At 62.9% G+C, this 88,813-nt stretch carries 95 protein-coding genes, 1 tRNA gene and 1 other RNA gene; 42 read left to right on the top strand and 55 right to left on the bottom strand.

What is annotated here, in order from left to right; translation table 11 throughout:
• Nucleotides 1-242 precede the first annotated feature (242 nt).
• The 6 genes from mce to K7H91_RS18155 form a co-directional block, all read right to left on the bottom strand.
• A complete protein-coding gene (gene mce, locus K7H91_RS18180; protein WP_230721643.1) occupies nucleotides 243-644 on the bottom strand; it encodes a methylmalonyl-CoA epimerase in 402 nt (133 codons plus the stop codon).
• Nucleotide 645: 1 nt separating this feature from the next.
• Entirely contained in the window at nucleotides 646-2,787 is a 2,142-nt protein-coding gene (gene scpA / locus K7H91_RS18175) for a methylmalonyl-CoA mutase (protein WP_230721642.1), read from the bottom strand.
• Between the two features lie 22 nt (nucleotides 2,788-2,809).
• The gene (locus tag K7H91_RS18170) at nucleotides 2,810-4,822 is read right to left on the bottom strand and encodes an acetyl-CoA carboxylase biotin carboxylase subunit (RefSeq protein WP_230721641.1); all 2,013 of its coding nucleotides are present in this window, start codon (nucleotides 4,820-4,822) and stop codon (nucleotides 2,810-2,812) included.
• The gene (locus K7H91_RS18165; protein WP_018065014.1) at nucleotides 4,819-5,196 is read right to left on the bottom strand and encodes a hypothetical protein; all 378 of its coding nucleotides are present in this window, start codon (nucleotides 5,194-5,196) and stop codon (nucleotides 4,819-4,821) included. The genes K7H91_RS18170 and K7H91_RS18165 overlap by 4 nt, the downstream gene beginning before the upstream one ends.
• Nucleotides 5,197-5,240: 44 nt before the next feature.
• A complete protein-coding gene (gene yghU, locus K7H91_RS18160) occupies nucleotides 5,241-6,125 on the bottom strand; it encodes a glutathione-dependent disulfide-bond oxidoreductase (RefSeq protein WP_230721640.1) in 885 nt (294 codons plus the stop codon).
• A gap of 97 nt (nucleotides 6,126-6,222) precedes the next feature.
• Nucleotides 6,223-7,755: an acyl-CoA carboxylase subunit beta gene (locus K7H91_RS18155; protein WP_230721639.1), complete on the bottom strand. Its 1,533-nt coding sequence runs from the start codon at nucleotides 7,753-7,755 to the stop codon at nucleotides 6,223-6,225.
• A 119-nt stretch (nucleotides 7,756-7,874) separates the two neighbouring features.
• Here K7H91_RS18155 and K7H91_RS18150 point away from each other — a divergent pair, with 119 nt between their 5' ends.
• Complete coding sequence (locus K7H91_RS18150) at nucleotides 7,875-9,284, top strand: helix-turn-helix domain-containing protein (protein WP_230721638.1); 1,410 nt, start codon at nucleotides 7,875-7,877, stop codon at nucleotides 9,282-9,284.
• Between the two features lie 12 nt (nucleotides 9,285-9,296).
• Here K7H91_RS18150 and K7H91_RS18145 read toward each other — a convergent pair whose 3' ends face one another.
• Nucleotides 9,297-10,220: a LysR family transcriptional regulator gene (locus K7H91_RS18145; RefSeq protein ID WP_230721637.1), complete on the bottom strand. Its 924-nt coding sequence runs from the start codon at nucleotides 10,218-10,220 to the stop codon at nucleotides 9,297-9,299.
• A gap of 535 nt (nucleotides 10,221-10,755) precedes the next feature.
• Between K7H91_RS18145 and odc2 the strand changes: the two genes are divergently transcribed.
• Nucleotides 10,756-11,889 (top strand): ornithine/lysine decarboxylase, encoded by a 1,134-nt coding sequence (odc2, locus tag K7H91_RS18140; RefSeq protein WP_230721636.1) that lies wholly within the window; start codon nucleotides 10,756-10,758, stop codon nucleotides 11,887-11,889.
• Between the two features lie 107 nt (nucleotides 11,890-11,996).
• On the top strand, nucleotides 11,997-12,584 hold the full coding sequence (locus tag K7H91_RS18135; RefSeq protein WP_230721635.1) for a GNAT family N-acetyltransferase: 588 nt from the start codon (nucleotides 11,997-11,999) through the stop codon (nucleotides 12,582-12,584).
• A 266-nt stretch (nucleotides 12,585-12,850) separates the two neighbouring features.
• Here K7H91_RS18135 and typA read toward each other — a convergent pair whose 3' ends face one another.
• The 6 genes from typA to uxaC all read right to left on the bottom strand — a co-directional run bounded on the left by typA (nucleotide 12,851) and on the right by uxaC (nucleotide 20,016).
• Nucleotides 12,851-14,674 carry a translational GTPase TypA gene (gene typA, locus K7H91_RS18130; protein ID WP_230721634.1) on the bottom strand — a complete coding sequence of 608 codons (1,824 nt, stop codon included), beginning with the start codon at nucleotides 14,672-14,674 and terminating at the stop codon, nucleotides 12,851-12,853.
• 176 nt (nucleotides 14,675-14,850) lie between these two features.
• On the bottom strand, nucleotides 14,851-15,477 hold the full coding sequence (locus K7H91_RS18125) for a GUN4 domain-containing protein (RefSeq protein WP_230721633.1): 627 nt from the start codon (nucleotides 15,475-15,477) through the stop codon (nucleotides 14,851-14,853).
• Nucleotides 15,478-15,486: 9 nt separating this feature from the next.
• Nucleotides 15,487-17,325, bottom strand: a complete 1,839-nt coding sequence (feoB, locus tag K7H91_RS18120; protein ID WP_230721632.1) for a ferrous iron transport protein B — start codon at nucleotides 17,323-17,325, stop codon at nucleotides 15,487-15,489.
• Between the two features lie 129 nt (nucleotides 17,326-17,454).
• Complete coding sequence (locus K7H91_RS18115; protein ID WP_230721631.1) at nucleotides 17,455-17,733, bottom strand: FeoA family protein; 279 nt, start codon at nucleotides 17,731-17,733, stop codon at nucleotides 17,455-17,457.
• Between the two features lie 2 nt (nucleotides 17,734-17,735).
• Complete coding sequence (locus K7H91_RS18110; protein ID WP_230721630.1) at nucleotides 17,736-18,239, bottom strand: ferritin; 504 nt, start codon at nucleotides 18,237-18,239, stop codon at nucleotides 17,736-17,738.
• A 373-nt stretch (nucleotides 18,240-18,612) separates the two neighbouring features.
• Nucleotides 18,613-20,016 carry a glucuronate isomerase gene (uxaC, locus tag K7H91_RS18105; protein ID WP_230721629.1) on the bottom strand — a complete coding sequence of 468 codons (1,404 nt, stop codon included), beginning with the start codon at nucleotides 20,014-20,016 and terminating at the stop codon, nucleotides 18,613-18,615.
• A gap of 75 nt (nucleotides 20,017-20,091) precedes the next feature.
• Between uxaC and K7H91_RS18100 the strand changes: the two genes are divergently transcribed.
• Both K7H91_RS18100 and K7H91_RS18095 read left to right on the top strand, forming a co-directional pair.
• Nucleotides 20,092-20,775, top strand: coding sequence for a GntR family transcriptional regulator (locus tag K7H91_RS18100; RefSeq protein WP_230721628.1), 684 nt, complete (start codon nucleotides 20,092-20,094; stop codon nucleotides 20,773-20,775).
• Nucleotides 20,772-21,677, top strand: a complete 906-nt coding sequence (locus K7H91_RS18095) for a sugar kinase (protein WP_230721627.1) — start codon at nucleotides 20,772-20,774, stop codon at nucleotides 21,675-21,677. Before K7H91_RS18100 ends, K7H91_RS18095 begins: the two co-directional genes overlap by 4 nt.
• A 39-nt stretch (nucleotides 21,678-21,716) precedes the next feature.
• On the opposite strand, the gene K7H91_RS18090 is transcribed toward K7H91_RS18095, so the two are convergent.
• From K7H91_RS18090 to ung, 3 genes are all read right to left on the bottom strand, one after another.
• Nucleotides 21,717-22,106, bottom strand: coding sequence for a RidA family protein (locus K7H91_RS18090; RefSeq protein WP_018065029.1), 390 nt, complete (start codon nucleotides 22,104-22,106; stop codon nucleotides 21,717-21,719).
• A 139-nt stretch (nucleotides 22,107-22,245) separates the two neighbouring features.
• Complete coding sequence (locus K7H91_RS18085) at nucleotides 22,246-23,673, bottom strand: aldehyde dehydrogenase family protein (protein WP_230721626.1); 1,428 nt, start codon at nucleotides 23,671-23,673, stop codon at nucleotides 22,246-22,248.
• Between the two features lie 89 nt (nucleotides 23,674-23,762).
• Nucleotides 23,763-24,458 (bottom strand): uracil-DNA glycosylase, encoded by a 696-nt coding sequence (gene ung, locus K7H91_RS18080; RefSeq protein WP_230721625.1) that lies wholly within the window; start codon nucleotides 24,456-24,458, stop codon nucleotides 23,763-23,765.
• 117 nt (nucleotides 24,459-24,575) lie between these two features.
• On the opposite strand from ung, the gene K7H91_RS18075 reads away from it, so the two are divergent.
• The 4 genes from K7H91_RS18075 to K7H91_RS18060 all read left to right on the top strand — a co-directional run bounded on the left by K7H91_RS18075 (nucleotide 24,576) and on the right by K7H91_RS18060 (nucleotide 27,831).
• Nucleotides 24,576-24,947 (top strand): DsrE family protein, encoded by a 372-nt coding sequence (locus K7H91_RS18075; RefSeq protein WP_230721624.1) that lies wholly within the window; start codon nucleotides 24,576-24,578, stop codon nucleotides 24,945-24,947.
• A 171-nt stretch (nucleotides 24,948-25,118) separates the two neighbouring features.
• Nucleotides 25,119-26,093 (top strand): ABC transporter substrate-binding protein, encoded by a 975-nt coding sequence (locus K7H91_RS18070; RefSeq protein ID WP_230721623.1) that lies wholly within the window; start codon nucleotides 25,119-25,121, stop codon nucleotides 26,091-26,093.
• A 2-nt stretch (nucleotides 26,094-26,095) separates the two neighbouring features.
• The gene (locus K7H91_RS18065; protein WP_230721622.1) at nucleotides 26,096-27,034 is read left to right on the top strand and encodes an ABC transporter permease; all 939 of its coding nucleotides are present in this window, start codon (nucleotides 26,096-26,098) and stop codon (nucleotides 27,032-27,034) included.
• Nucleotides 27,034-27,831 carry an ABC transporter ATP-binding protein gene (locus tag K7H91_RS18060; protein WP_230721621.1) on the top strand — a complete coding sequence of 266 codons (798 nt, stop codon included), beginning with the start codon at nucleotides 27,034-27,036 and terminating at the stop codon, nucleotides 27,829-27,831. Before K7H91_RS18065 ends, K7H91_RS18060 begins: the two co-directional genes overlap by 1 nt.
• Nucleotides 27,832-27,854: 23 nt before the next feature.
• On the opposite strand, the gene K7H91_RS18055 is transcribed toward K7H91_RS18060, so the two are convergent.
• From K7H91_RS18055 to K7H91_RS18025, 7 genes are all read right to left on the bottom strand, one after another.
• Nucleotides 27,855-29,558 (bottom strand): GH32 C-terminal domain-containing protein, encoded by a 1,704-nt coding sequence (locus tag K7H91_RS18055; protein WP_230721620.1) that lies wholly within the window; start codon nucleotides 29,556-29,558, stop codon nucleotides 27,855-27,857.
• Nucleotides 29,559-29,744: 186 nt separating this feature from the next.
• Nucleotides 29,745-30,326, bottom strand: a complete 582-nt coding sequence (locus K7H91_RS18050; protein WP_230721619.1) for an NAD(P)H-dependent oxidoreductase — start codon at nucleotides 30,324-30,326, stop codon at nucleotides 29,745-29,747.
• Between the two features lies 1 nt (nucleotide 30,327).
• Nucleotides 30,328-31,737, bottom strand: coding sequence for an FAD-binding oxidoreductase (locus tag K7H91_RS18045; protein ID WP_230721618.1), 1,410 nt, complete (start codon nucleotides 31,735-31,737; stop codon nucleotides 30,328-30,330).
• A 2-nt stretch (nucleotides 31,738-31,739) separates the two neighbouring features.
• A complete protein-coding gene (locus K7H91_RS18040) occupies nucleotides 31,740-33,050 on the bottom strand; it encodes a cytosine deaminase (RefSeq protein WP_419197496.1) in 1,311 nt (436 codons plus the stop codon).
• The gene (locus K7H91_RS18035) at nucleotides 33,050-33,889 is read right to left on the bottom strand and encodes an ABC transporter permease (RefSeq protein WP_230721616.1); all 840 of its coding nucleotides are present in this window, start codon (nucleotides 33,887-33,889) and stop codon (nucleotides 33,050-33,052) included. Before K7H91_RS18035 ends, K7H91_RS18040 begins: the two co-directional genes overlap by 1 nt.
• The gene (locus K7H91_RS18030; RefSeq protein WP_230721615.1) at nucleotides 33,889-34,695 is read right to left on the bottom strand and encodes an ABC transporter ATP-binding protein; all 807 of its coding nucleotides are present in this window, start codon (nucleotides 34,693-34,695) and stop codon (nucleotides 33,889-33,891) included. Before K7H91_RS18030 ends, K7H91_RS18035 begins: the two co-directional genes overlap by 1 nt.
• Nucleotides 34,696-34,759: 64 nt before the next feature.
• Nucleotides 34,760-35,770 (bottom strand): ABC transporter substrate-binding protein, encoded by a 1,011-nt coding sequence (locus tag K7H91_RS18025; protein WP_419197495.1) that lies wholly within the window; start codon nucleotides 35,768-35,770, stop codon nucleotides 34,760-34,762.
• Between the two features lie 176 nt (nucleotides 35,771-35,946).
• On the opposite strand from K7H91_RS18025, the gene K7H91_RS18020 reads away from it, so the two are divergent.
• Nucleotides 35,947-36,888, top strand: coding sequence for a LysR family transcriptional regulator (locus tag K7H91_RS18020; RefSeq protein ID WP_230721614.1), 942 nt, complete (start codon nucleotides 35,947-35,949; stop codon nucleotides 36,886-36,888).
• Between the two features lie 73 nt (nucleotides 36,889-36,961).
• Here the strand turns inward: K7H91_RS18020 and K7H91_RS18015 are convergent, their stop codons facing one another.
• The 3 genes from K7H91_RS18015 to K7H91_RS18005 form a co-directional block, all read right to left on the bottom strand.
• Nucleotides 36,962-37,585, bottom strand: coding sequence for a hypothetical protein (locus K7H91_RS18015; protein WP_230721613.1), 624 nt, complete (start codon nucleotides 37,583-37,585; stop codon nucleotides 36,962-36,964).
• A gap of 171 nt (nucleotides 37,586-37,756) precedes the next feature.
• Nucleotides 37,757-38,557, bottom strand: coding sequence for a creatininase family protein (locus tag K7H91_RS18010; protein ID WP_230721612.1), 801 nt, complete (start codon nucleotides 38,555-38,557; stop codon nucleotides 37,757-37,759).
• 122 nt (nucleotides 38,558-38,679) lie between these two features.
• Nucleotides 38,680-39,591 carry a DMT family transporter gene (locus K7H91_RS18005; RefSeq protein WP_230721611.1) on the bottom strand — a complete coding sequence of 304 codons (912 nt, stop codon included), beginning with the start codon at nucleotides 39,589-39,591 and terminating at the stop codon, nucleotides 38,680-38,682.
• Nucleotides 39,592-39,754: 163 nt separating this feature from the next.
• On the opposite strand from K7H91_RS18005, the gene K7H91_RS18000 reads away from it, so the two are divergent.
• The 3 genes from K7H91_RS18000 to K7H91_RS25875 are packed head-to-tail and all read left to right on the top strand — an operon-like array spanning nucleotide 39,755 to nucleotide 43,577.
• Nucleotides 39,755-41,053, top strand: a complete 1,299-nt coding sequence (locus tag K7H91_RS18000) for an adenylosuccinate synthase (RefSeq protein ID WP_230721610.1) — start codon at nucleotides 39,755-39,757, stop codon at nucleotides 41,051-41,053.
• Nucleotides 41,054-41,104: 51 nt separating this feature from the next.
• Nucleotides 41,105-42,880, top strand: coding sequence for a hypothetical protein (locus K7H91_RS17995; protein ID WP_230721609.1), 1,776 nt, complete (start codon nucleotides 41,105-41,107; stop codon nucleotides 42,878-42,880).
• Nucleotides 42,881-42,932: 52 nt separating this feature from the next.
• Nucleotides 42,933-43,577: a SagB/ThcOx family dehydrogenase gene (locus tag K7H91_RS25875; RefSeq protein ID WP_419197494.1), complete on the top strand. Its 645-nt coding sequence runs from the start codon at nucleotides 42,933-42,935 to the stop codon at nucleotides 43,575-43,577.
• A gap of 129 nt (nucleotides 43,578-43,706) precedes the next feature.
• Here the strand turns inward: K7H91_RS25875 and K7H91_RS17985 are convergent, their stop codons facing one another.
• Both K7H91_RS17985 and chpT read right to left on the bottom strand, forming a co-directional pair.
• Nucleotides 43,707-45,098: a hypothetical protein gene (locus K7H91_RS17985; RefSeq protein WP_230721607.1), complete on the bottom strand. Its 1,392-nt coding sequence runs from the start codon at nucleotides 45,096-45,098 to the stop codon at nucleotides 43,707-43,709.
• Between the two features lie 362 nt (nucleotides 45,099-45,460).
• Nucleotides 45,461-46,102 (bottom strand): histidine phosphotransferase ChpT, encoded by a 642-nt coding sequence (gene chpT / locus K7H91_RS17980; RefSeq protein WP_230721606.1) that lies wholly within the window; start codon nucleotides 46,100-46,102, stop codon nucleotides 45,461-45,463.
• Between the two features lie 235 nt (nucleotides 46,103-46,337).
• On the opposite strand from chpT, the gene K7H91_RS17975 reads away from it, so the two are divergent.
• Both K7H91_RS17975 and K7H91_RS17970 read left to right on the top strand, forming a co-directional pair.
• Nucleotides 46,338-46,940, top strand: coding sequence for a DUF1134 domain-containing protein (locus tag K7H91_RS17975; RefSeq protein WP_230721605.1), 603 nt, complete (start codon nucleotides 46,338-46,340; stop codon nucleotides 46,938-46,940).
• Between the two features lie 13 nt (nucleotides 46,941-46,953).
• The gene (locus K7H91_RS17970; RefSeq protein WP_230721604.1) at nucleotides 46,954-47,220 is read left to right on the top strand and encodes a hypothetical protein; all 267 of its coding nucleotides are present in this window, start codon (nucleotides 46,954-46,956) and stop codon (nucleotides 47,218-47,220) included.
• 9 nt (nucleotides 47,221-47,229) lie between these two features.
• Here K7H91_RS17970 and K7H91_RS17965 read toward each other — a convergent pair whose 3' ends face one another.
• Together K7H91_RS17965 and K7H91_RS17960 are read right to left on the bottom strand one after the other, a co-directional pair.
• The gene (locus K7H91_RS17965) at nucleotides 47,230-48,078 is read right to left on the bottom strand and encodes a TrmH family RNA methyltransferase (protein ID WP_230721603.1); all 849 of its coding nucleotides are present in this window, start codon (nucleotides 48,076-48,078) and stop codon (nucleotides 47,230-47,232) included.
• Entirely contained in the window at nucleotides 48,056-48,445 is a 390-nt protein-coding gene (locus K7H91_RS17960) for a hypothetical protein (protein WP_230721602.1), read from the bottom strand. The genes K7H91_RS17965 and K7H91_RS17960 overlap by 23 nt, the downstream gene beginning before the upstream one ends.
• A 61-nt stretch (nucleotides 48,446-48,506) precedes the next feature.
• On the opposite strand from K7H91_RS17960, the gene K7H91_RS17955 reads away from it, so the two are divergent.
• Both K7H91_RS17955 and rpoH read left to right on the top strand, forming a co-directional pair.
• A complete protein-coding gene (locus K7H91_RS17955; RefSeq protein ID WP_230721601.1) occupies nucleotides 48,507-49,532 on the top strand; it encodes an RluA family pseudouridine synthase in 1,026 nt (341 codons plus the stop codon).
• 181 nt (nucleotides 49,533-49,713) lie between these two features.
• Nucleotides 49,714-50,625, top strand: coding sequence for an RNA polymerase sigma factor RpoH (gene rpoH, locus K7H91_RS17950; protein WP_230721600.1), 912 nt, complete (start codon nucleotides 49,714-49,716; stop codon nucleotides 50,623-50,625).
• A gap of 177 nt (nucleotides 50,626-50,802) precedes the next feature.
• Here rpoH and ctrA read toward each other — a convergent pair whose 3' ends face one another.
• Entirely contained in the window at nucleotides 50,803-51,501 is a 699-nt protein-coding gene (ctrA, locus tag K7H91_RS17945) for a response regulator transcription factor CtrA (protein ID WP_230721599.1), read from the bottom strand.
• A gap of 420 nt (nucleotides 51,502-51,921) precedes the next feature.
• Here ctrA and K7H91_RS17940 point away from each other — a divergent pair, with 420 nt between their 5' ends.
• Complete coding sequence (locus tag K7H91_RS17940; protein WP_230721598.1) at nucleotides 51,922-52,272, top strand: flagellar export protein FliJ; 351 nt, start codon at nucleotides 51,922-51,924, stop codon at nucleotides 52,270-52,272.
• A gap of 353 nt (nucleotides 52,273-52,625) precedes the next feature.
• Here the strand turns inward: K7H91_RS17940 and K7H91_RS17935 are convergent, their stop codons facing one another.
• Nucleotides 52,626-52,901 (bottom strand): DUF1153 domain-containing protein, encoded by a 276-nt coding sequence (locus K7H91_RS17935; protein WP_018065061.1) that lies wholly within the window; start codon nucleotides 52,899-52,901, stop codon nucleotides 52,626-52,628.
• Between the two features lie 137 nt (nucleotides 52,902-53,038).
• Here K7H91_RS17935 and K7H91_RS17930 point away from each other — a divergent pair, with 137 nt between their 5' ends.
• The gene (locus tag K7H91_RS17930) at nucleotides 53,039-53,209 is read left to right on the top strand and encodes a hypothetical protein (RefSeq protein WP_230721597.1); all 171 of its coding nucleotides are present in this window, start codon (nucleotides 53,039-53,041) and stop codon (nucleotides 53,207-53,209) included.
• Between the two features lie 23 nt (nucleotides 53,210-53,232).
• Here K7H91_RS17930 and K7H91_RS17925 read toward each other — a convergent pair.
• A tRNA-Gly gene (locus tag K7H91_RS17925) sits at nucleotides 53,233-53,307 on the bottom strand.
• A 351-nt stretch (nucleotides 53,308-53,658) separates the two neighbouring features.
• Between K7H91_RS17925 and K7H91_RS17920 the strand changes: the two genes are divergently transcribed.
• The 7 genes from K7H91_RS17920 (at nucleotide 53,659) to K7H91_RS17890 (ending at nucleotide 58,916) form a co-directional block, all read left to right on the top strand.
• Nucleotides 53,659-54,156 carry a prolyl-tRNA synthetase associated domain-containing protein gene (locus K7H91_RS17920; protein ID WP_230721596.1) on the top strand — a complete coding sequence of 166 codons (498 nt, stop codon included), beginning with the start codon at nucleotides 53,659-53,661 and terminating at the stop codon, nucleotides 54,154-54,156.
• Between the two features lie 55 nt (nucleotides 54,157-54,211).
• Nucleotides 54,212-55,186 (top strand): thioredoxin, encoded by a 975-nt coding sequence (trxA, locus tag K7H91_RS17915; RefSeq protein ID WP_230721595.1) that lies wholly within the window; start codon nucleotides 54,212-54,214, stop codon nucleotides 55,184-55,186.
• Between the two features lie 14 nt (nucleotides 55,187-55,200).
• A complete protein-coding gene (locus tag K7H91_RS17910) occupies nucleotides 55,201-55,866 on the top strand; it encodes an LON peptidase substrate-binding domain-containing protein (RefSeq protein ID WP_230721594.1) in 666 nt (221 codons plus the stop codon).
• 9 nt (nucleotides 55,867-55,875) lie between these two features.
• The gene (locus K7H91_RS17905) at nucleotides 55,876-56,064 is read left to right on the top strand and encodes a Trm112 family protein (RefSeq protein ID WP_230721593.1); all 189 of its coding nucleotides are present in this window, start codon (nucleotides 55,876-55,878) and stop codon (nucleotides 56,062-56,064) included.
• Nucleotides 56,065-56,318: 254 nt separating this feature from the next.
• A complete protein-coding gene (locus K7H91_RS17900) occupies nucleotides 56,319-56,900 on the top strand; it encodes a hypothetical protein (protein ID WP_230721592.1) in 582 nt (193 codons plus the stop codon).
• Nucleotides 56,885-57,862 carry a hypothetical protein gene (locus K7H91_RS17895; RefSeq protein WP_230721591.1) on the top strand — a complete coding sequence of 326 codons (978 nt, stop codon included), beginning with the start codon at nucleotides 56,885-56,887 and terminating at the stop codon, nucleotides 57,860-57,862. The genes K7H91_RS17900 and K7H91_RS17895 overlap by 16 nt, the downstream gene beginning before the upstream one ends.
• On the top strand, nucleotides 57,855-58,916 hold the full coding sequence (locus K7H91_RS17890; RefSeq protein WP_230721590.1) for a hypothetical protein: 1,062 nt from the start codon (nucleotides 57,855-57,857) through the stop codon (nucleotides 58,914-58,916). The genes K7H91_RS17895 and K7H91_RS17890 overlap by 8 nt, the downstream gene beginning before the upstream one ends.
• Nucleotides 58,917-58,922: 6 nt before the next feature.
• Here the strand turns inward: K7H91_RS17890 and K7H91_RS17885 are convergent, their stop codons facing one another.
• From K7H91_RS17885 to K7H91_RS17875, 3 genes are all read right to left on the bottom strand, one after another.
• Nucleotides 58,923-59,150 carry a hypothetical protein gene (locus K7H91_RS17885; RefSeq protein ID WP_018065069.1) on the bottom strand — a complete coding sequence of 76 codons (228 nt, stop codon included), beginning with the start codon at nucleotides 59,148-59,150 and terminating at the stop codon, nucleotides 58,923-58,925.
• Between the two features lie 156 nt (nucleotides 59,151-59,306).
• Nucleotides 59,307-60,344 carry a DUF2793 domain-containing protein gene (locus tag K7H91_RS17880; RefSeq protein WP_230721589.1) on the bottom strand — a complete coding sequence of 346 codons (1,038 nt, stop codon included), beginning with the start codon at nucleotides 60,342-60,344 and terminating at the stop codon, nucleotides 59,307-59,309.
• Nucleotides 60,345-60,569: 225 nt separating this feature from the next.
• A complete protein-coding gene (locus K7H91_RS17875) occupies nucleotides 60,570-62,108 on the bottom strand; it encodes a YifB family Mg chelatase-like AAA ATPase (protein WP_230721588.1) in 1,539 nt (512 codons plus the stop codon).
• A 163-nt stretch (nucleotides 62,109-62,271) separates the two neighbouring features.
• Between K7H91_RS17875 and K7H91_RS17870 the strand changes: the two genes are divergently transcribed.
• Nucleotides 62,272-62,607 carry a TM2 domain-containing protein gene (locus K7H91_RS17870; RefSeq protein WP_230721587.1) on the top strand — a complete coding sequence of 112 codons (336 nt, stop codon included), beginning with the start codon at nucleotides 62,272-62,274 and terminating at the stop codon, nucleotides 62,605-62,607.
• Here K7H91_RS17870 and gshB read toward each other — a convergent pair.
• The 7 genes from gshB to rsmI form a co-directional block, all read right to left on the bottom strand.
• Complete coding sequence (gene gshB / locus K7H91_RS17865; protein WP_230721586.1) at nucleotides 62,602-63,555, bottom strand: glutathione synthase; 954 nt, start codon at nucleotides 63,553-63,555, stop codon at nucleotides 62,602-62,604. The genes K7H91_RS17870 and gshB overlap by 6 nt on opposite strands.
• 77 nt (nucleotides 63,556-63,632) lie before the next feature.
• Nucleotides 63,633-64,685, bottom strand: a complete 1,053-nt coding sequence (locus K7H91_RS17860; RefSeq protein WP_230721585.1) for a sn-glycerol-3-phosphate import ATP-binding protein UgpC — start codon at nucleotides 64,683-64,685, stop codon at nucleotides 63,633-63,635.
• An 11-nt stretch (nucleotides 64,686-64,696) separates the two neighbouring features.
• Nucleotides 64,697-65,539, bottom strand: a complete 843-nt coding sequence (locus K7H91_RS17855) for an ABC transporter permease subunit (RefSeq protein WP_230721584.1) — start codon at nucleotides 65,537-65,539, stop codon at nucleotides 64,697-64,699.
• Nucleotides 65,540-65,549: 10 nt separating this feature from the next.
• Nucleotides 65,550-66,431, bottom strand: a complete 882-nt coding sequence (locus tag K7H91_RS17850; RefSeq protein WP_230721583.1) for an ABC transporter permease subunit — start codon at nucleotides 66,429-66,431, stop codon at nucleotides 65,550-65,552.
• A gap of 321 nt (nucleotides 66,432-66,752) precedes the next feature.
• Nucleotides 66,753-68,051 carry an extracellular solute-binding protein gene (locus K7H91_RS17845; RefSeq protein WP_230721582.1) on the bottom strand — a complete coding sequence of 433 codons (1,299 nt, stop codon included), beginning with the start codon at nucleotides 68,049-68,051 and terminating at the stop codon, nucleotides 66,753-66,755.
• 118 nt (nucleotides 68,052-68,169) lie between these two features.
• The gene (locus K7H91_RS17840; protein WP_230721581.1) at nucleotides 68,170-68,532 is read right to left on the bottom strand and encodes a YraN family protein; all 363 of its coding nucleotides are present in this window, start codon (nucleotides 68,530-68,532) and stop codon (nucleotides 68,170-68,172) included.
• Nucleotides 68,525-69,418, bottom strand: coding sequence for a 16S rRNA (cytidine(1402)-2'-O)-methyltransferase (gene rsmI / locus K7H91_RS17835; protein WP_230721580.1), 894 nt, complete (start codon nucleotides 69,416-69,418; stop codon nucleotides 68,525-68,527). The genes K7H91_RS17840 and rsmI overlap by 8 nt, the downstream gene beginning before the upstream one ends.
• A gap of 201 nt (nucleotides 69,419-69,619) precedes the next feature.
• On the opposite strand from rsmI, the gene dnaN reads away from it, so the two are divergent.
• From dnaN to bfr, 6 genes are all read left to right on the top strand, one after another.
• Nucleotides 69,620-70,738, top strand: a complete 1,119-nt coding sequence (dnaN, locus tag K7H91_RS17830) for a DNA polymerase III subunit beta (RefSeq protein WP_230721579.1) — start codon at nucleotides 69,620-69,622, stop codon at nucleotides 70,736-70,738.
• A 93-nt stretch (nucleotides 70,739-70,831) separates the two neighbouring features.
• A complete protein-coding gene (gene pyrF / locus K7H91_RS17825) occupies nucleotides 70,832-71,542 on the top strand; it encodes an orotidine-5'-phosphate decarboxylase (RefSeq protein ID WP_230721578.1) in 711 nt (236 codons plus the stop codon).
• A gap of 145 nt (nucleotides 71,543-71,687) precedes the next feature.
• Nucleotides 71,688-72,659: a complex I NDUFA9 subunit family protein gene (locus K7H91_RS17820; protein WP_230721577.1), complete on the top strand. Its 972-nt coding sequence runs from the start codon at nucleotides 71,688-71,690 to the stop codon at nucleotides 72,657-72,659.
• A gap of 114 nt (nucleotides 72,660-72,773) precedes the next feature.
• The gene (locus K7H91_RS17815; RefSeq protein WP_230721647.1) at nucleotides 72,774-72,962 is read left to right on the top strand and encodes a hypothetical protein; all 189 of its coding nucleotides are present in this window, start codon (nucleotides 72,774-72,776) and stop codon (nucleotides 72,960-72,962) included.
• Between the two features lie 133 nt (nucleotides 72,963-73,095).
• On the top strand, nucleotides 73,096-73,425 hold the full coding sequence (locus K7H91_RS17810; RefSeq protein WP_230721576.1) for a (2Fe-2S)-binding protein: 330 nt from the start codon (nucleotides 73,096-73,098) through the stop codon (nucleotides 73,423-73,425).
• Nucleotides 73,373-73,858 (top strand): bacterioferritin, encoded by a 486-nt coding sequence (gene bfr, locus K7H91_RS17805; RefSeq protein ID WP_230721575.1) that lies wholly within the window; start codon nucleotides 73,373-73,375, stop codon nucleotides 73,856-73,858. Before K7H91_RS17810 ends, bfr begins: the two co-directional genes overlap by 53 nt.
• Before the next feature lie 73 nt (nucleotides 73,859-73,931).
• Here bfr and K7H91_RS17800 read toward each other — a convergent pair whose 3' ends face one another.
• Nucleotides 73,932-74,438: an RNA pyrophosphohydrolase gene (locus K7H91_RS17800; RefSeq protein ID WP_230721574.1), complete on the bottom strand. Its 507-nt coding sequence runs from the start codon at nucleotides 74,436-74,438 to the stop codon at nucleotides 73,932-73,934.
• Nucleotides 74,439-74,634: 196 nt separating this feature from the next.
• Here K7H91_RS17800 and K7H91_RS17795 point away from each other — a divergent pair, with 196 nt between their 5' ends.
• Both K7H91_RS17795 and K7H91_RS17790 read left to right on the top strand, forming a co-directional pair.
• The gene (locus tag K7H91_RS17795; protein ID WP_230721573.1) at nucleotides 74,635-74,787 is read left to right on the top strand and encodes a DUF5993 family protein; all 153 of its coding nucleotides are present in this window, start codon (nucleotides 74,635-74,637) and stop codon (nucleotides 74,785-74,787) included.
• Between the two features lie 12 nt (nucleotides 74,788-74,799).
• The gene (locus K7H91_RS17790) at nucleotides 74,800-75,351 is read left to right on the top strand and encodes a disulfide bond formation protein B (protein ID WP_230721572.1); all 552 of its coding nucleotides are present in this window, start codon (nucleotides 74,800-74,802) and stop codon (nucleotides 75,349-75,351) included.
• Here the strand turns inward: K7H91_RS17790 and arsB are convergent.
• Genes arsB through K7H91_RS17775 form a run of 3 tightly spaced genes read right to left on the bottom strand, consistent with a single transcriptional unit; the run spans nucleotide 75,318 to nucleotide 77,284 of the window.
• Nucleotides 75,318-76,391, bottom strand: coding sequence for an ACR3 family arsenite efflux transporter (gene arsB / locus K7H91_RS17785; protein ID WP_230721571.1), 1,074 nt, complete (start codon nucleotides 76,389-76,391; stop codon nucleotides 75,318-75,320). The two genes, K7H91_RS17790 and arsB, sit on opposite strands and share 34 nt — an antisense overlap.
• A gap of 1 nt (nucleotide 76,392) precedes the next feature.
• A complete protein-coding gene (locus tag K7H91_RS17780; RefSeq protein WP_230721570.1) occupies nucleotides 76,393-76,920 on the bottom strand; it encodes an arsenate reductase ArsC in 528 nt (175 codons plus the stop codon).
• Nucleotides 76,901-77,284 (bottom strand): ArsR/SmtB family transcription factor, encoded by a 384-nt coding sequence (locus K7H91_RS17775; protein WP_230721569.1) that lies wholly within the window; start codon nucleotides 77,282-77,284, stop codon nucleotides 76,901-76,903. The genes K7H91_RS17780 and K7H91_RS17775 overlap by 20 nt, the downstream gene beginning before the upstream one ends.
• Before the next feature lie 99 nt (nucleotides 77,285-77,383).
• Here K7H91_RS17775 and K7H91_RS17770 point away from each other — a divergent pair, with 99 nt between their 5' ends.
• Together K7H91_RS17770 and K7H91_RS17765 are read left to right on the top strand one after the other, a co-directional pair.
• Complete coding sequence (locus K7H91_RS17770) at nucleotides 77,384-77,986, top strand: HAD-IA family hydrolase (RefSeq protein WP_230721645.1); 603 nt, start codon at nucleotides 77,384-77,386, stop codon at nucleotides 77,984-77,986.
• An 84-nt stretch (nucleotides 77,987-78,070) separates the two neighbouring features.
• Entirely contained in the window at nucleotides 78,071-78,856 is a 786-nt protein-coding gene (locus K7H91_RS17765) for an aminoglycoside adenylyltransferase family protein (protein WP_230721568.1), read from the top strand.
• A 57-nt stretch (nucleotides 78,857-78,913) separates the two neighbouring features.
• On the opposite strand, the gene recR is transcribed toward K7H91_RS17765, so the two are convergent.
• The 6 genes from recR to ffs all read right to left on the bottom strand — a co-directional run bounded on the left by recR (nucleotide 78,914) and on the right by ffs (nucleotide 83,438).
• Nucleotides 78,914-79,519: a recombination mediator RecR gene (gene recR / locus K7H91_RS17760; protein WP_230721567.1), complete on the bottom strand. Its 606-nt coding sequence runs from the start codon at nucleotides 79,517-79,519 to the stop codon at nucleotides 78,914-78,916.
• 356 nt (nucleotides 79,520-79,875) lie between these two features.
• Nucleotides 79,876-80,487 (bottom strand): LysE family translocator, encoded by a 612-nt coding sequence (locus K7H91_RS17755; protein ID WP_230721566.1) that lies wholly within the window; start codon nucleotides 80,485-80,487, stop codon nucleotides 79,876-79,878.
• Nucleotides 80,488-80,497: 10 nt separating this feature from the next.
• On the bottom strand, nucleotides 80,498-80,821 hold the full coding sequence (locus tag K7H91_RS17750) for a YbaB/EbfC family nucleoid-associated protein (RefSeq protein ID WP_230721565.1): 324 nt from the start codon (nucleotides 80,819-80,821) through the stop codon (nucleotides 80,498-80,500).
• Nucleotides 80,822-80,843: 22 nt separating this feature from the next.
• Entirely contained in the window at nucleotides 80,844-82,715 is a 1,872-nt protein-coding gene (locus K7H91_RS17745) for a DNA polymerase III subunit gamma/tau (RefSeq protein WP_230721564.1), read from the bottom strand.
• Nucleotides 82,716-82,842: 127 nt separating this feature from the next.
• On the bottom strand, nucleotides 82,843-83,313 hold the full coding sequence (locus K7H91_RS17740) for a YbaK/EbsC family protein (RefSeq protein ID WP_230721563.1): 471 nt from the start codon (nucleotides 83,311-83,313) through the stop codon (nucleotides 82,843-82,845).
• Nucleotides 83,314-83,341: 28 nt separating this feature from the next.
• Nucleotides 83,342-83,438, bottom strand: an RNA gene (ffs, locus tag K7H91_RS17735) — signal recognition particle sRNA small type.
• Nucleotides 83,439-83,592: 154 nt separating this feature from the next.
• On the opposite strand from ffs, the gene K7H91_RS17730 reads away from it, so the two are divergent.
• From K7H91_RS17730 to K7H91_RS17715, 4 genes are all read left to right on the top strand, one after another.
• Nucleotides 83,593-84,000: an HIT family protein gene (locus K7H91_RS17730; RefSeq protein ID WP_230721562.1), complete on the top strand. Its 408-nt coding sequence runs from the start codon at nucleotides 83,593-83,595 to the stop codon at nucleotides 83,998-84,000.
• A complete protein-coding gene (gene nudC, locus K7H91_RS17725) occupies nucleotides 83,997-84,950 on the top strand; it encodes an NAD(+) diphosphatase (protein WP_230721561.1) in 954 nt (317 codons plus the stop codon). Before K7H91_RS17730 ends, nudC begins: the two co-directional genes overlap by 4 nt.
• Nucleotides 84,951-84,952: 2 nt before the next feature.
• On the top strand, nucleotides 84,953-85,639 hold the full coding sequence (locus K7H91_RS17720; protein WP_230721560.1) for a helix-turn-helix transcriptional regulator: 687 nt from the start codon (nucleotides 84,953-84,955) through the stop codon (nucleotides 85,637-85,639).
• Nucleotides 85,640-85,711: 72 nt separating this feature from the next.
• Nucleotides 85,712-86,086 (top strand): VOC family protein, encoded by a 375-nt coding sequence (locus K7H91_RS17715; protein ID WP_230721559.1) that lies wholly within the window; start codon nucleotides 85,712-85,714, stop codon nucleotides 86,084-86,086.
• A gap of 40 nt (nucleotides 86,087-86,126) precedes the next feature.
• Here K7H91_RS17715 and K7H91_RS17710 read toward each other — a convergent pair whose 3' ends face one another.
• Together K7H91_RS17710 and K7H91_RS17705 are read right to left on the bottom strand one after the other, a co-directional pair.
• Complete coding sequence (locus tag K7H91_RS17710) at nucleotides 86,127-87,002, bottom strand: prephenate dehydratase (RefSeq protein ID WP_230721558.1); 876 nt, start codon at nucleotides 87,000-87,002, stop codon at nucleotides 86,127-86,129.
• Nucleotides 86,999-87,754, bottom strand: a complete 756-nt coding sequence (locus tag K7H91_RS17705) for a 3-deoxy-manno-octulosonate cytidylyltransferase (RefSeq protein ID WP_330166016.1) — start codon at nucleotides 87,752-87,754, stop codon at nucleotides 86,999-87,001. Before K7H91_RS17705 ends, K7H91_RS17710 begins: the two co-directional genes overlap by 4 nt.
• A 150-nt stretch (nucleotides 87,755-87,904) precedes the next feature.
• Between K7H91_RS17705 and K7H91_RS17700 the strand changes: the two genes are divergently transcribed.
• Nucleotides 87,905-88,708 (top strand): c-type cytochrome, encoded by an 804-nt coding sequence (locus tag K7H91_RS17700; protein WP_230721557.1) that lies wholly within the window; start codon nucleotides 87,905-87,907, stop codon nucleotides 88,706-88,708.
• Nucleotides 88,709-88,813 lie beyond the last annotated feature (105 nt).

Raw genomic sequence — 88,813 nt, 5'->3', positions numbered from 1 at the left:
AGACGAGGCGTGAGCGCAAGCAGCGTTCCGACAGTGCCGCTTGCTCCCAATACTCTCTCCCGCTGGCGGGAGAGATGCCCCGAAAGGGGCAGTGAGGGTGGCGCGGCGTTTCAATAGGTGAGGGCGCTCGCAGGGATGGACTCTCCCCTCACTGTCGCTTTCGCGACATCTCTCCCCTCCGGGGCGAGAAGATTGGGGAGCTTTGCGGCGAGGCTTGCGTGGTGATCCGGTAGCTGAGGAATTTATTCCTGTTCGAACTCGATCAGCGCACCCTGAAAATCCTTGGGATGGGCGAACAGGACAGGCTTGCCATGCGCGCCGGTCTTCGGCTTGCCGTCGCCGAGTACGCGGATGCCGCATTCGCCAAGCCTGGCCGAGGCATCGGCGATGTCCTCCACCTCGAAGCAGAGGTGATGGATGCCGCCGCTCGGGTTCTTGTCGAGGAAACTGGCGATCGGCGAGTCTTCTCCCAGCGGGTGCAGCAGTTCGATCTTGGTGTTGTCGAGGGTGATGAACACGACGGTCACACCGTGTTCGGGAAGGTCCTGCGGCTCGGACACTTTCGCGCCCAGTGCTTCATAGCTTGCCGCTGCCTCGGCAAGGTCGGGCACGGCGATGGCGACGTGGTTGAGGCCTTTGATCATGCTAGCGGTTCCTCCGCTTGCCCTCGAGCAGGTCGAGCAGCGAATTGGCAGAGTCGAGCACGTTGGTGCCGGGGCCGTAGACGGCGGCGACGCCGTTTTCCAGCAGGAAATCATAATCCTTGCGCGGAATGACCCCGCCGACGACGACGATCACTTCGTCGGCGCCGCGCTTCTTCAGCGCCTCGATCAGCTGCGGTGCGAGCGTCTTGTGGCCGGCGGCGAGCGATGACATCCCGACGATATCGACCTTTTCGCTCAACGCGAGATCGGCGGCCTCCTCCGGCGTCTGGAACAGCGGGCCGGCGACGACATCGAAGCCGATATCGCCGTAGCCGGAGGCGATCACCTTGGCGCCGCGGTCGTGCCCGTCCTGGCCGAGCTTGGCGATCAGCACGCGCGGCGCGCGGCCCTTTGTCTCGGCATAGGCCTTCAGCCGGTCGGTGATGACGGCATATTCGGGGTCGTCTTTGTAGGCCGCGCCATAAATGTTGCGCACAACCTTGGGCGTGGCGGCGTAGCTGCCGAAAGCCTCGCGCATCGCATCCGATATCTCGCCGACGGTTGCGCGCGCCCGCGCTGCCTCGACGGCCGCCTCCAGCAGATTGCCCTCGCCGGTCTTCGCCACCTCGGCAAGCCGGGCAAGCGCCCGGTCGCAGGCCTTCGGATCGCGCTGGCGGCGGGTTTGTTCGATCCGGCGGATCTGGGAAGCGCGCACCGCCGAATTGTCGATATCGAGCGTTTCGATCGGCTCCTCGTTTTCAAGCCGGAACTTGTTGACGCCCACGATCACCTCCTCGCCCCGGTCGACGGCGGCCTGACGGCGGGTCGCGGCCTCCTCGATCATCTTCTTCGGAAGGCCGGCGTCGACGGCGGCGGTCATGCCGCCCTCGGCCTCGATCTTCTCCATCAGCGCCCAGGCCTTGTCGGCGAGCTCATTGGTCAGGCTCTCGACGTAATAGGAGCCGGCCAGCGGATCGACCACCTTGGTCACCCCGGTCTCGTTTTGCAGGATCAGCTGGGTATTGCGGGCGATGCGGGCGGAAAATTCGGTCGGCAGCGCCATCGCCTCGTCAAGCGCGTTGGTGTGCAGTGACTGGGTCCCGCCAAGGGCCGCCGACATCGCCTCATAGGCGGTGCGGACAACGTTGTTATACGGGTCCTGCTCCTGCAGCGAGACGCCGGAGGTCTGACAATGTGTCCGGAGCATCAGCGAGGAGGCCTTCTTCGGCTCGAATTCCTCCATGATCCGCGTCCATAACAGCCGCGCGGCGCGCAGCTTGGCCGCCTCCATGAAGAAGTTCATGCCGATCGCGAAGAAGAAGGAAAGCCGGCCGGCAAAGGCATCGACATCGAGGCCCTTGGCGAGAGCTGCGCGGACATACTCGCGCCCGTCGGCAAGCGTGAAGGCAAGCTCCTGCACCAGCGTCGCGCCCGCCTCCTGAATGTGGTAGCCGGAAATCGAGATCGAGTTGAACTTGGGCATTTCCTGCGCGGTATATTCGATGATGTCGGCGATGATCCGCATCGAGGGTTCGGGCGGGTAGATATAGGTATTGCGGACCATGAACTCCTTGAGGATGTCGTTCTGGATGGTGCCGCTCAGTTTTTCGCGGGGAACGCCCTGTTCCTCGCCGGCGACGATGAAATTTGCAAGGATCGGGATCACCGCGCCGTTCATGGTCATCGACACCGAGATCGTCTCCAGCGGAATGCCGTCGAACAGGATCTTCATGTCCTCGACCGAGTCGATTGCAACGCCCGCCTTGCCGACATCGCCCACCACGCGCGGATGGTCGCTGTCATAGCCGCGATGGGTGGCGAGATCGAAGGCGACGGAGACGCCTTGCTGGCCGGCGGCGAGATTGCGGCGGTAGAAGGCGTTGCTCTCCTCCGCCGTGGAAAACCCGGCATATTGGCGGATGGTCCATGGCCGGCCCGCATACATGGTGGCGCGCGGACCGCGCACGAAGGGCGCGAAACCCGGCAGGCTTCCGATATAGTCGATGCCCTCGAGGTCCTGCGCCGTGTAGAGCGGCTTGACCGCGATCCCCTCCGGCGTGTTCCAGGTCAGGTCCTCGACCGGCTTCTTCGCCTCTTTCTCGGCGAGCGCCTTCCAGTCCGCGATGGTCTTGTCGTTCGACATCGTCATTTCCTCCCGCCGGTCCTCATTCGAATTCCATGATCATTTCATCGACGGCAAGGCTCTGGCCGGTTTCGACGGCAACGGCCTTCACCACGCCGCGCCTTTCCGCGCGCAGGATGTTTTCCATCTTCATCGCCTCCACGGTGGCAAGCGCCTGGCCGGCCTCGACCGTATCGCCCGTTGCGACCGACAGCGCGGTGATCACGCCCGGCATCGGGCAGAGCAGCATTTTCGAGGTGTCCGGCGGCATTTTGTGCGGCATCAGTTTCGCCAGCGCCGCCACATGCGGCGAGCGGACCCGCGCCGTAACATCCATGCCGCGCCAGCGCAGGCGGATCGCGGGGCCCTTCAGATCGACCTTGATGCCAACAGGACGGCCATCGACCTCGAAACGGGCATGGCTCATCCCCGGCTGCCAGTCGCCGGCAACACTTGTCGTCTTGCCATCGGCAAAGGTGACCGTGGCAATGCTTCCGGCCGCGATCGTCAGCGTGAAGGCGTGGCCGGCAAGCGTGACCACCCAGTCGGCGCCGACGGATCGGCGGTGATTGTCGATGGTGCCGGAGATATGGGCCGCCCGGTCCTGTACCCGGTAATTGATCAGCGCGGCGATCGCCGCCAGCATCCGGGCGGCATGGTCGTCCGGTTCGACGCCGGCAAAGCCGTCGGGAAATTCCTCGGCGATATAGGCGGTGGTCAGCCGGCCGGCGCGGAACCGCTCCTGGCGCATGACCGCCGAAAGAAACGGCAGGTTGTGACCGATGCCCTCGACCTCGAAATTGTCGAGCGCGTCGCTCATCGCATCGATCGCGCTGGCGCGGTCGGGGGCGTGGGTGCAGAGCTTGGCGATCATCGGGTCGTAATACATCGAGATCTCGCCGCCCTCGGTGACGCCGGTATCGTTGCGCACCACGGATCCGTCGGGATAGCGTCCCTCCTGCGGCGGGCGATAGCGCGTCAGCCTGCCGATCGAGGGCAGGAAATTGCGGTAGGGGTCTTCGGCGTAAAGCCGGGTTTCGATCGCCCAGCCCTTGAGTTCCACATCATCCTGACCGAAGGACAGAGCTTCGCCGGCGGCTACACGGATCATCTGCTCGACCAGATCGAGCCCGGTGACAAGCTCGGTCACCGGATGCTCCACCTGCAGCCGGGTGTTCATTTCGAGGAAATAGAACTTGTTCTGCCTGCCATCGACGATGAACTCCACCGTGCCGGCGGAGTGGTAGCCGACCGCCTTGGCCAGCGCCACGGCCTGCTCGCCCATGGCCTTTCGCGTCGCTTCATCCAGGAAAGGCGAGGGCGCTTCTTCGATGACCTTCTGGTTGCGGCGCTGGATCGAGCATTCGCGTTCGCCGAGATAGAGACAGTTGCCGTGCTTGTCGCCCAGCACCTGGATTTCGATATGGCGCGGCTCGGTGACGAATTTCTCGATGAAGATGCGGTCGTCGCCAAAGGCATTCTTGGCCTCGTTCTTCGAGGACTGGAAGCCTTCGCGCGCCTCATCGGCATTCCAGGCAATCCGCATGCCCTTGCCGCCACCACCGGCCGATGCCTTGATCATCACCGGATAGCCGATCTCGTCGGAGATTTTTACCGCCTCGTCGGCATCCGCGATCAGCCCCATATGGCCGGGCACGGTGGAAACGCCGGCCTCGGCCGCGAGCTTCTTGGAGGTGATCTTGTCGCCCATCGCCTCGATCGCGCCGACGGGCGGGCCGATGAAGGCGACGCCTTCCTTTTCGAGGGCTGCGGCAAAAACCGGGTTTTCGGAGAGAAAACCATAGCCCGGATGCACCGCATCCGCGCCGGACTCCCGGATCGCCGCGATGATATTGTCGATGACGTTATAGGACTGGTTGGAGGGGGCGGGGCCGATATGCACGGCCTCGTCGGCCATTTTCACATGCAGCGCATCGCGGTCGGCATCGGAATAGACCGCGACCGTTGCAATGCCCATGGTCTTCGCCGTCTTGATGACCCGGCAGGCGATTTCGCCGCGATTGGCGATAAGGATTTTCTTGAGCGACACCGTCAAACCTCCAGATGATCTTCGAATGATTCCGGGAAACTCGCCCGCGCCACCGGTTCGTTGATCACCAGCATGGCTTCATAGGACTGCGGATCGAAATCCTGCTCGACCGCGACGACCTCGCGACCGAACAGCAGCGACAGGCGCGCCGCGTCGAGATTGCCGCGCTCGAACGGCTGATCGCCGAAATGGTGCCAGAGCGCGTGCAGAAAGGCGGCATCGACGAGGTGCTCCTTCGAGCCATGGCGAGCCTTGCGCGGCAGGGCCTTGATCGGCGTCACCCGTTTGGGATTGGCGCGGCGGATGACGAACTGGATGCCGGTGCCGGGCATGCCGGAGGGAAATCCGCGATGCTTTGTCATGTCGGGCAGTTTGGCCATTTCAGTCTCCTTCAGCCGCGCCATCGGGCCTTATAAATTGCGCCTTACAATATGCCGTCGAAATCCGACGCGGCGTGACGTTCCTTGAGCGCGGGCTCGCCCGACGGCTTGTTCACGATCGAGCCGCGCTTGATCGCGGGGCGTTCCGCCAGTTGCCTGGTCCAGCGCTGGACATGCTCATATTCATCGACCGAAAGGAACGTGCCGGCGTCATTATAGGCGCCGTGCTGGGCAAGGCGTCCGTACCAGGGCCAGATCGCCATGTCGGCAATGGTATATTCGCTGCCCGCGATGAACTTGTTTTCCGCAAGCTGGCGGTTCAGCACATCCATCTGGCGCTTGACCTCCATGGCATAGCGATCGATGGCATACTGGATCTTGATCGGCGCATAGGCATAGAAATGCCCGAAGCCGCCGCCGAGGAAGGGCGCAGAGCCCATTTGCCAGAACAGCCAGTTGAAGGTTTCGGCCCTGGGCCGGGGATCCGTCGGCAGGAAAGCGCCGAATTTTTCCGCGAGATAGGTCATGATCGAGCCGCTCTCGAACAAGCGCACCGGTTCGCCGCCGTCCTTCGGCGCATGGTCCATCATCGCCGGGATCTTGGAGTTCGGATTGACGCCGACAAAGCCGGAGCCGAACTGGTCGCCGTCGCCGATCTTGATCATCCAGGCGTCGTATTCGGCGTCGCCATGGCCGGCTTCGAGCAGTTCCTCAAGCAGGATTGTCGCCTTCTGGCCGTTGGGCGTGCCGAGCGAATAGAGCTGCAGCGGATGCTTGCCGACCGGCAGTTCCTTGTCATGGGTGGGGCCGGCGGTCGGCCGGTTGATGCTGGCGAAGGCGCCGCCATTGCCCGGCTCCCACGTCCACACCTTGGGCGGGACGTAGCCGGCGGGCAGGTTGTTTTCGGGCGGAAACTTGTTCTCGGTCATGGGATTGTGTCCTCTGTGGTGGCCGCGCGCGATGCGAAGGCGCGGCGGGCACTCTATATAGGCCCCGCCGCAGCGACATTCTGCCCCTATAACGGCCCTATAACGGCATTGTGTCGTGTTTCTTCCAGTGCGTGTCCGCCCGCTTATTGCGGAGAGAGGCGAAGGCGCGGGCGATGCGGCGGCGGGAGGAATGCGGCATGATCACCTCGTCGATGAAGCCGCGTTCGGCGGCGACGAAGGGGTTGGCGAAGCGCTCCTCGTATTCGGCCACCCTGGCGGCGATCTTCTCGGCATCGGCCAGATCGGCGCGGTGGAGGATTTCGGTCGCGCCCTTCGCGCCCATCACCGCGATCTCGGCCGTCGGCCATGCATAATTGATATCCGCGCCGATATGTTTCGAGGCCATCACGTCATAGGCCCCGCCATAGGCCTTGCGGGTGATCAGCGTCACCATCGGCACGGTGGCCTGGGCATAGGCGAACAGCAGTTTCGCACCGTGCTTGATGACGCCGCCATATTCCTGGCCGGTGCCCGGCAGGAAGCCCGGCACGTCGACCAGCGTCAGAAGCGGAATGTTGAAGGCATCGCAGAAACGCACGAAACGGGCCGCCTTGCGCGAACTGTCGATGTCGAGGCAGCCGGCCAGCACCATCGGCTGGTTGGCGACCACGCCGACGGTCTGGCCTTCGATGCGTAGAAAGCCGGTGATGACGTTTCTGGCATAGGCTTCCTGAAGTTCGAAGAAATCGCCCTCGTCGGCAAGCGCCAGGATCAGCTCCTTCATGTCGTAGGGCTTGTTGGAACTGTCGGGGATCAGCGTGTCGAGGCGTTTCTCGATCCGGCCCGGATCGTCGTGGAACGGGCGCACCGGCGGTTTTTCGCGATTGTTCAGCGGCAGGAAATCGAATAGCAGCCGGACCTGTTCCAGCGTTTCGATATCGTTCTCGTAAGCCCCGTCGGCGACGGAGGACTTCTTTGTATGGGTGTCGGCACCGCCGAGTTCTTCCGCCGTGATCACCTCGTTGGTGACGGTCTTCACCACATCCGGGCCGGTGACGAACATGAAGGAACTGTCGCGCACCATGAAGATGAAATCGGTCATCGCCGGGGAATAGACCGCGCCGCCCGCGCAGGGGCCCATGATCACCGAAATCTGCGGGATCACGCCGGAGGCCTCGACATTGCGGCGGAACACTTCGGCATAGCCGGCAAGCGAGGCGACGCCTTCCTGAATGCGCGCGCCGCCGGAATCATTGAGGCCGATCACCGGCGCGCCGTTCTTCACCGCCATATCCATGATCTTGCAGATCTTCTGGGCGTGGGTTTCCGACAGCGAGCCGCCAAGCACGGTGAAATCCTGCGAGAACACATAGACCTGGCGGCCATTGATCGTGCCCCAGCCGGTGACCACGCCATCGCCCGGCACTTTCTGTCCGGCCATGCCGAAATCGACGCAGCGATGGGTGACATACATGTCGTATTCTTCGAACGAGCCCTCGTCGAACAGCACGTCGATGCGCTCGCGCGCCGTCAGCTTGCCCTTGGCGTGCTGGGCGTCGATGCGGCGCTGACCGCCGCCAAGACGGGCTTCCTCCCGCCGCGCTTCCAATTGCTCCAGAACTGTTCGCATGTCTCTCCCCATGTCACCTGAACCGTGGCCATAACCCAAAGCCGCGTCCCAGAATATGATTGAACGCGTGAGTTTGTTAAATTATAAAATGGCAAAACTGAAATTGCGAATTTGCGAACATGGCCACCGGAAAACTCTTCATCGGACGCAAGGTGCGTGAACTCAGGCTCCATGGCAACATGACCCAGAGCCAGTGCGCCGAACGGCTCGGCATTTCGACCAGCTACCTTAACCAGATCGAGAACAACCAACGCCCGGTTTCCGCCGCCGTGCTTCTGGCGCTGGCGGAGAAATTCCAGCTCGATCTCAGCGACCTTTCGTCGGGGGAGGGGGACCGGCTGCTCTCGGCGCTGACGGAAGCGCTGACGGATCCGGTGTTCGAGAACTATACGCCCGGTCTTCAGGAGTTGAAGCTCGTGGTCCAGAACGCGCCCGGCTTCGCCCACGCGCTGCTCGCCGCCCATCAGGCCTATCGGCGGATGAACGAGCAGCTTGCCGGCTTCGATGATACCATTTCGCGCGCGAGCCCGCTGGAGGCAACGCCCTATGAGGAAGTGCGCGATTTCTTCCATTTCGTCGACAATTATCTGCACGATCTCGATATCAACGCCGAAAAGCTGGCCGCAGAGATCGGCATCGGCGAGGCCGACGACGCAGCGCTTCTCGCCGCCCATCTTGAAAAGGCGCACGGCGTTAGGGTGCTGCGGATCGGCCCGGAAAGCGCGCTGATCAGGCAATACGATCCCAAGCAGCGCACGCTGGCGATCAATGCTTCTATCCCGCAATCGACCCGCAACTTCCAGATGGCGCTGCAGATCGGGCAGTTGCATGCGGCCGATCTGATCGACCGGATCGCGGCGGAGGCTGGGTTCCGCTCGCCCGAGGCGGTCGATATCTGCCGGGCCGGGCTACAGAATTATTTCGCCGGCGCGCTGATGATGCCCTATCGCAAATTCCTCACGGCCGCCCATGAACTGCGCCACGATATCGAACTGCTGTCAGCCCGGTTCGGCTCCTCGCTGGAGCAGGTCTGTCATCGGCTTTCGACGCTGCAGCGCCCCGGGCAGAAGGGCGTGCCGATCTTCTTTGCGCGGGTCGACCGCGCGGGCAACATCACCAAGCGCCACAGCGCCGCCAAGCTGCAATTCGCCCGCTTCGGCGCAGCCTGTCCGCTCTGGAACGTGCATCAGGCCTTCGAACAGCCCGACCGGATCATCCGCCAGTTGGCCGAAACGCCCGATGGCGCGCGCTATCTCTGTCTGGCGACCCAGATCACCAAGGGCGGCGGCGGCTTCTTTGCGCCCAAGCCCACCTATGCGATCGCGCTCGGCTGCGAGGTCTCCTATGCCGGCGCCTTCGTCTATGCAGACGATCTCGACGCCGACAATCGCGCCGCCTTCAGCCCGATCGGCATTTCCTGCCGGATCTGCGAGCGCACCAAATGCCCGAGCCGCGCCGTGCCGCCGCTGAAACGCAAGATCGCCGTCGACCAGAACCAGCGGCATTTTCTGCCGTATGAACTGATGTGAGGCGGCGGGTCGCTATTGGACCTTCGGGCCGGCTTCGGTGCAGTTGTTCGGGAACCATTTCGTCAGGAAATCGACGAAGGTGCGCACTTTCTGCGGCAGATAGCGGCGGTGCGGGTAGATGGCATAGATCGCCGCGCTGGTCGGCAGTTGATCGTCGAACAGGGTGACGAGTTCTCCCGATGCAATTGCTTCGGTGGCAATAAAATCGGGCACCAGCGCCGCGCCCAGCCCCGCGATCGCGCCGCGCATGGTGGTGATCGGCGAGTTGACCGATACCGGGCCGTGGATCGGCACGGTGTAGACGGTGCCGTCCTCGGGATTGCGGAACCTGAGCGAGCCGTGGGATTTCGGGTTGGTATCGACCAGGAAGGGCACATGGGCGAGATCGGCGGGCTTTTCCAGCGGCCGGTCGAGCGCCGCCAGCCATGTCGGCGACACGCAGACGAGCGACCTGAAATCCGCGAGCTTGCGCGCGATCAGCGCGGAATCCTCTAGGCTGGTGATCCGGATCGCGACATCATAGCCTTCCTCGACGAGATCGACGAACCGGTCCTCGGCGACGATTTCCAGTGACAGGTCCGGATGAGCGGCGGTGAAATCGAGCAGCGACCGGCCGACCGGGGCATCGATGAAGGTGCGGGGCACCGAAACCTTGAGCTTGCCGCGCAGGTCGGAATTGTTAGCCCGCACCGTATCGGAGAGGTTGTCGACGTCCTGGACGATGTCGATCACGCGGCGATGATAAAGCTGTCCAGCCTCCGTCAGCGAGAACTGCCGGGTGGTTCGGTTCAACAAGAGCACGCCGAGATCGTCCTCTAACTCACGGACATATTTCGAAAGCAGCGCCTTGGAACGGCCGGTCTTGCGGGCGGCGGCGGAAAAGCCTTCTGCCTCGACCACGTCGATGAAGGCCCGCATTCTCGTCAAAGTGTCCATTGCCGCTCCTTGAAAGGGCTTGCGAAAAAATTACTGAAGTTTTGTCAATCACATAGCATCTTCAACGGGATACAGGGGAAGATTTTGGGGTTGCCCCACTTGATTTTCAAGTCCGGTTTTAATATCTCTCCGCTTGCCCAAAGTCGCGCGTGCCTGTGGGTGTCCGCCGAACTCTCGAATGGTGAGGGTCACGGTAAGGTACCTGGAACTAACCCCTCCAGTCGCTTCCCGGCCAACCGGTCAAGCGAGGACATCTTGAAGCAACGACGGTGCGGGCCTTTCTGGTGTCTCCCGGATTTCCATCCCCGGGGTACTAAAGAGGCACATACCTTCATTGCCGGAAGTGCGGCGGGTCAATCCCCCAATCCAAGGCAGACAAAGCCGGATCATCCTTGTTTTTCAGGGCTGATTCAAACTTGAGCGTTCGCCGCAACCGTTCCCCGGGGTCTCCACCGGCCGGGTTCGTGCGCGGATCGATGCGCCCTTTGTCATCCGGAAAATTCCGGATCAGAATGCTTCAGAAGGGGTTAGAACAATGACCACCGAGCGTATCGCAGAATTCTTCCGCACCCGCCGTCCCGATGGCCCTTGCCTGGTCGTGGACCGCGAAGTCGTGCGCGACAACTACACCGCCTTCCGCCGCGCCCTGCCCAACAGCGACATCTTCTACGCGGTCAAGGCCAACCCGGCGCCGCAGATCCTCGAGCTGCTCGCAGGCCTCGGCTCCAACTTCGATTGCGCGTCCGTCGCCGAAATCGAAATGGCGCTGGAAGCCGGCGCCACCGCCGACCGCATCTCCTTCGGCAACACCATCAAGAAGGAGCGCGACATCGCCCGCGCCTATGCGCTCGGCGTCAACCTGTTCGCCGTCGATTGCCATGAGGAAGTCGAGAAGATTTCCCGTGCAGCCCCTGGCGCGCGTGTGTTCTGCCGCGTTCTGACCGATGGCGAAGGCGCCGAATGGCCGCTGTCGCGCAAGTTCGGCTGCGTCCCGGCCATGGCCGTCGACGTGCTGGTCTATGCCCATCAGCTGGGTCTCGCAAGCTACGGCGTATCCTTCCATGTCGGCTCGCAGATGACCAAGGTCGAAGCCTGGGACGCAGCGCTTTCCGATGCCAAGCGGGTGTTCGCGCAGCTTGCCAAGCAGGGCATCTACCTGCAGATGGTCAACATGGGTGGCGGTTTTCCGACCAAGTATCTGCGCGACGTGCCGACGGCGGAAGCCTATGGCCAGGCGATCTTCGCGGCGCTGTCCCGCCACTTCGGCAACCAGCTCCCGCGCACGATCATCGAGCCGGGTCGCGGCATGGTCGGCAATGCCGGCGTCATCAAGTCGGAAGTCGTGCTGATCTCGAAGAAGTCCGACGATGACAAGCATCGCTGGGTGTTCCTCGACATCGGCAAGTTCGGCGGTCTCGCCGAAACCATGGACGAGGCGATCCGTTACCCGATCCGCACCGAGCGTGACGGCGACGAGATGGAGCCTTGCGTTCTCGCCGGCCCGACCTGCGACAGCGCCGATGTGATGTACGAGAAGAACATGTATCCGCTGCCGATCTCGCTGACGATCGGCGACGAGGTTCTGATTGAAGGCACCGGCGCCTACACCACGACCTATGCGTCGGTGGCGTTCAACGGCTTCGAGCCGCTGAAATCCTACGTCATCTGAGGATTTCCCTTGCACATCGGTGCGGCTTGAGGAGAGCCGCACCGGGATAACCGACCGGGGCCACGCCCCGGCCATCCTGTTGCACTGTAATTTTGGGGGATAATCCGATGGCCCCGGTTCTCGCTGAAATTTCTGTCCAGTCCTTCGTTATTGCCGAAGAGGCCTCTTTCGACGTGCCCGCGCGCGAAGCGCTGCTTGATCGCGCCATGGGACCGATGCGCAAGAAGAAATCGTCGGAGAAAATCCGCCGCAACCGCCTGCCGGCCGACGGCCTGGCGTTGGTTGCCCGCGATGACGCCGGCATGCTGATCGGCACGGTGCGCCTGTGGCACGTGGATGCCGGCATTGCCGCTGACGGGCGCGGTCTGCCCGCGTTGCTCCTCGGCCCGCTCGCCGTCGAGCCCGGCCTTTCCGGCAAGGGCGTCGGCGGAGCGCTGATGCGCGCCGCGATCGCCGAAGCCGCAGCGCGCGGCCACGGTGCGATCCTGCTCGTTGGTGATCCGGAATATTACGCCCGCTTCGGCTTTTCCGCCGACAAGGCCGAGCTTCTGGTGATGCCCGGCCCGTTCGAGCGTCGCCGCTTTCTCGGGCTCGAGCTCCAGGCGGATTACCTGAGCGGCGCCACCGGCGTTCTCGTGGCCTCGGGCCGGAAACTCCCGTCCGCACGGGTCAAACCCTTCCGCCGCGCCGCCTGAACCTTCTTCACCGTACAAAGCTCCGCTGATTTCCGATCAGGCCTTGCAGCCCCTATTCCCCCTTGAGGGGGAGATGCCCCGACAGGGGCAGAGAGGGGTGAAACCTATCCGAGAATTCGGAGCATGCGGCTTCCGCCCATACCCCTCTCTGTCGCTTTCGCGACATCTCTCCCTCAAGGGGGGAGATCGGTTGGGGGCTATGCGGCGAGGTGTCACAAAAAACCCGGCCGCAGTGGCCGGGTTCGTTCATTCGATTCAGCGATCGCTCAGCCTGCGGCGCGGGTCTTCTCGAAGCGCTTGCGCTCGTTGGAGTCGAGATACATCTTGCGCAGGCGGATCGACTTCGGGGTGACTTCCATCAGTTCGTCGTCCTGGATCCAGGACAGCGCGCGATCGAGGGTCATGCGGATCGGGGGCGTCAGCTTCACCGCCTCGTCCTTGCCGGCCGAGCGGATATTGGTGAGCTGCTTGCCCTTCAGCACGTTGACCTCGAGGTCGTTGTCGCGGGTGTGGATGCCGACGATCATGCCGGCATAGACCTTGTCGCCCGGCTCGATGATCATCGGGCCGCGGTCCTCGAGGTTGAACATCGCGTAGGCCACGGCCTCGCCGGACTGGTTAGACAGCAGAACGCCCTGGCTGCGGCCGCCGATCTCGCCCTTGAAGGGCTGGTAGTCGTGGAACAGGCGGTTCATGATCGCCGTGCCGCGGGTGTCGGTCAGAAGCTCGGACTGGTAGCCGATCAGGCCACGGGTCGGGGCGAAGAAGCGCAGGCGCACGCGGTCGCCGCCCGAGGGGCGCAACTCGACCATCTCGCCCTTGCGCTCGGCCATCTTCTGCACGACGACGCCGGAATGCTCCTCATCGACGTCGATGACGACTTCCTCGATCGGCTCCATCAACTGGCCGGTTTCCGCGTCATTATGCATGACGACGCGCGGACGCGAGACGGCAATCTCGAAGCCTTCGCGGCGCATGGTCTCGATCAGGACTGCGAGCTGCAATTCGCCGCGGCCGGAGACGTAGAAACTGTCCTTGCCCTCGGCTTCCTCGATCTTCAGCGCGACATTGCCTTCGGCTTCCTTGAACAGGCGGTCGCGGATGACGCGGCTCGTCACCTTGTCGCCTTCCGTGCCGGCCAGCGGGCTGTCGTTGACGATGAAGGACATCGTGACGGTCGGCGGGTCGATCGGCTGGGCGGTCAGCGGCGTGGTGACCGACGGATCGCAGAACGTGTCGGCAACCGTGCCCTTGGAAAGGCCGGCGATCGCGACGATGTCGCCCGCCTGGGCTTCCTCGATCGGCTGACGCTCGATGCCGCGGAAGGCGAGGATCTTGGAGACGCGGCCGGTTTCGACGGTCTTGCCGTCCTGGCCCAGCACCTTGACCGCCTGGTTCGGCTTGATAGAGCCGGAATGGATGCGGCCGGTGATGATGCGGCCGAGATAGGGGTTGGCTTCCAGAAGCGTGCCGATCATCGAGAACGCGCCCTCGGCAACCTTCGGCGCCGGTACGTGGTCGACAACGAGATCGAGCAGCGGGCCGAGGCCCTGATCCTGCGGACCTTCCGGCGAGGTGTTCATCCAGCCGGCGCGGCCGGAGCCGTAGAGAATGTGGAAGTCGAGCTGCTCGTCGGTGGCGTCCAGCGCCGCGAACAGGTCGAAGACCTCGTTGACGACTTCATCGGCGCGGGCGTCCGGGCGGTCGATCTTGTTGATCGCGACGATCGGGCGCAGCCCCACTTTAAGTGCCTTGCCGACCACGAATTTGGTCTGCGGCATCGGGCCTTCGGCGGCGTCGACCAGAACGATCGCGCCATCCACCATCGACAGGATGCGCTCGACCTCGCCGCCGAAATCGGCGTGGCCGGGGGTGTCGACGATGTTGATGCGGGTGTCCTTCCAGACGACCGAGGTCGCCTTGGCGAGAATGGTGATGCCGCGCTCTTTTTCGAGGTCGTTTGAGTCCATCACGCGCTCGTCAACGCGCTGGTTTTCGCGGAATGCGCCGGACTGTTTCAGAAGCTCGTCGACAAGGGTCGTCTTGCCATGGTCAACGTGCGCGATGATCGCGATGTTGCGAAGTGCCATATTTTTAGATCTCTGGGGCTGGGGCGCAGTCAATGTTCTGGGGAGGAGCGCCCGGTACTCATGGGGGCGCTCTTACACATATTTTGACGAAAACGAAAGAGAATGTTTTGTGGCAGCCCCTTCGGCCCCGCCGTTATTTGCCGGAAAGGGGCGGTTTTGCATCAGGGCGGGGCGTGCTAGCCGGCGGCGACGGGCTCGCATTCGCCAAGCCGGCTCTCCAGAAGATCGAACAGCGCACCGCCGGTCTGCGGATGGCCGTCGCGGGATTTGAAGGGGATGCGGATGCCGTCTTTCGGCTTGAATACCGGGAGATGACCTTTGGGCGCATCGTCGGGCGAAAACGACATGGCGTTATAGGTGAGCCATTTTCCATCCTTGCGCCACCCGACGGCCTCACCGAACGCGACGAGCGTTTCCGGGGCCGACAACAGCAACACGTCATCCGGCGTGGTTTCCGGCAGCGCGTCCAGCACCTCACGCTGGGCGGAAAGACCGAACTTGCCGCCGGAGGCTTCGGCAAACAGCCGGTCCATATAGATGATATCGGCGCAGGGGAGCCTCTCGACGTCATCCTTGCCGAGCCAGCCGTCATTGGTGCGGTTGGCGAGGATCAGCGTGATTTCGGAGGCCTCGGTATTGGCGGCGCGGAAATCGCCTTTGGCAAGCGCGGCGCGCATCTGTTCGTAGCGGCGCGCCGGATCATGCGCGCCGGTGCTATCGAGAAAGGTCAGCGCGCTGACCACAATGGCCGCAATGGCGGCACAGACGGCAAGAAGGGTCTTGTTGCTGAAAAGCCTGTTCATCCTCCGCTCCTATTTCCAGCCCAGCAGAAGGGCGCCCTGATAGAAGGCGAAGGCGACGAGCCAGGCATAGACCAGCGACACGACCAGCGAGAACACCATGAACATCGTCGAGCGGCTTTCCGCGCGCACCGTGGCAACGGTGGTCAGGCAGGGCGTATAGAGCAGGCAGAACAGGCAGAAGGAATAGGCGGCCGCCGGCGACACGGTGGTCGCGATCTGATGGGCGACGAGGCCGGAAGACATGGCGTAGATGGTCGACAGCGAGCCGATGACCACTTCCTTGGCGATGAAGCCGAAGATCAGCGCCAGCGTCAGATAGGGATTGATGCCGATCGGGGCCATCACCGGTTGAAGCAATTCGCCGAGCTGTCCGCCCCAGGTATCAAGCCCGGTGGCATCGGTCGGAAAATTGGTGAGGAACCAGACGGCGACGGTTCCGATGATGATGAAGTTCGTCGCCCGGTGCAGAAATTCGCGCAGTTCGCCATAACCCCGAAGCCAGACCTGGCGGAGCGTCGGCACGCGATAGGGCGGCAGTTCCAGCACGAAAGGCTCGGTGTTTTTGAACTGCTTCGAGCGCGAGAAGATGGCCGCCGCGAGGAATGCCGCGACGAAGGAGATCACGTAGAAGGAGAACAGCACCAGCGGTCCCTGCGCCGGCGGAAACACGGCGGCGATGATGAACACGAACACCGCCAACCGCGCCGAGCAGAGCGAGAAGGGGATGATCAGCATGGTGAGCAGCCGGAGCGGCTGCGAGCGCATCACCCGCGTGCCCATCAGCGCCGGCACATTGCAGCCGAAGCCCATCATCTGCATCACGAAGGAGCGACCATCGAGGCCGATGCGGCGCATCCAGGTATCCATCAGATAGGCCGCACGTGAGAGGTAACCGCTGTCCTCGACGGCGGCCATGCAGAAGAAGAACAGCATGATCAGCGGCACGAAGGAGGCGACGGTGGCGACGCCGAGCCAGATGCCGTTGATGACGAAATTCTGCAGCCAGCTTGGGCCAAGGCCCAGCACCGGATCGAGGATCCGGTTCTGGATCCAGTCGGTGATCGCGCCGACCCAGTCCTGCGAGGGCAGGCCGATGGTCCAGACGATATAGAAGACAAACAGCATCACCGCGAAGAACAGCGGCAGGCCGAAGACGGGGTGCAGCAGGAAGCGGTCGAGCTTCTGCGTCATCGTCACCGGCGGGTTCTCGGGATAGACGACGGCGCCGGCCAGCGTTTCGGCCAGCGTCTCCTCGCTCATCAGCGTGGCGCGCAATTCTTCATAGTCTGCAAGAACAGGGGCCATGTCGACGCGCGCGGCGAGGGCGGCATCGACGCTGGCGATCGCTTCGGGATAGCCCTCGCCATATTTCGCGCTGATCAGGTGGACGGGCAGGCCGAGCCGCGCCGACAGCGCTTCGGTATCGATGACGATGCCGTTCTTGCGGGCCTCGTCCGCCATGTTCAGCATCACGACGGCCGGCAGGCCAAGCTGCCTCACCTGAAGCGGCATCAGTATCTGCCGGTCGATCTGGCTGGCATTGATGACGATGATGACAAGGTCGACCGGGTAGGTCTTCAGAAAGTCGGCGACGACCGTCTCGTCCTCGGAAAAGCCCTCGAGGTCGTAAATCCCGGGAAGGTCGACGAATTCCAGTTCGCGGCCGGAGAGCTTCACCCGGGCATTCGACAGCGAGACCGTGATCCCCGGCCAGTTGCCGACATAGGCGCTGGCGCCGGTGATGCGATTGTAGAGCATCGACTTGCCGGTATTTGGCTGGCCGATCATGGCGATGCGCGGAATGTCGTTGCGGTCGAAATTGGCGTCAGCGGGTGCGCAATGGCTCATCGAAAATCCCGTTCCCGATCGGGCAGGCGGAGGGCCTTGCCCGGCGTTTCATTTCAGCGACTGACCCCTGGGCCTCTGCGGCCTCTTTCTGTATCGAGGCCCGCGTCGATGGCGCGGGCCGGATTGCTTTCAGATCTTGCGAACCTTGACGAGTTCGGCCTCGGAACGACGAATGGCGATCTCGGTGGCCTTGCCGGCGCGCACAACCAGAGGGCCGCCGAACCAGCCGCGTCGCACCATGGAAACCTGATGGCTGCTGGAAAGCCCGAGCGCGCGCAGCCGCACCGAAAGCCCGTTCTCAAAACTGCCGGCTTCGACGATCTCGACAATGCCGCTTTCGCCGGGCTGAAGGCTTTCGAGAGAGACGATCCGCCCCTCAAGCGCCGTTTCCATGGTCGGATCGTCCATCTCTATTCGCTCCTGGCGGACCCGATTTCACGGTCGATGAAGTAATTGGCGTGGGGGCCGTCGCCGATCAGGTCGATCTTGTCGAGGATGTCGGAAAACAGGGTTTCCTCCTCACGCTGCTCGCGCACGAACCACTGCAGGAATTCGAAGGTGGCGTGGTCGCCTTCCTCTTCGGCGCGCGTGGTGGCGGCGTAGATGTTGCGGGTCACCTTCTTCTCGGTTTCGAGAATCGCCGCAAACAGTTCGCGCGGGGTTTGTGCCTCGATTTTCGGAGCCTGCATGTCGGCAATTTTCACCGCGAAGTCCAGGTCAAAGAGATAGGCCAGAAACCGGCGCATATGATCCAGCTCCTCGGTCGCCTGCGCCAGAAGAAAGGCCTGGCAGCCGGACATGTTGCGCTGGTTGCACCAGGCGGCGGCCTGAAAGTAGAAGCGCGCGGCTTCCATTTCGCCATTTAATAGCTCATTGAGCTGCGGCGCGAGCGCTCCCGAATTGGTGACTGTCATGAGGTGTCCTTTCCTGCAATGGGATATTTGTGGCACACGCGCAGCTTGTAATCAATATACCTGACTAAAATACGAAGCTTTTATTAAGAGTCTGTAATGTCGCCAGAAAGTGCATGACGCCGATAGACGCCGTTCGATTAAAGTGCGCCAAAAGTTACATTTATGCCGGGTTTGTGGCAGCGCCCGGCCGCGCCGGGCGGATAACGCTATCCTCCCAAACTGCGGATGAAAAAAGGCCGGGCGGAAAACGCGCCCGGCCGTTTACAAAGTGAACCTTGCCCGATGCTCTGGCTGAGGTCGGCAAAATCCCAACACACGCATAGTGGCGCAATGGGCAGACGGGAAACCGATTCAGCTTCCGTCCCGTCTGGCGTTAAAGCTTATAGGCGCGTTTGACCAGATTGTAGGTGAGATCGCGGGCGACTTCCGGCGCTTCGTCCTCGTCCAGCCGGCCGGTGGCCACCAGCGTCGCCAGATAGGCGCAGTCGACGCGGCGGGCGACATCATGGCGGGCGGGGATCGAGCAGAAGGCGCGGGTGTCGTCGTTGAAGCCGACTGTGTTGTAGAAGCCCGCCGTCTCGGTCGTCATCTCGCGGTAGCGACGCATGCCCTCCGGGCTGTCATGGAACCACCATGCCGGGCCAAGCTTCAGCGAAGGGTATGCGCCTGCAAGCGGCGCGAGCTCGCGCGTATAGGCGGTCTCGTCCAGCGTGAACAGGATGATGCTGAGCGCCGGGTCCATGCCGACGGCGTTCAGCAGCGGGCGCAGCGCCTCGACATAGCTGGTCTGGACCGGAATATCGAAGCCGACATTGCGTCCGTGCCGGGCCATCATCGCGCTGGAATGGTTGCGGAAGGAGCCGGGGTGGATCTGCAGAACCAGTCCATCCTCAATGCTCATCCGGGCCATCTCGGTCAGCATATGGCCGCGGAAGGCATCCGCCTCATCCGCGCTGCACGCGCCCTTCAGCGCCTTTTCAAACAGCGCGGCGGCTTCGGCCTTTGGCAGGTCCTCGGTGCGGGCGGTGGCGTGGCCGTGATCGGTGCTGGTCGCGCCGAATTCCCTGAAATAGGCCCGCCGCATGCGATGGGCGTCGAGATACTGGTCGTATCTGGTGGTATCGAGCCCAGTGATCGCGCCGAGTTTCTCGACATTTTCGGCAAAGCCCTCGAATTCGGGGTCAATCACCGGGTCGGGGCGATAGGCGGTGATCACGCGCCCGCCGGTCCAGCCGCTTTCGCGGATCTTCCGATGCCATTTCAGGTCATCCAGCGGGTCTTCGGTGGTCGCGATCACCTCGATGTTGAACCGCTCGAACAGGGCGCGCGGGCGAAACTCCGGTCGCTTCAGGCAATCGTCGATGCGATCGTAGAATTCATCCGCCGTGTCAGGCCCCAGCCGCTTGGTCAGGCCGAAGACATGCTCGAAGGCGTGTTCCAGCCAGCCCCGGCTTGGCGTGCCCCGGAACAGGTAGAAATTTTCCGAAAACAGCCGCCAGATTGCCCGGCTGTCGGTCTCGCTCGCGCCGCCATCGATGCGGGCAACCCCGAGCTTTTCCGGCGGAATGCCCTGCGAGCACAGCATGCGGAAAACATAATGGTCGGGCACCACGAACAGTTGCGCGGGATCCGGGAACGGTTCGTTTTCGGCATACCACCGCGGATCGGTATGGCCGTGCGGGCTGATGATCGGCAGCCTGCTCACGTCGCGATAAAGCGCGCGCGCCAGATCCCGCGCCTTCGGTTCAAGCGGGAAAAGCCGGTCAGTGTCGAGCATGTGCGGCTCCTTGGCCCATTGCAATTCGCCCTAAAACTAATATGTTAGTATGTAAGAGTTGTCAACGGAGGCCGCATGGTGGCCAGTATCGACCAGCCCCGGCAGACGGTGACCGACCTGATCTATGACAGGCTCTACCGCCAGGTCATCGAGAACGAGCTACCGCCCGACACGAAGCTTTCGGAAGCCGAGGTCGCGCGCAGGCTCGGCGTGTCGCGCCAGCCGGTGCGCGATGCCTTCTATCGGCTTTCGCAGCAGGGGTTTCTGCTGGTGCGGCCGCAGCGCGCCACGCTGGTCGCGCCGATATCGGTCCCGGCGGTGATGCAGGCGCTTTTCATTCGCACGGCGCTGGAGGTGGCCACCGTCGCGGCTGCGGCGGAAATGGGCGCGAATGCCGATCGCTACCGGCTCGACGCTCTGCTCGACGACCAGCAAAAGACAGTGGAAGCCGACGACCGCATGGGGTTTCACCGCCTCGATGATGAACTTCATCGCCGGATTTGCGCGCTGGCGGGGCATGATTATGCGTGGGCGCTGATCCGGGACCACAAGGCCCATATGGATCGCATCCGGCTGCTCTCATTGTCTTTCACCGCTCATGATGCGCTGGCCGAGCATCGCGATATCGTCAGCGCGATCAAGGCGCGGAACGTGGATGGCGCCGTTTCCGCCATTCGCGATCACCTTTCCCGGATCGCTGGCAGCATTGCGCGCATCCAAAAATCCAATCCCGGTTTCTTCGATCAGGAACAGATATGAAAAACATTCTCAGCATCGGCGAATGCATGGTCGAGATGGCCCCGCGCGCCGATGGGGCCTATACGCGCGGCTTTGCCGGCGACACGTTCAACGCCGCCTGGTATCTGGCGAAGCTTTTGCCCGAAGGCGCCACGGTCGACTATTTCACCGCCGTCGGCACGGATGCCGTCTCCGGCGAAATGCTCGATTTCATGGAGCGGTCGGGCGTTGGGACCGGCTGCATCCGCCGGATCGAGGAGCGCACGGTCGGCCTCTACATGATCGCGCTGAAGGATGGCGAACGCTCGTTTTCCTACTGGCGCGGCCAGTCCGCCGCCAAGCGGCTTGCTGCCGATCGCGAAGCGCTTGAGGCGGCGGTGCGGGGCAGGGACCTAATCCTGTTTTCCGGCATCACCATGGCGATTGTCGACGAGGCCGATCGTGGCACGCTGCTGGACGTGCTGGCCGAGGCCCGAAAGGCGGGCGCGGTGATCGCCTTCGATCCCAATATGCGCCTGAGGCTCTGGCCCTCGCGCGAGGTGATGGCGGAAACCATTATGAAGGCCGCCGAGGTCAGCGACATGGTGCTGCCCTCGTTTGACGAGGATGGCGCGATATTCGGCGATGACAATCCCGAGGCCACGATCGCCCGCTATCGCGCGCGCGGCGCGGAGACGGTGGTGGTCAAGAACGGCGTCGATATGATTCATGCCCGGTCCGGAGCAGAGGGCGCGATCACCTTCCAGCCGAAACCCGCCAGGGAGGTGGTCGACACCACGGCGGCGGGTGACAGTTTCAATGCCGGCTTGATCGCGGCGCTTGCGCGGGGCGAAAGTCTCTCCGACGCCATCAGCCGGGCCGCCGCTCTTTCCGCCCGCGTTATTGCCGCGCGCGGAGCGCTCGTGGCTGACGCGACTGCGTGAGGGGAATATCTGCGTTTCAGGTCTGACGGTAAGCCGTTTTTACGGAACCTTCGCCGCCGTCACCTCGACCTCGACCAGAAACTCGGCGCGGGTGAAGCCGGAGACGATCAGCAGCGTGGAGACGGGCAGGGGATCGGAAATGAACCGGTCCCGCACGTCCATATAGGCCGGGAAATCCTCGCGCATCGTCACATAGCCGTTGATGCGGATCACGTCCTCGAAGCCCATATCGGCTTCCGCGAGGATCTTGCCGATCGCCTCGAAACAGAGCTCGGCCTGTCCCTTGACCGAACGCGGGATCACCTCGTCCGCGCCGATGCCGAGTTGGCCGGAGGTGACCAGCAGCCCCGCGCCGGGCGGCACGTAAAGCCCGTGGCTGTAATTTCCGAAGGGTTTGCGCACGCCATTTGGGTTGATGCTCTTTTTCATGAAACCGCCTCCGAGACCTGCCATGAGCCGTTATTGTACTGATGCCCGACCGTCAGGCCGGGCATGCGATCTTTCGTCTTCCGCGCATCCGCAATTGCGGACGGCGATACGCTCCAATGTAGCGGTTTCGCGGGGAATTTTAAGCCGTGTAGCCGCGTATCCCCTTGATTTCCAGAAAATCCTCCATGCCCCAGTCGGCGAATTCGCGGCCATTGCCGGATTGCTTGTAGCCGCCGAAGGGAATGGCGGTGTCCCAGTCCGGATCGTTGATCGTGACATTGCCGGCGCGCAGGCGCGCCGCGACCTTGCGGGCATGGTCGAGATCGCTTGATTGCACATAGGCGGCAAGGCCATAGGGCGTGTCGTTGGCGATCGCGATCGCTTCTTCCTCGCTCTGATAGGACAGCACCGACAGCACCGGTCCGAAGACTTCCTCGCGGGCGATCGTCATGGTGTTGTCGACATGGCCGAAAACGGTGGGTTTTACGTAGTAGCCGTGATTGATGCCGTCCGGACGGCCGGGGCCGCCGACGGCAACGGTCGCGCCCTCGGATATCGCCGTTTCGATAAGCCCCTGGATCTTGTCATATTGCTGGCGGCTGACGACCGGGCCGAGATCGGTGTCTTCCGCGCGCGGGTCGCCGACCTTGAGCGTCAGCGCGGTTTTTCTGGCGATCTCCAGCGCCTCGTCATGCCTTGCGGCGGGTACCAGCATGCGCGTCGGCGCGTCGCAGGACTGGCCGGAGTTCTGGAAGCAGGAGCGCACACCGCCGGCCACCGCCTTTTCGAAGTCGGCATCCTCCAGCACGATGTTCGGCGACTTGCCGCCTAGCTCCTGGCAGACGCGCTTGACCGTGTCGGCGGCGGTCTTCGCGACGATGATGCCGGCGCGGGTGGAGCCGGTGAAGGAGACCATGTCGACGTCCTCGTGGCCGGCCATGACCTGGCCGACATCGGGGCCGGTGCCGTTGACGAGGTTGAAGACGCCGGGCGGAACGCCGGCTTCCTCCATGATCTCGGCGAAGATGATCGCCGAGAGCGGCGCGATTTCGGAAGGCTTCAGCACCACGGTGCAGCCGGTGGCGAGCGCCGGCGCGACCTTGGCCGCGATCTGGTTGAGTGGCCAGTTCCACGGCGTGATCAGGGCGCAGACGCCGATCGGCTCACGCACGATCAGCCCCTTGTTGCGCTCCTCGGAGAACTCGAAACTCTCCAGCGCCTTGCGGGTATTGCTGATATGGGAGGCGCCGACGGGAACCTGGGCGCTGCGCGCAAGCTTCAGCGGCGCGCCCATTTCGCTCATGACAGCCTCGACCAGATCGTCGGCGCGGGCCCGGTAGCATTCCAGCACGCGCTCCAGAAGCGCCAGGCGCTCCTCGCGCGTGGTAAGCGAGAAGCTCTCGAAGGCGCGGCGCGCGGCAGCCACCGCCTTGTCGACATCCGATGCCTGGCCGAGCGCGATCGCGGTGACGACCTCCTCGGTCGCCGGATTGATGACGTCGAGTGTGTCCTGCCCGTCCGGTTCGACCCAGGCGCCGTCGATGAAGAATTTTCTGTGGTGGGACATCGGTATCTCCGTAAATTGCATGCTGCGCCATCGCGCCGTCTATAGCGCATAAATGTGTTGAAGGTCACGGCTCGGCAAGCGCCGCCTCTTCAACTTTCTCCGGGATCTTTCGGCAATTGCCAGTCGATCGGCTCGATGCCCTGTTCGAGCAGGAACTGGTTGGCCTTGGAAAAATGCCGGCAGCCGAAAAAGCCGTTATGGGCCGAAAGCGGCGAGGGATGCGGGGATTTCAGCACCAGATGTCGGCTTCTATCAACAAAGCTCGCCTTCTTCTGCGCATAGGCGCCCCACAGGATGAACACGACATGCGGGCACTCATCGTTGACGATGCGGATCACGGCGTCGGTGAACTCCTCCCAGCCCTTGCCGCGATGGGAGGCGGCGGCGGCCTGGCGCACGGTCAGCACCGAGTTCAAGAGCAGGACGCCCTGCTTTGCCCAGTGCTCCAGAAAGCCGTGATCGACCTTCTGAAACCCGACATCGGCGGCAAGCTCCTTGTAGATATTGACCAGCGAGGGCGGCGTGCGCACGCCCGGACGCACCGAAAAGCAGAGTCCGTGCGCCTGTCCCGGCCCGTGATAGGGATCCTGCCCGAGGATGACGACCTTCACCCGGTCGAGCGGGGTCAGGTCGAGCGCGCGGAAATATTCCTCGCCTTTGGGAAAGACGACCTGCCCGTTTTTCTTCTCATCGACGAGAAAGGATCTGAGGCCGGCCATGTAGGCGCTTTCGAATTCCGGTTGAAGTTTCTCCTTCCAGCCCGGCTCGAGTCTGACTTCGCCCATGCTCCGCTACCTCCTGTTCGTTTCTCGCCCGGCGGCCGCAACCGCCTGCGACAATTGTCGCACTTGTATAGCAACGACGCCTCACCAATTCCAATAGAGGCAGAAGGAGGCCCCAACATGCAAACCACAGCTTTTGTTGCAACGATATTCGACGGCACGTCCAACCCGAACAAGGTGACCGTCGCCTTCACCATGGCGCTCAACGCGCTGGCGAAGGGGCATAGCGCCACGATCATCCTGATGGTCGAGGCCGTGGAACTCGGCAAGCCCGGCGCGACCGACGGCATCGATATCGGCGCGCCGTTCGAGCCGGTGTCAGACCTGCTTGAGAAATACCGAACAGCCGGCGGAAAGATCGCGATCTGCGGCGCCTGTATGAAGCATAACGGCATGAGCGCGGAAGAGATGGACCCCGCCTACGAGATCATCACCGCGCCCGATGTGATCGATCTTCTGATGAACGCCGAGGGTTCGCTGCAGATCACCTGACGGGCCACGGCATCGGCAAACGCGAGCCGGCGCGGCAGGGGACCCGCCGGCAGCGCCGGCAAATAAAGTCGCGGGCGGCGACGTTCCGGCGTTGACCGGCGCTTTGGCACAGGCCAAACTGCCGCGCGTGATCACATCGCGCTAAGAACAATCCTGACAGGGGGTTTCGAAATGCTCAACTTCAAGAAAACGGTGTTCGCCACCGCGGCGATCGCCGCTTTTGCCGGCTTTGCCGTGCCGGTCGTCGCGCAGGACACCAAGACCGTCGCCATCACCTATATCGTGGAACACCCCGCCCTTGACGCCGTGCGCGAAGGCATTGTCGAGAGCCTCGCCGAAAAGGGCTACAAGGAAGGCGAGAACCTGAAGGTCGTCGCCCGCTCCGCCCAGGGCAACATGACCACGCAGAGCCAGATCGCCGATGAATTCGCCGGCATCGCGCCGGACGTCGCGGTCGGCATTTCGACGCCATCGGCCCAGGCGCTGAAGAATTCCATGGGCGACACCCCCGTCGTTTTCGCCGCCGTCACCGACCCGGTCGCCGCCGGCCTGATCGAAAATCCGGAAAAGCCGGAAGCCAACATCACCGGCACCTCCGACAAGCAGCCGCCGAAGCCGGCGCTGGAGCTGATCCAGAAGCTGGTTCCGGGCGTGAAGACCATCGGCGTGATCTATAATCCGGGTGAAGCCAACTCGGTGGTGCAGGTCGATGACATCAAGGCCGGCGCCGCCGAACTCGGCCTGACCGTCGTCGAAAGCCCCGCCGCCCAGTCGACCATGGTGCCGGATGCGGCCCGCAACCTCGTGGGCAAGGCCGACGCCATCCTGCTGCCGACCGACAATTCGGTGATCTCGGTGCTGGAGGCGATCGTGACCGTCGGGGAGCGCGCCAAGCTGCCCGTCTTCACCACAGACACCGATTCCGTCGAACGCGGCGCGGTCGCGGCCCTTGGCTTCAACTATGCCGAAATGGGCACGGTCACCGGCGGCATGATCGCCCAGATCCTCGAAGGCACGGCGGTTGCCGATATTCCGGTCGTCGTTCCCGGCAATCAGGACCTGTTCCTGAACCTCAAGGCGGCCAAGGCCATGGGCATCGAGGTTCCGGCCGACGTCGTTGACAGCGCCAAGAAGGTCATCGAATAAACATGACGCTTTTCGCACTCGCCGGCGCGTTTGAGACCGGCCTGCTCTTCGCCCTCGTGGCGTTGAGCATTTTCATGTCATTCAGGGTTCTGGACTTTCCGGACCTGACGGTGGATGGGAGTTTTCCTCTCGGCGCGGCGGTTTCCGCCGCCGCCATCATTCACGGCATCGATCCCTTCATCGCGACGTTTTTCGGTCTGCTCGCTGGCGCGGCCGCCGGCTTCGTCACCGGCCTCCTGAATGTCCGCTTCGGCATCATGAACCTGCTCGCCGGCATCCTGTCGATGGTCGCGCTGTTTTCGATCAATCTTCGCATCATGGGACGGCCGAACCTGCCGGTCTACGGCCAGGACACGGTGTTTTCCCGCTTTGAAGATCTCGTGGGCGCGGGGCTGTGGAGTAACACGATCCTGCTGCTGATCATCGCCATCGGCGCCAAATTCATCATCGACTGGTTCCTGAAGACCGAGATCGGCCTCGGCCTTCGCGCCTCGGGCGAAAACCCGGCCATGGCGGAGGCGCAAGGCATCCGCAATGGCGCGATGACGCTGCTCGGCATGTCGATCGCCAATGCGCTCTGCGCGCTCGCGGGCTCGCTGTTTGCGCAGATGCAAGGGGTAGCGGACGTCACCATGGGCGTCGGCACCATCGTCACCGGTCTTGCGGCGCTGATCATCGGCGAGGCCATTCTCGGCCGGCGCACGGTGTTTCTGGCAACGCTTGGCTGCGTTATCGGCGCGGTCGTCTATCGCCTGTTCATCGCGTTTGCGCTGTCGGCCGGCTTCATCGGCATTCGCCCGCAGGATCTGAACCTGATCACCGCGATCGTGGTCGCCGTCGCCGTGGTGCTGTCGCAGAGCCGCGGCAAGAAGGGGCGCAAGTCGATGTTCAACTTCCGCCTCGTGCGCGGCGCGCAGCAACCGGACGAAGGGCAGGACTGATGCTGAAACTCTCCGATATCCACATCACCTTCAATGCCGGAACCGCGACTGAAGTGCGGGCGCTGCGCGGCATTTCGCTCGATATCGCGGAAGGCGAATTCGTCACCGTGATCGGCTCCAACGGGGCGGGCAAGTCGACGCTGCTTTCCACCGTCGTCGGCACGGCGAAGCCCGATACCGGCACGATCCATCTCGCCGGCAACGACGTCACCAACTGGCCAGCCGCCAAGCGTGCCCGCCTTGTCGGCCGGGTGTTTCAGGAGCCCCGGCTCGGCACCTGCTCGTCGCTGTCGATCGAGGAAAATCTGGCGCTCGCCGCCGCGCGCGGCAAGAAACGGGGTCTCGCCCTCGCGCTCGGCAAGCGCGGCCAGAAGCAGATGTTCGCCGAGCATCTCGAAAAGCTCGGCCTCGGCCTCGAGCACCGCATGGCAACGCCGATCGGCGCGCTTTCGGGCGGCCAGCGCCAGGCCGTCAGCCTGCTGATGGCGACGCTCTTGCCGATGAAGATCCTGGTGCTTGACGAACATACCGCAGCCCTCGACCCCTCGGCCGCTCACAAGGTGCTGACGCTTTCGGCCGAGATCGCCGGGGAAAGCCGGCTGACCACGCTGATGGTGACCCATTCGATGAAGGACGCGCTGGCCTATGGCTCCCGCACCCTGATGATGAATGCCGGTCAGATCGTGCTCGACATTTCCGGCGAGGAGCGCTCGAAGCTGAAGGTCTCCGACCTGCTGGAACGCTTCGGCCGCGCGGCCGGCACGGAGATCGACGACGATCAGCTGATGCTGGCGTAGCAAAAGCGCTCTCCGCCCATTCCTCAGAGCGCCAGCGCCCACACTTTCGCCGACCGGACGTCGCCGTGGCGCAGCCGCATCGAATGCACCGGATCGAAGCCGGCGATGCGCTTGGTGCCGGTCCAGCGGCCATTATCGGCAAAAACCTCGACCGAACCGATATCGAGGAACACCCGGATATGGCTCGGCTTTGCGCCGGGCGCGATATAGCGCGGCGTCGGCTTCTCGGCGTCATCGCGATAGACCAGGCTCAGGCCTTCCTCGTCCAGCGTGATCACGATCTCGATATTGTTGTGATAGAGGTCGAGTTCGAATGTCGGGCCGTCGAGATCGATCACGATCTCGGCCTGCCCGGTTTCGAGGCTCACCAGTTCTCCGGCCGCGAGCGCCGTTTCATCTATCAGATGGTCGCGGAGGCTTTCCACGCCCTCGATCGGCGGCGTCAGCAGCGTGTCGTCGGCCGCGTCGTAGACGAGGTTGCGCGGCAGCGTCATCGCCGTCGGGAAATCGATCTCGGGGGCGGCATCGGCCCAGTTGGCAAGCCAGCCGATGCCCACCGGCGTGCCCTGGTCGAGAAAGGCCTGGAAGGCGTAATTGTCGGTGACGAAGTCGAGTTCCTGCTCGAAATGCGGCGTGAATGTCGTACCGTCGAACTTGCCGACGGTCGCGGTCGTCAGGTTCCTGCGGCCGGTTTCCTCGTCATGGCTGTGCATCAGGCCGCAGATCAGCGCCCAATGGGTGGAAGGGTCGCCCGCCGGCCCGTCGAGCGGCAGCAGGCAGGGACATTCGATGACCTGCGTGTTGAACCGGCCCTCCGAATGCAGGACGGAGACGAACTCCCAGCCGCTCGCCGCCGTCACATCGGCGGTCTGATAGAGCAGCACGACGCCCTCCTCACCCATGCGGCTGCCAAGCAGCATCTTCCAATAGCCGTCCGGGCCGCGGAACACATAAGGATCGCGGAAATCGAGCGTCAGGCCCTCAAGCTCGGGCCGGGTGTCGATCAGCGGCTTGGCCGCGCCGGCGAAGATGAGCGATTGCGAGGTCGCCACCATCTGGATTTCGCGCTCGGGCGCGCGGTCGATCATGTGTTCGGTGAAGAACACTCGGACGCCGGCGGAGTTTTCCAGCGGGATCGCCGAGCCGGAGAACGCGCCGCCGCGCTTGTCGGGCTTGGCAACCAGTTCTTCGGAGGGGAACAGGAAGATCGGCAGATGCCGCCAGTGCAGGAAATCCTCCGAGACCGCATGGCCCCAATGCATCGTGTTCCATTTCAGCCCGTGCGAATAATGCTGATAAAACAGATGGGCCGAGCCGTTGAAGCGGCCAAAGCCGTTCGGATCGTTCATCCAGCCGAAGGGCGGACGGAAATGATAGGAGCCGGGCGCCGGCGCCGGCGCATTGGCGGCGTGGGTGCGCAAGACGGTGATGCCTTCTTCCAGCGCCTTGGCGTCGGTGAACCAGTAGGCGACCGAAATCGTGGTCGTTTCCGGGTCATAGGCGCATTCCAGCTCTCCGCCATGGGGCATGAAGAACATCCGGAATTCGTATTCCTCGGAATTCTGCACGAACACATTGCCGAAAACCCGGTCGTTCAGCGAAAGCCGCAACTCTGCTGGCGCATGCGGATGAACCGCTTTGAGCCAGACATGCAGCACTGCATTGACCGGCACATTGCCGCGCAGCTTGCGAAGGCGGGTTTCGTCGGCGGTGGTCAATTCGTGCATGCTCAATCGGCTCCGTTCAAGCGCTACCGGAATACCCAACGCTCTGCCGCGCGGAACAGCCCGGAATGACAGATATGCGCATCGTGACGAAAACCGGCTGCACGCATGCGCTATCCCGCAGGCCCGAAGCGCTGCAGGATAGCTTTAGACCTAATGCACTGAGACGGGATGTAAAGAGCGTGAGGGCTAGAAAGCCTCCATCTCGCTCTTCACCTTATCGAGAAACCGGGCGCGGGTTTCCTCGGTGCAGTTGTTCATGTCGTAATGGGCCATGAAGCGCACCGGCGCGCCGATCTTGATCTGGGCGCGCAGCACGCGCTTGATCATCTTTTTCGGTGGATTGCCGGCCAGGAAGGCCCGCATCGGCGTCGCGCCATAGGTGAAGACGGCGGCAGCCTTGGTGATGTGGCGCAGCGTCGGCTTCAGCTTGCCGTCTTCCAGCGCGAATGAAACGCCCGGCAGCCAGACGCGGTCGAAATAGCCCTTTAGCATGGCCGGATAGCCGAAATTCCAGATCGGCGTGACGATCACCAACGCTTCGGCCTTTTGCAGACGATGGACATAGGAGGCGACCGGCGCGGTGTTTTCCGGATAGTCGTGATAGCCGATCCGCTCCTCGCGGGTCAGCACCGGCTGGAAGTTTTCGGCGTAGAGATCGCAATCATCGACCACGTGGCCGGCCTTGGTCAGGCTTTCGACAACCTGTCTGTGGAGGGCCGCGCCATAGCTGGTTTCCACCGGGTGGGAAAAGAGCACGAGGACCCGCATCTCACTCCGCTCCCGTTTCTGCCAGCCCCTTGAACAGGAAGTTCTTGCCGGCCTTGAAGTCGAAATCCGGATTTTCCCAGGCGATCATCTTGCCGGGGTTCATCAGGCCCTTGGGGTCGGTTTCCTTCTTGAAGGCAAGCTGCAATTCGTCGGTCTGCTTCATGCCGCCTTCTTCCAGCGTGTAGCGGTGGGGGTTGAAGATCGGGCAGCCATGGGCCTCGTGGATTTTAATGATCTCCTCCAGCCGCTCCGGCGTGGTGTAGCGCACCAGCGGCAGGCCGGAACATTGGATTGCGCCGTCGAAGCGCAGGAATTCCAGATGGCCGATGACCTCGTCGCCGAAAAGCTCGGTCATCTCGCGCACCTTCTCGACATGGTCGGGGCCGGGATACTGCACCTGGAGATAGGTGAAGCTGTCGGGCTGCATCTTCAGCGCGCGCAGCGTGGTGTGGTTCCAGCCAAGCTCATAGGCGCGCGGAATGCCGCGCAGGCTCTCCACTTCATCGGATCGAAAGCGGATTTCGCCCTTCATCAGCTTCACCAGCGCCTCGAAGGGCGCGAGCGCGTGGGGGGCGACCATGACCACGGTGACCGCCTCGCCCTCCTTCAGCCACGGCTTGTGGCGGGTGAAATATTCGTAAGGGACGGGGGCTGCGATCGGCGCGATTTCCTTGACCAGAATGCCGGAGGATTTCGCCAGCCGGTCGGAAAACCGCACCGCATCCATGAAGCTCTCGTGGCCGACGATCACGTCCACCCAGTCATAGGCGGGTGCCAGCGGCATTTCGACCTCGGTGATGATGCCATTGGTGCCGTAGGCGTGGGAGACTTTCAGCAGGTCGCGCGCCGTCAGTTCCATTACGCGGGGCTCTTCTTCCAGCGTGACGATCTTGAGGCGGAGCACATTGCCGAGGTCGCGCAGCCCGCCCCAATGGACCGAGCCGACGCCGCCGGAACCGCCGGCGATGAAGCCGCCAAGGGTCGCCTGGCCGGTGGTGGAGGGGTGGAAGCGCAGTTCCTGGCCGGATTTTTCCTTCAGTTCCTTGTCGAGCTGGGCGCAGATGATGCCGGGCTCGGTGATGACGCGGCCGGGGTGGATTTCCTTGATCCGGTTCATCTTGGTCATGTCGAGCACGATGCCGCCCGACAGTGGCATGCACTGGCCGTAATTGCCGGTGCCGCCGCCGCGCGCGGTGACCGGAACATCATGGCGGAAGGCGATCTTCAGCACCTTGATCACCTCGTCCTCGCTTGCGGGCGAGACGATCAGGTCGCCGGTGACGTTTTCGAGCTGGGCCTTGAGGATCGGCGAGTACCAGTAGAAATCCCGGCTCTTGCGGGAGACGAGGTTGGGGTTGTCCTCGATGGCGATGCCGTCGAGTTCGGCCTTGATCTGTTGATAGTCCGGCATGTTCACTTATCCATCAGCGGGTCAAGTTCGCGATAATCCGGCAGGCTGCGGTCGATGCCCATGCCATTCCGCATCACGATGCGGTCAGCCTGCGGACGGGAAAGGAATTCGCTCCAGCGCCGCGCGCTGAAAAGCACCAGATCGGCGGGGCCGCCCTTTGCAATCACGCCGCGCTCCGGCCGGCCGAGGATTTCGGCGGGGGTGCGGGTGATGATGCGCGGCGTTTCATCCAGCGGATGATCGAGCTGTAGGATGCGTACCGCCTCGCGGATCACCTCGACGGGGTCGAGGTCGCCGTAAGCATAGAACGGGTCGCGGGTATTGTCGGAGGCGACGGCGGTCTTCACGCCGGCGGCCGCGAGCTCCTTGAACAGCGTCACGCCCCGCCAGCGCGGGGTGACGCCCGCGTGGCGGTCCTGAAGATACATGTTGCACATCGGCAGCGAGACGACCGCGATTTCTGCTTCGGCGACGCGGTCGATGGTGCGCTTGGCCGTGTCCTCATCCTGTCTGGCGAGCGAACAGCAATGGCCGACCGTGACCGCGCCTTCGAATCTGTTGCGAAGCTTGGCCTCCGCGATGCGGCCAAGGGTCAGCACCTCGCGGTCCTCGGTCTCGTCGACATGGAGGTCGATATCGAGCCCGGCGTCGCCTGCCGCCTGGAACAACCGGTCGAGCCTTGCGTCGAGATCGGGCAGCATCTGGGTGACGCCGCCGATCAGGCCGTTGCGGCGTTTCAGCAGGGCCACCAGATCATCAAAGAACGGCTCGAAGATCATGTCGATGGCGAACAACGCAACGGCCTGAAGCTCGATCCGGTCCGCCCATTTGTCGCGGATATCGGAAAACACCTCAAAGGAAATCTCGTGCTGCGGCGGCAGGCTGTCGATATGGGTGCGCAGCAGGCCGGTGCCATGGGCGTAGGCGCATTTCAGCGAGAATTCCATCCGGGCGGCGACATCGTCCGCCGACCAGTTGGCCTCGCGGTCGGCGCGGACGTTTTCAAGCGCTCCCATGAAGGTGCCGTCGGGATTGCGGCGGCGCTCCCAGATGTGGCCCTTGTCGATATGGGTGTGCATGTCGGTGAAGGTCGGCCAGACCATGCCGCCGCGAAGGTCGGTGGCGGGCAGGGCGGCGGGGGTCGCCCCGGGCGCGGTGATTGCGCCGATCCTACCGTTTTCGATGGTTATATCCGCAGAGATCAGCCCCTCGCGCGCATCAAGACCTGTCGCTTTGGCGAGGCAGATGGCGGGGAGGGTGGCGTTTGCGAGAACGAAGGACGGGGCCTCGGGAAGCGTAACGAAACCGGTCATCAATTCTCTCTCTTCAGGCTGCTTTCATGCCAGCGATGCAGGAACAGCCAGGCGATGAAGGAGGTGAGCGCGAAGATCGCGACGCCAAGGCAGGCGAGCATGAACAGGGCTGCGAACAGGCGCGGTATGTTGAGGCGGTACTGCGATTCTAGCAGCCGGAAGGCGAGGCCCGAGCCGGCCCCGGCGGAGCCCGCCGCGAATTCCGCGACTACGGCGGCAATCAGCGCCAACCCGCCGCCGATCCGGAGCCCCGTCATGAAATAGGGCAGCGAGGCCGGCAGTTTCAGGTGGATCAGCGTCTGCCAGCGGGAGGCGCCGTAAAGCTCGAACAGGTTCAGGAGATTGTGGTCGACGCTCTTCAGCCCCTGCGCCATGTTGGAAAGGATCGGGAAGAAGGCCACCAGAAAGGCGCAGATCAGCAGCGCGATTTGTGTTGTCGGCGTATAGATCAGGATCAGCGGCGCGATCGCGACGATCGGGGTCACCTGCAGGATCACGGTGATCGGGTAGAGCGCGGTCTCGATCCAGCGTGACTGCACCATGATCACGGCAAGCCCGACGCCGCCGACCAGCGCCAGCCCCAGCGAGATGAAGGTGATCTTGGTGGTGACCCACAAGGCAGGCGCAAGCGTGCCCCAGTCCTCGAAAAAGGCTTCCGCCACCAGCGCCGGGCCGGGCAGGATATAATGCGGGGTCTGGTAGATGATCACGATCGCCTGCCAGATCGCGATCAGCAGCACGATCACCGCGATCGGGATAACGATCCTGAGAATGGTCTCGCCATTGCGGGCGAAGAAGCCGGGGCGGGCGTAGGTCTGTTCCGTGTTTTCGTCGCTCATCAGTGATCGCCTCCCGCTGCCTGAATGGCGCCCTGAAGCGAGCGCGAGACCTTTTCGCAGGCGAGCCTGTATTCCTCTGATGTGCGGTAGCTCTCGTCGCGCTCCTGGCTGGTATCGAGCGGGAAATCGTCGAACACCTGTCCGGGGCGCGCGCGCATCACCACGATGCGGTTGGAGAGATAGGCGGATTCGAACACCGAATGGGTCACGAAGATCACGGTGATGCCGGTCGCATGCCAGAGCCGCAGCACATCGTCATTGAGCTTCTGCCGGGTGATCTCGTCGAGTGCGGCGAAGGGCTCGTCCATCAAAAGCAGTTTCGGCTTGGTCACCAGCGCGCGGGCGATCGAGACCCGCATCTTCATGCCGCCGGAGAGTTCGCGCGGATAGGCATTGGGGAAGTCCTGCAAGCCGACGGTGGCAAGCGCGGCCATGATCTCCTCGAGTGTGCCCGCCTTGGATTTGCCGCGCAGTTTCAGCGGCAGGAAGACGTTGTCGAACACCGTCGCCCACGGCATCAGCGTCGGTTCCTGAAACACGAAGCTGATATCGCCTTCCGGCTTGCCCTTGGCGGAGATGCGCGAGGTCGGCCAGTCGATCGTGCCTCGCGTGACGTCGCCGAGCGAGGCCATGATGCGCAAGGCCGTCGACTTGCCGCAGCCCGAAGGTCCGAGCAGGCTCACGAACTGGCCCTGACAGACGGTGAGACTCATATCCTTGAGCGCGATCGTGCCGTTGGAGAAGATCTTGGTGACATGCTCAAGCTTCACCAGCGGCTTTTGTAAGGTTGCCTCAGCGGGCGCCATGCGGTTTTCCTGAATGCGTAAACGGGCCGCCCCGCGCGGACGCGGGGCGAAGACTGCAGGCAGACTATTTCATCAGGTCCTTGCCAACGCCCTTGCAAACGAACTGCGTGGTGTAGGCCTTGGTGTAGTCGAGGTCGGCTTCATAGAGCCCGATATCGACCATGTCGTCGAAGAAGGTCTTGAAGTGTTCATCGGTCATGCAGCCGATGCCGCCTTCCTCGGCCTCGCCGGAAACGACGATGCCGTATTCCTTCATCTTGTCGATGGAGAAAGCGATCTGCTCATCCGTCATTTCCGGATTGTCTTTCTTGATCAGATCGTTGGCGGCCGTGTTGTCGCCGTAGAGGTAATTGTACCAGCCTTCGATCGAGGCATCGACGAAGCGCTGCACGAGGTCGGGGTTCTCATCGACCATCTTCTGCTGGGCGGTGATCATCGTCGAATAGGGCGAGTAGCCGCTGTCGGCGAGCAGGAAGACCTTCGGCGTCCAGCCCGCTTCCTTTTCCACCGAATAGGGCTCCGACGTCAGATAGCCCTGCTGGGCGGATTGCGGATCGGCGATGAACGGGGCCGGGTTGAAGGTGTAGGGCTTGTACTGCTCGTCGCTGAAGCCGTCGAAATTGGCCTTCATCCACTGGAAATAGGACAGGAACCCGTCCTTGCCCATGAAGATCGTCGGCAGTTTTGCGAGATCGGCGAATTCCTCGATGCCCTGATCGGGATGCGCCATCAGGATCTGCGGGTCCTTCTGGAAGATCGCCGCGACATCGATCAGCGGAATGTCCTCGACCACGGCGTCGAATTCGCCCTGCGGCGAGCCCATGTAGAAATCGACCTTGCCGGCGATCAACAGCGCGCGGTTGGCCGCCTGCGGCCCGCCCTGCACGATCGTGACGTCGAGCCCGTATTTCTCGTAGGTGCCGTCGGCAACCGCCTGGTAGAAGCCGCCATGCTCGGCCTGGGCCAGCCAGTTGGTGCCGTAGGAGACCTCGTCGAGCGCAAGCGCGGGCGCTGTGGCTGCAAGCGTCAGGCCGGCAAATGCTGCAAGCCCGGTCATGCTGGATTGAAGTGACATTTCTCGTTCCCCTTCGCGTTTTGCTGAAGCTTATGATTGGTATTTGAGCGGCTTAACCGCTGTTTGAGAAGTATCAATTTTCGTGCGCATCGATGCCTTTTTTGCACAAGGCTCGGGAATGATATAATTGTAGTCGCACTGCGTAAAAATTGGTCACTCCAGCCGAGTTTAACCCGATGCTGCACTCCCGCAAACTGCAATATATAGATGAAATCGCCCGTTGCGGATCGATCCGCAAGGCGGCGCAGCGGCTGAATGTCGCTTCCTCGGCGGTCAACCGGCAGATTCTCGCTCTGGAGGAGGAATTCGGCGCGCCGCTGTTCGAGCGGCTGCCGCGCGGCCTGCGGCTGACGGCGGCCGGCGAGATGTGCGTCGAGCATATCCGCGAGGTGCTGAAAAGCTATGACCGGCTGGAGGCGCGTATCCGGGCGCTGAAAATGCCGCAGGCCGGCAAGGTCACGCTGGTCACCACCGTCGGTCTTGCGGCCGGCCCGTTGCCGGAGATCATAGCCCGGTTCGTGGCGGAAAACCCGCGCATTCGCATTCACCTGCGCTCGGATATCGGTGACACCACCATTGCCTCCGTTGTCACCGGCGAGGTCGATCTCGGCCTCGGCTTCAATATTCCGCCGACGCCGGGCATCCGCACCGTCGCCACCTTCGACGTGCCGATCGGCGCGGTGCTGCCGCCCGGCCATCCGCTTGGCGAACAGGAGCGCGTCAATGTCGCCGATGTCGTGCAGGAGCCGCTGGTGCTGGCGCAGACGGGCACCAGCCTGCGCAATGTCATCAATCTCATGCTGTCGCCGCTGCCGCTGCCGATCGAGCCGGTGGTGGAGACCAATGCGTCGGAAATGCTGAAACAGCTGGTCAAGCGCGGCACGGGCCTGACCTTCCTCAACCCGCTCGATGTCTATGACGATTGCAGCCGGGGCGAACTGGTGTTCCGCCCGGTCGCCGACCCGCATGTGCGCCACCAGCCGATGAAACTCTTCGCCCGCGCCCGCGCCCCCCTCGACGCCGCCACCAGTCTTTTTGTGGACTATCTGCTGCGCGAACTGGCCGCGATGATCGCGACGCTGCAGGAGCGCCGGCATTTGCCGGAGACGGCGTCGTGATACCAAGGGGCGTTGACCAGGCGCGGAACGCGGATATTCGGTGAAAAAAGGAAAGTCATAGGCCTGCCACGGCCTAATCTGACGTTATCAAATCCAAGTTGGAAGCTGCGCGCTCGATCAGAGGCGGATACATTTCTGCAAAGGCGAAACTTTCACGCCCGCGCGCTTGAGCGGCGCCCAACTGCGTAATTACAGCATCCAAGTTCTCGCCGTAGATGATCATCAACTCTTTCCGATGGCTCGGCTCGAACAATTCGACGAAGCGAACATTCGCCATATAGGTCGGCAAACGATATCCCGCCTCGGCCACCAACTGGCGAAACATCGAGCCGTCCGAACCTTCGCGAATTTCTGGCGGGTTGGCCATCGTCATGCCTGGAAGCACATGCACCGTTCTACCATCCAGCTCCATCGTCTGCGGGTTGCTCTGCGGATAATCGAAGGTGTGATGATTGTCATCCAGATAGCTTTCGAACTGAATCCAGTAGAATCGCTCCACCAGACCATAATCGTCAGCTTCAACGAAAACATGCATTTCAGCATCTGTTACATTGTAAAGAGGCCAGCGCACAGACCCGATATATTCTGCGTCGTCGGGAACGACGACGCGAATGGCCGGATCTGTCGCACTCGTCAAGACGTTGCCTGATACGGATCTCTCGGGGGACGGCCAGTCCGTGGACGCATCGTCGGCCATGGCAGGAGTCTCCGACCTGACGGGAGAGTTGAGAGCCAGAAAGACGAACGGAATTACCAGAAAGCGTTTCATGGCTCTTTAGTGTGCCAATCCGCTGATATCGTCAACGCTCTTTTTTCTTTGGCGCGCCGTGTTCCCTGGCCTGGGCTGAGGTCAGATGGCGTTGCCCGCTTACGCAGGCGTGTAAAGTTTCTCCAGCGGATAACCCTTCAAATCCTCGATCAGTTCGATAAAGCCCGCAGCCTGATGCCGGGCGATCGCCTTGCCCTTCTCGGCGGTGCCTGCCGCCGCGTTGCCGACGGCGCCCTTGGGGTTGAGGTCGTGGGCGATCCAGGCGAGCGAATTGGGCGGGATCGGCTGCAGGTGGCGGGTGTTTTCCTTCTGCCATTTGGCGAGCGAGACGAAGTTTTCCGCATGCTCCATCTTTACCAGCTCGGGCCGGAAATGCAGCATCAGCGAGGTTTCGACCTCGCCGGCATGGATGCCGTAGGCGCGCTCCTCATCGCTGATCATGCCTTCGGGATGGCCGAACCGGCCCCACTGGGTGGAAACCACCGCCATCGCAAACCGCACCCGCATCTCGCGCGCGACGATGTGCATGACGTCGAGATTGCCGCCATGGCTGTTGACGATGATCATCTTCCTGAGGCCGGCTTCCGCGACCTTCTCGCCGATCGCGGTCCAGGCGGGAATCAGGATATCGGCGCCGAAGGACAGCGTGCCGGGGCCGTAGACGTGTTCGTTGGCCTTGCCAATTTCCTGCACCGGCAGCACCAGAACGTCGAGATCGTCGGGGATCATGTCCTGAAGCGTATCCAGCATTCCGCGCGCGATCGCGACATCGGTCGCGACCGGCAGGTGGGGGCCGTGCTGCTCGGTGGAGGCGATCGGCAGAATCGCGATCGTCTTTTCGGCATCAAGTGCTGAAAATTCCGGGCTCGTCAGTTCATTCCAGTAAAAGCGCTTGGCCATGTGTCACCTGTCTCATGTTCCCCGCCGCTTCTTCCAGCGGCGTCTCAGACAGGTTTAGGCAAAGGCGGTGTCCAGCAAAAGCATCGTTTTGCGTCCCGGCCGCTCTCTTTTTGCGCGCGGTCTCAGGCCGGCTTCGGTTTGCCCCACTGGGCAAGCGCAATCCCGCCGACCACGAGCACAAGGGCAATGGCATGGAAGCCCGAAAACTGCTCGCCGAGTACGACCACGGCGATAAACGTGCCGAACACCGGGATCAGATTGATGAAGATGCCGGCGCGGTTGGGGCCGATCACATCGACGCCGCGGATGAAGAAGACCTGGGAGATAAGCGAGGGAAACAGGCCTGCATAGAGCACCACGCCGAAGCCGATGGCGTCATGCGGGAAGATCGCGGCGCCTACGGCGATTTCGGCTGCCACCAAAGGTATTGAGGCGATCACCGCCCCGCAGCAGAACGAGATCACCATCACCCGCCAGTCGAGCGGGGGTTTCCAGCGCAGCGCCACGGTGTAGCCGGAATAGCTGAGCGCTGCGGCAAGCGCCAGCAGATCGCCGAGATTGAGATCGAGATGCAACAGCTTGCGCATCTCGCCCTGGGAAACAACGGTGGCAACGCCCGCCAGCGTCAGCATGAAACCGGTCATCTGCAGCACGGTCGAGCGGGTGCGAAACAGCGCGAAATTGATGGCGAGGATGCAAAACGGCAGGCTCGCCTGGATCATCGACACGTTGATCGCCGAGGTGAGCTGGAGCCCGGAATAGAGAAAGGCGTTATAGGCCGTATAGCCGACCGCGCCAAAGGCGAGGATCGCCGGCCAGTTACGCCTGACCACCGGCCAGTCCCGGCGCATCTGCGGCAGCGAAAACAGGCCGAGAACGATGGCGGCCAAGGTCCAGCGCAGGGAATTGAGAACCATGGGGGAAACGTGCCCCACGGCCAGCTTGCCCGCGGTCATGTTTCCGCCCCAAAGAAATGCCGTGATAGTGAGAAGCAGATAGGCCTGCCATTCGCTGGCGTGCGCGCCTGATTTCATGTCATTCGCCAATCCATTCGAGGGTAAGGACGCAATAGTCCGTCTGCCATGGGGCTGTCACGAGAAAATTTTGCGCTTGCGGGCGTGGGGGATCGCAATATGACAGCGAGATGGTTATAGATGCTGCGGCTTAACCGTGACTTAGGACTTCCAGGTAGGTGATATGACAAATGTTGTAGTGGTCGGCTCGCAATGGGGCGACGAGGGCAAGGGCAAGATCGTTGACTGGCTTTCCGAGCGCGCCGATATCGTGGTGCGCTATCAGGGCGGTCACAATGCCGGCCACACGCTGGTGATCGACGGCGTGAGCTACAAACTGTCGCTGCTGCCGTCGGGCGTGGTGCGCGAGGGCAAGCTTGCCGTCATCGGCAACGGCGTCGTCGTCGACCCGCATGCGCTGATCGCCGAGATCGGCCGGCTGGAAGCGCAAGGGGTGAAGATCACGCCCGAAAATCTCCGGATCGCCGATAACGCAACGCTGATCCTCTCGCTCCACCGCGAGCTTGACGGTATGCGCGAGGACGCAGCCTCCAATTCCGGCACCAAGATCGGCACCACGCGGCGCGGCATCGGCCCGGCCTATGAGGACAAGGTCGGCCGCCGTGCGATCCGGCTGATGGACCTTGCCAATCTGGAAACCTTGCCGGCCAAGGTCGACCGGCTGCTGACCCATCACAATGCGCTGCGCCGCGGCTTCGGCGCGCCCGAGATTTCCCATGATGCGATCATGGAGGAGCTCACCTCGGTCGCCGATCAGGTCCTGCCTTACCGCGAAACCGTGTGGCTGCTGCTCGACAAGAAGCGCCGCGCCGGCCAGCGCATCCTGTTTGAGGGCGCGCAGGGCACGCTGCTCGATATCGACCACGGCACCTATCCCTTCGTCACCTCGTCGAACACGGTTGCGGGGCAGGCGGCCGCCGGTTCCGGCATGGGACCGGGCTCGCTCGGCTATATTCTCGGCATCACCAAGGCCTATACCACCCGCGTCGGCGAAGGCCCGTTCCCGACGGAGCTCGACGACGAGATCGGCAATTTCCTCGGCGAGCGCGGCCATGAATTCGGTACGGTGACCGGGCGCAAGCGCCGCTGCGGCTGGTTCGATGCCGTGCTGGTGCGCCAGGCCGTTGCCACCAACGGCATCACCGGCATCGCGCTCACCAAGCTCGACGTGCTGGACGGGCTGGACGAGTTGAAGATCTGTGTCGCCTATGAGCTGGATGGCGAGCGGATCGAGGCGCTGCCGGCCAGCCAGGGCGCGCAGGCGCGCGTCAAACCGATCTATGTCACGCTGGAAGGCTGGAAGGAATCAACCGTGGGCGCGCGCAAATGGGCGGACCTCCCGGCCCAGGCGATCAAGTATGTACGCCAGGTTGAAGAGCTGATCGGGGCTCCCGTTGCGCTTCTATCCACAAGTCCTGAGCGCGATGATACCATTCTTGTGACCGATCCATTTGAAGATTAAGAAAAAATCGTAGTATTGTCGCGGCACTGTCCCGCACAATAGGGGTGATTCATGGCGGATTTCACAGCAGTCATTCGGCGCGCGGTCGAAGGCCTTCCGGAGCAATCTCCGGAATTGCGCGCCCGCGTCTATGAAAAGGCGCGCTCTGCTGTCATCCGGCAGATGGAAAACATGAACCCCCCGCCGCCGGAAGCGATGATCAAGCGGCAGATCGACAAGATCGATGCCGCAATCGCCGAAGTCGAGAGCGATTTCGCCGTCGCCCTGCCGCCCGACGAGGAGATTGTCGAGGAGGTCGACGGGTTTACCGACGAGGTGCCGGTCGAGGACGATGTTGCGCCGGAAACCCCGGTCGAGGAGCCTTATCGCGACGAAGAGCCGTATGAAGAGCCTCCGGTAGACGACGTTGCGCCGGAACCGGAGCATCACTTCGAGCCCGAGCCCGAGCCCGAGCTGGAACCAGAACCTGCGCAGCCGCGCCAAGCCACAGGCTTCCTGCAAGGCGCCACCTTCGAGGCGGTCAACCGGCCTGACAGGGTCGTCTACGAGCGCGCGCGCGATGCCGCGGAGTCCTATTCCTTCGACACGCCGGAGGAAGAAGAGGAAAGCGATGCCGGATCGGTGGTGGTCGAGCCGGATGAGGACGAACGCCGCGCCGCTGACGATTGGCGCTACGAGGCGGCGCCCGCTGCCGTGCCAACCGAACCTGTCGCGCCTGCGGGCGGGCGACCTGTTTCCGAAAAAGACTGGGCTCACGTCGACAACCTTCTGGGCCTTGAGCCGGAAGAGCCGGGTTACGATGATGATGAGCGGTCCTCCGGTTACGGTCGCGATGGCGACGAGACGGAGCGTGGAGGGCGCGGCGGGGCGAAGCGTATTGTGATTGCGGTTGCCGCCGTTGTCATTCTGGCGGTGGTCGCGGTCGGCGGCTATTTTGCCTGGCAGGGTCGCGACACGGTGACGGCGCTGGTTGACCCGGGGCAAGAGCAGGCTGCCGAAACGCCGGCAGAGCCCGAGGCGCCGCCGGCGACCGAACCTGAGGCTGAGACCGCTCAGGCGCCGGCTGAGGACGCTGCGGACGAGGGCGAAGCGGCAGGCGAAAAGCAATTCACCCAGCGGCTGCTACCGGATGGCACCGAGGTTGAGGAAGGCCTGCCCGCCGCCGGCGCCACCGCCGGACCGGCGCGCACCGTAGCCAACCAGACATCCGGCGCGCCGGCGACTTCCGGCTCCACGCAGGAAGCGGCCGCGCCCGCGCCGCCGGTCGGCTCCGCGCAGAAGATGTTCCTTTACGAGGAGCAGCTTGGCCAGTCGGTCCCGTCGGCCTATCAGGGCACGGTGACCTGGGAACTGAAGCAGGAGAACACCGGCACGGCGGTGTCCGAACCGGTGATCGAGGGCGTCATGAACGTGCCCGAGGCCGGGCTTTCCGGCGTGATTACCTTCCGTCGTAATGACGATTCCTCGCTGCCGGCAAGCCATCTCATCGATATTGCGTTCACGCTCGGCGATAATTTCCAGGGCGGCGCGGTCGACAATGTCCAGAGGATCTCGCTCAAGAACACCGAAGCCGCCAGGGGCGATCCGCTGATCGCGGTCTCGGCCAAGATCACCGACGATCTCTATATGCTGGCGCTCAATGATTTCGATCAGGCGCGCGGCCAGAACCTGGCGCTGCTGGCCGAGCGCAACTGGATCGATATCCCGATCACCTACCGCAACGGCCGCCGCGCGCTGCTGACGCTGGAAAAGGGCACGACCGGCATGGCAATCTTCGACCGCGCCGTCCAGGAATGGCAGGCGCTGGGCGATATCGGCGACAATTGAAGGCTTTCCGATAAAGCCTGCACGCTTGCCGAGGTGAAGCGAGGCTGGACAGATGGACATAACCCTTGCTCACGCGCTCACCCGGCGTCGCTCTGTCCGCGCGTTCGCGAAGCATGCGATACCGCTTCGCTCGCTGGAAAAAATCCTGTGGGCGGGCCAGGGCAAGTCGGGAGAGGATGACGGAAGGACCGTTCCTTCAGCCCACGCGCTCTACCCGCTTCGCCTGTTTGTCATGGCAAGCAGGGTCGACGGCCTTGACAGCGGATTGTATGCCGCTGAACCGGGCGGGCTTGACCTGAGGAACATCAATCATGCCGATTTGCGGCCGGCCCTTTGCAAGGCGGCCATTGGTCATCCGGAGTGGATTGCGAATGCGGCGTGCATTATTGCCATATGCGCTGACATGCTGACGCCGGTGCGGGCATTCGTTGAACAGCAGCCCTATGGCGCGCGCGGCGAGCGCTACATCTTTCTGGAGGCGGGCGCGGCGGCGCAAAATATCCAGCTCATGGCGGTGGCGGAGGGGCTCGGAAGCGTTCTGGTTGGTGGTTTCAATGATGAAGCCACGGCCAGTGTTCTCGGGCTTGCGCCGCCCCTCGCGCCTGTCGCGCTGATGTGCCTCGGGGCCCGGTTCCTGAGCGCGGACGAAGCGCGTCGACATCGTCGTCACACAACGCATAACGCCCTCACGCGGTGATGCGTGAGGGCCTGCTCATTTACATATGGTTTGTTCCCGGCTGGATTGGACGCTCAGGAACGCGGCGCCGCTTTTCGTTTGGGCCGGCGCCCTTGCCGGTCCGTCCGGACGGAGCAGGCCCGCAGAATCTCACTTCCCGCTTCGCATCCCGGCAAGCGCTGCTGCGCCCGTATCATCGCTGGTCTTCTCGCTCAGCGGGGCGCAGAGCAGCAGGAGGCGGCTCTTGAGCATGTCGATCTTGAATTTCGCGGCTGCTACTGAGGTTTTCGCCTTCTCGACATCGACACTCTCCCCGCAATGCGCCGCTTCATCGGCATTCTGCAACTGGTTTTCCGCCCGCACCAGCGCCGCGTTCGCCGCGGCGAGGTCGCTTTCGGCGGCGGCGATGCCGAGTTTCAGGGCGTTGAAGTCGTTCATGAAGTCGCGGCGGTTGTCGCGCGCGCTCAGGATCGTCTCCATGAGCGTCAGCCGGGCGTTCTGCGTCATGCGCAGCGCATCGCCTTCATCGATCAGCGGCAGGACATAGGACACCAGGAACTGGAGGTTCAGGCCGCCGGTCTGGGTCATGAAACTGGGGATCGAGGTCTTCAGCTTGGTGAAACGCGATTGCCGGGCGAGATCGAGTTGCGCGGCCGAGGCTTCGACGAGCAGATCCTCCAGGCGCTTCTTGCCGGAGCTTGCGAAACAGGCCTCCGCATCGTCGCTTTTTATCGACTCGAAGCCGGAAAGCGAGGACAGTACGGAGCGCTCCGGAGCCACGCGATAGCCGCCTTCGGCAAGGCCTGCAAGGCCCAACAGTTCGTCCCGTTTCGAGGCGAGCAATCGCGACACGGCGTCGGCTTCGTGGCGGGCGGCGGCGACCTGCGCCTTGAGCGCTTTCAGTTCCCGCGCTGTCGCGTCGCCGCTTGCGACGTCTTCACCCACATCGCCGGCCCGGCAGGCAAGCCCCTTTTCCTTCAGCACGGCGTTTTTATGCCTGAAATCGAGGGTCGTATATTCATTGTAGGTGTTGAGAAGGTTGGACGTCGCGGTGCGCTGGGCGATCTGGTATTGCACCGGGATCAGCCGGCCTGCGACCTCCACCGATGGCTGATCGAGGCGGAGCAGCGCCTTCGAGATGTCCCAGTTGACGCCGAGCACGATATTCGAAGTCCCGGCCACATCCCCGAGATCATCGCCGGTATAGGTGGCAATCTGGCGCGCCTCGGCGCTGATGCGCGGTAGGCGCGCGGATTTGACCTTGTCGAGCTCGAGCATGGCTCGCGCGCGGTTGATGCGGGCGCGCATGAAATCCTTGCCGGCGCCTTCCGCGCTCGCCAGAAGTTCAGAAGGTCCCAGCACTGCGCCATCGGCGGGCGGTTCGGGCGGCTGCGCGCTGAGTTCCTGCTCCATCAGGTCGATCTGCTGGGCGGTTTGCTGCAATTGCTGGGAGGCGCAGCCGGCAAGCGCCAGCCCGACGCCCGCAAGCGCGCCCATGCTGAGCCTGGCGGTCCCTCTGTTTCGCAAGTTTCGATCAGACACGGTCGGCATCACTCGGCTGGAGGCCGAAAGGCATGCCGTCGGCGCGGGCCTCACCCGTTGTGCGGCTGCGAACAATTGTTCCGCTCGGCGACGGGATGGCGACCGGGGATCGGCTGGATTTGCGCGCAAAGACGCTCGAGACCGCCGGCAAGGCCGGGGGAAATTGCGGATATCTCACGGCTGGGCTCTCCCTCAGAAACTGACGGGAAAATTGCAGTTCAGGCTTCGTAGAAACGGCTCGGGCGGGAAATTGTTTCCCGTGAGCCGACCTGCGAGCGATTCAATGCCTGTATATTAGCCGTAAAGCTTGGCAAAAATGGGATAACGCCTGCTGCGCTGCAAAAGAAAGCGGGAATCAGTGCTCAGGTCGCAGGCTTGGCTTCGAACACGACCTCGCCCTCATTGACCACGAATTCGATGGCCATGCCGGACTCCTCCGCCAGCAATGCCGTGTAATAGGGCTGGACATTATGCGAGGTGATCGGGTCGTCCATGACCCCGCCATAGATGCGGGCGAAATCGGCCGGCATCTGAACGTAATTGCCGCGAGTGCGGATGATGAAGGCGAAGATATCACCTGCGGCATCGAGACCGACATCGATGGTGCCGCCGCGCGGGATGGTGGTGAGGGCAACGAGGAAAAGGTTCAAAAGCAGCTTGACCCGGTTCTTCGGCGCGTTGATGCGCGGGCCGCTCCAGTTGAGCGTCACCCGTTTGCCAAGCCCGACCAGGTCGCGCGCCGCCGTCTCCGCCTCGCCGGTATCAAGCGGCGTTTCCAGCGTGCCGGAAGCGCCGAAGGCGATGCGGGCGAACTTCAGGTGAACCGTGGCCGAAGCCGTGCTCTGGCGGATGAGCTGCAGCGCGTCCTCGTCCATGCCGCCCTCGTCCAGCAGTTCCAGCCCGTTTCCGGCAGCCCCGATCGGATTGACGACATCGTGGCAGATGCGGCTTGCAAGCAGGGCCGCAAGATCTGCGCCGCTCAGGGTCAGGTTCGGGTTTTTCATCGCGTCCACCATCCTTCGGATCAGGCGGCCAGCGGCCGCCCCTGTCTTTTGCTGGTATCGCCGCGCCATGGCAAGCGATAATCGGCATCCGGCAAAATCCTCCCATTTGGTAAATCCATTGTTAAGGGGTATGGCCCACAATATCCGGCAAAAGTCCGCCGTCCGCCGGATTGCCGCCATCAAAACCGGCGGCGCTTGCGGACCAGACCAAAAAAGCAACAGGAATGGAACCGCCATGTTTGCCAGAAACGCCGTAAGGTTCATCAAGGCATTTGTCTTCGCCCTCTGGATGGTGGCTTTCGCCATCGTGCCGGCCGGCGCGCAACAGCAGACCCAGCAGCAAGCGCAGCAATCCGGCACATTCTCGCCCGACGAGATTGTCGACGCCGGCAACAATTTCTTCGGCGAGGCGAGTTCGGGCCTTGCCCAGACGCTGCAGAACGCGTTTTCCAAATACGGCCTGCCAAACGGCTATATTCTCGGGGCGGAAGGCTCCGGCGCCTTCATCGCCGGCCTGACCTATGGTGAGGGCGTGCTCAACACCAAGAATGTCGGCTCCCACAAGGTGTTCTGGCAGGGCCCCTCGCTCGGCATCGATTATGGCGGCGACGGCTCGCGGGTGATGATGCTGGTCTACAATCTGCCCTCGGTGCCCGACCTCTACCACCGCTATGGCGGCGTTTCGGGCTCGGCCTATATCGTCGCCGGCTTTTCGATGCAGGTCTACAAATACCGCGATGTCATCCTGGTTCCGGTGCGCTCGGGCATCGGCGCGCGTCTCGGCGTCAATGTCGGCTATCTGAAGCTGACCGAGCGGCCGACCTGGAACCCCTTCTGAGCGGAGCGCGGGATTGGGCGATCTGAAAACAGACATCGAAGCCCGCTATGCGGCGATCTGCAGCCAGGTGGATGCAGCCGCCGGCTCGGATCGCGAGGACGAGGCCCTGCGCGCGGCCTTTGCCGAGCTTGCCGCGATGATGATCGCCTATCGCTACCGCGAGGGCGGCGAGGGCGCGCGCGATGCGCTGGCGGCGGCGCTTTCGCGCGATCAAGGCCGCAGCGCGCACCGGATCAGCCTTGCCGAACGCGCCCGCGCCCTGCTTGCCGAAACGCGGTAGATCGACGCTTTAGCCGATGCGGCCTTTCGCAAGCGCAAGCTGATAAAGCGCGATCGCGGCCGCATTGCCGACATTGAGGCTGTCGAGCCCCGGTGCCTGCGGGATGCGCACGGTTCGAAACGCCTCCATGATATCGACCGGCAGCCCCTCGCCTTCCGTCCCAAGGACAAGCGCCACCCGCCGTCCCGGCACAAGATGATGCACGGCCTCGCTGCCTGAGGGCGAGAGGGCGACGACGTCGAAGCCGGCCCGCGCCAGCGCGGTCAGGATTTCCGACCCATTGCCGTCTCGTGTCCACGCCATCTTCAGCACGGAACCAACCGAAACGCGCAGCGCCTTGCGATAAAGCGGGTCACAACAGGTCTCGTCGAGCAAGACCGCATCGGCGCCAAGCGCCGTCGCATTGCGGAAGATCGCGCCGGCATTGTCGTGGTTTGAAAGGCCGATGCAGACCACCACGAGCGCGTCGCCAGGCAGCGTCGCGATAAGGCTTTCCGCCGTGGGACGACCGGCAATGCGGCCCAGCGCCAGAACCCCGCGATGCATGTCGAACCCGGCGATCGCGTTCATCACCGCAGCATTGCAGGTGAAAACCGGCACGCTGGCCGGATAGCTTTTCAGTACGTCCGCAATGCCCGCCATCCGGTTTTCCAGCACGAGGATGCGCTCGGCTTCGAACCTTGCGGCATCCGCCTCGGCCAGCACCCGCAGCACCACCGTGCCTTCGGCGATGAACAGGCCCTGCCGCCCGACCAGATCCTTCTCCCGGATCGCGCGGAACGGCGCGACCCGCGGATCGTCCGGATCGGTGATGGCAAATGCCGGTGCGGCCATCTCAGTCGAAGCGGATTTCGACATCGGCGGCCATGCGGCCGGTATTGATATCAAAGAGATAGAGCGTCTGCTCGCCGTTTTCCTTGGTGCCGTAGATCAGCGCCTGGCCGTCGCCATAGCTGATATCGGCGATCTCGAAGCCGCGCGGCAGGGTGGCCGTCAGCGCCCTTGGCGCATCCGCGGGCACGATCGCGCCGCCGCGCTCGGCGACCGGCGCTTCATCCGTTCGGCTCATCACCTTGTAGAGGATCGCGCCGAACACCGCCATCAGCGAGACGATCATGATCAGCGCGGAGACGACCTGCAAGCGCAGCATCCGCCGCCGCACCAGCTCGACCGCAGGGTCGAGCGGCTTGTCTTCTTCTTCGTCTTCAATGCGGTGTTGCGACATTGTCCATTGCTCCGGGGGCCGGTTTCGCTTAACAAGCGCGAACCGCACTTGCAAAGTTCAGATGACAGACGACCCGTTTAAACAAACCCAGGCCGATAGAAAAGACTTTCTCGTCCCCGAGGGCACGAAAGAGCGTCTGGACGCTTTCATCGCGCGCGAAATGGGCGACGGCGTATCGCGCACCCGCGTGAAGGCGCTGATCAATGCCGGCGCTGTATCGATCGACGGCAAGCCGGCGACCGAGCCGAGCCGCAAGGTCAAGCCGGGCGAGGCCATCAGCCTGATCATGCCCGAGGCGGAAGACGCCGAGCCGGAAGGCGAGGATATCCCCCTCGACATCCTGCACGAGGACGACGACATCATCGTCATCAACAAGCAGGCGGGCCTCGTCGTGCATCCGGGCGCCGGCAACTGGACCGGAACGCTGGTCAACGCGCTGATCCACCATTGCGGCGACACGCTTTCGGGCATTGGCGGGGTGAAGCGCCCCGGCATCGTCCACCGCCTCGACAAGGACACAACCGGCGTGATGGTGGTGGCCAAGAACGACGCCGCCCATCAGTCGCTTGCCGCGCAATTCGCCGATCACGGCCGCACCGGGCCGCTGCAGCGCGCCTACAAGGCGCTGATCTGGGGCCGGCCAAAAATGCTGCACGGCACGATCGACGCACCGCTCGGGCGCGCGCCCGACCGCATCCGCCGCGCCGTTAAACGGGCCGACAGCGCCGATGCCGATTTCGCCATCACCCATTACACGGTCGAGCGCCGTTTCGGCGAAAAGCCGGATGGCAGCGCGCTGGCAAGCCTTGTCGAATGCCGGCTGGAGACGGGCCGCACCCATCAGATCCGCGTGCATATGGCCCATATCGGCCACCCGCTGATCGGCGACAACATGTATGGCGGTGGCTTCAAGACCAAGGTCAATTTGCTGGAGGAGCCCGCCGCCTCGCTGGTGCGCGGCTTCCCGCGTCAGGCGCTCCATGCCGCGCTGCTTGTGATCGAACACCCGTCGACCGGCGAAGAGATGCGCTTCGAAGCGCCGCTGCCCGAAGATATGGCGGCCCTTTGCGCGGCCTTCGAGGGCTGAGCGATACCAGCGACCAAAAACATTCCAGTCAATGGAAAGTTTTTGGTTTCATTCCCTTGAAAGCCCTCCCTGCCATACTTAAATCGGGTTTTCCCTCCAGAAAATCGATGGTCGGATTGCGGGTTTATCCCGCCGATCGCCGCTGATTTGAAGAGGATTGCAACACCAAGGGGGTGAAAGCATGGCCAATACGCTTCCCAGCATCCGTGCCGGAGAAAACGGTCTCAACCGTTATCTCGAAGAAATCCGCAAATTCCCCATGCTCGAGCCGCAGCAGGAATACATGCTTGCCAAGCGGTATCAGGAGCATGACGACCGCAATGCGGCGCATCAGCTCGTCACCAGCCATCTGCGTCTCGTCGCCAAGATCGCGATGGGCTATCGCGGCTACGGGCTTCCGATCGGCGAGGTGGTTTCCGAAGGCAATGTGGGCCTGATGCAGGCCGTCAAGAAATTCGACCCCGAACGGGGTTTCCGTCTGGCCACCTATGCGATGTGGTGGATCAAGGCCTCGATCCAGGAATATATCCTGCGCTCGTGGTCGCTCGTCAAAATGGGCACCACCGCCAACCAGAAGCGGCTGTTCTTCAACCTGCGCCGCCTCAAGGGCAAGATCCAGGCGATCGAGGATGGCGACCTCAAGCCCGAACAGGTCACCGAAATCGCGACCAAGCTGAATGTCAGCGAGGAAGAAGTGATCTCGATGAACCGCCGTCTGGGCGGCGATGCCTCACTGAATGCGCCGATCCGCGCCACCGAGGGCGAATCCGGGCAGTGGCAGGACTGGCTCGTCGACGAGCATGACAGCCAGGAGGAGATGCTCGTCAATCAGGACGAACTCGAAAACCGCCGCGACATGCTGTCTTCAGCGATGGATGTGCTGAACGATCGCGAAAAGCGCATCTTCGTGGCCCGTCGCCTGTCGGAAGATCCGGAAACGCTGGAATCGCTCTCCGGCGAATTCAACATCTCGCGCGAGCGCGTGCGCCAGATCGAGGTCCGCGCCTTCGAAAAGGTGCAGGACGCTGTGCAGAAGCAGGTGACCGCCAACGCCAAGGCGGTCCGCGCCGTGCGCGAGGGCGCAGACGACTGATTATCCGAATTTGACGGAATGAGAATGAGGAAGCCGCGGTGGGAGCATCCCTGCCGCGGCTTTTTGTCGTCCTCGTTGCTGCTTGCGAAGTCCTTTGGGGCAAAGGTTAAGGAAAAGCGGTTTCAACAAAAAAAGCGGCGCCGGGGCGCCGCGCTTTCTTCAGCCTTGTGAATCGCGTCAGGCGCGTTTCATTTCCTGCTGCTCCTGTTCGCGCAGCACATAGCCGCGGCCCCAGACCGTCTCGATGAAATTGGTGCCGCCGGCAGCGTTGGCGAGCTTCTTTCGGAGCTTGCAGATGAAGACGTCGATGATCTTCAGTTCCGGCTCGTCCATGCCGCCATAAAGATGGTTGAGGAACATTTCCTTGGTCAGCGTCGTGCCCTTGCGCAGCGAGAGCAGCTCGAGCATCTGGTATTCCTTGCCGGTCAGATGAACCCGCTGGCCCGCGACTTCCACGGTCTTGGCATCGACATTGACGGCCAGATCGCCGGTGGAAATGATCGACTGCGCATGGCCCTTGGAGCGGCGCACGATGGCGTGGATGCGGGCGACCAGCTCTTCCTTGTGGAAGGGCTTCGTCAGATAGTCGTCGGCGCCGGAGCCGAAGCCGCGCACCTTGTCGTCCGTGCCGGACATGCCCGAGAGAATGAGGATTGGCGTTGCGATCTTCGAAACCCGAAGCGCCTTGAGCACTTCATAGCCGGACATATCCGGCAGGTTGAGATCGAGAAGGATGATGTCGTAATCGTAGATCTTGCCGAGGTCGACGCCTTCCTCGCCCAGATCCGTGGTGTACACGTTGAAGTTTTCGCTCTTCAGCATCAGCTCGATGCTTTGTGCTGTGGCGCCGTCGTCTTCGATTAAAAGAACCCGCATGTCTTTCCCCTTGAACCGCCGCTATGAAAGGTCTGTTGTCGCCCCCGACGCGATACGGACTCAGTGATGACCTGATTTGGAAGCTGCCATCTAATGGTTAACAAATTCTGATTCTTTTTGGCAAGACAGCCAGAAGATATTAATGAACATTAGAATGACATTGATTTCATTGTACTTTTTTCATCTCAAAAGCCGATAAAAAAGATTAACCAAAACCGCTAAGTGACTCATCTGACTCGCTAGTTTTTGTTTGAATCCGATGATGCGGTTTACCGACCCTTAAGCCCTGCCGGCTATGATCGGACATGACTGTAAACGAAAGGTTACCGCGATTTCGATTTCGTTAATCATTTTTGGCGCGAATCAGAAACCGAGGGGGGACCGATCCGCTATGCGTTCGTCAGCCGGGGAGTTTTGCGTATGAAGGCACGAAACAGTCTGTTGCGTCTGAAGGCGTTTCAGGTAAAGGAAAAGAAGCGGCAGTTGCAGCAACTGCAACTCATGATGGATGAATTCGCCCGCATGTCCGGCGAACTGATGCAGCAGATCGCCGCCGAGGAAAAGAAATCCGGGATCACCGACCCCGGCCATTTCGCATATTCGACATTCGCCAAATCGGCGCGCCAGCGAGCCGACAATCTGGCGGTCTCGGTGGCCGACCTGCGCGAGCAGCGCGACAAGGCCGAAGCCGAGCTCGCCGAGATGGAAATGGACTATGAGCGCGCCGCCGCCCTCGAGGAGCGCGATGCCGCGGGCCGCAAGCGCGCCTGAGGGCTAAGCCGAGGGGAACCGTTAACACCAAAGGCCGCATCGTGATGATGCGGCCTTTGGTTTTTGTGGGAAAGACGGGCGTGATTGGTATCGTTGGGTCTCGGAGGGCTTTCGCAGAAAGCCGCGGGGGCCGAAGTCGGGCGGCGGCGGCGTCGTTCTTTGCAGGATCGGCTTCGCGGATGACCGGTCTCCGCTCTTTCGCTCGCGGCCTGGCCGATCTCGGTTAAAAGCCGACATTGATGCGGCGACACTCCTGCCCTGCCGCGTCAAAAACGCCTTCGATGAGATGGACCGAAAAGAGACGCGCGGCTCGTCCGGCGCCAGCCGCTACCCGCGGCGCGATGCCGCGCCGGTCAGTTGCGATATTGCTGGATCCGCGTCGTGCGCAGGCCGGCAAGGCCGTGATCGTCGATCGATGCCTGCCAGGAGAGAAATTCCTCCACCGTCAGGCAGTATCGCTCGCACGCCTCTTCCAGGCTCAGCAGGCCGCCGCGCACGGCCGCCACGACTTCCGCCTTGCGCCGGATCACCCAGCGCCGCGTATTGGAAGGGGGCAGGTCGGCAACGGTCAGCGGACTGCCGTCGGGACCTATGACATATTTTGCGCGAACGCGGGCTAGCTCGGTCATCGTACTCTCTACAAAACTCACAACCTACGCTCACAACCTAGCGCCACACTTTTAAAATTTGCCTAAGGCAAGTGTAACGCTCTGGTAACCAGCTTTTTTGGCTTTTGGGCGGGCGATGTTGGGACGAGGGAGACTGCATGGCCAAGGGCTGGCCGATGCACCTATCGCGAGAGGCGGACAGCAAGATGCTGACAGAGCCACTTGCCGACTTCCTTCGGCGTGCCGGCCTTGCGCTGGCTCAGGGCGGCTGGGCGACATGGCTGAACATCGCCAATAGTGCCAGGCCTGACGGCGTTCACGAGCTCTAGTGTCTTGTATCTGTTTGGAAAACTGGAGCGGGCGAAGGGATTCGAACCCTCGACCCCAACCTTGGCAAGGTTGTGCTCTACCCCTGAGCTACACCCGCTCATAAAACCCGGCCGGGGGTAGGTCTGAGGCCGGATATGTCGTCTCGGCGACGACGAAGGCGTATATGGCCCAAGCGGATTTCAAATGCAACAGAGAAATTACGGGAACGTCGCATTTTTTTGCTCGGTCGGCAAAAGGTCTGTATTTCAGTATTTTAGCCGAATAGCGATACGCCTGCGAACATTGGCAAAGAGCATCGGCGCCTGCGGAATGAAGCGGGGAAGGCGGGCAAGTCGGGATGCCGGGCCATTGATGCGGCGGCCATTGCCGCGTCAACCCGTGCGACAGAGTTGCATTGGCCGACGATTGGTGTTGAAACAGGCGTCAATTCGAAACCGGAACGGCCCTGATGACCAAGACCTCCGACGACGTGTTCGCCTTTCTCGACGGACTCGGTATCTCCTACCAGAATCACGAGCATCGGCCGGTGTTCACCGTGGCCGAAGGCGATGACCTGCGCGAAAAGATACCCGGCGGCCACACCAAGAACCTGTTCGTGAAGGACAAGAAGAGCCGCTATTTCCTGCTGACGGTGGAAGAATACGCAACCGTCGACCTGAAGACGGTGCATACGCTGATCGGGGCGTCGGGACGGGTCTCATTCGGCAAGCCGGACGCGTTGATGGATTATCTCGGGGTCGAGCCCGGCTCGGTGACGGCGCTCGGCGCCATCAATGATGATGAAGGTCAGGTCACGTTCATTCTCGATGAGAGCCTGATGGAGAACGAGATCATCAACTGCCACCCCTTGCGCAACACCGCCACGACCTCGATCGGGCGCGATGATCTGTTAAGCTTCATCAGGGCAACCGGGCACGAGCCGGTTGTCTTGAAAGTAACGGTGTGACACACGATCTTAAATCCAACAGAGACGGGGCCTTAAAGGCCATACGGAGAGAGTGATGAGCGGATTTGACAACCCCTATGGCGGTTCCTTCGGCGGCCAGATGAATGTTTCGGCCGATGGCGCCGTCAATGGCGCAACGCCGCCCGGCGGGCTGATCAAGGACACGACCACCGCCGCATTCGGCAAGGATGTGATCGAGGAATCGAAGGCCCAACCGGTGCTGGTGGATTTCTGGGCGCCCTGGTGCGGCCCGTGCAAGCAGCTCGGTCCCGTGCTGGAAAAGGCGGTGAATGCCGCCGGCGGCAAGGTCAAGCTGGTGAAGATGAATATCGACGAGCACCCGTCGATCGCAGGCCAGCTCGGCATTCAGTCGATCCCCGCCGTCATCGCGTTTTCCGCGGGCCAGCCGGTGGATGGCTTCATGGGCGCGGTGCCGGAAAGCCAGGTCAATGAGTTCATCGCCAAGCTTTCCCAGAACAGCCCGTCCGAACAGGACCGCAAGGCCGAGATCGCCGAGGCGCTGGACCAGGCCGAGCAGATGCTCGCGGATGGCAAGCTGCAGGAGGCCGGCCAGCTTTTCGCCGCGGTGATGCAGGCCGACCCGGAAAACCCGAAGGCGCTTGCCGGGATAGGGCGCTGCATGGTGGCCGCCGGCCAGCTCGATCGCGCCCGCCAGGTGCTGGAACAGGTGCCGGAGGAACTGCGCGAGGATGACGCCATCAAGGCGCTCGTCACCAAGATCGAGCAGATCGAGGAGGCGCGCAAGTTCGGCGACCCGTCGGCCCTCGAACATGCTTTGGCCCAGAACCCGGACGATCATGAGGCCCGCATGAAGCTCGCCAAGGTGCTGAATGCCGAAGGCAAGCGCGAGGCGGCTGCCGAGCAGCTTCTGATCATCATGCGCCGGGACCGCGAATTCGACGATGATGGCGCGCGCCGCCAGTTGATCGCGTTTTTCGAGGCCTGGGGGCCGAAGGATCCGGCGACGATCGCCGCCCGCCGCAGGCTTTCGACCATTCTTTTCTCGTAAGGGACCAGACCACCATGCAGGTTGGCAATGCCCGTTATCTGACCGCCAAGGATCTGCCGGAGAGCGCTCCGGTGTTTCCGCTGACGGGCGGGCTGTTGCTGCCGCACGGGCAATTGCCGCTCAACATTTTCGAGCCGCGCTATATCGCTATGGTCGATCATGCGATCGCGGGCAACCGGCTGATCGTCATGGCCCAGCCCGCCCGTCATGACGAGACGCTTTCGGTGACCGAAGACACGCCGGTTTCCAATATCGGATGCCTCGGCCGGATCACCTCGTTCGCGGAGACCGGCGACGGGCGGTATCTGGTGGCGCTCGCCGGCATTTGCCGGGTGCGGTTGATCGATGAGGTGAAAACGACGCGGCCGTTCCGCAGCTTCACCATCGCGCCGTTCCTGGGCGATCTCAAAATCGAAGGGCAGGATGACGGCGTCGACCGGGCGGGCCTGATCCGGGCGTTTCGGGCCTATCTCGATTCCGAGGGGCTGGAAACCGAGTGGGATCATATCGAGCAGGCCAGCAATCTCACCCTCGTCAATTCGCTGTCGATGATGGCGCCCTTCGGCCCGGCGGAAAAACAGGCCTTGCTGGAAGCGCCCGATCTCAGGGCGCGGGCGGCGCTGTTCATCGCGATTATCGAATTCGCGCTTGCCGGCGATCCCGGCGACCGGCTGCAATAGGGACGAACGATGATTGCCAGGGAAGCCGGGATCGATCCCAAAATGCTCGAACTTCTGGTCTGCCCGCTGACCAAGGGACAGCTTTCCTATGATGACGAACGGCAGGAGCTCGTTTCGGAGAAGGCGAAGCTCGCTTATCCTATCCGCGATGGCGTGCCGATCATGCTGGCCTCCGAGGCGCGTCCGCTTGAGGACTGACGCCGCCCGATCTTGCCCACTTGCTGGCGGCAATCCGCTGATCTAGTCTTCGCTTTATTAGCTGAATTTGCACGGCAAACCGGAAATGGTTTCATTCCGTAAAGATTTGCGGATTAACGTGCATCAAAGGCGCGCCGGCGCAGGCCTTGCGCGGGAGCAGACAAGGAGCATGGCGCGGGGTGCCGGACTATGCTCCGGAAGCATCGAATTGCCCCCGTGGCGCGGCCGGGCGGGCGGTTCAGGACGGAGAACGGATGTCGCGTGTCATCATGCAATCGCCTGCCGGAGACGAGTTTTATCCGGTCCGGGTCGAGCGGTCCTATTTCAAGCGCGGCGACGCAATCGTGGAGGGCGATCCGCTCTACGATCTGGCGACCGCCAATGGACGGCAGTTGCGGATTCGCGCAACCCATGGCGGCCGTGCGGTTTCGCCGCCCTTCGAGGCAGGCGATTTTCTGAACGCGCCGGAAAGCCTTCTCGAGATCGAAACCGGCCTGCATCAGCGCGCGCGGCCAGACCCGCAACCGGTCAAGGCGCCCGCGGTTCCCGCGTGGGATGATGATGTCGACGACAAGGTCTGGGATGAAGCCGCGCGGCAAAGGCCGAAGCGGGATCGGCGCAAGGTTCTGCTATGGCTCGGCGGGGGCGTCATCGCCGTTCTGCTTGTCTGCGTGGCGGGCTGGTTCGCGCTATCCTATATGCCGCTTGCCACAGACAGCGCGGAGACCGGCGGCTATTACGGCGCGCGCGCCGGGCTTCAGCCGCTCGGGGGCAAGCGCCGGCTTTTCGTCTCCGATGAACAGCAGGAAAGGTTCGAGCTATGGCTCGGTTCTTGACGTCTTTTCTCCTGGGATGGCTTGCGCTGTTTCTGCCGGCCGCTGCCGGCGCTGACGGCAACCGTCTGGTGGAGGCGCGGGGGCAGAGCTATAGCGCCAGCTTTACCGCGCCCACGGCGGATGAGCCTTCGACAAGCGTTCTCATCTGGGACGCGGACCTGCATATGGCACTGGAGAACGACGCGCCGGTGCTGACCGCGCGCTTTCGCTATGAAATCGAAGACTGGCGCTATCTGTTGCCGACATTCGGGCCGGGTGATGTGCAGGTGTGGTCGCCAACAGGTGAGGCCGGGGCGCGATTGCCCGGGGAGGCGCCACGCATCCGGCCCTCGGATGTCGAGATGATGTTCCGGTTTTATGCGCCCGCGCAGAATTCCTATGTCGGCGTATCGCAGCGGATCGCGACCCCCGGCGCACCGGGCGAATGGGTTGAGAACCCGCCGTCGCGGTCCGGCTGGGACCGGACGTTTATCTGGCTGAGCGGCATCAACAAGGATGCGTGGCTGTCGCCGGAAACGGCGCGCTCTGTCTGGCAGGGCGAGCTTCGCCCCGAAGGGGTGGAGATCGTGCAAGCGGCGTGGTCGGCGGACGAGCTGACGACGTTTCTGGCTGTAAACAATATGCGCAACCGCGCCGTGGCGGCCGCAGAAGCCGTCAACCGGCTGCTCGATGGGGTCGCGCGCAGTTTCGGTTATGAGGTGGCGGCGATGCGCGAGGACCCGCAACGCTATCTGGAACCGGCCTTTCGCCGGGGCGTGCCGATCGCGCTTCTGCGCAAGCTCGAGCGGCTGCAAAACCTGCCGAACGGATTGAAGCAGGGTGATGCCGCCGCCTATGAACAGGCCCGCCGGGAGGCCGGCGCGATCATGGCTGCCATGGAAAGGGCGACCGATGCCGGCGAGAGGCGGGGCGCAGGGGCGGGCGGAAACGGACAGCCGGCCGGGGAGGGCGTCGATGAGTAGGCAGACATTGCGGCAGTGCGGGTTTCTGTTCCTGAACGCGCTTCTTGCGGGCTGTTTTCTGGCGTCTGCTGCCGCCGCCGCAACCCATGTCGAGGCGGTGGATGGCAGCGAGGGGCGGGATCGCAGCCTGGTGGCCATCGTCAGCGGCATCGATCAGGTGGTCTGCTCGGGCACGGTCATCGGTCCGCGCCATGTTCTGACGGCGGCGACCTGTGTGATCGATCCCGAAACAGGCGCGCCGTTCGAAGACCGCCAGATCATGCCGCGCATAGATCTCGATGACGGGTATATTCCCGCCGGGCGGCGCTTCGTTCAACGCGTCTATCTGCCCGCCGCCGATGCGCCGTTCGGTCCGGGCGCTTCACTGAATGATCAGCCTGCCATTGTCGAAGTGAGGGAGGCGGACGGGCAGCCGGCCTTTTCCGAGGTCACCGCGAAGGCGGGCTTTCACTATGGCCATGCCGGCAATGACGAGGGGCTGAGCGTGGACTTCTATGACGCCGCGACCGGCGGCCAGATGATGAGCGCCGGTTGCGCGGCGCTTGCGATTGAGGCCGGGGATCTCATGCCGTTGAACTGCGCGCTGCCGGACGGCGCTGCCGGCGCCGCTATCCGTTCGGCCTCGGGCATTGTCGGGATCTATCTCGGTCCCGGTCGCGGCCGCTATATCGGCAAGGCGGAGCAGGAGGGGATCGGCCGGATCCTAACGGGGCTTCAACCCGGCCAGTTCCGCGTGATGGAAGCCGGTTACGCGCCGTTCATCTCGTTCGTGCTGATGAATGGCTGCAATCAGCCGGTCAGCTATATCGCCCGCTATCGCGCGATCGAAGCGCGCAAGGACCTGCCATTCTCCACAGTATCCGGAGAGATCGAAGGCGGGCGAAGCGCGATCCTGCCGCTCAAGACCGAAAACGGCGTGATTTATCTGCGCGGAACGGCCGATGGCGGCCGGCTGGTCTGGGGTGGTGACCATCGCTTCGAAGGAGAAGGGTATTTCAAGGTGGCGATCGCCGCCTGGGGCGACCATTTCCACACGCTGAGCTGCGGCGAATGAGGCGTCTCACGCGTCGTCCTTGCCGCTGAAATAGTGCCGATCGGGCGAGAAGAAGAAGACATAGGCCATATAGGCGGCGGCGGCGCCGAACGGGATCGCCCAGAAGGGCGAGCCGATAAACAGCTCGGCCACAGCCCAGCCGGCGGAGAGCGCCACGGCCAGGATGCGCACCCAGAGCGGTTTCAGCGAAGGGTGTTTGAGATCGAAACTCTTCCGCCAGTCCATGCCCGCCATGATCGCCCTTTCTCCTGCGAATGCCCCTCCCGCAAAAAGGGGGCTCCGCTCTTATTGCCTGTCTCGCGCATGTCGCGGCGATTTCACCCGTCCGCGACATGCGGGTCTACAATGGATAGCCCTGATCGCGGCACGCATTCAAGCCGTTCGCCGAAATCAGGTCAGAAGCGCGATCACCTCGGTGGCGCCATATCCCAGATTGTAGGTCGCTGCTCCGGTGAAGGAAAGCTGCGCATCGTCGCCGGCCGCAAAATAGGCGATGGCGGTGGACGAGAGCGTGACCTCGTCTCCCCCCGTCGCGCCGCCGCGCACGATCACCACGTTTTCCGAGGCGTTTTTTTGCAGAGTGACCGTGAATGGGCCGCTCGCGGTTGCCGAGATATTGAGGGTGACCACGTAAAAGCCGCTCACCGGAAAGGACAGCTTTTCGCCGCCGCCGGCAACCGCCGCGCCGAGAGAGAACCCACCCTCGCCGGTGTAAAGCGTGTCGAAGCCGAGCACGGTCGGCGTGTCGATCAGCGTCGCGCCGACGGCTCGTGCGGCGCGCGTGAGCGGGCGTTCCGGCATGACGACCGCGCCGAAGGGGGAAACGCGCAGCGCCTCGAACCAGCTTGCGCCGTCCGGGCTGACCTTGATGGCAAAGCCGTCGGTGCCAGCAAGACCCATTTCGGCGCGGCCGGACCAGCCGGTCTGGAACAGCAGCGAGGCGGTGTCGCCGGGCGTCGCCTTGTTGATCTTGAGCTGGTGACCGGCACCTGCATTGTTCAGCAGCGTTGCCGGAGAGGACACCGACAGACGATTGGTGGCATCCGCCGCGGCATTGATGCCGACGGAGGCGAAAGTTGCCTCGTCGGGAACCGGCGGCGTGACCCAGGCCGCGCCGTCGAAGACGCGCCATGTCGCATCGCTGCCGAACCAGGCGGTCCAGCCGGCGGCCGGGGCTGCGAACTGCCAGAAACCATCCTGATAGATTGCGATCTCCCCGGCATGGCCGGAAAAGAGGCCGGTCGGGCTTTCGCCGACCAGATGGCAGACGCCGTCCTCGGGCGTTTCCGGCGGGCTGTCGTCTTCGCCCGCCAGCGCGAGATGAACGACCGCGTCGAGACGCTGCAGCGCCTCGTTATGGGTGACGTGCTTTTGCGCCTGGGCGGGCAGGATAAAGGGGAGGCCCAGCTTCGATGTTGCATCCGACATGAAAATCTCCTTCGCGGGCTGCGTTGTCACAAGCCTAGTCCCGCGCGGGAGGCCGGGGAAAATAGTTGGTGCAGGGACGGTTAGGGAGAATGCTTCTTGAGCCGGGAGCCGGGAGCCGGGAGCCGGGAGCCGGGAGCCGGGAGCCGGGAGCCGGGAGCCTCGTTCGCGTGGGTGTTTGACAAGCCCGCATGGCTCGGGGACGCGGTCGAGCGCTGCGCCGGCGCGTCAGGCGATGGCGCCGGTCCTTTCGGCCGTTGCGACGCGATAGGCGATGGCCTCGCCGATATGCATGCGGCCAACCTGGGCCTTGCCGTCGAGATCGGCGATCGTGCGGGCGACCTTGAGGACGCGGTGATAGCCGCGGGCGGAGAACCGCATCTTCTCGGCCGCCTCGCGCAACAGAGCAAGCCCCGCGGCATCGGGTTCCGCGAGTTTCTCGATCAGGTTTGCCGCGCAGCGGGCGTTGACCGTGACCGCCTTCTCATCGAGCCCGGCAAAGCGTTCGCGCTGGGCATTGCGGGCGCGTTCCACCCTGCGCGCCACCGCGCTGCTCGCTTCGCCCGTCGATTTCGCGCCGATCAGGTCGATCGCGCTGACGGCGGGCACATCGATGCGGATATCGATCCGGTCCATCAGCGGGCCGGAAATGCGGGCCTGATAATCGGCGGCGCAGCGCGGGCCGCGCGCGCAGGAATGGCCGGGCTCGCCCGCCATGCCGCAGCGACACGGGTTCATCGCCGCCACGAGCTGGAAGGCTGCGGGGTAGGAGACGCGGTGATTGGCGCGCGCGATCACGCATTCGCCGGTCTCCAGCGGCTGGCGCAAGGCGTCGAGCACCTGCGGCGAGAATTCCGGGAGTTCGTCGAGGAACAGCACGCCGTGATGGGCAAGCGAGGCCTCGCCCGGCCGCGCCTTGATGCCGCCGCCCACCAGTGAGGCCATGCTGGCGGAATGATGCGGTGCGCGGAAGGGGCGGCGATCCGACAATTTGCCGCCGGCAAGCTTGCCGGCGATCGAGTGGACCATCGACATGTCGAGCAGTTCCTGCGGCAGAAGCGGCGGCAGGATCGAGGGCAGGCGGGCGGCGAGCATGGACTTTCCGGCACCCGGAGGGCCAACCATCAACAGATTGTGCCCGCCGGCGGCTGCCACTTCGAGCGCGCGCTTGGCGCTCTCCTGCCCCTTGATATCGGCAAGGTCCGGCAGGTCGTGCGGTGCCGCGCGCACGGCCGGGTTTGGGCGCGACAGAATCTGCGTGCCCTTGAAGTGATTGGCGATGCCGATCAGGCTCTTGGGCGCGAGAATATCGATATCAGCGCTCGCCCAGGCCGCCTCCGGCCCGCAATCGGCCGGGCAGATCAGGCCCTTGTCGAGCGCGTTTGCGGCAATGGCCGCTGGCAGCGCGCCGGCGACGCTTGCGATGGTTCCGTCGAGGTTCAGCTCGCCGATCACCATATAACCGGCGAGCGCATCCGCCGGCACCGCCCCGAGTGCCGCCATCAGCCCGAGCGCGATCGCGAGGTCGAAATGTGAGCCCTCTTTCGGCAGGTCGGCGGGCGCAAGGTTGACCGTCACCCGCTTCGGCGGCAGCGCCAGGCCCGTGGCATGCAGCGCCGCTTGCACCCGCTCGCGGCTTTCGGCGACCGCCTTGTCCGGCAGGCCGACGATCTGCATGCCGATCTTGCCCGGCGCGACCATGACCTGCACATCGACCGGAACGCCCTCGATCCCCTGGAATGCAACCGTATGAACACGTGAAACCATGGCTGTCCCGCCCGCTTGCCTGTGTCTTCAGGTTGCAAGGATTCCATAACTCGCGCTTACTTGCAAGAACAAAAAGAGAACTTTTATTTCTCCTTCGTGTTCAACGGGATAGACAGATCGCCAGCGCCGCAGTAAACCTTGGGTCGCAAGCAAAGAGGGTGCCATGGGACTGACGACCGAAGAGCGGATACTGATCGAGCAGCACGTGACCAACAGCGCCAAATCGCCGGCGGCTGCCTATCTGCTGTGGTTTTTCCTCGGCTGGGCCGGCATTCACCGGTTTTATCTCGGCCGCATGGGGTCGGGCCTTGCCATGCTCCTGCTCAACGTCATCGGCGGACTGACCGTCGTCTTTATCGTCGGCTTTTTCCTGCTTGGCATCTGGGCGCTATGGTGGATCGTCGACCTGTTCCTCATCCCGGGTATGATCGACGCCCAGAAGAACGAGATCCGCGCGCGCCTCACGCAGCAGGCGCTGGCGGGCGAAAACAGATCATAGACCGCTGCGCTTCTTCTCGATCGCGTCCCACATCAGGCTGGCGATATCCGCGCCGCCGAATTTCTTGACCTCGCGGATACCGGTCGGCGAGGTGACGTTGATTTCCGTCATGTAGTCGCCGATCACATCGATGCCGACGAGGATGAAGCCGCGCTCTTTCAGCGCAGGGCCGATGCGGGCGCAGATTTCCTTTTCGCGCTCGGTCAGACCGGCGGCTTCGGCGCGGCCGCCGACATGCATGTTGGAGCGGCTGTCGGTCTCGGCCGGCACGCGGTTGATCGCCCCGGCAAATTCGCCGTCGACCAGGATGATGCGCTTGTCGCCCTTGCGCACGGCCGGCAGATAGGCCTGGGCGATATAGGGCTCGCGGAACATCTGCGCGAACATTTCCAGAAGCGAGGTGAAATTGCGGTCGTCGCGGGTGGAGTGGAACACGCCCGCGCCGCCATTGCCGTAGAGCGGCTTCAGAATGATATCGCCCATTTCCTCGCGGAAACGGCGGATTTCGCCGACATCCTTGGTGATCAGGGTCGGCGGCATCAGGTCCGTGAACTCGGTGACGAAGATCTTTTCCGGCGAGTTGCGCACCCATGCCGGGTCGTTGACCACCAGCGTATTCGGATGGATGCGCTCCAGCAGGTGGGTGGAGGTGATATAGGCCATGTCGAAGGGCGGGTCCTGGCGCAACAGCACCACGTCCATGGTCGAAAGGTCGATCCGCTCCGGCGCGCCGAGCGTGTAGTGGTCGCCTTCCTCGTCGCGCAGCGTCATCGGCTCGATGGTCGCAAACACCTTGCCGTCGCGCAGGCTGAGGCGATCGGGCGTGTAGTGGAACAGATTATAGCCCCGGTTCTGCGCCTCGATGCTCATGGCAAAAGTCGAATCGCCGCCGATCTTGACGGTGGAGATATGGTCCATCTGGACGGCGACGTTCTTGATTGCGGCCATGAAAAGCGAGTCCCGGTTGGTTTGAGGCGACACGATATTTAGTCATCGCGCCGCCCCTTGGCAATCGCGGGCGTCGCTCAGGCGGTCGAAAGCCGCTTTCCGCTGGCGTGGTCGTAGAAATGCACCTTTTCCGGCAACACCGCGAAGGTGAGTTCGTCGGCAAGCGGTATCTCGGGGGAGAGCGCTGCCGTCAGCCGCTCACCGCCGGTCAGGCAATGGGCAAGCCGCGTGGCGCCGAGTTCCTCGACATAATCGAGCCGGGCCTTCAGGCCATCGCCCGCCGTTGGCTGCAGGTCTTCCGGGCGGATGCCGACGGTGACTGGACCATCGGCGGGCGGAGCGCTTGAAAATTGCATGCTGTTGTCGCCGATCGTGAGTTGGCCTTGCGTCAGCTTTCCCGCGACCAGATTCATCGCCGGCGAGCCGATGAAATTGGCGACGAAGGTGGAGGCCGGCTTGTGGTAGACGTCGAGCGGCGTGCCGATCTGCTCGATCCTGCCGCCATTCAGCACCACCAGCCGGTCGGCCAGCGTCATGGCTTCCAATTGGTCGTGGGTGACGTAGATCGAGGTGGTGCCGAGCCGCTTCTGCAGATGCTTGATCTCGCCGCGCATGGAAACGCGCAGCTTGGCGTCGAGGTTGGAGAGCGGCTCGTCGAACAGGAAGGCGGCCGGCTTGCGCACGATCGCGCGACCCATGGCGACGCGCTGGCGCTGGCCGCCAGAAAGGGCGCGGGGCTTGCGTTCGAGATAGGGTTCAAGCTCCAGCATGCGGGCGGCTTCCGCGACCCGCTCCGCGATCTCGGCCTTCGGCGTGCCGCGGTTTTTCAGGCCGTAGGCAAGGTTGTTGTAGACCGTCATATGCGGATAGAGCGCGTAATTCTGGAACACCATGGCGATATCGCGCTCGGCCGGGTCCATCCTGTTGACCACCTTGCCGGCGATCTTCACTTCGCCCTCGGTGATGGTCTCAAGCCCCGCCACCATGCGCAGAAGCGTGGACTTGCCGCAGCCGGACGGGCCGACAAGCACGATGAACTCGCCATCGGCGATCGCGATGTCGACGCTGTCGACCGCGCGCTGATCGCCGGAATAGATCTTGGAAACCTTCGAGATTTCGATTGCGGACATCGTTGTTGTTCCTATTTGTCGCTTTCGGTCAGGCCCTTGATGAACCAGCTCTGGAAAATCACCACCATCAGCACGGGCGGCAGCATGGCGAGCACGGCAAGGGCGAAGGCCTGATTGTATTCGGGGATCTGGGAGCCGACCCAGACGAGCAGGATCTGCTTGATGCCGCGCACCAGCGTGTAGAAGCTCTCGTCATTGGTCATGATCATCGGCCACAGATACTGGTTCCAGCCATAGACGAACATGATGATGAAGATCGCGGCGATCATTGTCTTCGACAGCGGCACCAGAATATCGATGAAGAACTTGAACGGCCCGGCGCCGTCAATGCGGGCCGCCTCCAGCAGTTCGTCCGGCACCGATTTGAAGAACTGACGGAAGAAGAACGTGCCGGTGGCCGATGCCAGAAGCGGCACGATCAGGCCGGTATAGGTGTTGATCAGCCCAAGCTTGGTCATCACGTCGTAGGAGGGCAAGATGCGCACTTCCAGCGGCAAGAGCAGCGTGGTGAAGATCATCCAGAAGAACAGCGTCGAAAACCGCGAACGGAAATAGACCAGCCCATAGGCGGCCAGCATCGACAGCACGATCTTGCCGACGGCGAAGCCGACGCCGAGGATGAAGGAATTCATCACCATGCGCGCGCCGGTCACTTCACCGGTGAAGCCGCCCTTGCGGGTCAGCAACTCCTTGTAGGTCTCGACGAAATCGCCGCCCCAGCTCACCTGCAGGCCGTTGATATGGACATCGATCGCCGTGTGGGTGGAGGTCATGAAGGCCACGAAGACCGGGCCGATCATGAAGAATACGCCGAACAGCAGGATGATGTGATCGATCAGTTTGGTTCTGTGCATGGCGCTTTCCTCAATTGTAGTGGACGCGCCGCTCGATGAAGCGGAACTGGAAGAAGGTAAGCGCGAGGACGATGATCATCAGGATGACCGATTGCGCCGCCGAGCCGCCGATGTCATTGCCGCGGAAGCCGTCCATATAGACCTTGTAGACCAGCGTGATCGGGTTGTTGGCGGCCTTGTCCTTCACGATCACGTCGATGATGCCGAAGGTGTCGAACAGCGAATAGGTCATGTTGATGATCAGCAGGAAGAAGGCGGTGGGCGCGAGAAGCGGCAGCGTCACGGTCCAGAACCGGCCGAGGCGCGAGCGGTTGTCGATCGCCGCCGCCTCGCGGACGGACACCGGGATCGACTGCAGGCCCGACAGGAAGAAGATGAAATTATACGGGATCTGCTTCCACACGGCGACGGTGATCATCGCGAAGGCGGTGTCGAAATAGTTGATCCCGACCTTCATGTCCCAGCCGAACCAGGACGCCATTTTGACGAACGGTCCGATATGCTGGTCGAAGAACATCATGCCCAAGAGGCCCGCAACCGGCGGGGCGATCGCATAGACCGAGATCAGCAGCGTCTTGTAGCTGCTCGACCCGCGGATCACGTCATCGGCCTTGGAGGCGAGCAGCAGCCCGAGGGTCAGCGACAGGAAGGTGACGATGATGGTGAAGATCACCGTGAACCGCGCGACCTGCAGATAATAGGAGGATGTCAGAGCGACGACGTAATTGTCGAAGCCGACGAAGGTCTCGCCGAAACCGAACGGGTCCTCCAGAAAGAAGGACGAACGGATCGCCTGCGCCGACGGCCAGTAGAAGAAGATCACGATGATCGCCATCTGCGGCAGCACGAAAAGATAGGGCAGCAGGGCCGAATTGAACTGGACGCGCTTCATTTTCTGTTTCCTGTTGCGGTCGGGGCGACGAACCCGCCTATGCCGCATAGCCCCCAAGTCTTCTCGCCCCGGAGGGGAGAGATGTCGCGACAGCGACAGTGAGGGGGAGACCCACCCCGCGAACGCCCTCACGATTGGAAAGGCTGCATCACCCTCACTGCCCCTTTCGGGGCATCTCTCCCGCAAGCGGGAGAGAGTCTTGGGAGCAAGTTCCATCACTCGGAGCAAACGCAGCCGCCGTTTGCGGCGGTATTACATTTTCCAACATGCCAAAATCCGGGGGCGTTAGCCCCCGGATCGGCAATTCTCGAATGCAGTGCCTTAGTTGCCGGCGGTCTTGGCGAAGCGGGCGAGAAGGGCGTTGCCTTCCTGCTCGATCGTCGCCATCGCGTCCTGAACCGAGGTCTCGCCCGCGAAGATCTTGTTGTATTCGCGTTCCATCACTTCGCGGATCTGCGGGTAGAAGCCCATGCGGTAGCCCTTGGACCATTCGCCGCCCGGCAGCGAAAGCTGCTGGATGCCGACTTCGGCAACCGGCTGCTCTTCATACCAGCCGTCTTCCTTGGCCAGTTCATAGGCCGCGGTGGTGACCGGAACATAGCCGGTGGACTTGTGATAGAAGTACTGGATTTCCGGCGAGGTCAGGAACTGGAAGAAGTCGGCCGTGCACTTGTTCTCGTCGTCGGACTTGCCGGAAAGCGCGAAGAGCGCCGCGCCGCCGATGAAGGAATTGGTGCCGGCGCCGTCGATCGAGCCCCAATAGGGCAGGAAGGTCGCCGAGAAGGGCATCTGGGCCGTGCTCTGCAGGCCACCGAACGAACCGGAGGAGCCGATCCACAGCGCAACCTTGTTTTCCTCGAACGGTTTCTGGTTATCGGACCAGCCGGCGCCGTAATAGCCGAAATAGCCGTTGTCGTACCAATCCTTGAGCTTCTCATACATCATGACATGCTCGGGCGTGTTCACCAGGATCTCGGTGCCCTCGACGCTGTCATAGCCGTTGTTGTTGGTCGCGAACTGGAGATTGTTGCGCGAGAAGAAGTTCTCGGTCATTTCCCAGGTGAGCTGCGACTGGACGAGCGGCACGTAACCGGCATCCTTCAGGGCAGGCGCGATTTCCTCGAACTCTTCCCAGGTCTTCGGCGGCTCGACGCCGGCCTTTTCGAAGGCTTCGGTGTTGATGTACATGATCGGCGCCGACGAGTTGAACGGCATGCCGACGAACTTGCCTTCGCTGTCGGCGTAGAAGTAGCGCACGCCTTCGATGAAGTCTTCGCGGTTGAACTCGTAGCCGGCGTCGTTGATCAGGTCTTCGGCCGGAACGGCCGCGCCCTTGGCGTTGATGATGGTGGCGGCACCTGCGTCAAACACCTGGAGGATGTTGGGCTGCTCGCCCGAACGGAAGGCGGCGATGCCGGCGGCGAGCGCTTCTTCATAAGTGCCCTTGGAAACCGGCGTCAGCGTGCAGGCGTCCTGCGAGGCGTTGAACTTCTCGGCGATCTGGTTGATGACTTCCTGGTTCTTGCCGCCCATGCCGTGCCACCAGGTGATGTCGGTGGCGGCGAAAGCGGTCGACGTGGAAAGGCCGGCGGCAAGCGCGGCCAGAACAAATTTCTTCATGGTCAAATTCCCCGGTTCTGAAAATCATCGATAGCGATGATTACCGGGGAGGTAGCCTTGCTGCGTGACGGGCAGACGACGGTTTTGTTGCAGAATTGTAAAAGCGCAAGCCTGGACGTCAGAACGCGTCGGGAAAATGGCGCGGAAGGCGACCCGGCAGGCAGGCGACGATGTCGTAGCGGTGCGACAGGCGGGAAAAATCGGGCTGGCGCGCCAGCCAGATATCCGAGGCCGCGCGGATGCGGCGCATGGCGGACGACGTCACGGCGTCGATCGCCACCTGCGTCTCGCGCCGCGCCTTGACTTCGATGAACACGGCGAGATCGCCCTTGCGGGCAATGATGTCGATCTCGCCGGCATGGGTCTTGTAGCGGGTGGCGACGACGCGGTAGCCCTTGAGGCGCAGATAGAGCACGGCCAGCCACTCGGCGCGGTGCCCGCGCCGTTCGGCCTTGCGGCGGGCTGTCGGCGCGTCAGCCATCCTTCAGCGCCAGAAGCTGCTGGTAGAGCTCCTTGCGGGGCAGACCGGTTTCCTTCGCGGCCTGTGCCGCCGCTTTCGCCGCCGGCATTTCGGCCGCGAGCTTTTTCAGGAGCGCGGTCACATCGCCTGCATCCGGAGCGGCCCCGGCAAGCGGCGGCCCGATCAGCAGCACGATTTCGCCCTTGACCGTCTCGTCGCGATAAAGGTCCGCCAGTTCGGAAAGCGTGCCGCGGCGGAAGGTCTCGTGGGTCTTGGTCAGCTCGCGGCAGACGGCGGCCGGCCGCTCGCCGCCGAGTACCTCTGCGGCTGCTTCCAGCGTGGCGGCGATGCGGTGCGGGGATTCGAAGAAGGCGAGCGTTGCCGGCACGTCGGAAAGCTCCGTCAGGCGGTCGCGCCGCGCCTTGTCCTTGCCCGGCAGGAAGCCCGCGAACAGGAAGGCATCGCTCGGCAGGCCGGCGCCGACGAGGGCGGCAAGCGGCGCGGATGCGCCGGGGATCGGCACCACCTTGATATCGGCGGCGATCGCCTGCTGCGCCAGCCGGTAGCCGGGGTCGGAGACCAGCGGCGTGCCGGCATCGGAGACCAGCGCCACCGTCTTGCCTGCGCCGAGCGCCTCCATCAGCTTCTCGCCCGCCTTTTCGGCATTGTGCTCGTGATAGGCATAGGGGCGCTTGCGGATCGCGAAGCGATCGAGCAGCTTGCGTGTCACACGGGTGTCCTCGCAGGCGAGAATGTCGCAGCCGGCAATTGTCTCGAGCGCGCGGATGGTGATGTCTCCGAGATTGCCGATCGGCGTCGCCACCAGATAAAGGCCCGGCGAAAGAGGCCGCGCCTCGATCGAATGGCCCGCGATTTCGAACCGATTGCTGTTGTCTTCCATCACCATTGTCCCGGCATTTTCATTGTCCGTTTGACCACGGCATGGGAGCGCTCGCAAGGGGCGTGGGGTCAAAGCCTGCGATCAATGGGGAGTAAGGGGTCTCACCCCTTGCAATCCGGACGGATTTGCTGTCATTTTGTCACCCCGCCTGCGCCCCTGCGGCGCATGCCCGTCGCCGTCCGCGCAATAAGAGTGAAAGCGAAAGTCATGCGTATCACGCTTGAGAGATCAAACCTGCTGAAGTCCCTGAACCATGTGCATCGCGTGGTCGAGCGGCGCAACACCATACCGATTCTCTCCAATGTGCTGTTGAAGGCCGAAGGGAACGATCTCGAGATGAAGGCGACCGACCTCGATCTCGAAATCACCGAAAAGACGGCGTCGATGGTCGAACAGGCGGGCGCGACCACCGTGCCGGCGCATCTGCTTTACGAAATCGTGCGCAAGCTCGCCGATGGCGCGGAAGTATCGCTGGCGACAGCCACCGACGGCCAGACCATCTCGGTCGCCTCCGGCAAGTCAAAATTTTCGCTGCAATGCCTGCCGCAGGAGGATTTTCCCGATCTGACGGCCGGTTCCTTCAGCCACGCCTTCAAGCTGAAGGCGAGCGATCTGAAAATGCTGATCGACCGCACCCAGTTCGCGATCTCGACCGAGGAAACCCGCTATTACCTGAACGGCATCTATTTCCACGCCATGGCCGAGGGCAAGGCGCTGAAGCTGCGCGCCGTCGCCACCGACGGCCACCGTCTGGCGCGCGCCGAAATCGACGCGCCGTCGGGCTGCGAGAACATGCCGGGCGTCATCATACCGCGCAAGACGGTCGGCGAGCTGCAGAAGCTGCTCGATGATCCGGAGATTATTGTCGCGGTCGAGGTGTCCGATGCCAAGATCCGCTTCACCATCGGTTCGGTGGTGATCACCTCCAAGCTGATCGACGGCACCTTCCCGGATTACCAGCGCGTGATTCCCGCCAATAACGACCGCGAGATGCGGATCGACTGCGCCGATTTCACCAAGGCCGTCGATCGCGTCTCCACCGTGTCGTCGGAACGCGGGCGCGCGGTCAAGCTGTCGCTTGCCGAGGGCCAGCTCACGCTCACCGTCAACAACCCCGATTCGGGCAGCGCCACGGATGAACTCGCCGTCGGCTATGACAGCGAGCCGATGGATATCGGCTTCAACGCCAAATATCTGCTCGACATCACCGGCCAGCTCACCGGCGACGAGGCGATCTTCCTGTTCGCCGATGCCGGTTCGCCGACGCTGGTGCGCGACACCGACAACGAGAACGCGCTCTACGTGCTGATGCCGATGCGGGTCTAGCGCGACCGGCATAGCCGAGGGCTTTTTCGCTTTTCGCGCGGGTGTTTTTATGCCACTGGCATCGCGGTGAAACGAGATGAAGGAGCCGATGACATGCTTGCACGCGACCGCCTGATTGTGGGTCTGGACGTTCCGACCGTGGCCCAAGCGGAAGCCATGGTCGAGACGCTTGGCGACACCGTTTCCTTCTACAAGATCGGCTACCAGCTTGCCTTCGCCGGCGGGCTTTCCCTTGCGCGCGAACTGGCGGAAGACGGCAAGCAGGTCTTCCTCGACATGAAGCTGCTCGACATCGACAACACGGTGGCCAAGGGCGTCGAGAACATCGCGAAGATGGGCGTGACCATGCTGACGCTGCATGCCTATCCGAAGGCGATGCGCGCGGCGGTCGCGGCGGCGGCCGGCTCGCCGCTCTGCCTGCTCGGCGTCAGCGTGCTCACCTCGATGGACGACGAAGACCTGATCGAAGCCGGCTATGCCGAAACCGCGGAAGCCCTTGTCGAAAAACGCGCCCGCCAGGCGGCCGAGGCCGGCATGGGCGGAGTGGTGTGTTCGGCGGCCGAGGCGCGCACGGTGCGCAGCGTGATCGGACCCGAGATGGCGGTGGTGACCCCGGGCATCCGTCCGGCCGGTTCCGTTGCCGACGACCAGAAGCGGGTGATGACGCCGCGCGATGCCATTGCCGCCGGCGCGAGCCATCTCGTCGTCGGCCGTCCGATCGTCAAGGCAGACGACCCGAAAGCCGCCGCCCGGCGGATTGTCGATGACATCGAGACTGAGATGCTTGGGGCGGCGAACGGCTGAGACACCCCGCGCGCCGCGGCCTGTGTCGCCGGTGCCACGGCGGCCCGCCGAGGCTGTGCGATATTAACCGCCGCGACCTCTTGTCCCTTCACCTTCGCGGTCAATTGGGCTAAGGGGGAGCTATCATCCAAACGAGAGGCTTGTCATGACGCTATCGAACATTCCCCCGCTGGTTACGGTCTTCGGCGGTTCCGGTTTTGTCGGTCGCTATGTCGTCCGGGCGCTGGCCAAACGGGGCTATCGCATCCGCGTTGCCGTTCGCCGTCCCGACCTCGCCCTGTTTCTGCAGCCGCTCGGCAATGTCGGCCAGATCACCTTCATGCAGGCCAATCTGCGCTACGAGGATTCGGTGCGCCGCGCCATCCACGGCGCCGACCATGTCGTCAATTGCGTCGGCATCCTGTTCGAGAGCGGCAAGAACGGCTTCGACGCGGTGCAGACCGAAGGCGCGCGTCTGGTGGCCGAAGTCACCCGCTCCGAAGGCGCGAAGCTCACGCACGTGTCCGCCATCGGGGCCGATGCCGACAGCCCGTCACACTACGCCCGCTCCAAGGGCGTGGCCGAAGCCTCGATCCGCGAAATCTGTCCCGACGCCGTGATCGTGCGGCCCTCGATCATCTTCGGCCCTGAGGACGACTTCTTCAACAAGTTCGGAAAGATGTCGCTGATCTCGCCGATCCTGCCGCTGATCGGCGGCGGCGAGACCAAGTTCCAGCCGGTCTATGTCGGCGACGTCGCCGAGGTGATCGCGCGTTCCGTCGAAGGCAAGCTAGAGGGCGGCAAGGTTTACGAACTCGGCGGTCGCGACGTGCTGACCTTCCGCGAATGTCTCGAACTGCTGCTCTCGGTGACCGGCCGCAAGCGTGCGCTCGTTTCCATGCCGTTCGGCCTCGCCTCGCTGTTCGGCAGCATTGCCAGCCTCATTCCGTTCATCGCGCCGCCGTTGACGTCCGACCAGGTCAAGCTTCTGAAAGCGGACAATGTTGTCTCCGAAGAAGCGCAGGCAGAGGGGCGCACGCTCGATGGCCTCGGCATCCGTCCGGCACAGCTTGAGGTCGTGTTGCGCACTTACCTCGTTCAGTACCGTCAGCACGGCCAGTTCGGAAAAACCGCTTGACGGAATAAGGGGGCGAGTGCATATCCTGCCCACAATTTCGCAAAAATTTTGCCACATTCTGGAACCTGTCACAGTAGTTGCGCCTTTACTGTTTATTGGAAAGTCATCGCTAAGATGATCAAGCGGGTTCGTATCAAAAGGGTTTCTGGAACGATGGGTAAGTCTATCGCTGTTTTGTTCGCAGGCGCAGCATTGATGATCATGGCGGCGTCGCTCGCCGCTCCCGGCAGCATTGCCGCGGGCAAACCCGGCTGCGCGCCCGCTTATGGGGTCGACCCCTGCGCGCTTGCCGCCGTCAACTGATTCCATTCGTTGGGCAATTTCCGTTTGAGCCCGCTCAAACCTTTGTGACGGGCTGACGCTAATTTAATCTTGACAATCAGCCTCGCCTTTTGCAAAACAGCTCTCATCAGAGACTTATGTCAATGGTGGAAGCATGCTGGTTTGCAGTTGCAATTTCATTACCGAAAAGGAAATTGAACAGACCATCGTCGAGCTGCTCGACGAGGACTGTTGGCAGCTTATTGTTCCCGCCAAGGTTTACCACCGCATGGCCAAGCGCGGCCGCTGCTGTGGATGCTTCCCGAATGTCGCCGATATCATTGTCCGCACGACCGAGGCCTATCATAAAAATAGTGACTCGACCGAAGCTGAGATATGTGATTTTTTGAGCCGCCTCAAAGAGTTCCACCAAAAGAACAGGAGAGCGGACATTGAAAGGCGACAAAAAGGTTATCGAACGGCTGAACGAAGCTCTGTTTCTTGAGCTCGGCGCCGTCAATCAGTACTGGCTGCATTACCGTCTCACGAAAGACTGGGGTCTGACGAAGCTTGCCGAAAAAGAGCGGGCCGAATCGATCGAGGAAATGCATCACGCCGACAAGCTGATCGACCGCATCATCTTCCTCGAAGGCCATCCCAACCTTCAGACCGTGGCGCCGCTGCGCATCGGCCAGACCGTCAAGGAAGTGCTTGAATCCGATCTGGCCGGCGAATACGAAGCGCGCAATTCCTACAAGGAATCCCGTGACATCTGTCACGAGGCTGGCGATTACGTCAGCATGAAGCTCTTCGAAGAACTGATGATCGACGAGGAAGGCCATATCGACTTTCTCGAGACCCAGCTCGAACTGCTGGATTCGATCGGCGAGCAGAAATATGCCCAGCTCAACGCCGCATCGAGCGAGAGTGCCGAATAACCGCTCCCTGGCATTTTCGTTAGTTTTTGAAGGCCCGGATTTTCCGGGCCTTTTTTATGGCGCGCGCCCTTGATCACACCGTCAGGTGCCGGAATTCGTCGACGACCCTTTCATACACCGCGCGCTTGAACGTGACGATCAGACCGGGGAGCGTTTCGATATCGGCCCATTGCCAGGCGTCGAACTCGCGTTCATGGCCGTCCGGCGGCGGATCGATCGCGATTTCGCTGTCGTCGCCGAGAAAGCGGAAGGCGAACCATTTTTGGGTCTGGCCGCGGAACCTGCCGCGCAGGCCGATGCCGATCAGGTGGTCGGGCAGGTCGTAATTGATCCAGCCGGGCGACTCTCCGATGAGCTCCACCGATTTCATGCCGGTTTCCTCGTAAAGCTCGCGGGTTGCGGCCTCGAGCGGCGTTTCGCCGGGATCGATGCCGCCCTGCGGCATCTGCCAGAGCTGCGGCGAGCCGTCGGATTCCGAATTGTTTTCAGAAAGCCTTCGCCCCAGCCAGATCTTGCCTTCAGGGTTCAGGATCATCACGCCGACATTCGGCCGGTAGGGCAGTTCATGGGCTTTGCGCATGGGGGAGGTCTCGTTCGATGGATTTCGTCGCATCATGCCTAACGCAAAGCACGGCAAAGGTGAATTCCTTCATTCCCGGCAAGCGCCGCCGCTTGATGCGGTGCGGAAAATGTCCGGAGGCCGTCCAGGGGTTGCTTGCAGGCGTTTGAAAAGCCTGCCATGTCTTGTGTCGCATTGCAGAGGGGGAATTCAGATGATGGCACTACCGTTTTTCATCGGCGCGGGCGCGGTTTATATGGCGCTGAAGGATCGCAAGGGGGCCGCGGTGGCGCTCACGATTGCCGGCTTGCTGCTGCTTGTCGTGCTCTACCGGCTCCATGCCACCGATACGCTCGATCTGTCGCTTTAGGAGGGGAACGCCATGAGTGAAAAACTGGCCGCGACACTGAACGCGCTTGCCCTGCTGGCGATTTCCATCGTGCTGCTGTTTGCCTTCTATGCACAGTTTGCCTATGGCGAACTGCCGTGTCCGCTTTGCCTGCTGCAGCGCGCGGGCTTTGTCATGGTGGGCGTGGGACTGGCTTTGAACGTCATTTTCGGGGTGGCGCCGCGCCATTACGGGCTGATGATCCTGGGCGCGCTTTCCGGTGCGGTGCCGGCGCTCCGGCAGGTGGCGCTGCATGTGGTGCCGGGCACCGGGGCCTATGGCGATCCCTTCCTCGGCCTGCATTTCTATACCTGGGCTTTTCTGGTGTTCGCGCTTGTCATTCTCGGTTCGGCAGCCATGCTGGTGCTTGGCGGCTTTGCCACCGCCCCGGCGCGCCGGCTTTCGGGGCTGGGGCTTGTGGCGGTCGTGTTCTTCGCGCTGATGACGCTTGGCAACGGCGTTTCGACGCTGGCCGAATGCGGGCTCGGCCTTTGCCCGGACAACCCGACGAGCTACGAGGCGCTGGACTCGCTCTCCGGGCGGTGAGGGTTGCGGGCAACCGCTGCACCGCTTTCGTACCAGCCCTTGCTGCGATTGACGATGTAAACCACCGACAGCATCACCGGCACCTCGATCAGCACGCCGACAACGGTGGCGAGCGCCGCCCCGGACTGGAAGCCGAACAGGCTGATGGCGGCGGCGACGGCCAGCTCGAAGAAGTTCGAGGCGCCGATCAGGGCCGAGGGTCCGGCAACGCAATGCTGCTCGCCCGCCGCCCGGTTGAGCAGATAGGCAAGGCCGGAGTTGAAATAGACCTGGATCAGGATCGGCACGGCCAGCAGCGCGATGATCATCGGCTGGGCGATGATCTGTTCGCCCTGAAAGCCGAACAGCAGCACCAGCGTGGCCAGCAGCGCCACCAGCGAGGCCGGCTGCAGGCGCGCAAGGAGGGCATCCAGCCGCGCCGTTGAACCGCCCGCCAGCAGCGAGCGGCGGATAATCTGCGAAATGATCACCGGGATCACGATGTAGAGCGCGACCGACAGCACCAGCGTGTCCCACGGCACCGTAATCGCCGACAGGCCGAGGAGCAGCGCCACGATCGGCGCGAAGGCGACGATCATGATCGCGTCGTTGAGGGCGACCTGTGACAGCGTGAAATGCGGCTCACCCTTCGTCAGGTTCGACCAGACGAACACCATGGCGGTGCAGGGCGCGGCTGCCAGAATGATCAGCCCGGCGATATAGGAATCGATCTGGTCGGCGGGCAGATAGGGCCGGAACAGCCAGCCGATGAACAGCCAGCCGAGCAGTGCCATGGAGAACGGCTTCACGGCCCAGTTGACGAACAGCGTGACGGAGATGCCGCGCCAATGGCGGCCGACTTGCGCCAACGCGGCAAAGTCGATGCGCAGCAGCATCGGTATGATCATCAGCCAGATCAGCACGGCGACGGGAAGGTTGACCCGCGCCACCTCGATGGCGCCGACGGCATGGAACGCCGTGGGGAAGAAATGGCCGAGGGCAACGCCCGCGACGATGCAGAGTGCCACCCAGACGGTCAGGTAGCGTTCAAAGGTGGACATGTCAGATGGCCTTCGTGCTTTTCTCGGTTGCGCCGTCCATGGCGCCGATCTGCTTCATATGCGTGTCGATTCCCGCGGAATCGATGGTTTCCTGGGCCAGATTGAGGAAGGCCATGATCCGGCTTTTCAGGAATGTCGCGGTCTGGGCGAAGGCGCGCAGCTTTTGTTCTTCCGTGCCGGAAACGCCTGCCGGGTCTTCCACGCCCCAATGGGCGCGCCTGCCGCTGCCGCGCATGATCGGGCAGCTCTCGCCGGCGGCGTTGTCGCAGACGGTGATGATGAAATCGATCTCGGGGGCATCGGGTCCGGTGAATTCATCCCAGCTCTTGGAGCGGAAGCCCTCCGTGGGGTAGTCCATGGTCTCAAGTGTCTTCAAGGCCAGCGGGTGAACCTCGCCCTTCGGCCGGCTGCCGGCGGAAAAGGCATGGAAACGGCCAGCGCCTTCCGTGTTCAGGATCGCCTCCGCCATGATGGAACGGGCGGAATTTCCGGTGCAGAGAAACAGAACATTAATGGTTCGGTCGGTCATTTCGGGTGTCCTCTTGGGTGGGGCCGGCATTGGCGCAACAGGGTGCAAGTCCTTCGATCAGCGGCGCGCAGAGGTCCGCATTGCCGCCGCAGCAATCCTGCAGGAGATAGAGCATGACGGCGCGGAAGCGCTCCAGATCGGCCCGGTAGATGATCGAACGCCCCTGACGCTCATTGACGACGATGCCGGCACGGGCAAGCGTCGAAAGATGCGCCGACATGGTGTTTTGCGGAACGTCGAGCCTGCGGGCGAGTTCGCCCGCGGCAATGCCGTCCGGTTCGCTTTCCACAAGCAGCCGAAAGGTTTGAAGCCTTGTCGGCTGCGCCAGTGCGGCCAGCGCCGCGATTGTTTGATTCTCATCCATATATCCAGAATAATGGATATATAATCTTTGTCAAGCGCCGACCTTGGCCTTCGCGATCGGGAAAGGTATGACGGGCCGGAAGCTTGCGGAGTGAGCGACATGACCAAGTGCCTGATGCTGGATGTCGACGGCGTCATCATCAGCGGTCCGGACGGCCAGTCCTGGGCCCGCGATATCGAGCGCGATCTCGGCATTGATCCGGACATGCTCGAAACCCATTTCTTCATTCCGCACTGGCCGGAGATCGTTGCCGGCAGGAAGGCGCTGCGCGAGGTGCTGGAGGGATGCCTGCCGGTTCTGGCATCGCCGGTTACGCCGGATGATTTCATGACCTACTGGTTCGAGCGCGATTCGACGATCGACCATGACGTGCTTGCGGCCTGCGACCGGCTGCGCGCGCGGGGAACCCGCATCTTTCTCGCCACCAACCAGGAACACTTACGGGCGGAATACCTGATGGCGCAGCTCAAGCTGTCCGATCGCGTCGACGGGATCGTCTATTCGGCGGCGGTGGGCGCGAAGAAGCCGGACCCGGCGTTCTTCGAGGCAGCCGAGGCAAAGAGTGGCTTTACCGGAGCGGAACACATTCTGGTCGATGACCAGTTCAAGAATATCGAGGCGGCCCGGGCCTTTGGCTGGCGCGCGCTCCATTGGACTGGCGGCGAAGACCTTGAGGCGCTGGTGGATGCCGCGCGAGGATAGGCGCCGAGGATGAGGTGATGAGACGGTGTGCCTGATCGCTGATGTCACCTTTCGATGATGCGCAATGTTGGCTAGAACGACGGCATGCAGATGGCGCCCTATCAACATGAACAGATACAGTCGGCCTTGGCTCTCCTGCGCCGCGTTCTGGGCGATGCGCTGCTCGGTGCTTATCTGCATGGGTCTGCGGTGTCAGGCGGGCTCCGGCCGCAGAGCGACATTGATCTGCTGGCGGTTGTCGACGCCGCGCTGACCGCGAGCCAGCGCAAAGCTCTGCTGATGGACCTGCTACGCCTCTCCGGTCGTCACCCTGCCGCAGCCGGCGCCCCCCGTTGCCTTGAGGTCATGGTATTTTGCAAGGCTGACCTTGCGGGCGGTGACTACCCGGCGCAGGTTGAATTCCTCTACGGAGAGTGGTTGCGGGGCGCCTTCGAGGCCGGTGAGATCCCGACACCCGAACGTGATCCCGAATATTCCCTGATTATCGCACAGGCTCGTCAGCAGGCCATTTCCCTGCTCGGGCCACCTGTGAAGGAACTGCTGCCGGATATCTCGATAGAGCATGTCCGGCAGGCGATGCGCGATGTCCTTCCCGGTCTGCTGAGCGGGCTGCGCGGCGACGAGCGGAATGTCCTGCTGACGCTTGCGCGGATGTGGTACACGGCCAGTACGGGGAAGTTCCTCACGAAGGACGCCGCCGCCAGTTGGGCGATTCCACGCCTCCCGAACCCGGATGCCATGATGCTCGACCATGCGCGCCGTGCCTATCTTGGCGAGGTCGCAGACGACTGGGCGAACCAGGGCGATGCCGCCCGGCAGTTGGCGGAGCGTCTCGGCGAATTCGTCAGCGATGCGCTGAGATCAGGATAGGCTTCCGGCTGGACGAACCATAGTCCGGCGGCTGGTCAGTTCAGGAATGTCGAAGCGCTAAAGGCTCGTGCGGGCCCTGAGCGCCGCAACCAGTGTGCCCTCATCGAGATAGTCGAGTTCGCCGCCCACCGGCACACCATGGGCAAGCCGGGTGACCTTGATGTCGAGGCCTTCGAGCTGATCGGTGATGTAGTGGGCGGTCGCCTGGCCCTCGACCGTGGCGTTGACGGCGATGATCAGTTCGCGCACCTCGCCGGCCTTCACACGGTCGATGAGGGCGGCGATGGTGAGATCGTCCGGGCCGATGCCGTCGAGCGGCGACAGCGTGCCGCCGAGCACGTGATAGGCGGCGTTGAGTGCCGCCGCGCGCTCCAGCGCCCACAGATCGCCGACATCCTCCACCACGATGACGAGACCCTGATCGCGGGTCGGATCGGTGCAGATCGTGCAGGGATCGGATGTATCGACATTGCCGCAGGTGGAGCAGATCTTCACCTTGTCATAGGCATCCTGCATCGCGCCGGAAAGCGGCCCCATCAACTGGTCGCGCTTCTTGATCAGATGCAGCGCCGCGCGTCTCGCCGACCGCGGCCCAAGCCCCGGCACCTTCGCCAGAAGCTGGATCAGTTTTTCGATTTCGGGACCGGTGACTCGCTTTGCCATGAGTGCGCTTTATCCGATTGCGGCGGGCAATGGAAACATTATCCGGCGTGGGAGAAAGGACTGTCGTCAATTCCACACCTGCTTTGATGGTCCGGTCGTGTTGCGGACCTTACCCGCTCACCCCCGAGAACAAGGCGAAGATCGGGGGCTGACGGCAGGCGCCGCTCCCTCACCCGGCGCATTCGCGCCACCCTCTCCCCACGGGGAGAGGGGGAGCGTGTGGGATGCTCTGAGTGACCGACGATTACCAGCATAAAACGCGGAGCGTCGCCCCTTCTCCCCTGAGGGGAGAAGGTGGCCGAAGGCCGGATGAGGGGGGGCTCACGCAAACCGAAAGGGCTCAGCCATTTCCCGCTTTACCGCGTCGCGATCGCCACGGCGGCGCCGCCGATCATGCCGGCGCTGAGGCGGTTGGCGATCTTCATGGCGCGGGGGCTTTTCAGCAGGCGGCGGGCCCTGGCGGCCAAGAACACCCATGCGAGATCGATGACGGCGAGCACCAGCAGCAGGGTGACGGTGAGTTCCAGCCAGCCGACAAGGGTGACGCTTGCGAGATCGAGGATCGTCGGCAGCAGCGCCACATAGAACATCATGATCTTGGGATTGCCGATGGTGATGCTGATGCCGGTGAGAAACATCTTCCAGCCGGAGCTTGCCTGCGGCAATTCCTCGCCGGCGGTCTCTGTCTTTGCGAACCACATCTTCCAGGCAAGCCACACAAGATAGGCTACGCCCGCCCATTTGATCGCCACGAACACGCCGTGGAATGCGGTTGCCACGGCCGCCAGCCCGAACACCGCCAACGTCAGCCACAGCGCCTCGCCCAGCCACATCGCCGCCAGAAACGGCAGCACGTCGCGGTGCCCGCGCGACAAGACGCGGGCGACGAGGGCTGCCACGCTCGGCCCTGGAGAGCCGGCGGCGACGAACAGCGTGATGGCGAACAGGGCGAGCGCGCCGAGCGTCATGGCGCTGTCCTCAGAACGGCAGCTTCATGCCGGGCGGGATCGGCAGGCCGGCGGTCAGTTCCTTGGTCATTTCCTCCGCCTTCTCGCTGGCGCGGTCCTTGGCGTCGCGGTGGGCGGCGACGATCAGGTCTTCCAGCATCTCGGCCTCGTCGCCGTTAAGCAGGCTCGGATCGATCTTGATCGACAGCATGTCGCCCTTGCCGGTCATTTCGATCTGCACCATGCCGCCGCCGGAAACGCCTTCCACGCGGGCGGCCGCGATCTCTTCCTGCAGCTGCTCCATCTTGGCCTGCATTTCCTTGACCTTGCCCATCATGCCCATCAGATCGCGCATGTCATCTCCTTGAATGTTGTTTCTATTCGTCGATATCGTCTTCCGGCAGCACGTCGCCGTCTTCGTTCATGGCGGCGTCGGGCGCGTCGCTCTCCGCCGTGTCGGCCGTTTCCGTTTCGGCGCGCACCCGGACATCGCGGATTTCCGCGCCGGGGAAGAATTTCAGGATCGCGGCGATCTCCGGGTCCTCGCGGGCATCGCGGAAGCGCTGCTCGCGCTCGGCCTCCTCGGCCTCCAGCAGCGTCGGCGCGCCGGCCTCCTTGCTGAGGCTGACGAACCAGCTTTCGCCGGTCCATTCCCGAAGCTTCGCGCCGAGATCGTTGAGGAAGGTCGCGGATGTGCCGGGCAGAAGGTTGACCTCCAGCCGGCCGGGCTCAAGCCGCACCAGCCGCACGAAATTGCGGATTTCCGAGCGCATCTTGATCGCGCGGTTCTTCGAGCAAAGGTCTGTAATGTCCTGCAGCGACTTGATCGCCGAGGTCTTCTGTGGTTCGGGGGCGGGCTCCGGTTCGGGCTCCACGGTTTCCGGCTGCGGCGCGATCTCCGGTTGGCGGGCCTCGGCGCTTTGCGGATGCAGCATGGTAACGGTCGCGGATTGACGGGGCGCTTCGCCGGTCTGGCGGGCGGAAACGGCATTGGCGCTTCCGGAGCCGCCGGCCTGCGGGCGACCTGCCGGCGGCGCGGATGATGGGGCCGCAGCAGCGCCGCCTTCCTCCAGCGCCAGCAGCCTGCGGGCGGCGTCTTCCGGCGAGGGCAGGCTTGCGGCGTGCGCCAACCGGATCAGCACCATTTCGGCTGCGCCCAGCGGGCGGGCGGCGTTTTCGGTCTCGGGAATGCCCTTCAGCAGCATCTGCCAGATTCGCGACAGCGCGGAGACCGCGACCTTTTCGGCAAAGCCGGTGCCCGCGGTGCGTTCGATCTCGCTCAGCGACACGTCTTCCGCGCCCTCCGGCACATATTTCAGCCGCGTGACCAGATGGGTGAAATCGGCCAGATCATTGAGCACGACCACGGGATTGGCCCCGGCCTCGTACTGCGACTGGAATTCGGCCAGCGCCGCGGCGACGTCGCCGGTCACGATATGGCCGAACAGGTCAACGATTCTGGCGCGGTCGGCAAGGCCCAGCATGGCGCGCACGGCGGATGCTTCCACATGGCCGCTGCCATGCGAAATCGCCTGGTCGAGCAGCGACAGCCCGTCGCGGGCCGAGCCCTCGGCGGCGCGGGCGATCATCTGCACCGCCTCGTCCTCGATCTCGACGCCTTCCTTGGCGGCAATCGTGGAAAACAGCCGCACCAGATCGGCGGCCGGAATGCGGCGCAGGTCGAAGCGCTGGCAGCGCGACAGCACCGTGATCGGCACTTTCCGGATTTCGGTGGTGGCGAAGATGAATTTCACATGCTCGGGCGGCTCTTCCAGCGTCTTCAGCAGGCCGTTGAAGGCCTGGTTGGAGAGCATGTGCACCTCGTCGATGATGTAGACCTTGTAGCGCGCGGTCGAGGGCCGGTAGCGCACCTGGTCGATGATCTCGCGGATATCGTCGATGCCGGTATGGGAGGCGGCGTCCATCTCGATCACGTCGACATGACGGCCTTCCATGATCGCCTGGCAGTGCTCGCCGATTTCCTTCAGCTCGATCGTCGGCTTGTCGACGGTATCTGTCTTGTAATTGAGGCCGCGAGCGAGAATCCGGGCGGTGGTGGTCTTGCCGACGCCGCGCACCCCGGTCAGCATATAGGCCTGGGCAATGCGGCCGGTCTCGAAGGCGTTGGTCAGCGTGCGCACCATCGCCTCCTGGCCGACCATCAGGTCGGAGAAATCCTTCGGACGGTACTTGCGCGCCAGAACGCGGTATCCGGCGTCTTTTTCGCGCTGCTGTTCGTTCTCGGCCATTGCCACCTTTCCTGTCCGGTTTTCGACCGGGATTTCAACAATAGCCCAAGCCGTGCGGCCCTGTCACAGAGTGCGGCTCAGTCTGGCAGAGCTTTCGGCGAAATGCACAGAATTTCTGAAGCCGAAGTCAGGCTGCGGGCCCGGCACAGACATCGACCCAGTCCGCGCCGGTGATTTCGGCAAGCCTGTCGGGCGCAATCCGGATCGCCGCATTGCGGGAGCCCGCCGCCGGCACCACCTCGTCGAACGCCTTCAGGCTTTCGTCGCAGTAAACCCGGATCGGGCTTGCGAGGCCGAAGGGACAGACGCCGCCGACCGGGTGGCCGGTGATTGCCTCGACGTCTTCGAGCGGCAGCATTTTCACCTTGCCGCCAAAGGCTGTCTTGGCCTTCTTGTTGTCGATTCGCGCGTCGCCGCGCGCGACCAGCAGAAACACGTCATCCTTCACGCTGAAGGAGAGCGTCTTGGCAATCTGGGCGGGGGCGACGTTATGGGCGTTTGCTGCCTCTTCCACCGTGGCGCTGGAGGCTTCGGTCTCGATGATGTCGATGTCGGGGGCTGCCGTGTCGAGATGGGCGCGCACGCTTTCAAGGCTCATGGCGTCTCCGGAACGATCCGTCGATAAGGTGGGAGGCCGGCACGATGACCCGTACACAGCTCGTTGGGGCTGCTTCCTTCCGGACCTGACCCGGTTGGCGAGTGGCACGTCCACCACCAGCCTCCCGTCCGGACATATCGTCAATTCGGCCGGTGAATGCAAGCTTGCCGGCGAAAAAATCTGGCTTAAGGATTGCAGTGCGCCTCGGCGCTGCGGATTGGCATTTGCCGTCTTCGTCCCATTTGATACAGATGGAGCGAGTCATTGCGAAGGAACGACATGCAGGAATTTCAGATCGATCCGCGTCTTGAGCGCGACAGCATGGCGATCGCCGATCTCGGGCTTTGCCAGTTGCGGCTGATGCGCGACGCGCGCTGGCCCTGGCTGCTGGCGGTGCCGCAGCGCGCCGGGATCGAGGAGATGTTCGATCTGGCGCCGCTCGACCAGACCATGCTGACCTTCGAGGTCAACGAGGCGGCAAAGGCGCTGAAAACCGTCACCGGCGCGACCAAGATCAATATCGCGGCGATCGGCAACATGGTGCGCCAGCTTCATGTCCATGTCGTCGCCCGGTTCGAGGGCGATGCCAACTGGCCGGGGCCGATCTGGGGCTACGGCACGCGGGAGCCGCGCTCCGATGACGACTGCGCGGCCCTGGCGCGCAAGATTGCAGAGGCAATGGCATGACATCACTGTTCTTCAAGGCCGGCCCGCACGAGGATCCGAGCGCGCTGACCGCCTTTGCCGGCTGCCGGATCATCCGCGACAGCGAACACCGCGATGAGGAGACGCTGGAAAAAGCCGCCGCCGAACCCAATGCCCGTTTTTTCGGCTTTGCCGGCGGCAAGGGGATCGTCAAGCATGAGCGTCAGGTGCTCGATCCCTATTTCGCCCGCTATGAGCTGGCGTCTTATTCTCCCGATCCCGAAAGCGCGATCCTGCTCGGCCGCGAGCCCTCCGGCGCGCCGCTAATCTCGATCAAGCTCGGTCTCGACCCCGAAGCCCTGCCGGGGCATCTGAAGGCGCTCACCACCCGTGCCGCCTACAGCGAAAGCATGCTCGATCGCGCCACGCTCGGCGCCTTCGCGCTCGCCGTCAGCCTCAACGCCTGGATCGACAATCACCGCTTTTGCGGGCGCTGCGGTTCGCCGTCGAAGTCGGCCGCCGGCGGCTTCCGCCGCGAATGCACGGCCTGCGGCAACATGATGTTTCCGCGCACCGATCCGGTGGTGATCATGCTGATCGTGGATGAGGCCGGCGACCGTGTGCTGCTGGGGCGCAGCCCGCATTTCCCGGCCGGCCGCTATTCCTGCCTCGCCGGCTTTCTGGAGCCCGGCGAGACCGTCGAGGACGCGGTGCGGCGCGAGACGCTGGAGGAATCCGGCATCCGCGTCGGTGCGGTACGTTATCACGCCTCCCAACCCTGGCCGATGCCGCATTCGCTGATGCTCGGTTGCTACGGCAGGGCGGAAAACTTCGATATCAGCCCGGATGACGCCGAGCTTGAAGACTGTCGCTGGTTTTCGCGCGACGAGCTTGCGGCAATCGTTGACGGCACGCATCCCGACGGCATCAACGCGCCGGCGGAAGGCGCGATCGCATTCCGCTTGGTGCGCGATTTCCTCGACTGGAAATAGCGGTGGCCGGCTCGCGTTCGGAACGGCTGCTGGCGCTCTTGCAGGTTCTGCGCGGCCATCGCTATCCGGTTTCAGGCAGCAGCCTTGCCGATGAACTCGGCATCAGCCTTCGAACGCTTTACCGCGATATCGCGAGCCTGAGGGCGCAGGGCGCCGCGATCGAGGGCGAGGCGGGCGTCGGCTATGTGCTGCGTCCGGGCTTCCTGTTGCCGCCGATGATGTTCTCGCAGGAGGAGATCGAGGCGCTGGTGCTCGGCAGCCGCTGGGTGGCAAGATCCACCGATGCCAAGCTTTCCGAAGCCGCCGCGGCCGCCCTTGCCAAGATCACAGCCGTGCTGCCGCCCGCGCTCTGCGATGCGGTGGATGAAACGGCGCTGATCATCGGTCCGCGCCCGCTTGTCGAGGAGAAGACCGATATCCCGGCGCTTCGAAGCGCGATCCGCCATGAGCGAAAGCTCGAGATCGGCTACAGCGATGAGGCCGGCGCGATCACCCGCAGGATCATCTGGCCTTTCGGCCTGGCCTATTTCGAGAGCGTGCGTGTGGTTCTCGGCTGGTGCGAGTTGCGTCAGGATTTCCGGCATTTCCGCACCGACCGGATCGCAAGCATGACGGAGCCCGGCGAGCGCTACCCGAAACGCCGCGCGGCGCTGCTGGCCGAATGGCGGCGGACGATGAATTATACGTGAAGGCTGCTGACAGAACCTGTCACCGGCAGGCCTTAAGGCTCTCCTCGTTCCCGCAAACGAAGGAGAAACCCAATGACCGCACTGCCTCTCAACCTTGTCGTTCTCTATGTCGAAGATCCGAAGGCGAGCGCGCAATTTTACGCCGATTTTCTCGGATTGAAGCCGATGGCGCTTTCCGACGGCTTTTCATCGCTCACTACCGATGCCGGCATGACACTCGGCCTGTGGCGCAAGTCGACGGCGCATCCGCCGGCGGAGGGCGGGCCGGGATCGGCCGAAATCGGCATCATGGCGGCCGGCGAGGGCGGCGTCGAGGCGTTGTATGACCGTGTGAAACTGGACGGGATGACCATCCTCCAGCCATTGGTGACCGCCGCGTTCGGCCCGACATTCGTGATCGCCGATCCAGACGGCCACCGCATCCGCGTCTGCCAGCCGGATAATTGAGGCCAAAAGCCCCGGGCGGCAGCCGTCCGGGGCCTGGCGCCTACGAAATGTCGTCCAGCGACTGCAGGTGACGGCGCATCGGGTGGCCTTCATAGACGCCCAGGATGCGCACCTTCTCGGTGAAGAATTCGAGTTCCTCCAGCGCCCGCGCCACGGCCGGGTCATCGGGATGGCCCTCGATATCGGCATAGAACTGGGTGGCGATGAACTTGCCGCCGATCTGGTAGCTTTCCAGCTTGGTCATGTTGATGCCGTTGGTGGCAAAACCGCCAAGCGCCTTGTAGAGCGCGGCTGGAATATTGCGGACGTTGAAGATGAAGGTGGTCACGATCGTGCGGTTTTCGCCGTTGCGTTCCGCCCGCTTCGCCTTGTCGGACAGAATCACGAACCGCGTGATGTTGCTCTCACTGTCCTCGACATTCTCGGCCAGGATATCGAGCCCGTAGAGCGAGGCGGCAAGGCGCGGGGCCAGCGCCGCCATGGTGCGGTCGCCCTTTTCCTGCACCAGCATGGCAGCCCCCGCCGTATCGCCGGCGATCACCGCATTCCATTTGTTGCGGCGAATGATCTTTCGGCACTGGCCGAGGGCGTGAATGTGGCTGTGAACGGTCTTGATATCATCGAGCTTCACACCCGGCAGCGCCATTAGCTGGAAGCGGATCGGCATGAAATATTCGCCGATGATCGACAGGTGCGAATCGGGAAGCTGGTAATGGATATCGGCGACGCGGCCGGCGAGCGTGTTCTCGATCGGGATCATCGCCAGATCGGCATCGCCGTTTTCCACCGCCAGGAAGGCATCCTCGAAGGTCTTGCACGGCAGCGGCTCCATGTCGGGATACATGTCCCTGCAGGCCATGTCGGAATTGGCGCCGTATTCGCCCTGGAACGAGATGCGGTTGGTTTTCATGATCATGAGGTGACACCTTCCAGAATGCGGCGCGCCTTTGCGAGGTCCTCGGCGGTATCGACGCCGAGCGGCACGGTTTTGACGATCTCGGCATCGATGCGCATGCCGGCTTCAAGGGCGCGCAATTGCTCCAGCTTTTCGCGCCCTTCCAGCGGCGAGACCGGCAGCGAGACGAAGCGCTCGAGCGCCGAACGCCGATAGGTATAAAGTCCTATGTGATGGTAGAGCGGGCCTTCGCCCCATGGCGCGGTCGCGCGGGTAAAGTAAAGCGCGCGCATCCTTGTCGGCCCGACCGGTGAGCCGACGAGCTTGACCACCTGCGAGGCGGTCTTTTCGGCCTCGTCGGTGATCTCGACGGTGAGCGTCGCGATGTCGACGGCGGGATCGGCAAGCGGGGCCAGCGAAGCCTTGATCAGCGCCGGGTCGAGGGTCGGCAGGTCGCCCTGGACGTTGACGACCAGTTGGGCGCGCCCCTCCGGATCCACCTTGCCGAGCGCCTCGTGAATGCGGTCAGAGCCGGACTGGTGCGCCATGCCGGTCATCACCGCCTCGAAGCCGGCGGCCTCGACCGCCTTGAACACGGCCTCGTCATCGACGGCCACGACGACGCGGCCCATGCCTGATTCGCGCGCGCGTTCGGCGACATGGACGATCATCGGCCGGCCGGCGATCTCGGCCAGCGGCTTGCCGGGAAGGCGGCTGGAGGCCATCCGGGCGGGAATAAGAATGATCGTTTCATCGGATTTGTCGATCGCCACTTGCAAGCTCTCCGTTAATTTGCCACTGACAGTCTGACGGGCCGGTGTGCATGCCGATGCGGCGTTGCATCGCGGCATCAAAAGACATAGGTTCTGCAAGAATGCAAGGTGTCCGGTAGAGAGGCTGGACGGAAGGGGAGCGGCAACGCAATGAAATTCAATCTCAATATGGTCCTTGCGGCCCTGTTGGGGACGGTCTTCGTCCTGATGACGGTATCTTTCATCTCAGAAGCGATCTTCGACCCGCACCATCCCGAAAAGGAAGGTTTTGTCATCGAGGTTGCGGAGACCCCGGGCGGCGGCGCCCCGGCCGTCGAGGAAGAAACGCCGATCGCCGTTCTGCTCGTCGATGCCAATGCCGAAGCCGGCGAGCGCGTTTTCAAGCGCTGTCAGGCCTGTCACACCGACACCGAGGGCGGGCCCAACAAGGTGGGTCCGAACCTCTGGGACATCGTTGACCGCCCGATCGCCAGCCATGAGGGTTTCTCCTATTCCGCCGCGATGCAGGATTTTTCCGAGGGCGGCAGCAAGCTGTGGACCTATGAGAATCTCGACGCCTTCATCAAGGCCCCGAAGAAGGATATCCCGGGCACGGCCATGGGCTTTGCCGGCCTTTCCTCCGACAAGGACCGCGCAGACCTGATCGCCTATCTCAGCACCATGTCGAACGATCCGGTGCCGTTCCCCGAGCCGCCGGCCGAAGACGATGCCGCCGCGGCCGAAGATGGCGCTGCGACCGACGACGGTGCCGCAACCGGCGACGGATCAGTCGAGGCGACCGAAGGCAACGAAGCGCCGCCGTCACAGGGTCACGAACCGGCTCCGGCGGCAACGGACGAGGCGGCTGGCGATGCCGATGCGGGCCCTGCCAATCCGCAGAGCGAGACGGCCGAACCCACCGACACCCCCGAGGCCACCCCGCCCGGCGCGGCTGAGGTCGAGCAGTCTCAATAAGACGAATGGACGAAACGGGGCTTCGGGCCCCGTTTTCAGTTTGGGGACAAACGTCTCCCACGTTCTGCGTCATCAACTCTGTTTGATGGTTTGGTCTCTGATCCT

The organism is Martelella mediterranea (genome assembly GCF_021021415.1).
GTDB classification, from domain to species: Bacteria; Pseudomonadota; Alphaproteobacteria; order Rhizobiales; family Rhizobiaceae; genus Martelella; species Martelella mediterranea_C.
The sequence above is the reverse complement of the archived record's forward strand: the minus strand, read 5'-3'. Positions and strand labels throughout refer to the sequence as shown.

Bases quoted from the DNA above. Each gene is read 5' to 3' on its own strand.
- mce (WP_230721643.1), bottom strand. From the start codon at position 644: ATGATCAAAGGCCTCAACCACGTCGCCATCGCCGTGCCCGACCTTGCC.
- scpA (WP_230721642.1), bottom strand. From the start codon at position 2,787: ATGTCGAACGACAAGACCATCGCGGACTGGAAGGCGCTCGCCGAGAAA.
- K7H91_RS18165 (WP_018065014.1), bottom strand. From the start codon at position 5,196: ATGGCCAAACTGCCCGACATGACAAAGCATCGCGGATTTCCCTCCGGC.
- yghU (WP_230721640.1), bottom strand. From the start codon at position 6,125: ATGACCGAGAACAAGTTTCCGCCCGAAAACAACCTGCCCGCCGGCTAC.
- K7H91_RS18155 (WP_230721639.1), bottom strand. From the start codon at position 7,755: ATGCGAACAGTTCTGGAGCAATTGGAAGCGCGGCGGGAGGAAGCCCGT.
- K7H91_RS18150 (WP_230721638.1), top strand. From the start codon at position 7,875: ATGGCCACCGGAAAACTCTTCATCGGACGCAAGGTGCGTGAACTCAGG.
- K7H91_RS18145 (WP_230721637.1), bottom strand. From the start codon at position 10,220: ATGGACACTTTGACGAGAATGCGGGCCTTCATCGACGTGGTCGAGGCA.
- odc2 (WP_230721636.1), top strand. From the start codon at position 10,756: ATGACCACCGAGCGTATCGCAGAATTCTTCCGCACCCGCCGTCCCGAT.
- K7H91_RS18135 (WP_230721635.1), top strand. From the start codon at position 11,997: ATGGCCCCGGTTCTCGCTGAAATTTCTGTCCAGTCCTTCGTTATTGCC.
- typA (WP_230721634.1), bottom strand. From the start codon at position 14,674: ATGGCACTTCGCAACATCGCGATCATCGCGCACGTTGACCATGGCAAG.
- K7H91_RS18125 (WP_230721633.1), bottom strand. From the start codon at position 15,477: ATGAACAGGCTTTTCAGCAACAAGACCCTTCTTGCCGTCTGTGCCGCC.
- feoB (WP_230721632.1), bottom strand. From the start codon at position 17,325: ATGAGCCATTGCGCACCCGCTGACGCCAATTTCGACCGCAACGACATT.
- K7H91_RS18115 (WP_230721631.1), bottom strand. From the start codon at position 17,733: ATGGACGATCCGACCATGGAAACGGCGCTTGAGGGGCGGATCGTCTCT.
- K7H91_RS18110 (WP_230721630.1), bottom strand. From the start codon at position 18,239: ATGACAGTCACCAATTCGGGAGCGCTCGCGCCGCAGCTCAATGAGCTA.
- uxaC (WP_230721629.1), bottom strand. From the start codon at position 20,016: ATGCTCGACACTGACCGGCTTTTCCCGCTTGAACCGAAGGCGCGGGAT.
- K7H91_RS18100 (WP_230721628.1), top strand. From the start codon at position 20,092: ATGGTGGCCAGTATCGACCAGCCCCGGCAGACGGTGACCGACCTGATC.
- K7H91_RS18095 (WP_230721627.1), top strand. From the start codon at position 20,772: ATGAAAAACATTCTCAGCATCGGCGAATGCATGGTCGAGATGGCCCCG.
- K7H91_RS18090 (WP_018065029.1), bottom strand. From the start codon at position 22,106: ATGAAAAAGAGCATCAACCCAAATGGCGTGCGCAAACCCTTCGGAAAT.
- K7H91_RS18085 (WP_230721626.1), bottom strand. From the start codon at position 23,673: ATGTCCCACCACAGAAAATTCTTCATCGACGGCGCCTGGGTCGAACCG.
- ung (WP_230721625.1), bottom strand. From the start codon at position 24,458: ATGGGCGAAGTCAGACTCGAGCCGGGCTGGAAGGAGAAACTTCAACCG.
- K7H91_RS18075 (WP_230721624.1), top strand. From the start codon at position 24,576: ATGCAAACCACAGCTTTTGTTGCAACGATATTCGACGGCACGTCCAAC.
- K7H91_RS18070 (WP_230721623.1), top strand. From the start codon at position 25,119: ATGCTCAACTTCAAGAAAACGGTGTTCGCCACCGCGGCGATCGCCGCT.
- K7H91_RS18065 (WP_230721622.1), top strand. From the start codon at position 26,096: ATGACGCTTTTCGCACTCGCCGGCGCGTTTGAGACCGGCCTGCTCTTC.
- K7H91_RS18060 (WP_230721621.1), top strand. From the start codon at position 27,034: ATGCTGAAACTCTCCGATATCCACATCACCTTCAATGCCGGAACCGCG.
- K7H91_RS18055 (WP_230721620.1), bottom strand. From the start codon at position 29,558: ATGCACGAATTGACCACCGCCGACGAAACCCGCCTTCGCAAGCTGCGC.
- K7H91_RS18050 (WP_230721619.1), bottom strand. From the start codon at position 30,326: ATGCGGGTCCTCGTGCTCTTTTCCCACCCGGTGGAAACCAGCTATGGC.
- K7H91_RS18045 (WP_230721618.1), bottom strand. From the start codon at position 31,737: ATGCCGGACTATCAACAGATCAAGGCCGAACTCGACGGCATCGCCATC.
- K7H91_RS18040 (WP_419197496.1), bottom strand. From the start codon at position 33,050: ATGACCGGTTTCGTTACGCTTCCCGAGGCCCCGTCCTTCGTTCTCGCA.
- K7H91_RS18035 (WP_230721616.1), bottom strand. From the start codon at position 33,889: ATGAGCGACGAAAACACGGAACAGACCTACGCCCGCCCCGGCTTCTTC.
- K7H91_RS18030 (WP_230721615.1), bottom strand. From the start codon at position 34,695: ATGGCGCCCGCTGAGGCAACCTTACAAAAGCCGCTGGTGAAGCTTGAG.
- K7H91_RS18025 (WP_419197495.1), bottom strand. From the start codon at position 35,770: ATGTCACTTCAATCCAGCATGACCGGGCTTGCAGCATTTGCCGGCCTG.
- K7H91_RS18020 (WP_230721614.1), top strand. From the start codon at position 35,947: ATGCTGCACTCCCGCAAACTGCAATATATAGATGAAATCGCCCGTTGC.
- K7H91_RS18015 (WP_230721613.1), bottom strand. From the start codon at position 37,585: ATGGCCGACGATGCGTCCACGGACTGGCCGTCCCCCGAGAGATCCGTA.
- K7H91_RS18010 (WP_230721612.1), bottom strand. From the start codon at position 38,557: ATGGCCAAGCGCTTTTACTGGAATGAACTGACGAGCCCGGAATTTTCA.
- K7H91_RS18005 (WP_230721611.1), bottom strand. From the start codon at position 39,591: ATGAAATCAGGCGCGCACGCCAGCGAATGGCAGGCCTATCTGCTTCTC.
- K7H91_RS18000 (WP_230721610.1), top strand. From the start codon at position 39,755: ATGACAAATGTTGTAGTGGTCGGCTCGCAATGGGGCGACGAGGGCAAG.
- K7H91_RS17995 (WP_230721609.1), top strand. From the start codon at position 41,105: ATGGCGGATTTCACAGCAGTCATTCGGCGCGCGGTCGAAGGCCTTCCG.
- K7H91_RS25875 (WP_419197494.1), top strand. From the start codon at position 42,933: ATGGACATAACCCTTGCTCACGCGCTCACCCGGCGTCGCTCTGTCCGC.
- chpT (WP_230721606.1), bottom strand. From the start codon at position 46,102: ATGAAAAACCCGAACCTGACCCTGAGCGGCGCAGATCTTGCGGCCCTG.
- K7H91_RS17975 (WP_230721605.1), top strand. From the start codon at position 46,338: ATGTTTGCCAGAAACGCCGTAAGGTTCATCAAGGCATTTGTCTTCGCC.
- K7H91_RS17965 (WP_230721603.1), bottom strand. From the start codon at position 48,078: ATGTCGAAATCCGCTTCGACTGAGATGGCCGCACCGGCATTTGCCATC.
- K7H91_RS17960 (WP_230721602.1), bottom strand. From the start codon at position 48,445: ATGTCGCAACACCGCATTGAAGACGAAGAAGAAGACAAGCCGCTCGAC.
- K7H91_RS17955 (WP_230721601.1), top strand. From the start codon at position 48,507: ATGACAGACGACCCGTTTAAACAAACCCAGGCCGATAGAAAAGACTTT.
- rpoH (WP_230721600.1), top strand. From the start codon at position 49,714: ATGGCCAATACGCTTCCCAGCATCCGTGCCGGAGAAAACGGTCTCAAC.
- ctrA (WP_230721599.1), bottom strand. From the start codon at position 51,501: ATGCGGGTTCTTTTAATCGAAGACGACGGCGCCACAGCACAAAGCATC.
- K7H91_RS17940 (WP_230721598.1), top strand. From the start codon at position 51,922: ATGAAGGCACGAAACAGTCTGTTGCGTCTGAAGGCGTTTCAGGTAAAG.
- K7H91_RS17935 (WP_018065061.1), bottom strand. From the start codon at position 52,901: ATGACCGAGCTAGCCCGCGTTCGCGCAAAATATGTCATAGGTCCCGAC.
- K7H91_RS17930 (WP_230721597.1), top strand. From the start codon at position 53,039: ATGGCCAAGGGCTGGCCGATGCACCTATCGCGAGAGGCGGACAGCAAG.
- K7H91_RS17920 (WP_230721596.1), top strand. From the start codon at position 53,659: ATGACCAAGACCTCCGACGACGTGTTCGCCTTTCTCGACGGACTCGGT.
- trxA (WP_230721595.1), top strand. From the start codon at position 54,212: ATGAGCGGATTTGACAACCCCTATGGCGGTTCCTTCGGCGGCCAGATG.
- K7H91_RS17910 (WP_230721594.1), top strand. From the start codon at position 55,201: ATGCAGGTTGGCAATGCCCGTTATCTGACCGCCAAGGATCTGCCGGAG.
- K7H91_RS17905 (WP_230721593.1), top strand. From the start codon at position 55,876: ATGATTGCCAGGGAAGCCGGGATCGATCCCAAAATGCTCGAACTTCTG.
- K7H91_RS17900 (WP_230721592.1), top strand. From the start codon at position 56,319: ATGTCGCGTGTCATCATGCAATCGCCTGCCGGAGACGAGTTTTATCCG.
- K7H91_RS17895 (WP_230721591.1), top strand. From the start codon at position 56,885: ATGGCTCGGTTCTTGACGTCTTTTCTCCTGGGATGGCTTGCGCTGTTT.
- K7H91_RS17890 (WP_230721590.1), top strand. From the start codon at position 57,855: ATGAGTAGGCAGACATTGCGGCAGTGCGGGTTTCTGTTCCTGAACGCG.
- K7H91_RS17885 (WP_018065069.1), bottom strand. From the start codon at position 59,150: ATGGCGGGCATGGACTGGCGGAAGAGTTTCGATCTCAAACACCCTTCG.
- K7H91_RS17880 (WP_230721589.1), bottom strand. From the start codon at position 60,344: ATGTCGGATGCAACATCGAAGCTGGGCCTCCCCTTTATCCTGCCCGCC.
- K7H91_RS17875 (WP_230721588.1), bottom strand. From the start codon at position 62,108: ATGGTTTCACGTGTTCATACGGTTGCATTCCAGGGGATCGAGGGCGTT.
- K7H91_RS17870 (WP_230721587.1), top strand. From the start codon at position 62,272: ATGGGACTGACGACCGAAGAGCGGATACTGATCGAGCAGCACGTGACC.
- gshB (WP_230721586.1), bottom strand. From the start codon at position 63,555: ATGGCCGCAATCAAGAACGTCGCCGTCCAGATGGACCATATCTCCACC.
- K7H91_RS17860 (WP_230721585.1), bottom strand. From the start codon at position 64,685: ATGTCCGCAATCGAAATCTCGAAGGTTTCCAAGATCTATTCCGGCGAT.
- K7H91_RS17855 (WP_230721584.1), bottom strand. From the start codon at position 65,539: ATGCACAGAACCAAACTGATCGATCACATCATCCTGCTGTTCGGCGTA.
- K7H91_RS17850 (WP_230721583.1), bottom strand. From the start codon at position 66,431: ATGAAGCGCGTCCAGTTCAATTCGGCCCTGCTGCCCTATCTTTTCGTG.
- K7H91_RS17845 (WP_230721582.1), bottom strand. From the start codon at position 68,051: ATGAAGAAATTTGTTCTGGCCGCGCTTGCCGCCGGCCTTTCCACGTCG.
- K7H91_RS17840 (WP_230721581.1), bottom strand. From the start codon at position 68,532: ATGGCTGACGCGCCGACAGCCCGCCGCAAGGCCGAACGGCGCGGGCAC.
- rsmI (WP_230721580.1), bottom strand. From the start codon at position 69,418: ATGGTGATGGAAGACAACAGCAATCGGTTCGAAATCGCGGGCCATTCG.
- dnaN (WP_230721579.1), top strand. From the start codon at position 69,620: ATGCGTATCACGCTTGAGAGATCAAACCTGCTGAAGTCCCTGAACCAT.
- pyrF (WP_230721578.1), top strand. From the start codon at position 70,832: ATGCTTGCACGCGACCGCCTGATTGTGGGTCTGGACGTTCCGACCGTG.
- K7H91_RS17820 (WP_230721577.1), top strand. From the start codon at position 71,688: ATGACGCTATCGAACATTCCCCCGCTGGTTACGGTCTTCGGCGGTTCC.
- K7H91_RS17815 (WP_230721647.1), top strand. From the start codon at position 72,774: ATGATCAAGCGGGTTCGTATCAAAAGGGTTTCTGGAACGATGGGTAAG.
- K7H91_RS17810 (WP_230721576.1), top strand. From the start codon at position 73,096: ATGCTGGTTTGCAGTTGCAATTTCATTACCGAAAAGGAAATTGAACAG.
- K7H91_RS17800 (WP_230721574.1), bottom strand. From the start codon at position 74,438: ATGCGCAAAGCCCATGAACTGCCCTACCGGCCGAATGTCGGCGTGATG.
- K7H91_RS17795 (WP_230721573.1), top strand. From the start codon at position 74,635: ATGGCACTACCGTTTTTCATCGGCGCGGGCGCGGTTTATATGGCGCTG.
- K7H91_RS17790 (WP_230721572.1), top strand. From the start codon at position 74,800: ATGAGTGAAAAACTGGCCGCGACACTGAACGCGCTTGCCCTGCTGGCG.
- arsB (WP_230721571.1), bottom strand. From the start codon at position 76,391: ATGTCCACCTTTGAACGCTACCTGACCGTCTGGGTGGCACTCTGCATC.
- K7H91_RS17780 (WP_230721570.1), bottom strand. From the start codon at position 76,920: ATGACCGACCGAACCATTAATGTTCTGTTTCTCTGCACCGGAAATTCC.
- K7H91_RS17775 (WP_230721569.1), bottom strand. From the start codon at position 77,284: ATGGATGAGAATCAAACAATCGCGGCGCTGGCCGCACTGGCGCAGCCG.
- K7H91_RS17770 (WP_230721645.1), top strand. From the start codon at position 77,384: ATGACCAAGTGCCTGATGCTGGATGTCGACGGCGTCATCATCAGCGGT.
- K7H91_RS17765 (WP_230721568.1), top strand. From the start codon at position 78,071: ATGCAGATGGCGCCCTATCAACATGAACAGATACAGTCGGCCTTGGCT.
- recR (WP_230721567.1), bottom strand. From the start codon at position 79,519: ATGGCAAAGCGAGTCACCGGTCCCGAAATCGAAAAACTGATCCAGCTT.
- K7H91_RS17755 (WP_230721566.1), bottom strand. From the start codon at position 80,487: ATGACGCTCGGCGCGCTCGCCCTGTTCGCCATCACGCTGTTCGTCGCC.
- K7H91_RS17750 (WP_230721565.1), bottom strand. From the start codon at position 80,821: ATGCGCGATCTGATGGGCATGATGGGCAAGGTCAAGGAAATGCAGGCC.
- K7H91_RS17745 (WP_230721564.1), bottom strand. From the start codon at position 82,715: ATGGCCGAGAACGAACAGCAGCGCGAAAAAGACGCCGGATACCGCGTT.
- K7H91_RS17740 (WP_230721563.1), bottom strand. From the start codon at position 83,313: ATGAGCCTTGAAAGCGTGCGCGCCCATCTCGACACGGCAGCCCCCGAC.
- K7H91_RS17730 (WP_230721562.1), top strand. From the start codon at position 83,593: ATGCAGGAATTTCAGATCGATCCGCGTCTTGAGCGCGACAGCATGGCG.
- nudC (WP_230721561.1), top strand. From the start codon at position 83,997: ATGACATCACTGTTCTTCAAGGCCGGCCCGCACGAGGATCCGAGCGCG.
- K7H91_RS17715 (WP_230721559.1), top strand. From the start codon at position 85,712: ATGACCGCACTGCCTCTCAACCTTGTCGTTCTCTATGTCGAAGATCCG.
- K7H91_RS17710 (WP_230721558.1), bottom strand. From the start codon at position 87,002: ATGATCATGAAAACCAACCGCATCTCGTTCCAGGGCGAATACGGCGCC.
- K7H91_RS17700 (WP_230721557.1), top strand. From the start codon at position 87,905: ATGAAATTCAATCTCAATATGGTCCTTGCGGCCCTGTTGGGGACGGTC.